The organism is Bradyrhizobium sp. CIAT3101 (assembly GCF_029714945.1).
Lineage (GTDB): Bacteria > Pseudomonadota > Alphaproteobacteria > Rhizobiales > Xanthobacteraceae > Bradyrhizobium.
Genome location: NZ_CP121634.1, coordinates 1 through 115,343, shown reverse-complemented (window position 1 = coordinate 115,343; position 115,343 = coordinate 1). Strand labels below are relative to the sequence as shown.

Here is a 115,343-nt window from a genome sequence, read left to right as displayed (position 1 = left end):
CAGCAGGCGATTGCACAGCGGTTCGGCCTCGTGCTGGCTGAACACCGCGGCAAGCTCGGCGCGCAGCGCGTCGCGATTGGCGATGCGGTCCTTGTTGCGGGCAAAGCGCGGATCGGTGCCGAGCTCGGGCTTGCCAATCTCCTTGGCAAGCTTGCGGAAGGTGCCATCGTTGCCGACGCCGATGAAGATGTTGTCGGTCTTGGTCGGGAAGATCGCGTACGGCACGAGGTTCGGATGCTCGTTGCCGGTAAGTCCCGGCGGCTTGCCATGCATGAAATAATTCGCGGTGTGCGGATGCATGATGGCGAGGCCGGTTTCGTACAGCGTCGTCTCGAGGAACTGACCCTTGCCCGAGCGCTGCCGCTCGGACAGCGCCATCAGGATCCCGATCGCCGCATAGAGGCCGGTGGTGATGTCGACCAAGGGCACACCGATCCGCATCGGGCCGCTCTCGGGCGAGCCGGTCGCCGCGATCATGCCGGTCATGGCCTGGATGATCGCGTCATAGCCGGGATTGCCGCCGCGCGGGCCGTCGGCGCCGAAGCCGCAGATCCGGCAATGCACGAGGCGCGGATATTTCTTGCTGAGAACATCGTTGCCGATGCCCCATTTCTCCAGCGTGCCCGGCTTGAAATTCTCGATCAGGACGTCGGCCGTTTCCAGCATCTTGAGCAGCACGACACGGCCGCCCTCGGAGGCGAGATCGAGCCCGATCGAGCGCTTGTTGCGGTTGATGCCGACGAAATAGGCCGCGTCGTCGTCGTGGAAGGGAGGGCCCCAGTCGCGCACCTCGTCGCCCGCGGGCGGCTCGACCTTGATCACGTCGGCGCCGTGGTCGGCGAGAATCTGGGTGCAGTAGGGGCCGCCGAGCACGCGCGTGAGATCGATGACGCGCAGTCCGCTCATTGCGCCGGTTGCGGCTTCAGTCATGCCTTCGCTTCCCCTGTGTCGATGTTGACGACAGGCCTAGCGAGGTTCGTTCAAGCCAGCAATGGCTTGTCGCGTAGAGGGTCATGCAGCGCAGGCGGCAATCCCGCGGCATGGCAAATCAGGCGGAAGCGGCCGGCCCGAGGGGGATCCCGGGCCAGCCAATCCACCGTCAGATCAGACGACCGTCAGGCGAACGTCGACATTGCCGCGCGTCGCGTTGGAGTACGGGCACACCTGGTGCGCCTTCTCGACCAGCGCCTCGGCCTCGGTGCGGGACAGGCCCGGCAGCGAGACGGCCAGATCGATGTCGAGGCCGAAGCCGCCGGCCGAGCGCGGGCCGATGCCGACGGTCGAGGTCACGGAAGCGTCGGCGGGAACCTTCGGTCCGCCCTGCGAGGACACGAACTTCATCGCGCCGATGAAGCAGGCGGCATAGCCGGCCGCAAACAGCTGCTCGGGATTGTTGCCGGCGCCGCCGCCACCGCCGAGCTCCTTCGGCGTCGTGAGCTTGACGTCGAGTGCGCCGTCGAGGGTCGCGGCATGGCCGTCACGGCCACCGGTGGCTTTTGCGCTGGTCTTGTAGAGGACGTTCACGAACATTTTCGTCTCCCTTGGGGTCTTCGGGTTGGGGTGGAACCTGTATCGCAAACAATTAGATTGTGCGCAATTGAAATTTGCATGCCTCACATTTAATTGTTCGCAATTGAATGTCGCCCGACCCGGTCCCACAATGCGGGTCAATCTCGTGAGATTCCCTATGGCCCGGAAATTATCGACCCTGGATCCGCAACGTCTCGACAACCAGATCTGCTTCGCCGTCTATTCGGCCGCGCATGCCTTCAACCGCGTCTACAAGCCGCTGCTCGACCGGCTTGGCCTGACCTATCCGCAATATCTGGTGATGCTGGTGCTGTGGGAGCGCGACGACGTGCCGCTCAAGGACATCGGCGAGAAGCTGTTTCTTGATTCCGGCACGTTGACGCCGCTGCTCAAGCGGTTGGAGGCCGCGCACCTCGTCAAGCGCACGCGCTCCAGCGAGGACGAGCGTCAGGTCCTGATCGCGCTGACGCCGCAGGGGCACGCGCTCAAGGACAAGGCGCGCAGCGTCCCGCAGTCGATCCTGGCCGCGTCGGACTGTTCCGTGTCGGAGCTGGTCGCAATGAAGGACGAGATCGTTGCGTTGAGGGATCGGTTGAATGCGGTGATTGGGGAGTAGGGGGGACTAGAGGCGCTTCTTGGTGAAGGCGCGACCGGATGCTGACTTCAGGTATTTTTCGAATGCGACGGCTTGCTTCTCATCGCTGAACGCAATGTAAGTTTTTAGACGCCAGGGCCCGTATTTCGAGGTGTGAGGCACCTCGCCGGCATTGTGCTTTGCAAGTCGGGCTCGGAGATCATCAGTGATCCCAACATAGAAGTGGAGGGAATCAAGGCTCTCGAGGATGTAGACGTACTTCACCGCACGCTCCCCAGTTTTCGGGGGAGCTTACAATCGTTTTCAATTTGCTGAAGCCCGGCTTCGCCCTGCGGGCTACGCCGCGGCAGCCTTCGCTAGCTTCGCTACGATGGAGCGGAGCTGGCTTGCCGAGCCGTAGCTGGCGAAGCCAGCGAAGGCTGGTGGAGCCAGGCGGGATCGAACCGCCGACCTCTTGCATGCCATGCAAGCGCTCTCCCAGCTGAGCTATGGCCCCTTAACTCTTGGGATGATCCTGGGGGATCACTCCCGACCGGCGAGCCTTCCGACTCGCGCGGTGCACCCTTTTTCACAGATCAGGACTGATCTCAAGTCTCTTCATCACCTCCGACATCACCAATGATGTCGGTAACGTCCTCATCGCCCTCTTCTTCGTCGGCAATGAAGGTCGAATCATCGTCATCGTCGTCATCGAGGGTCTCGTCGACCTCGATATCATCCTCGGATTCGGGGACGACGGCCTTCACCTTGCCGGTGTTCTCTTCGGCATCGGCCTCCTCGAGCGAGACCTCTTCGACCTCTGCCGGCTCCGGCGTGGTATCCGCGGCAGCCGCATGACGAGCTTCGGCGCCGCGGGTCGCGCGGGCCGGCGCCACGGGCGCAATCGGCACAACCTCGCCGGTATAGGGCGAGATCACCGGATTCTTGTTGAGGTCATAGAACTTCTTGCCCGTGGTCGGGCAAATACGTTTGGTTCCGAGTTCGGACTTGGCCACGGCAGAGGAATCCTGGGATGTCTGAAAAGCGGTGTTTCACTTGGCTAGTTGGCGGCCCGCTGTCAATAGCGCATTACGAGAGAAAGACATGCTCGTGACGGCGGGGAGACCATGTGGTAGGTGCCCGCGAGCCTCTGAGGCGCATCCAAGGACACAATCTTGACCCATTCCGACAAGCCGACGCCGCTGAAGTCGCGCTCGAGCGGCCCCCTGACCGGGAAAGTACGGGTGCCCGGGGACAAGTCGATCTCGCACCGGGCCCTCATCCTGGGCGCGCTCGCGGTCGGCGAGACCCGCATTACGGGCCTTCTCGAGGGCGAGGACGTCCTCAACACCGCCAAATCGATGCAGGCGCTCGGCGCCAAGGTCGAACGCACCGGCGATTTCGCCTGGAAGGTGCAGGGCGTGGGGGTCGGAGGCTTTGCCCAACCCAAGGCCGCGCTGGATTTCGGCAACTCCGGCACCGGCTGCCGGCTCGTCATGGGCGCCGTCGCCGGCTGCCCGATCTCGGCGATTTTTGACGGCGATGCCTCGCTGCGCAGCCGCCCGATGCGCCGGATCCTCGATCCGCTGGAAAAGATGGGCGCCAAGGTCGCTTCTGCCGCCGAGGGCGGCCGGCTGCCGCTGACCGTCCAGGGCGCGCGCGATCCGCTGCCGATCACCTACAAGACCCCGGTTGCCTCGGCCCAGATCAAATCGGCGGTGCTGCTGGCGGGCTTGTCTGCGCCGGGCACCACGACGGTGATCGAGAACGAGGCCAGCCGCGACCACACCGAGCTGATGCTGAAGCATTTTGGCGCCGATATCACCTCGGTGGCCGAGGGCGCTCACGGCCGGCGCATCACGCTGGTCGGCCAGCCCGAGCTGCACGGCGCGACCGTCATCGTGCCCGCCGATCCGTCCTCAGCGGCCTTTCCGGTCGTCGCGGCACTGATCGTCGAAGGCTCCGATGTCGTTCTGTCGGACGTGATGACCAATCCGCTGCGCACCGGCCTGTTCACGACGCTGCGCGAGATGGGCGCTTCCATCGAGGAAAGCGACGTGCGCGGTGACGCCGGTGAGCCGATGGCGCAGCTGCGCGTGCGCGCGTCCAAACTGCGTGGCGTCGAGGTGCCGCCGGAACGCGCGCCCTCGATGATCGACGAATATCTCGTGCTGGCGGTCGCCGCATCCTTCGCCGAAGGCACGACCATCATGCGCGGCCTGCAGGAGCTGCGCGTCAAGGAATCCGACCGGCTCGAGGCCACCGCGGACATGCTCCGCGTCAACGGCGTGAAGGTCACCGTCTCCGGCGACGACCTGATCGTCGAGGGCCGTGGCCATGTGCCCGGCGGCGGCACTGTCGCCACGCATATGGACCACCGTATCGCGATGTCCGCGCTGGTGATGGGCTGCGCGTCCGATCAGCCGGTGACCGTCGACGACACCGGCTTCATCGCCACCAGTTTCCCGGACTTCATTCCGATGATGCGGTCGCTGGGGGCCGAGTTTTCATGATCATCGCCATCGATGGACCCGCGGCCTCGGGCAAGGGCACGCTCGGCAAGCGCCTCGCCCATCACTATGGCTATCGTCATCTCGATACCGGCGTGATCTATCGTGCGGTCGCCTACGCCCTGATGCAGTCCGGTCATGATCTCCGGGACGAGGCGGCTGCGGTACAGGCCGCGCTGGAACTCGATCCCGAAAAGTTCGGCAATCCCGCCCTCAAGACCCAGACGGCAGGCGAGGGCGCTTCGATCGTTTCGGCGATCCCCAGGGTTCGCGAGGTCCTGCTCACTTTCCAGCGGCAATTCGCCGCCGGTCCGCCCGGTGCCGTCCTGGACGGCCGCGACATTGGAACCGTGATCTGCCCCGACGCCGACGTGAAGATTTTCGTCGTGGCCGACCCGAAAGTCCGCGCCCGCCGCCGCACCATGGAGGCGAGGGCCAGGGGCGAGGAGGCGGATGAGGCGGCGGTGCTCGCCGACATCATCCAGCGCGACGAGCGGGACAAGAACAGGCCGATTGCGCCTTTGAAACCGGCCGCGGATGCTTACTTGCTAGATAACTCCCAACTGGATATAGAAGGCGGCGTCCGGGCCGCCATCGACATTATCGAGGCCGTCCGAGCGGGCCGGTCGCGGGGTTAAGCCGCTGCCGTCATTGGAGGAAGCGCCCGCTCCCGCTCTTTGAGGTCGATACTCTCGGTCCCTGTTTGGGGCCGACGCGATCCAGGCTCCGGACAACAGATTTTCACGTATCGAACGTGCGGGCCCAGCCGGCCCGCTTCCGCTGTTCCGGTCGCAAAACCGGAGCAACGAGCGGTCGCTCGAAGGTTTTGTGGACCTTCCGACACTGCGCGTCCGATACGCCCAAAAACCCAACGGCCGGCAAGACATCCGCAACTGGAGAACAAATGGCTTCGACTTCCGCTGATACCTATAGCCCGTCGCGTGACGATTTCGCCGCGATGCTCGACGAGTCCTTCGCAGGTGGCAACCTGCAGGAGAGCTCGGTCGTCAAGGGCAAGGTGGTTGCAATTGAAAAGGACATGGCCGTCATCGACGTCGGCCTGAAGACCGAAGGCCGCGTTGCGCTGCGCGAATTTTCCGGCCCTGGCCGTGACAGCGAGATCAAGGTTGGCGACGAGGTGGAAGTGTTCCTCGATCGCATCGAGAACGCCCTCGGCGAAGCCGTGCTGTCGCGCGACAAGGCGCGCCGCGAGGAGAGCTGGGGCAAGCTGGAGAAGGCGTTCCAGAACAACGAGAAGGTCACGGGCGTCATCTTCAACCAGGTCAAGGGCGGTTTCACCGTCGACCTCGACGGTGCCGTTGCCTTCCTGCCGCGCTCGCAGGTCGACATTCGTCCGATCCGCGACGTCGCGCCGCTGATGAACAACGCGCAGCCGTTCCAGATCCTCAAGATGGACCGCCGTCGCGGCAACATCGTCGTTTCCCGCCGCACGGTTCTCGAAGAGACCCGCGCCGAGCAGCGTCAGGAGCTGGTGCAGAACCTCGAAGAGGGTCAGGTCATCGACGGCGTGGTCAAGAACATCACCGATTACGGTGCGTTCGTTGACCTCGGCGGCATCGACGGCCTGCTGCACGTCACCGACATCGCGTGGCGCCGCGTCAACCACCCGACCGAGGTGCTCTCGATCGGCCAGACCGTGAAGGTCAAGATCATCAAGATCAACCACGAGACGCACCGCATCTCGCTGGGCATGAAGCAGCTGCTGGACGATCCGTGGCAGGGCATCGAAGCCAAGTACCCGCTGGGTGCCCGCTTCACCGGCCGTGTCACCAACATCACCGACTACGGTGCGTTCGTCGAGCTCGAGCCGGGCATCGAAGGCCTGATCCACGTCTCCGAGATGTCGTGGACCAAGAAGAACATGCACCCCGGCAAGATCGTGTCGACCTCGCAGGAAGTCGACGTGCAGGTGCTGGAAGTCGATTCCGTCAAGCGCCGCATCTCGCTCGGCCTCAAGCAGACCATGCGCAACCCGTGGGAGGTCTTCGTCGAAGGTCACCCGACCGGTTCGGTGGTCGAGGGCGAAGTCAAGAACAAGACCGAGTTCGGTCTGTTCCTGGGCCTCGAGGGCGACGTCGACGGCATGGTCCATCTCTCCGACCTCGACTGGAAGCTTCCGGGCGAGCAGGTGATCGACAACTACAAGAAGGGCGACATGGTGAAGGCCGTGGTGCTCGATGTGGACGTCGAGAAGGAGCGTATCTCGCTCGGCATCAAGCAGCTCGAAGGCGACCCCTTCGCCGAGCCGGGCGATGTCAAGAAGGGCGCGGTCGTGACCTGCGAAGTGCTCGAAGTGAAGGAAAGCGGTATCGAGGTGAAGATCGCCGGTACCGACTTCTCGACCTTCATCAAGCGCTCGGAGCTCGCGCGTGACCGCAACGACCAGCGTGCCGAACGCTTCGCCGTCGGCGAGAAGGTCGATGCCCGCGTGATCCAGTTCGACAAGAAGGCCCGCAAGGTCCAGGTGTCGATCAAGGCGCTCGAAGTCGCCGAAGAGAAGGAAGCCATCGCGCAGTACGGCTCCTCGGATTCGGGTGCGACGCTCGGCGACATCCTGGGCACCGCGCTCAAGAACCGCGACAGCAAGTAAGCGAAACGTAGGTTTTGCTGACATCAGAGCCCCGGCGCGAGCCGGGGCTTTTTTGTTTTGATCGTCGTCCCGGCCTTCGCCGGGACGACAGCAGGGTGTGTGGCAGCCTCTCGCCCCGCTCACAGCCTTGTTTTCTTCAAATTGCGCCGCAATTGATGTATCCAGGCAAGCCATTGGTCACGTTGTGACGGCACAACGCCAGCGGCCCTTCATTTGGAGATATTCAGATGTCGCTCGATTCTGACATCATCGTCGATCGCCGCAGGATCCGCCGCAAGCTGACGTTCTGGCGCGTGGTGGCCGCGCTGATCGCGATCGCTGCGATCGCGGGCTTTGCGCTGGTCGCGACGCCGGGCGCGCGCGGCACCTTCGCCTCCGCCGGCGCGATCGCGCGCGTGCAGATCGACGGTCTGATCCGCAGCGATGCCGAGCGGACGCGGGCGCTGGAGCGGCTGGAGAATTCGCAGGCCGCCGCCGTGATCGTTCACATCAACTCGCCGGGCGGCACCACCGCCGGCTCCGAGCAGCTCTACGATTCCCTGACGCGCCTGAAGGCGAAGAAGCCGCTGGTCGTCGTGGTCGAGGGTCTTGCGGCATCGGGCGGCTACATCACTGCGATTGCGAGCGACCACATCATCGCGCAGCAGAGCTCGCTGGTGGGCTCGATCGGCGTGCTGTTCCAGTTTCCCAACGTCTCGGAGCTTCTGAAGACGATCGGCGTCAAGGTCGAGGAAGTGAAGTCCACGCCGCTGAAGGCCGCCCCCAACGGTTTTGAGCCGACCAGCCCCGAGGCCCGGGCCGCGCTGGACGCGCTGGTGAAGGATTCCTATGCCTGGTTCAAGGATTTGGTGAAGCAGCGGCGTGGCATGGATGACACGCAGCTCGAAAAAGTGGTCGATGGCCGCGTCTTTACCGGCCGCCAGGCGATCAATCTCAAGCTGATCGATCAGCTCGGTGACGAGAAAACCGCCGTGACTTGGCTCGAGGAGCAGAAGGGCGTCAAGAAGGGTCTTTCGGTGCGCGATTACAAGCTCGAGCCGCGTTTTGGCGACCTGCCGTTCCTCAAGACAGCTGCCTCCGTCACGCTGGAAGCGCTTGGATTCAGCGCGATTGCGCACCAAATCGCGCAAACCGGCGTCGTGCAGGCGGTCGATCGCGTCGGGTTGGACGGGATGCTGGCCCTGTGGCAGCCGGCCGCGTCGAATTGACCGGGAATAAGTGGGAACAACGCGAGCGCGAGAGCTTTTTCCCGTCCCGCGGGTAGCGGTGCAGCCCGCTTTTTCGGCAAATGTCACGCATTTTCACGACGCTCAACCTTCATTTAGCGTCTTGACAGATCACAGTATTTTCACGGAAATGGTCATCCGCACGCTTCCGGGTCCTATTCCTCGATGATCAAATCCGAACTTGTTCAGCGTATCGCCGAGCACAACCCGCATCTGTACCAGCGGGATGTCGAGAACATTGTGAATGCGATTCTCGAGGAAATCGTAGCAGCACTCGCACGCGGCGACCGCGTCGAGCTGCGCGGTTTTGGTGCCTTCTCGGTCAAGCATCGCCCCGCACGCGCCGGCCGCAATCCGCGCACCGGCGCCCATGTCCCTGTCGATCAGAAGAGCGTTCCGTTCTTCAAGACCGGCAAGGAAATGCGCGAGCGGCTCAACCGCGATCATCCGGATCCGGGCGCACCGGACTAGCGCTGTCGTCCGGATTTTACCTGATGGCCGCATGATGCGGCAGCAAGCTTGATTCAAGACGGGCGCTCGCGATGCGAAAGTTCCTGACCGCGCTGATCCTGATTCCGCTGGCCCTGATCCTGGTGACCTTTGCGGTCGCCAACCGGCACTTCGTCACCGTCTCCTTCGATCCCTTTATGGCGGCCGATCCGGCCCTGTCGATCACGCTGCCGCTGTTCCTGCTGCTGATCCTGGTCGCTGCCGTGGGCGTCATCGCCGGCGGTTGCGCGGTCTGGTTTGGCCAGCGGCACTGGCGCCGTGCCGCGCGCCGCCATGAGGCGGATGCACGGGCCGCCCGGGGCGAGCTGGCCGATCTGCGGGCCCAGACGGCCCCGGCCAAGCCCGAGCCCCGGCACCTCCCGGTGCCCTCCGGGGTCGGCCTTTACGGGGCCATCGGGCGAGACAAGCAGCGCGCGACGTTGTAGAAGCGGCCCCGACCGAAAACCCTGTTTTCCGGCCGCCGCTTGCGGCCTTCACCCGCTTTGAGACCATGCCCCTGCTCGTCAAAATCTGCGGTCTGTCCACGCGTGAGACGCTCGACGTCGCGCTCGACGCGGGTGCCGACATGGTGGGGTTCGTGTTCTTTCCGCCGTCGCCGCGGCATGTCTCGCTGGAGACGGGGCGCGACCTCGGCCGCCAGGTGAAGCAGCGCGCGCTCAAGGTCGCGCTCACGGTCGATGCCGACGATGCCACGCTCGACAACATCATGGACGCGCTGTCGCCGGACATTTTTCAGCTCCACGGCAAGGAAAGCGTGGCGCGGCTGCGCGACATCAAGCAGAAATTCGGCCGCCCGGTGATGAAGGCGGTGCCGGTCGCAACCGCAGGTGATCTCGCCGTGCTGCCCGGCTATGCCGCAGTCGCCGACCGCATCCTGTTCGATGCACGCGCGCCGAAGGATGCGACGCGGCCCGGCGGTCTCGGTGCTGCCTTCGACTGGCACCTGCTCGAAAATCTCGATCTCAAATTGCCCTACATGGTCTCGGGCGGACTGCACGCCGACAACGTCGCCGAAGCCCTCCGCGTCACCGGTGCCGGCGGCGTCGATGTGTCCTCCGGTGTCGAGAGCACGCCAGGCGTCAAGGACCCGGAGCTGATCAAGGCCTTCATTCGCGCCGCGCGCGCCACCCAAGAGTTGAGCGTTCGATGAACATCGCCAAACCAAATTCCTATCGCAGCGGCCCCGACGAGCGCGGCCATTTCGGCATCTTCGGCGGACGCTTCGTCGCCGAAACCCTGATGCCGCTGATTCTCGATCTGGAGAAGGCCTACACCGCGGCCAAGGCTGATCCGGCCTTCCAGGCCGAGATGAACGGCTATCTCAAGAACTATGTCGGCCGGCCCTCGCCGCTCTATTTCGCCGAGCGCCTCACGGAGCATCTCGGCGGCGCCAAGATCTATCTCAAGCGCGAAGAGCTCAACCACACCGGTTCGCACAAGGTGAACAACGTGCTCGGCCAGATCATGCTGGCGCGGCGCATGGGCAAGAAGCGCATCATCGCCGAGACCGGCGCCGGCCAGCACGGTGTCGCCACGGCGACGCTGTGCGCGCGCTTCGGCCTCGAATGCGTGGTCTATATGGGCGCCGTCGACGTCGAGCGGCAGCAGCCCAACGTGATCCGCATGGAGATGCTGGGCGCAACGGTGCATCCGGTGCAGTCGGGCACGCGCACGCTGAAGGACGCGATGAACGAGGCGCTGCGCGATTGGGTCACCAACGTGCACAACACGTTCTATTGCATCGGCACGGTGGCAGGGCCGCATCCCTATCCGACGCTGGTGCGGGACTTCCAGTCGATCATCGGCAACGAGACCAAGACGCAGATGCAGGAGGTCGAAGGCCGCCTGCCGGATTCGCTGGTCGCCTGCATCGGCGGCGGCTCGAACGCGATGGGCCTGTTTCATCCGTTCCTCGACGATCCCTCCGTCGAAATCTTCGGCGTCGAAGCCGCGGGCCACGGGCTGACGCAGCTGCATGCGGCCTCGATCGCGGGCGGCCGTCCCGGCGTGCTGCACGGCAACCGCACCTATCTCTTGATGGATGCCGACGGCCAGATCCAGGACGCGCATTCGATCTCGGCTGGCCTCGACTATCCCGGCATCGGCCCCGAGCATTCCTGGCTGCATGAGATCGGCCGCGTCAATTATCTCTCCGCGACCGATGACGAGGCGCTTACCGCGTTCCAGCTGCTCTCGAAGCTCGAAGGCATCATTCCCGCACTCGAGCCCGCGCACGCTATCGCCAAGGTGATGGAGCTCGCGCCGAAGCGGCCGAAAGACCACCTGATGGTCGTCAATCTCTCCGGCCGCGGCGACAAGGACGTCCCGCAGGTCGGCGACATCCTGAAGGGCAAGAGCAAGTGACCACGCGTATCGACACCCGTTTCGCCGAGCTGAAGAAGCAGGGCCGCGCGGCCTTCGTCACCTATGTGATGGCCGGCGATCCCGATCCGGCGACGTCGCTCGAGATCGTCAAGGCGCTCTCGACATCAGGCTCCGACGTCATCGAACTCGGCATTCCCTTCACCGATCCGATGGCGGATGGCCCCTCGATCCAGGCCGCCGGGCTCCGCGCGCTCAAGGTCGGCATGACCTTGAAGAAGACGCTCGATCTCGTGCGTGACTTCCGCAAGGCCGACAATGTCACGCCGCTGGTGCTGATGGGTTATTACAATCCGATCTACATTTACGGCGTCGACAAGTTTTTGGCGGATGCCAAGACGGCCGGCGTTGATGGCCTCATCATCGTCGATCTGCCGCCGGAGGAAGACGACGAGCTCTGCATTCCCGCGTTGAAGGCGGGACTGAACTTCATTCGTCTGGCGACCCCGACCACCGATGACAAGCGCCTGCCTGCGGTGCTCGCGAACACGTCAGGCTTTGTCTATTACGTCTCCATCGCCGGCATCACCGGCGCCGCGGCCGCGGACGCGAATGTCGTCGGGGAAGCCGTCGCGCGCATCAAGCGGCACACCAAGCTGCCGATCTGCGTCGGTTTTGGCATCCGTACGCCTGAGGCGGCGCGCGCCATTGCCGAAAAGGCCGATGGCTCGGTGGTCGGCACCGCGCTGGTCGATGCGCTCAAGAACAGTCTCGATGCCGAGGGGCGCGCCACCACCAAAACCGTAAACGCCGTGGCCGAGCTCACGGCGGCGCTGGCCCAGGGTGTCAAGGGCGCCAAACAAGCGGCCGAATAGGCCTTAATTCCGCTGCTCGGGCGGGTGACACGGCAGCTTGCCGGGCGAAGGCCGGGCGGCCATATATTCCTTCAGGCGATCCCCTGCGGGCTCGCACATCGGAGCAAACCATGAACTGGCTTACCAATGTGGTCCGGCCGAAGATCCGCAACATGCTGCGGCGGGAGACGCCGGAGAATCTGTGGATCAAGTGCCCGGATTCCGGACAGCTTGTGTTCTACAAGGACGTCGAGGCCAATCAGTTCGTCATCCCCGGCTCGAACTATCACATGCGCATGGGCGCGGTGGCGCGGTTGAAGTCGATCTTCGACAACGAGACCTGGTTCGACGTCGCCCTGCCCGAGGTCACGCCTGATCCGTTGAAGTTTCGCGACGAGAAGAAATATGCCGACCGCATCAAGGATGCGCGGGCGCGCACCAATCTGAACGATGCGGTCAAGGTCGGCTACGGCAAGCTCGAAGGCGCCGGCGTCGTCGTCGCCGTGCAGGACTTCGATTTCATGGGTGGCTCGCTCGGCATGGCTGCCGGTGAAGCCCTCGTGCGCGGGCTCGAGCTTGCGGTCGAGAAGAAATCGCCGTTCATCGTGTTTGCGGCATCCGGCGGCGCGCGCATGCAGGAAGGCATCTTGTCGCTGATGCAGATGCCGCGCACCACCGTCGCGGTGCAGATGCTGCGTGAAGCAAAACAGCCCTACATCGTCGTGCTGACCAACCCGACCACCGGCGGCGTCACCGCATCCTATGCGATGCTCGGCGACGTGCAGATCGCCGAGCCCGGCGCACTGATCGGCTTTGCCGGTGCACGCGTGATCGAGCAGACCATCCGCGAGAAGCTGCCGGAAGGTTTCCAGCGCGCCGAATATCTGAAAGAGCACGGCATGGTCGACATGGTCGTGCATCGCCACGAACTGCGTCCGACCTTGGCGCGGCTCTGCCGCCTGCTGACCCGAGCGCCGGCGCAGGAAGGGGCGTCGAAATCGGTGCAGCCTGTCGTCAGCCCGGCACAGATCGTATCGGCTCCCGAGACGGCGCCGGCAGCGCCCCACGCGTGAACGCCTCCGCTGACAGTGCAAAGCCGCCGCTCGGTGAATTGATCGGGCGGCTGTCGGCCCTGCATCAGAAGCGCATCGATCTCGGGCTCGAGCGGATGCATCGCCTGCTCGAGCGGCTCGGTCATCCCGAACGCAAGCTGCCGCCGGTGATCCACGTCGCCGGGACCAACGGCAAGGGCTCGACGGTGGCATACTTGCGCGCCACGCTGGAGGCGGCCGGCCTGCGCGTCCACGCCTACACCTCGCCTTATCTCGTCCGCATCAACGAATGTTTCCGCCTCGGCCGCGCCGGTGATGGCGTGCTCGTCTCTGACGACGAATTGCGCGCGGCGCTGGAAGAGGTCGAGCGCGTCAATGCCGGCGAGCCTGCGACCGTCTTTGAGCTGAAGACCGCGGCCGCCTTCCACCTGTTCGCGCAAAATCCTGCCGACGCGGTGCTGCTCGAAGTCGGCCTCGGCGGCCGGCTCGATTCGACCAATGTGGTCGATGCGCCCGCGGCCTGCGTGATCACGCCTGTCAGCATGGACCACATGGATTTCCTCGGCGATACCCTGGCATCGATCGCCGGCGAGAAGGCCGCGATCATCAAGCGCGGCGTGCCCGTGGTGTGCGCGGAGCAGTTGCCGGAAGCGATGGCGGTGATCGAGGCGCAGGCCAAGCGCATGCGTGCGCCGCTGTTTGCCGCGAATGAAAGCTGGCACGTCAATGTCGAGCATGGGCGTCTGGTCTATTCCGACGAGCGTGGCCTGATGGACCTCGCGGCGCCGCGGCTGTTCGGCCGCCACCAGTTCGACAATGCCGGCCTGGCGATCGCCACGTTGCGCGCGATTCCGACGTTCAAGGTTAACCACGCAGCGTTCGAGGCCGGCATCGTCGGTGCCGAATGGCCGGCACGGATGCAGCGTCTCACCTCGGGCGAGTTGCTTGCTCTCGCGCCGCGCGGCAGCGAGATCTGGCTCGACGGCGGGCACAATGCCGAAGGCGGCCGCGTCGCGGCTGCCGCGCTCGGCGACCTCGAGGAGCGGGTGTCGCGGCCGCTGGTCGTCATCGCCGGCATGATGGCCAACAAGGATGCGCAGGCGTTTCTGGCCAATTTCGCAGGCCTCACCCGCCACATCATTGCGGTGCCGATTCCGGACACCGAGAACGCGATGCCGGTGGATCGTCTCGCGGACGCGGTCCGCAGCCTCGGCATGCGCGTGGAGATCGCCCCCGGCATCGAGGCCGCGCTGCGCGCTCTGTCGAAGCTCGCCTACGAGGTGCCGCCGCGCATCCTCATCACCGGCTCGCTCTATCTCGCCGGCCATGTGCTGGGGCTCAACGGCACGCCTCCTGCATAGTCGGCCTCGTGTCCCGGACGCGCTGCAACGCGGAGCGTTGCTGCGCAGAGCCGGGACCCAGAATGCCACCACAAGGGCCCCGGCTCGGCAGCGCACCGCTGAAGAAGCACTGCGCTGCGTCCGGGGCAGGAGAGACCAACAATGCGTTTTGCCGCGATTGCCGACGTCCACGGAAATTATCTCGCGCTGGAGGCGGTTGTTGCCGACATCCGCGCGCAAGGCATCTCCGACATCGTCAATCTCGGCGACATGCTCAGCGGCCCGCTCGATGCGCGGCGCACCATCGAGATCCTGATGAAGCTCGACGCCGTGCATGTGCTCGGAAATCACGACCGCTACCTGCTCGATCGTCCCCCGGAGAAGATGGGCTCGTGGGATCGTCCCGCGCATGCGCAGCTCAATGCCGCGCAGCTCGACTGGCTGCGCGCACAGCCGATGACGCGGGTGTTTCGCGATCAGGTCTTTCTCTGCCACGCCACGCCCGAGGATGACGAGATCTACTGGCTCGACACCGTGCATCCCGACGGTACGGTGGCGCTGTCGCCGCTCGACCGGATCGAGCAGTTCGCGCAAGGCGTGACGCAGCCGCTGATCCTCTGCGCCCACACCCATCTTGCCCGCGCCGTGCGACTTCGCGACGGCCGCCTGATCGTCAATCCCGGCAGCGTCGGCAGCCCCGGCTATCGCGACGTGCATCCGTTCCCGCATCTGGTCGAAGCCGGCACGCCGCACGCGCGCTATGCGATCCTCGAATTCGTCGACGCCGCCTGGCGGGTGACGTTCCGCCAGATCGCCTATGACCATGAAACGATGGCCGCGCTCGCCCGCCGCAACAATCAGCCGGAGCTCGCGAACGCGCTGGCGACGGGGTGGATCAAGTAGCGCGGCGGTCCATCCGTGCTACCCTTGCCATATGCGTCGATATCAAAGGGGGGAGCGCGTGATGGATACCTGGCGAACCGAATACGCCATCGAGACGTCGGCGACCCCAGAGACGATCTGGAGCATTTTTCGCGACGTACCTGGCTGGAAAAACTGGAACGCGGCCATCGAGCAGATCGACATTGACGGGCCATTCGCGGCCGGCACCTGGTTCACGATGAAGCCGCCCGGTGAGGAGGCGCTGCGGTCGCAACTCATCGATGTGCGCGAGAACGTCCACTTCGTCGACGAAACGCGGGTCGGCGATCTCGTCATCAAGGTCGCCCATCGCATCGAGCCGCTCGGATCGGCGCGTACGCGAATCATTTACGCCGTTGATGCGCAAGGCCCGGAGGCCTCCGACATCGGTCCGGCTGTTTCCGCAGATTTTCCTGACGTTCTCGCAAGCCTGGCCAAGCTCGCGGAGCAGAAATAGGTCGCTCGCCGCGCCACGGACAAAATAAAACGGCCGGCGATTGGCCGGCCGTTTCCGAAAATCATCGTGTCGCGACGTGAATCAGACCGCGGAGGTGATCCACTGCTGAAGCTTCGCCTTCGGCGCCGCGCCGACCTGGCGGGAGGCCATCTCGCCGCCCTTGAAGATCATCAGGGTGGGGATCGACATCACGCCGTACTTCGAAGCGGTCTTCGGGCTCTCGTCGACGTTGAGCTTGACGATCTTGACCTTGTCGCCCATCGCGCCGGCGATCTCATCGAGGGCGGGTGCGATCATGCGGCAGGGGCCGCACCATTCGGCCCAGAAATCGACGACGACCGGACCGTTCGCCTTGAGCACTTCGGCTTCGAAATCGGTATCGGAAACCTTGCCAACGGCCATTGGAGTACCTCACTCGTTTGAAAGAGAATCGGCGCGACGTGGAATCGCGCCCGGGATCATGGCCTCAACCTATGAACGGCCCCTTGCCGGGTCAAGGACGCTCACGCCGACATGAAGGGATGCCAGCGCCGCGTCCAGCGCGGGGGCTGAAATCTCCATATATTCAAGGGCCTCGGTCCAGAGCAGGACGGCGCGGATCGGCTTTTGGGGATAAAGCCGCGCCAGCACCGCCCGGTACAGCGCAAGCTGCCGGACATAGGCGGCGGGGGCTTCCGCGGCGCTTTTCGGGGCGGTCTGGTTGGTCTTGAAATCGACGATCAAAACCTCGTCCGGACGAACCACCAGCCGGTCGATCTGCCCCGACACCAGCGCCGGCGGGCGGCCCGGCCGGTCGAGTTTCCCGACGATGGCGACCTCCGCCCGGCTGCCCTCGGCAAACACCGGGGCAAAGCGCGGTTCGGCGATCAAGCCGAGCACCTTGTCGGCCAGCAACACGCGGTCGGCTTCGGACCAGTCGCCGGCATTGCGGGTCATGAAGCCAAGCGCGGCCTCGCGCCGGCGCTCGGTGGCGATATCCGGCAGGGACTGCAGCAACCGGTGCACCAGCGTGCCGCGCTGGAGCGCCAATGCGCGCGACTGGACCGATTCGCCTGATCGCACCGCCCGGCCTTCCTCGGCCGGCTGGCCGGAGGGGCGCACCGGATCGTCGTCGAGGCTCTCACGCGGCACCGGCGTCCGGAGCCAGTCCGGCAGCGTGACCGAATGGTCCACTGAGGTCGCGGGCGTGCCGAGCGCGGCGACGTCCTCCGGTCGGGCGAATCGGGTCACCTTGCCGAGCGGCGTCTCGATCGTCTGCTTGTCCAGGCCGGAGCCGGTGAGCCCCGTGTCGATCAGGTCGTACCAGCTCAGCTTGCGGACGGTTCGCATGTTGCCGGGCAGGCAGCCGCCGACGATCAGCCGATCCGCCGCGCGCGTCATCGCGACATAGAGCAGGCGGCGATATTCGTCCTCGGTCTCCTCCAGCATCGCCTTGCGGGCATCGGCGACGGGCTTGGGATCGTCCGCCTTGCGCCCGGCCCAGACCACGACCTCGCCGCCGTTGCCGCGCGGCACGTGAATCAGCCGGACCCGTTGCGAGTCCGCGGGCGACGATGTGGTGTCGACCATGAACACGACCGACGCTTCCAGGCCCTTGGCGCCGTGCACCGTCATCACCCGCACCTCGTCGCGGGTGATTTCCATGTCGCGCTTCACCTCGGTGTCTGCCGAGCGCAGCCAGGCCATGAAGCCCTGCAGCGAAGCCGGTGCCTTGCGCTCGCAATTCAGCGCCAGTTCCAGAAATTCGTCGAGCGCGTCGTTGGCCTCATGGCCGAGCCGGCGCAACATGCGCGCGCGGCCGCCGTCACCGCCGAGCAACCAGGCATAGAAGGCGAACGGCGTCTCCTCGCACGCACGGATCTCGCAGGCCTCGAGGCGTCGCAGCACTGTCGCGAACTTCTCGCTTGTCGGCGCCTGCTCGCCGAGCGCGCGGCGCAGCGATCCCTTGCGGCCATGCGCGAGCTGGAACAGATCGTCGTCGTCGAGACCGAACAGCGGGCTCTTCAGCGCCACCGCCAGCGCGAGATCGTCCTGCGGCAGCAGCAGCGCGTCCGCGAGATTCATCAGGTCGATGATCGCGATGTGCTCGGTCAGCTTGAGCCGGTCGGCGCCGGCGACGGGAACGTTGGCATGCTTCAGCGCCTGGATCACTGCGTCGAACGCGTTGCCGCGCCGGCGCACCAGGATCAGCATGTCGCCATAGCGCAGCGGGCGGCGCTCGCCCTCGTGTCCCGTCAGCGTGCCGCTCTCGACCAGCCGCTTGATCTCGGTCTGGATGCGGCGGGCGAGCTTGACCTCGGGACTGGTGACGGCGACGCCGTCGAACGGCGCGCGCCAGCCCTCGATCTCCTGCCGGTCATCGGCCTCGGCAAGATCCCACAGCTCGATCACGCTCGGGCCGGCATCGGCGAGCGCATTGTGCAGGGGATGACCGATCTCGACCGAATGGATGCTCTTGTAGATCGTGGGCTCACGGAAGACGTGGTCGACCGAATGCAGGATCGCAGCGCCTGAACGGAACGAATAGGTGAAGGCGACCGGATCGAATTTCAGCCCGGCCGCGGTGAACTTGCGGTGCAGCTCGCGCCGGCGTGCGTCGAATTCGTGGGGAGCCGCGCCCTGGAACGAGAAGATCGACTGCTTCTCGTCGCCGACGGCGAAGACCGTGCGGTTCAGCCCTTCGCGCGCGCCTTCACCGGCCGTGAATTCCGAGATGATGTGCGCGACGATGTCCCATTGCCGCGGGCTGGTATCCTGCGCCTCGTCGATCAGGACGTGATCGACGCCGCGGTCGAGCTTGTAATGCACCCAGCCTGCGGAGATGCGGTTGAGCATCGCCAGCGTCTTGTCGATGAGGTCGTCGTAGTCGAGCAGCCCGCGTTCCTGCTTCTCGCGGCGGTAGTTTGCGGCGGCGGCGGTGGCGATGTGCAGGAGCGCCTCGGTGCGGTCGCGCATGGTCACCGCGCGGCGCTTCTCGATCAATCCACCTAGGCGAGACGCCTCGTTCTCGAACAGGCGCGCGACGGACGGATTTTGCTCGCCGAACTTCTTGGTCAGCACGGCCTTGCGCGGCAGTTTTTCGTCGGTGAGAAAAACGCCGAGATAGGCATCGACCTGCGCCGCGCCGGAAAACACCTTTGCCTCACGAAGGCGACCGGCCTGGTCGTTGTCGGACTTGCTGCCATCCTCCAGTGCGAAAGCGATGTCGTCCCAGCGCGAGCGGGGCAGGAACGGGCCATCGAGAATCTCGGTCTCGACGTCCTCGATGCGATCGTCGGCATTGACGCCCAGCACGGCTGCCATTTGCTCGGCCGCCGCGCCGGCGTTGCCGGCCTCATCGGTCCAGGCCATGAAATGATCGCGGCTCAGGCAGGCCTCGCGGATCACTTCCTTGAAGGTGACATCGGCGGCGCTGGCCATCGCGGTCAGCAACGCACGGCCGGTGATGCTGTCAGGATCGCGCGCGGCCTCCAAAAATACTTTCAGATTGGCGCGCTCCATCATGTCGGTCTGGTCGCGGTCGTCCATCACGGCAAAGCGCGCCGGCACGTTGGCCTCGAACGGGAACTGCTGGAGCAGGCGCGTGCACAGCGCGTGGATGGTCTGCACCTTCAGCCCGCCCGGCGTCTCCAGCGCGCAGGCGAACAGTTTTCGTGCTTCGCGGCGCAGTTTTCGATCCGGATGCGGGATGCCGACGGCGCGGATCGCGGCGTCGAGCCCGGTGTCGTCGAGCGTCACCCAATGGCCAAGCGTGGTGAACACGCGCTCGGCCATGTTGGCGGCGGCGGCCTTGGTGAAGGTGATGCAGAGGATCTTTTCCGGCGGCACGCCCGAGAGCAGCAGGCGGATCACGCGCTGCACCAGCACATGGGTCTTGCCCGAGCCGGCATTGGCCGACACGAAAGCCGACGCGGTCGGGTCCGATGCACGCGCCTGCCGGGCACGCACTTCATCCGGGATGGGGCGCGGCACCTTTACCATTCCTCGATCCCCAGGCCGCCAGCCGCGGACCATTCCTTGATCCGGGCGAGATCGTCATAGGCACCGTAGCGGTTGGTCCACATCGGCAGGTTCAGCGAGGTGTAGGGCTGGTTCTCGTCGTCGAAGGCGCGGATCAGCGCCTCCAGCTTGGCGCGCGCTTCCGCGGCGGCCGTATCCGGCGGTTGCGGCTCGTCGCCCTGCTTGCATTTGAGCTCGAGGATGCGTTCCTCGCCCGGCGGATTGTTGCCGCTCAGGCGGACATAGACGAGCTGGCTCACGGACGCGCCGGCGTCGATATCGGGAAAACCGCCCTCGCGCAGGATCGCGGCTTCCAGCGTGAGTTGCGGCGACAGGCCCATGCGGACCTGCTTGCCCGTGGGCGGCTGGCCGGTCTTGTAGTCGAGGATGGCGTAACCGCCGCACTGGCGCCGCTCGATGCGGTCGGCGCGGGCGGAGAGGTGGAAGCTGCGCTCGTTGTCGAGCCGGATCGAGATCTCGCCACGGGTCTCCGCGGTGATGGCCTCGATCGCGTCGCGCCGTACCGTCTCCCATTCGCCGAACCAGCGCGCGATGCGCTGGAAGCGCGGCCACCACAGCGCCCGCGCCTCGGGCCGCTCCATCAGCGGGGCAAAATACTTTTCGCCGATCGCGCGCAAGACCCGCGCGGGATCCGGCGGGAGATGTGCGGCGTAGGTCTCGGTGAACTCGCCGAGCGCATCGTGGATCGCCGAGCCGCGGTCGGCGGCCGAGAGCGGCATGTCGACCGGATCGAGCGCGTCCAGCCGCAGGATGTGTTTGGCGTAGATCGTGTAGGGATCGCGCAGCCAATCCTCGATCGCGGTCACCGACATCTTCAGCGGCCGCGTCGCGCGCGGCGGTCGCGGCTCTGGCTGCTTGATCGGCGTAACTTGGGAGGGCTGGTCCAGCGCGCCCGCGAACTGCACGTACTTTTCACCGGCGTGAATCGCAGCCTCCCAGAGCTCGTCGCCCGCGACCGCCTCCAGCCGATGCAGGAAGCGCGAGGCCACGGCGGGGGCGCCGCCGGCTTTGGCGGAATGGGTGAGGATCACCTCGTCGCCCCCGAGCAGCTGCGCGAAGTCGTGCGCGGAGAGGCCGATGCGGCGCTCCGGCAGATCGAGACCAAGCTCGTGCCGCATCGGGCGGCTGAGCCAGGGATCGATCCGCGGCGCGGGCGGCCAGACGCCCTCAATGAGCCCGCCGATGATGACGCGGTCGGTCTGCATCAGGCGCGATTCCAGCGGGCCGTAGATCTGCAGGCGCGCGCCCGGCTTGTCGCGTCGCCGCACCGCGCGATCGCCGAACGCGGTCTGGAACAAGTCGGCATAGTCCGGCAGCGTCACCATCAATCCGCTGGTCGTGCCGCCGCGCAGGAGATCGTCGAAGGCGCCGGCGAGCGCGAGGCCTTCACGCTCCTCGAAGGCGAGCGGAATGCCCTGCTCGTCGCGCGACAGCTCGATCAGGATCTCGCGATGGCGATGCGCAAGCTCGGCGAAGTCAAACGGTTTCGATGACGCCAGGCTCTCGATCGGCGCCAAGGCTTTCTGCAACGCATCGATCAGGGCCTGGATGCGATCGAGGTCTTCCGGCTTGAGGCGCGCGCGGGGTTCGGCGTGGTGCAACGCGGAGACCTCGCTGCGCCACAGCTTTGCCAGCTCCTCGCGAAAGCGATTGAATTCGCGCAGCAGCCCGCCCGTGCCCGAAGGCGGGCGCGTGCCGCGCAACACGGCAAGCTCCAATCCCTCGATCGCCGTCTTCCATGCGCCAGGCGGCCGGCCGAGCCGGCACAGCGGATGCTTCAGCATCGCCAGCAGCGTCGGCGGCTCCAATCCCCTGGTCGCAGCCTCGGCCGCCAGCCGGGCGAAGACGCCGGCGGCGGTTTCCATCAGCACGTCGCCGCCGGAATCGTCGAAGGCGAGATCCCATCGGGTCAGCGCGGCCATCACCCGCCGCGCCAGCGCGCGATCGGGCGTCACCAGTGCGGCCGACTTGTCGAGATGCCGCGCCTCGCGCATCGCAATGGCGATGGCGAGCGCTTCCATTTCAGGATTGGGGGCTTCGACGACGGCAAGGTTCCTCATGCCGCCGGCGATCTTCGCGGCAACATCAGGCTGCTTCAGCCGGTCGTGCCAGACCTCCGTCCTGGCGGAGGGCCGCATCGATTCGGATGCGAGCAGATCGCGGCCACCTTCGGCCGGCGGATGAAGGATCTCGACGTCGCTGCGCTTGATGCCGAAGCGATGCAGCAGCGCATGCATCGCATATTGCGGATGGTTCGAGGTAGGATTCTCGGTGATGCCCAGCAGGTCCCTGCTGCCGCCGATGCTGCGCCAGGCCTCGTCATCGAGATCGCTATCGAGACCCGGCAGCACGACGGCGCCGTGCGGCAGCGCCGCGACCGCATGCAGGAATTTAGCTGTAGCCGGCATCGAACCGGTCGAGCCGGCCGCGATCACGGGTCCATGCGGATGCGCGGTCAGGCGCTTTGCTTCCGCCGCGATCAGGAGATCGCGCCGCGCGGCCGGCTCGATACGGTTGATCTCGGCGAGATGGGCAGGCCATGTCTCGCTGGCAATGTTCAAGAACTGAAGTGAATGCTGCCAGTATTGATCAAGCTGATCTGGCACCAGGCCTCGTAGCTTGCTCCAGTCGACGCCGCGCGTGACCATGTCGTCGATTAGGCGGGCGAGATCGCCGGCCAGCGCCAATGTCGAGGCCGGACCGCCGACCACGAGCGGTGATAGTACGGGACGCTTGGCCCAGGCGGCGACGAGCTGCGCCAGCGTCAACCGCCGTTCGAGCTCGCCGAGCCGCGGCGGAATATCCAGCGGTGTCGAGCCGGAAAACTGCTCACCTTCGTCGGCGAAGGCGAGCTCGTCCTCGTCGATGTCGCCGAGCGCGACGATGCGCGGCAGCACCACCGCGTCCGCCTTCATCTCGTCGAGGAAGATCTCGCGGACCACGCGCATGGCGCGCCGGGTCGGCAGGTACAGCGTGGCGTCCGCGAGTCGCGCCGGTTCCTTGCGCGCCTCGAATCCCTCGACCAGCCGGCCCTCGAGCAGGGCCGTGACGATGGTGCGCAGGAACGGAACTGAGAGGGGAACGCTGAAAACGCGCATGGGCTGCCTGATTCGGGGATCACGGCAATATAGGGACGCAGGCTGGATTGGTCATGGGGCGGGGAGGAATCGTCCCCGCTGTTCGTCTGGCACCACGCTCGTGCCCCGGACGCGGCGCAGCACGCAGTGATGCGCCGCTGAGCCGGGGCCCAGTTACTTCGTTCCGCGAAGGACAGTGTGGGTCCCGGCTCTGCGGAGCGGCACTTCGCGCCGCACCGCGTCCGGGACACGAGTAGCGCGGCCTACGCCACGCTCTCCAAAAACGCCTCTTCCGCGGCGTGGACCGCATCCGGCGTCCCGACATGCATCCAGACGCCATCGAGGCGCAGGCCGAACAGGCGCTCCTGCTCGTTGGCGCGGTCGAACATTTTCGTCAGCGAGAATTCGCCCTCGGGCGCATCGGCGAAGATCGTCGGCGACAGGATCGCCGCGCCCGCATAGACGAACGGGACGATCTCCTTTTCCTTGCGCTTGCGCAGCGCGCCGTCGGGCAGCATGCCGTAATCGCCGCGGCCGCTATAGCCGATGCTGGTCGCGGTGGGCGCCATCAGCAGCAGGATGTCCATGCTTGCAGGGTCGAAGTACTCCGCAAGCCGCGTCAGATTGGAGCGCACGCCGTCGATCCACAGCGTGTCGGAATTGACGTGGTAGAACGGCGCATCGCCGAGCAGCGGCAGCGCCTTGACCACGCCGCCGCCGGTGCCGAGCACCTGGTCGCGCTCGTCCGAGATGGTCACGCGCGGATGCTGGCGCGTCGCGGTGTGCTCGATGATCTGGTCGGGCAGATAGTGCACGTTGACCACCGCCTCGGTCACGCCGGCCGAGGCGAGCTTGTCGAGCACGTGGTCGAGCAGCGGCTGGCCGGCCACGGGCACCATCGGCTTCGGCATCTTATCCGTCAGCGGACGCATGCGCAGGCCGAACCCTGCGGCGAGCACCATGGCTTTGGTCGGTTTGACGGACATCCTTCGCTTTCTCGAACCTCTGGAATCTCTACGTTCGCGGCAAGCCTAGCACGAGCCCCGGTCAGCTGCACCGCATCTCAACGGCCTTAGCCACCCGCCGTGACGGTTGTACGACGTGTGTTGCTCTCACGCCCCGGCGGCTGTGGAACGCGCTTTCTTCTTGTCGCCGGGCTTGAGAAAATTGACCCCGATCTGATCGCCATTGACCCAGGCCAGTTCGCAGCGCCGGTACGCCAGGCCGGTGGACGACAGGACGAGAAAAAATTCCTTCAGATGCAGACCTTCGACCGAGCCGTCGATCGTCAGCTTGGCGCCGCTTTCGGATACGTCCTCCATGGTGCATTCGCGCCGCCAGGTGCCGTCGATCCCCATCATCTGGGCCGGAATTCCGCGTTCGAAAACAACCCGACTATTGCCGCGATGGTCCGTCTTGACCGCCATCTGCCTTGCTCCAGCCCCTATTTGTCCGGCGGCCTGCGGGCGATGATACCGGCGCGATGGCTAACAGCGGGTAAATCGGTTCCAGCTCAGGATTGGGGCGGCGGGACGTTAGCGAGATACCATTCGCGCAAATGCGCGAGGGCCGGATGCGCCAGCGAACGCTGCAGATAGGTCCAGATCCGCGGCTGGTGGCGCAGATAATGCGGCTTGCCGTCGCGGCGGTTGAGTCGCGCAAAAGTGCCGAGCAGACGCGTGTTGCGCTGCGCCGACATGATGGCATAGAGCTCGGCAAAGCCGGCCGGATCGAAGCTCGCATCCTCAGCGCGACGCGCCTTGATGTAGCGCGACAGCAGCGTCAGCTCGAGGGCTTCGGGCACGTCGATGCGGGCATCCTGCAGCAGCGACACCACGTCGTAGGAGCGCGGTCCGAGCACGGTGTCCTGGAAGTCGATCACCCCGACGCGCGCCATGCCTGTGCGGTCCGCGAGCCAGATCAGATTCGGCGAGTGGTAATCGCGGATGATCCAGGTTTTTGGCGCGGCCAGCGGCTTCTTCAGCAGCTCGCGCCACATCGCAAAGAATTCCGCGCGCTTCTCTTCGCTCAACGGCGCATTGCGATCGGGCAGATACCATTCCGGCATCAGGCCGATTTCAATCAGCAGTGCCTCGGTGTCCCAGGCAGGAATGGCATGGGTTTGCCCGTCCACCGGCAACGTTTCCGGCAGTGCCTTGCCATGCAGCACGGCCAGCACGTCGGTCGCGGCTTCATAGCGCTCGGTGATCGGCCGGGGCGGATCGCCTTCGATCACGCCTTCGCTGCCAAGGTCCTCCGAGATCAGGAAGCCGTGGTCGAGATCGATATGGTGGATCTTCGGTGCCGAGATGCCGACCGCGCGCAAACCTTCGTCGATGGCGACGAATGGCTTGATGTTCTCCGCAAGATGCACCACGGCGCTGTAGGATTTGCCGTTGTAGATCGCTGCACCATCGGGGCGCTGCGGCGAGTTCATGAGAATGACGACACCATCGTCGCGGACCAGCCGCGCGTAGGAGCGCGTCGAGGCGTCGCCGGCCATGTGCCTGCGGCCTGCGTCGAGATAGCCGGACGCATCGAGGAATTGGCGCAACGTCTTCAACCGAGCAACGGTAGCTGCGCTCCTGCCATACCCCGTGACGTCGGCGGCGCGCGCATTCGAGCCCAGTGCGGGACGATGCGTCAGCGCGATGTCGATGCGGTCCGCGGGCATGGCCGAGGGCGCGCGCTCGGGCCATTCGATCAGCACCAGCGTCGCCTCCGGCAGTGGCGACAGCCCGATCTCCTCGAGCTCGCTCTCATCCTCGACGCGATAAAGGTCGGCATGCATCACCGCAAATGCCGGCAGCTCGTAGCCCTGCACCAGCGTGAAGGTCGGGCTCGGCACTTCCAGCTCGTCGTCGCCGGCGAGGTAGCGGATCAGGCTGCGGGCGGCCGCTGTCTTGCCGGCGCCGAGATCGCCGGTGAGGGTGATGGTATCGCCGGGACCGATCAGCAGCGCGAGGTCGGCCATCAATTGCGCGGTGGCCGTCTCGTTATGAAGCGCGACGGAGAATGTGGTCGGTTCTGTCATTCGGCGGCGTCGCGATGCGCCGCCTGGTCGGTCGGGAAGTCGCAGATCACGACCGTGCCCTTGCCCACGACCGAATCCACCTGCACCTTGCCGCCATGCAGCTCGACGAAGGAGCGCACCAGCGAAAGCCCGAGCCCGGCGCCGCGATGACGCGAGCCCTGCGAGCGGCTTTCAAACCAGTTGAACACCTTGTCCTTCATGTCGGCGGGTATTCCAGGTCCGGAATCTGTCACAATAAAGACCACGCTGCGCTCGGTGCGGCGCGCGCTGATCCCGACGGTGGAATCCTGCGGCGAGAAGCCGACGGCGTTGGCAAGCAGATTATAGAGCACCTGCACCACGCGCTTCTCGTCGCCGACGAAGCTGCCGACATCGGGCGCGATCTCGACCTTGAGACGGATGCGGTCGGTGGCGAGCCGGTCCTGGATACCTTCGGCGGCGAGCTCGATGGTCTTGCTGACATCGACCGGGCCGAGCTCCAGCTTCATGGCGCCGGCGTCGATGGTGGCGAGATCCAGGATGTTGTTGGTCAGCGCCAGCAGCGCATTGGTCGATTTGGTGACGTAGTCGAGATATTCGGCCTGCTTCGGGGTCAGCGGTCCGGTCGAGGGGTCGCTGAGGAAATGCGCGAAGCCGATGATGGTGGTGAGCGGCGAACGCAGCTCGTAGGAGACGTGGTGGACGAAATCCACCTTCATCTGGTCGGCGGTCTCCAGCGCCTCGTTGCGCTCGCGCAGCGCGCGCTCGACATTCTCGGTGTCGGTGATGTCGAGGAAGGTCAGCATGGTCGCGCCGTCATGCATCGGACGGATCATGCCGTCGAGCACGCTGCCGTCCTTGCGCTCGAGCTTGAGCGGCACATCGGCGCGGTTCTCGATCGAGGTGATGGCTTCGCGGATCTGGCGCCAGACCGCGGGATCGTCGAACAGCTGATGGCACCAGCCCTCGACGGTCTGGATATGCGGCTCCTCGCGCATGGCATCGTTCGACAGCTTCCACATCCGCAGGAAGGCCGGATTGAACAGCTGCGCCCTGCCGTTGCTGCCGAACACGGCAACGCCCTCGGCGAGGCTGTCCAGCGTCTCGCGCTGGACCCGGATCATGCCGTCGAAGCGGCGGGCGAGCTCGAGGCTCTCGGTGACGTCGTCGAACAGATAGGTGACGCCGCCTTCGGGATTCGGCGTGGTGACGACGGACAGCGCGCGGCCGTCGGGCAGGTACCAGGTGTCCTTGGCCGCCTCGACCGCGCGATAGGCCTCGTGCAGCTTGGCCTTCCAGGCGCGGAAGTCCGGCTGCTCCTGCAATTTACGCGCAGCGCGGAGCTGGTCGAGCACGCTGGAATCATCGGGATGGGCGTCGAGGAAGGTGCGGTCGAGATCCCACAGCCGCCGGTAGGAATCGTTGTAGAAGGCGAGCCGGCGCTGGCCGTCGAACACGGCCACGCCGGAAGAGAGCTGATCGAGCGTGCGGCGATGCGCCTCAGCCATCCGCACCAGGGCCGCGCTCAGCGCATCGGCTTCGCTCGCGTCGATCGCGACGCCGACGCTGCCATGGCCGACATTGACGGCCCGCACGTCGTACATGCGCCGCTCGCCGCCGATCACGATCGGCAGCCGCGAGGTGAAGTGAGCTGCGTCTTTCAGGCCCCGCTCCATGGCGGTGCGGTCGGCGCTGTCGAGCAGCTCGAGCTTGCGTGCCTGGGCGTCGATGATGCTGGTCGCTTCCGTCGCGCGCACATAGGCCGGATTGGCGAAGGTCAGCGCGCCGTTCTCGCCCTTGGCCCAGATCGGCCACGGCGCGGCGGCGGCGAAGCCGCGCAGCATCTCGGTTTCGTCGGCGAGTGCGCGGTAGCGCAGATGGGTCTCGGCCAGTTCGCGCCGCAGGCCGGAGAGTTCGCGAATCCGGACAATGGCCTGGCCGCCGATGGCGCGGCCGATCGCTTCCAGCGTGTGGCCGTTGGCGGTCGTCAGCGTGAGCTGGAAGCCGTCACCGCGCTCGCGCAGCGCATCGACGGCGTGATCCATCTGCAGCGCCGGTTCCGGCGGCAGCCAGGTTCCGAAGGCGAGCACGCGCTGCGGCGACGAATCGCGCGGCAGCACCATCGCGATGTCGCCCGAGATCTGCGCGCGATCGTCGCCGGCCGGCCAGGAGATCAGGATCTGCGGCTCGGCAAACAGCAGCGCGCCGAAACGGTCGGTTTGCAGCTGGAGGTCCCTGATTCGCGCGCGCAACGCCGCCTCGGTCTTGGCCTTGCCGACGCGTGTGCGCATCAGCAGGATCGCGGCCACGACCGAGAAGCCGAGCAGAGCCAGCGCGGTGGCCAGCACCGCGAGCTCCTGCCGGTTGAAGTCCAGCAATATCGAGAGTGTGTCGACGAGGTCGGCGGCCTCAGCCGGCGCAGCCGGCAGCAGCGCTGCGAGAGCGCCTCCCAACAAGCCGTTGCGCACCAACGAAGTGCACGACAACAGCGTCCGACGCATCGACACGATCACGCCTGACATAGTTGCCCCAAGACCGCACGAATTGACGCGCGGCAACCCCCGTCGCGCGCGAATCAAACGACAATACCCCCACCGCGACTCCACCGGTAAGAGTCCAGACCGTGAACGCAAAGGCGGTCCCAAAAAAATGCGGGGCGTTGAGTTCCAGTCGCACGTAATTCTGCGGGTGATTCGGTTGAGATTGCCGCGTGTTAGCGGGTGAAGAGATGAGACTCGATTGGCGCTCCAATGAAGGTGCGTTCCCTCTCCCCTTGTGGGGGAGGGTTAGGGAGAGGGGTAGCCAAGGAAAAGGTGCTCATTTGTTGATGATGCATCGCGGTTGAGAGGACGACGGAAAGAATCCCCGCGCGGCACCCCTCCCTGCCCCTCCCCCACAGGGGGGAGGGAACGGCGAGACCTTTGTTGTCGGCTCAGCGGCCCGTCGACCCGAATCCGCCGGCGCCGCGATCGGTCGACGACAGCGTCGTCACGGGAACCAAGGCGGCCTGGACCATTGGTGCGATCACCATCTGCGCAATGCGCTCGCCGCGCTTGATCACGAACGGCGTGGCGCCGTGGTTGATCAGGATCACCTTGATCTCGCCGCGGTAGTCGGCGTCGATCGTGCCGGGCGAATTCAGCACGGTGATGCCGTGCTTGGCCGCAAGCCCCGAGCGGGGCCGCACCTGGGCCTCGTGCCCAGGCGGCAGCGCAATCGCAAGCCCCGTCGGCACCAGCGCATATTGGCCGGGCGCAAGCGTCATCGGCTCGCTGTCCGCCACCGCCGCCATCAGGTCGAGGCCGGCGGCGTCCGCGGTCTGGTAGGCCGGCAGCGGCAGGCCTTCGGCGTGGGCCAGTTGCTGCAGTTCGACGGTGACCTTCGTGCTCAAGATGTCGGCTCCAGGGATTTGTCGGTCACGCTTTTGGCGATATGCGCGACCAGTTCGATGGCGACCTGTTCCTTGGTCATCACCGGCCAGGAATCAACAATGATCTCGCCGTTGTTCTCAGCATTCTTGCTGATGAGGTGCACCGTGTTGCGATCGCCGCCCATCACGCCGGTGGCGGGCGAGACATCGTTGGCGACGATCCAGTCGCAGCCCTTGCGGGCGAGCTTCGTCTTGGCGTTGTCGATGAGATGCTCGGTCTCGGCGGCAAAGCCGATCACCAGCGGCGGACGCTTGTCGATGAGTTTTGAGATCGTGGCGAGGATGTCGGGATTCTCGACCAGTTGAAGCGGCGGCATGCCGGCCGAAGTCTTCTTCAGCTTCTGCTCGCCTTCATTGGCGACGCGCCAGTCGGCGACGGCGGCGGCAAAGATCGCGATGTCGGCGGGAAGTGCAGCCTGCACCTGCTCCAGCATCTGCCGTGCCGATTCCACATGCTTCACCGTGACGCCGGCGGGATCGTCGAGGTCCACGGGACCGCTGACCAAAATCACCTCGGCGCCGGCAGCTTGCGCGGCGGCGGCAATCGCAAACCCTTGCTTGCCGGAGGAACGGTTGGCGATGTAGCGCACCGGATCGATCGGCTCGTGGGTCGGACCCGCCGTGATCAGCACGCGCTTGCCGGCGAGCGGCCGCGGCACCGGCGGCCGCAGCAGTTTCTCGGCAGCAGTGGCGATCTCGATGGCTTCCGACATGCGTCCGACCCCGGCTTCGCCCGCTTCGGCCATTTCGCCGGAGTTGGGACCGACCAGCAGGATGCCGTCGCGCTGAAGCTGCGCGACATTGCGGCGGGTTGCCGGGTTGTTCCACATCAGCGGATTCATCGCAGGCGCCAGCAGCACCTTGCGGTTGGTCGCGAGCAGGATGGCGCTGGCGAGGTCATCGGCATGGCCGTTGGCCATCTTCGCCATCAAATCGGCGGTCGCCGGCGCCACCACGATCAGATCGCAGTCGCGCGCGAGGCGGATATGGCCGGCGTCGAACTCGCTCTGGGGATCGAACAAGTCGGTGTAGACGCGCTCATGGGAGAGGGCGCTGACCGAGAGCGGCGTGACGAACTGCTCTGCCGCCTTGGTCAGCACGCAGCGGACCTCGATGCGCCGCTCCTTCAGCCTGCGGATCAGGTCGAGCGATTTGAACGCAGCGATCCCGCCGCCGATGATCAGGGTGACGCTGGCCTCGGGGGCGGCGCTGGTGCGGGCTGACGCGGCTGCAGGGGACGCTTCGGGCGGTACCGCAAATGGCGTCAGCGGCTCCTCGCGGCCCTCGATCAGCTCCCGCAGGATGACCCGGACCTCTTCCTCGACCGATCTGCGGTTTCTGGCCGAGCGCAGCCGCAAATAGGCTTTGACGGTGTCGTCGAGCTTACGGATGGTCAGGCTTGCCATGACGCCCTCCAGCACGGGATGATAGCGATGCTATCACTCGTGTGATTGCAGTGCAATCACGCTTTTGGCAATCACAGATTCCGGACGGCGATCAGGATGCCGATGAAGGTCGCGGCGATGATCCAGAGCGCCACGGTGCGCCAGCGGTTCTTGCGGCCCTCGCTGCGCCCCATCGCGGCGATGCTCTCCGGCGACAGCCGGAGGCCCTCCCGCGTCATGGTCTCGAGCTGCTCCAGCACCGCGACCGAGCGCTGGGCGATGTCAGGCAGGCGCATCAGCACTTTGGTGAGGTCGCCGCCGCCGGCCAGCGCACTCTGAACCCGGCCGATCGGCCCGAGATTGCGCTCGATCCATTCGCGCACCACGGGATCGGCGACCTTCCAGATGTCGAGCTTGGGATCGAAACCGCGCGCCACGCCTTCGACCACGACCATGGTCTTCTGCAGCAGGATCAGCTCGGGTCGCGTCGTCATGTCGAACAGGCCGGTAACCTCGAGCAGCAGCGTCAGCAGCCGCGCCATCGAGATTTCCTCGGCGGTGCGGTTGTGAATGGGCTCGCCGATGGCGCGGATGGCTTGCGCAAAATTTTCGACCGAATGATGCGCGGGCACATAGCCCGCCTCGAAATGCACCTCGGCGACACGGCGGTAATCGCGCGTGATGAAGCCGAGCAGGATTTCCGCGAGGAAGCGCCGCTCCTTCATGCCGAGCCGGCCCATGATGCCGAAATCGACCGCGACGAGGCGGCCGGCGTCGTCCAGGAACAGATTGCCCGGATGCATGTCGGCGTGGAAGAAGCCGTCGCGCAGCGCGTGGCGCAGGAAGCTCTGGATCACCTTGCGGCCGAGATCGGGCAGATCGACCTGCGCTTCCGCGAGGCGCTTGTGGTCGTTCAGCGCGATGCCGTCGATCCACTCCATCGTCAGCACGTTGTGCGTGGTGCGGTCCCAGTCGACGGTCGGGACGCGGAAGTCGGGATCGTTCTGCGTGTTCTCCGCCATCTCCGACAGCGCAGCCGCCTCAAGCCGCAGATCCATCTCCATCGCGACCGAGCGGGACATCGTGTTGATGACTTCGATCAGGCGGAGCCGTCGCGCTTCGGCCGAGTAGGCCTCGGCCTTGTGCGCGACGTAGAAAAAGTCGGAAAGATCGCGGCGGAAGCGCGCGGACACGTTCGGCCTGAGCACCTTGACCGCGACCGGCTTGCGCATGCCATCGCGCTCGATCTCGCCGCGATGCACCTGCGCGATCGAGGCAGCCGCGACCGGCGGGCCGAAGCTCACGAACACGTCCTTGAGCGGCCGTTCCAGCGACGTTGCGATCGCAGCTTCCGCTTCGGCCTGCGAGAACGGCGGCAGGCGGTCTTGCAGGCTTTCGAGGTCGCGCGCCATTCCGACGCCGACGACATCGGGCCGCGTCGCCAAAAATTGTCCGAGCTTGAGATAGGCCGGGCCCATCCGGGTCAGCGCGCGCGACAAGCGCGGACTATCCTTCGGGCCGCGTCGCTCGACGATGCGCGCAAGCTTCAGCGCGAGTTGTCCGGGCGGCGGCACCAGGCTCGGATCGACGGAACCGAACACACCCTCGCGCGCAAAGACGAACGCGGCGCGGATCAGGCGCGAAATGTGGGTGATGGCAGAAATCACAAACGCCAGCCCGAATGCAGTGCGACGATGCCGCCGGTCAGGGTCTGAAAGCTGACGCGGGAAAAGCCGGCGTCGCGGATCATGTCGGCGAACGCATTCGGCTTCGGAAACTTGCGGATCGATTCGACCAGATATTGGTAGGATTCGGCGTCGCCCGTGACCATGCGGCCGAGCGGCGGGATCACCTTGAACGAGAACAGATCATAGATCTTGTCGAGGCCGGGCATCTCGACGGTGGAGAATTCCAGGCACAGGAAGCGGCTGCCGGGTTTCAACACGCGATAGGCCTCGCGCAGCGCCTTGTCGATCTGCGGCACGTTGCGGATGCCGAAAGCGATCGTATATGCGTCAAAGCTGCGGTCGGCGAAGGCGAGCGCTTCGGCATTGCCTTCGACGAAATCGACCTGGGTCTCGAGATGGCGCTTGGCGGCGCGCTCGCGGCCCACCGCGAGCATGTCGGAATTGATGTCGCAGACGGTGGCATGGAAGCCCGGACCTGCCGCTTTGGCGGCCCGGAACGAGATGTCGCCGGTGCCGCCGGCGACGTCGAGCAACGCAAACGGCCGGTCGCCGCGGGGCGGGGCGAGTGCGTTGATCATGATGTCCTTCCAGACCCGGTGCAGGCCACCGGACATCAAATCGTTCATCAGGTCATAGCGCGACGCCACGCTGTGAAACACATCGTTCACCAGCGTCTGCTTGTCCCCCAGGGGAACGTCTTTGAAGCCAAAATGCGTGGTTTCGCCCGGCCGATCCATTACTCTACTCCACGGCGCCGACCATAGCGCGGCCGCCGCAATGGCGCTATCACACCGCCCTCATAAGGTGAATGCCTGACCATGCCTGAATTGCCCGAAGTCGAGACCGTCCGCCGCGGCCTTCAGCCCGTCATGGAGGGTGCGAAAATCGTCGTTGCGGAGGCCCGCCGGCCCGATTTGCGCTTTCCGTTCCAGCCAAACTTCGTGGCCCGGCTCCAGGGACAGGTCGTCACGGGCCTCGGCCGCCGTGCAAAATATCTCATGGCCGATCTCGGCTCCGGCGACGTGCTGCTGATGCATCTGGGCATGTCGGGCTCGTTCCGCGTCATCAAGCCGGACAACCAGGCCGCGCCCGGCGAGTTTCACTATCCCAAGGGTAAGGATTCCGCGCACGACCACGTGCTGTTTCGGATGTCCTCGGGCGCCGACATCGTCTTCAACGATCCGCGCCGCTTCGGTTACATGAAAGTGATCGCGCGCAACGCACTCGACGACGAGCCGCTGCTGCGCGACCTTGGCCCCGAGCCGCTCGGCAATGCGTTCGATGCCGCGATGCTGGCGCGCTCCTGCCAGGACAAGACCACCAGCCTGAAGGCCGCGCTGCTCGACCAGCGCGTCGTTGCCGGCCTCGGCAACATCTATGTCTGCGAAGCCCTGCACCGCTCGCATCTGTCGCCGCGCCGGATCGCAGCGACCCTGTCGACCAAGAAGGGCGAGCCGACGGATCATGCGAAGCGATTGGTCGGCGCCATCCACACCGTGCTGAACGACGCCATCAAGGCCGGCGGCTCGTCATTGCGCGACCATCGCCAGACCTCGGGCGAGCTCGGCTATTTCCAGCACTCGTTCAAGGTCTACGATCGCGAGGATGAGAAATGCGCCACCCCGCGCTGTGGCGGCACGATCAAGCGCTTCACCCAGAACGGCCGTTCGACCTTCTGGTGTCCGAAGTGCCAGAAGTAGCAGGTCATGCCGACGCCGCAGCTTGAGACCGAACGCCTGATCCTGCGCCCGCTCGCAATGTCGGACGCGCCGGCGATCCAGCGTCATTTCGACAATTGGAATATCATCCGGCATCTCTCGACTGTCGTGCCCTGGCCATATCCTGCCGATGGTGCGGAGACATTCGTCAGAACACAGCTCGACAAGATATCGGCCGGCGAGGAGATCAATCATTGGGTGCTGGTGCTGAAGGGCGGTGATGGCGAAGCGATCGGCAACGTTCATTTCCGGCCCCGTGCCAGCGGCGCCAAGGGCAATCGCGGCTTCTGGCTGGCCGAGCCTTACTGGGGACGTGGCCTGATGATGACGGAGGCCGTCACCGCGGTGAACGATTTTGCCTTCCTCACGCTCGGCCTCGATCATTTCTATGTCAGCAACGCCGCCACCAACGAGGCCTCGCGCCGGGTCAAGCAGAAGACCGGCGCGGAGTTCGTCGGCTTCATCGAGCTTGCGCATCACGATGGGCAGACGAAGTCGGAGAAGTGGATCGTGCGGCGTGAGGCCTGGCTCGGCCGGCGGCTTGATTGAAGTGCCGTAGCCCGGATGGAGCGTAGCGAAATCCGGGATCTTCGCGCGGCGGATGCAGGTGCCCCGGATTGGGCTGCGCTCCATCCGGGCTACGAAAGCTGGCGTAGCTCCGTTTTCCCCGATGATTCAAACGTCTACGCGCCGCCGCCGGGATAGCTCGGCCGAGAGCGGTTCTACTGTGCATGGGGTTGTTTTCAACAAAACACGACGCGAAGCAATCCGGCCGGGCTGGTGGTCGGATTGCTTCGTCGCCTGGGCTCATTCACCGGATGGCGAAGAGCCCGTCTGGGCCTTGAGCGATCGCCCCGCTCAGGACGCCAGAACAGTTTCGTCCGCCGAAATCTCGGCCGCGGCATGCAGCATTCCGTTCGCCGCCGACATGACCTGATCGATCAGCAGACTGCCGGCGGAGAGGTCGAGACGGGTCTCGACCCAGCGCCAGAGGCCGCGGATTTCCTCGGTCGACTTGCCGTTCGGCGCGAACTCGCTGACGGCGAGGCCCGAGGCGAGCGAGTCCTGGTGGTCGTTGCGCATCACGATCATGGGGCGCGCGAGCACCTCGGTGAGATCGAGCGCGGCTTCCTCGCCGAGCGCGTTGGCGGAGTTGTCGATGCGCTGGCCGCGGATCGGCGTCTGGTTCAGCACGAAGCTGTAGGGACGCTTCCAGGCGCGCGCGACGCTGAGGGTGGAGACGGTGGCCTCGATGTCGGCGACGCTGGGGCGGGCCGGGATCAGGCAGAGGTCGGAATAGCGGATCGCAGCGGTGGTCACGGCGCTGAGGCCGGCCGCGGTGTCGACGATTGCGAGCTGGAGGCCGCTCCCGGCCAGCATCTTCAGCCGCGGCTCGAAATCGGCGGCGTGATAGATCGGCTCGACGACGACATCGTCGTTGTTGCGGCGGCGGGCCCAGTTCGACAGGGTGCCCTGCGGGTCGGTCTCGATCAGGCGAACGGTGAAGCCGGCCTGCTTGGCAGCCAGCGCGAGGCCGATGGCAAGCGTGCTCTTGCCGCTGCCGCCCTTTTGGGTGGCCAGTACGATCGTATGCATTGGAAGAGGATTCCTTTGGATTGCCAGGGTCTGGGAGTAACGCCACGCGAACGTGCATCGCTTCTCGATGCTGAGCTCTTCTCGCTCAGGACGTGCCCTGCCCGATCCAAAGGGGACCGCGGATGTCCGAATCAACGGTAACGATGATGGCAGAATCGGGAATGCCAGCCAATCCGTACCAACACTGGACCCATTATCGCGCGCATGGTGTGCTCGCCGCCTTGCATCGGAAGGGTGAGTGGGATGAGCGGCAATTGGCGCGACCGGACGGCGACCACCTTTGAATGCCAGAAGATGCCGGCGGTCTCGAGCCGCGGCATGGTGGTGAGCAACCATCCCCTGGCCTCAAGTGCCGGGGCCGAGATGCTCGCGGCCGGCGGCAACGCCGTCGATGCCGCGATCGCGACCCTGTTCACGCTGACCGTGGTCGAGCCGATGATGGTCGGCATCATCGGCGGCGGCATGGCGCATATCCGGCTGGCCGACGGCAGCCACCGCTTCATCGACGGCCAGAGCACGGTGCCCGCGTCGGTGCGCGACACCACCTACACCTCCAGGCCGGGCTCGGCCCATGACGTGTTCGACACCGTCGGCAACGAGAACCTCAATGGCCCGAAGGCCGTCGCCACGCCGGGCTCGCTGAAAGCCTGGTGCGAGACGCAGCAAAGGTTCGGCACCATGTCGCTCGCCGACGTCATGCAGCCCGCGATCAAGCACGCCGCGCGCGGCTATGCGGCGACGCCCTACTTGCACGAATGCATCAGCGAGAGCGCCGCCGCGATGCGCAAGGACAAGCCGATCGCGGCGATTTTTCTGCCTGACGGAGAGCCCTTGAAGGTCGGCGAGCGCGTCGTGCAGGCGGAATATGCCGAGACGCTGCGTTACATCGCCGACCACGGAGAGAAGGCTCTCTACGAGGGGCCGCTCGGCGACATCCTCGCCGACTACATGGAGAAAGCCGGCGGCTTCATCCGCCGCAACGATCTGACCAACTACAAGACTGTCGAGCGGCAGCCGATCCGCGCCGACTATCGCGGCTGGACCATTTTCGGGCCGCCGCCGCCCGCCGCCTCCGGCGTGCATATCGCGCAGATGCTGAACATCCTTGAAGGCTACGACATCGGTGGCCTCGGCTTCGGTACACCGGAGACCATCCATTACCTGGCCGAGGTCCTGAAGATCGCCTTCGCCGACCGCGCCGCCGCCAGCGGCGACCCTGACTATGTCGGCGTGCCCGTGGAGAAGCTGACGTCAAAGGCCTATGCGGATGAGCGCCGCCGCACCATCGATCCGGCGCGAGCGCAGGCTTTTGGCGCGGGCGTGACTCAGCTCGAAAGCGCGCACACCACGCACATGACGGCGGCAGATAGTTTCGGCAACGTGGTCGCGACCACGCAGACCATCAACAATCTGTTCGGCGCCAAGATCATGATCCCGGGGCTGGGGGCCATCGCCAACAATTACATGAACCTGTTCGATCCGCGCCCCGGCCATGCGCTGTCGCTCGCGCCTGGCAAGCGCGTCACCACCTCGATGTCGCCGATGATGGCGCTCCGCGACGGCAAGCTGCGCTACGCGCTCGGCTTGCCCGGCGGCAAGCGCATCTTCCCGAGCGCGATGCAGGCGCTGGTCAATCTGATCGACCACGGCATGAGCCTGCAGGAAGCGGTCGAGGCGCCGCGGGTCTGGACCGAGGGCAATGCGCTGGAGGTGGAGCAGGCCGTGCCGGAGGCCGTGCGAACCAGGCTTGCAGCGCTCGGCCACCAGGTGCAGCCCGTTGCCACGGTCGCCGGCGGCATGAACGGCATCGCCTTCCACGACGACGGCACCATGACCGGTGCCGCCTGCTGGCGCGCCGATGGCACGCCGGTCGGAATCTCGGGCGGGCTCGCGAAGGCCGGGATCAGGTTCAGGCTGGGCTGAGCGTTACTTCCGCACGCAGATCACGCGCACGACGGCGGCTTTCGCATCGGTCGACGTGCCGTTGGCGGTGACGGCGTTCGCCTTCAGGAAATCGCGCACCGTCTCTGCAGCGACCATGACCGACTGCGACGCGGGCGCTGATGCTGCAGGTCCTGCGACCATCGCCGGCTTCAGCAGTGCGACGCCTGCAAACTTGCCGTCGCCGTCGATGGCCGGGCTGCCGGAGAAGCCGACGGCGGGGGGCGGGGACAGCACAGAATCACCGCCGCCGAGTGACGCAAGCGCGCCCTTGACGCTCGACACACCGGTCGCGCCGCCTTGGCTCTGCGGATCGGCGATGCCGACGACATCGACGCTCGTCTTCGCGGCGCCGGTCGCGAGGCTGAGCGGCTTCAGGCCGCGCGCGCCATAGATGTGCAGCAGTGCAAGATCGTGCTCCTTGTCCTCGGCGAGACGATCGGCATTGCCGTAGCCGCCGATGGTGATCGCGAGGCAACTATCGGTGACGAGACGGTCGGCTAGAATCGCGCCGTCGTCGCTGACGACGATGCCGGTGCCGTATTCGACGGTCTTGCGTGGTGGCGGCCCGGCTTGCGGTCCCGTTGGAAACGCGTTGAATGCGCTCGACATCGCGATCACGACCGGCTCGACCGTGTTCTCGGTCGCCTGGTCGTACAAGATCGTCATGATGCGGACTTCGTCGCCCTTGAAGGTGCCGCGCACGTAAAACTTCTTCAGGCCCTGCAATCCCGACAGCACGAAGAAGTCAGGCTTTACCACGGTGTAGTCGACCTTGCGTCCGGCCGGCTCCTTCTTCTCGGCATCCGCGAGTTTTGCGGTCGTCGGGTTCGCCTCCTTGCGGCGGCTGAGCAGCACCTGCACCGTTCCGGTCGGCGAACTCCATTTCGAGCCGTTGGCGTCCGTGGCCTGCTGCGGCACTAGCTTTGAGGGAATGCCGAGCCGCGCACCGCTGGTCATTTCTGTCACGATTTTCCAGCCGACGCTGTCCTGCTTGCGCCGTGCGGTTTCGGCGAGCGCGGCGCGCTCCTGCGGATTGAGCACGCCGGTGGGCTTGCCGCCCTTGGCCTTCTGGTACTCCTTGATGGCGTCGACCATGCGCGAGCTGACGTCGCCGGTGATGGCGCCGTTATACTCGCCGACCCATGCGAGGTCGGACTGGAGCGACAGCCGCTCGGCCTGCGCCATCCCGTCCGCGGTTTCCGACGGCGTTTGCAGGGCGGGCGGCCTGATCGGAACGGTCTGGACCACTTTCGGCTTGGTGCCGGGGACCTGTGGCGTCGTCATCTGGGCGCCGGCGCCTGTGGCAGACGCCAACATCAGTGTTGCCGCAAGCATCGATCTCATGACAAATCCAGCCAGCCCATTGAACGCGCTGCCATTGAAGCACATCTCGTTGGTCGCGAACAATGTTGAGGTGGTTCAGGTGTTGACCCTCATCCTGAGAAGCCGCGAAGCGGCGTCGCGAAGGATGAAGGCCGGGCTGCCGCAGCGGGGCCTGCATGGTTCGAGACGGCGCTGCGCGCCTCCTCACCATGAGGGTTGAGAGGAACGACGACGATGCTGAGCCCGGACGAACTCGAACGCTATGCCCGCCATATCGTGCTGCGCGACGTCGGCGGCCCCGGCCAGGCCGCGCTGAAACGCGCCTCTGCGCTGGTGATCGGCGCCGGCGGGCTCGGCGCGCCGGCTCTGATGTATCTGGCTGCCGCCGGTATCGGAACGCTCGGCGTGGTCGATGACGACGTCGTGTCGCTGTCAAATCTCCAGCGCCAGGTGATCCACACCACGCCCGACATCGGCCGGCACAAGGTCGAGAGCGCGGCCGAGCGGATCGCGGCGCTCAATCCGCATGTGCGCTTCGTCGGCCACGCCACCTGGCTCAATGCCGACAATGCGCTCTCGCTGATCGGTGACTATGACCTCGTGCTCGATGGGTCCGACAATTTCTCGACGCGCTATCTCGTCTCGGACGCCTGCTTCTTCGCGAAGCGGCCGCTGATCACCGCGGCGCTCGGCACCTTCGACGGCTCGCTCACCACCATCCGCGCGCATGAGACGAACGAGCAGGGCGAGTTCAACCCGACCTATCGCTGCCTGTTCCCGGAGGCGCCGCCGCCCGGCACCGTGCCGGCCTGCGCCGAGGCCGGCGTCATGGGCGCGCTTGCGGGCGTGATGGGCTCGATGATGGCGCTGGAGGCGATCCGCGAGATCGTCGGGTTCGGCGACGGCCTAGTCGGCCGCCTCCTGATGATCGATGCGCGCGCGATGCGCTTCGAGACGCTGCGTTACGCGCGCGATCCGGCCAATCCGCTCAATGGCGATGGGCCTGTGATCACCGATCTCAGCGCCCATCGCACCTGATCGCCGTTATTTGCTGGCCGGCTTCTCGCTGTCGAGATGCGCCATCTGCTCGGCCGCATAGCGCGTGCCGGCGGCGACATTCGGCGGGAAGGCCTTTGCCAATGCGGCCAGATGCGCCGGCGTCAACGTCACCGTGGTCGATCCAAGCGCTTCGCTGAGGCGATTGCGGGTGCGCGCGCCGACCAGCGGCACGATCTCCCTGCCCTGGGCTGCGACCCAGGCGATTGCGACCTGCGCCGGCGTTGCACCGATCTCGCCGGCGATCGTCCGCAGCTGTTCCACCAGCGCGAGATTGGCGTCGAGGTTCGCGCCCTGAAAGCGCGGCGTCATCAGCCGGTAGTCGCGGCCGGTCTTGCCTGATTCTTTCGACCAATGACCACTGATGAGGCCGCGCGCCAGCACGCCATAGGCGGTGATGGCGATGCCGAGCTCACGGCAGGTTTCCAGGATGTCGCGCTCAATGCCGCGCTCGATCAGCGAATATTCGATCTGGAGATCGACGATCGGATGCACCGCGTGCGCGCGGCGGATGGTGTTGGAGCCGACCTCGGACAGGCCGATATGCCTGATGTAGCCGGCCTTCACGAGATCGGCGAGACCACCGATCGTCTCCTCGATCGGAATGGAGGGATCGAGCCGCGCCGGACGATAGACATCCACATAGTCGGTGCCGAGGCGCTGCAATGAATAGGCCAGAAAATTCTTGGTCGCGGCCGGCCGCGTGTCCATGCCGATGAAATCACCGGCGGGCCCGCGCAGCGCGCCATACTTCACGCTGATCTCCACTTTTTCGCGCGGCACGTTCGCCAGTGCTTCGCGCAGCAGCAGCTCGTTGTGACCCATGGCGTAGAAATCGCCGGTGTCGAGCAGTGTGATCCCTGCATCGATCGCGGCATGAACCGTGGCGATGGCCTCGCCGCGATCGGCGGGGCCGTAGACCTCCGACATGCCCATGCAGCCGAGGCCGAGGGCGGAGACGTTGGGGCCGGTCGAACCGAGTTTGCGCTGTTCCATGATGGCTCTCCTCAAGAGCGGCGGCCGATGGCGCCGCGTGACGAGGCCAGATATGCGCCTGGTCGATTGCCGCGATAAGCTGGACAATGCGGAATAGCTTGTTCACACTGGCGAACAATGGCTGATCCCGACCTGCGCGATCTCGACGCCTTCGTGGCGGTCGCCCGCACCCGCAATTTCCGGCGCGCGGCGGTTGAAATCCGCGTGTCGGTGTCGAGCCTTAGCCAGAGATTGCGGGATCTTGAGGAGCGCCTCGGCGTCCGCCTGATGAACCGCACCACCCGCAGCGTCGCGCTGACCGAGGCGGGCGAGCTGTTGCTATCGCGGGTGGCGCCGGCACTGCGCGACGTCGGCGATGCCCTGGATCAGGTGCGCGGCCTGCGCGAGGTCGCCTCGGGCCGCCTGCGCATCAACGCGCCGCCGCCGGCGGTTGATCTCGTGCTGGCGCCGATGGTCGTTCCGTTCCTGCAGGCCCATCCGCAGGTCGATCTCGATATCGTCTCCGAGAGCGGCTTCGTCGATATCGTCAGCGGCGGCTACGATGCCGGCGTGCGCTATGGCGAGCATCTCGCGCAGGACATGGTGGCGATCCCGCTCAGCGGCCCGCAGCACTATGTCGTCGTTGCATCGCCCGATTATGTCGCGCGGCGTGGCAGGCCAAAACATCCGAAAGATCTGCTCGATCATGATTGCATTCGCGCGCGCTATTCGAGCGGCGTCATGCATGATTGGGAATTCGAAAAGGCCGGCCAGATCGTGAAGGTCGATCCGCCTGCAAAACTGATTTCGACGAACATGGGTCTTGCGATGCGTGCCGCGCTTGGCGGCGCCGGCATCTGGGCCAGCCTCAATGGCTATGTCGGCGATGCCGTCAAGTCCGGCGCACTCGTCAGCCTGATGGAAGATTGGTGCGAGCCGTTCCCCGGCCCGTTCCTGTATTATCCCAGCCGGCGCCAGGTGCCGCCGGCGCTACGTGCGTTTATCGATTTCGTCGCGGATTGGCGCAAGCGAAATGGGCTGCGCTCTTAGGCCCTCATGGTGAGGAGGCGCGAAGCGCCGTCTCGAACCATGCAGGCCGAACTCTCGCCCACGGCCATCCTTCGAGACGCGCGTTCCGCGCTCCTCAGGATGAGGAGCGAGGGCTTGCTGCGCAGTAAAGCTGCTTCACAGCATGCTCGGCAGCACGCGATCCGGCGGCTTGTGGGCGTCGAGGAAGGTGCGGATGTTGATGATCACCTTCTCGCCCATCTCGACGCGGCCTTCGATCGTGGCCGAGCCCATATGCGGCATCAGCGTCACCTTGCCGGCCTTCGCAAGCCGCACCAGCTTGGGATTGACCGCCGGCTCGTGCTCATAGACGTCGAGGCCGGCGCCGCCGATCTCGCCGCCTTCGATCAGCTTGATCAGCGTGTCCTCGTCGGTGACTTCACCGCGCGCGGTGTTGACGATGTAGGCGTCCTTGCGGATCAGCTTCAGCCGCCGCGCCGAGAGCAGGTGATAAGTCGCCGGCGTGTGCGGACAGTTCACCGAGATGATGTCCATCCGCGCCAGCATCTGGTCGAGGCTTTCCCAATAGGTCGCACCAAGCTCTTCGGCGATCTTCGGCGCAACAGGACGGCGGTTGTGATAGTGGATCTGCAGGCCGAACGCGCGGGCGCGGCGCGCGACCGCCTGGCCGATGCGGCCCATGCCGATGATGCCGAGGCGCTTGCCGCCGATGCGGTGGCCGAGCATCCAGGTCGGTGACCAGCCCGCCCAGGGTTTTCCCTCCGTCAGCACCGAGGCGCCCTCGATCATCCGGCGCGGCACGGCCAGGATCAGCGCCATGGTCATGTCGGCGGTGTCTTCGGTCAGAACCTTCGGCGTGTTGGTGACGGTGATGCCGCGGGCATGCGCAGCCTCGACGTCGATATTGTCGACGCCGTTGCCGAAGTTGGCGATCAGCTTCACCTTGCAGTCGGGCTGATTAACGATGTCGGCGCTGATGTGATCGGTGACCGTCGGAACCAGAATGTCGGCGGTGCGCGCGGCTTCCGCAATCTGCTCGGCCGACATCGGTGTGTCGTCGAGATTGATGCGTGCGTCGAACAGTTCGCGCATCCGGGTCTCGATCGAGTCCGGCAGCTTGCGCGTCACCACGACGAGGGGCTTTTTCTTCACCGACATGTCCTGCCCTCATGAGGCGTTGCAGGCCGCCTTTGTCGCCAAAGGCTCGCCGTTGAGGCCTCATTAACCCGGTTGTTCGACACTGCCTTGGCCGTGTCGTCCCCGGCGTTTCCTTCAAGCTGTTCCCCTACTTTCCGGCCGGAAAATCGGGGTAAACTGGTTGTTCAGATGTCCGTCCTCTCTAGCAGAAGGCCGGGCCAAGACAAGTTGGCTTCAGGAGCACCCCGCATGGGGCGGGAGAGGGGATTGCGCGGCAACGTTTGGAGTTTGGGGTGAGGGCCCGGTTGAGCCGGTTCCTCGACAGGAGACGGGTTGATGGCGTTGGGGCGTTTTTGTTCGGTGATGGCGCTCGTTTGCACCTGGTGGAGCGCTTCGGTCAGCCCCGGGCATTCGGCGAAGGATGCCGCGACGCCCCAGACCGCCAGCGGCCTTCCGGTGCCGCGCTATGTCAGCCTCAAATCCGATCACGTCAACGTCCGCGCCGGCCCGACCAAGGACAATGACGTGGCCTGGGTCTACACCCGTTCCGGTCTGCCGGTCGAAATCACCGCCGAGTTCGAGAACTGGCGTCGGGTGCGCGATTCCGAGGGCGCCGAGGGCTGGGTCTATCATTCGCTGCTGTCGGGCCGCCGCACTGCGGTGGTCACCATGAAGAACAAGGACGACCTCGCGCCGATCTATGACCGCGCCGATCCCGACAGTGCGGTGGCCGCGAAACTCCAGGCCGGCGTCGTCACTACCGTGAAAAAGTGCACCACAAGCTGGTGCCACGTCACCGGCAACGGCTTTGACGGCTGGATCCAGCAGGAGCGCCTCTGGGGCGTCTATGCGGACGAGCAGGTGAACTGACGGCCTGAAACGACAATGGCCGGGACGAAGCCCGGCCATGACGATCAGATCAGCAGCTTAGGACGACCTTAGCGCTTCTTGCGCAGGCGCACGACCATGTCGATTCGCGCGATCTCGTAACCTTCCGGCACCTCCGGCATCTTGGACAGCGCCAGATGCGGATCCTCGATATCGACCAGCTCGTGGCTGTTCTCGAGGTAATAATGGTGGTGCGTGGTGACGTTGGTATCGAAATAGGTCTTGGTACCGTCGACGCTGACCTGACGCAGCAGGCCGGCATCGGTCAGCTGGTTCAGCGTGTTGTAGACGGTCGCGAGCGAGACCGGGACCTTGGCCAGCGTCGCTTCCTCGTAGAGCATTTCAGCCGTGAGGTGGCGCGCACCCTTGCCGAACAGCAGCCAGCCGAGAGCCATGCGCTGGCGCGTGGGGCGCAGGCCGGCGGACTGGAGCATTTCATTGACGTCGTGCCAGGGGCAGCCGGTCAAGGCCGGCTGACGGCCGGACAGAAGGGCCGCCACCTGGGCGTCCTCGTCGTGATGGGTGGCGTTGTTTTCGCTCATTTCCAGAATTCGGGCACGCGTGAACACTATCTATCTGCAATATATGGACAGATAGATGCAGATGCAAGTTTCTCGCAACTAGAGTGGTTCTAATCAGCCGAGGAACCGGGCCGCGCCACCGTCATTTTACCTTCATGGGACCGCTTTGCCACCCGAAAGGCCTGTGTTAGAGAGCGCGCGGTTCCGCTTAACCGATTTTGGCGCAGCCGGGCATTGAGGCCCGGCCGGCAGTCCATCCGGCTCGGATTTGCGCCTGACGATGGCAATTGGCGTTGCATTCCGAACGAAACGGGGCCCATTTTTGCCAGAAACGCCGCTCAATCGGGGTTCAAACAGAGGCTTCCGCATGCTGAACAGGCGCAATGGTTACGAATACGAAGATCTGCTGGCATGTGCCCGCGGTGAGATGTTCGGCCCGGGCAATGCCCAGCTGCCGCTGCCGCCGATGCTCATGTTCGATCGCATCACGGAAATCAGCGACAATGGCGGCGAGTTCGGCAAGGGCGTGGTGCGCGCCGAGCTCGACGTGAAACCCGACCTCTGGTTCTTCGGCTGCCACTTCAAGAACGACCCCGTGATGCCCGGCTGCCTCGGCCTCGATGCGCTGTGGCAAATGGTCGGCTTTTATCTGGGCTGGACCGGAGGCGAAGGCCGCGGCCGCGCGCTCGGCCTGAACGAATTGAAGTTCAGCGGCCAGGTGCTGCCCGAGGCCCGCAAGGTTGTGTACAACGTCGATATCAAACGCGTGATGCGTTCAAAGCTCGTGCTCGGCATTGCCGACGGATGGCTTTCGGTCGACGACCAGATTATTTATCGCGCCAAGGATCTGAAGGTCGGCCTGTTCAAGCAGGGCGTGAACCTGGGCTAACGCGCATCATAAAGAAGACAACGATAGAGGCGAGGCTGTCATGAGGCGGGTTGTGGTCACCGGGATGGGTATCGTCTCGTCGATCGGAAACAACACCCAGGAAGTGCTTTCGAGCCTTCACGAGGCGAAGTCGGGCATTTCGCGGGCTGAGAAATACGCCGAGCTCGGCTTCCGGTCGCAGGTCGCGGGTGCGCCGACGCTCGATCCTTCGACGGTGGTCGACCGCCGCGCGATGCGCTTCCTCGGCCAGGGCGCGGCGTGGAATCATGTTGCGATGGAGCAGGCGATCCAGGACTCCGGTCTGTCGCCCGACGAGGTCTCCAACATCCGCACCGGCATCATCATGGGCTCCGGCGGTCCCTCGGCGCGCACCATCGTCGAGTCCGCCGACATCACCCGCACCAAGGGACCGAAGCGCGTCGGTCCGTTCGCCGTGCCGAAGGCGATGTCGTCCACGGCATCGGCGACGCTCGCGACCTGGTTCAAGATCAAGGGCGTGAACTATTCGATCTCCTCGGCCTGTGCGACGTCGAACCACTGCGTCGGCAACGCCTACGAGACGATCCAGATCGGCAAGCAGGACATCGTCTTCGCCGGCGGTTGCGAGGAGCTCGACTGGTCGCTGTCGGTGCTGTTCGACGCCATGGGCGCGATGTCCTCGAAATACAACGACACGCCCGCCACCGCTTCGCGTCCCTACGACCTCAATCGCGACGGTTTTGTCATCGCCGGTGGCGCGGGGGTCCTCGTGCTGGAAGAGCTCGAGCACGCCAAGGCGCGCGGCGCACGCATCTACGGCGAGATCGTCGGCTATGGCGCGACCTCGGACGGCTACGACATGGTCGCCCCGTCGGGTGAAGGCGCCGAGCGCTGCATGCGCATGGCGATGTCGACGGTGAAGACCAAGGTCGACTACATCAACCCGCATGCCACCTCGACGCCGGCAGGCGATCCGCCGGAAATCGACGCGCTCCGCCGCGTGTTCGGCGCCGGCGAGAAGTGCCCGCCGATCTCGGCCACCAAGGCGCTGACCGGCCACTCGCTCGGCGCGACCGGTGTGCAGGAGGCGATCTACTCGCTGCTGATGATGAACAACGGCTTCATCTGCGAGAGCGCGCACATCCAGGAGCTCGATCCGGTGTTTGCCGACATGCCGATCGTGCGCAAGCGCATCGACAACGTCAAAATCGGCACCGTGCTGTCGAACTCGTTCGGCTTCGGCGGCACCAACGCCACGCTGGTGTTCAGCCGGCTGGACGTGTGACGACATTGTTGCGGAATTGCTGGTAGTTTTCGTCATGGCCGGGCTCGTCCCGGCCATCCACGTCTTGGCTACCGGCTTCGACAGAACGTGGATGCCCGGGACATAGACGAGCGAAGCGACGTCGTCCTTCAGACGGCTATGCCCGGGTAACGGAGAGCGGAGAGTAATTGAGACATGGAAGGTTTGATGCAAGGCAAGCGCGGTCTGATCATGGGCATCGCCAATGATCATTCGATCGCCTGGGGCATGGCAAAGATGCTGCATGCTCACGGCGCCGAGCTCGCCTTCACCTTCCAGGGCGAAGCGCTCGGCAAGCGCGTCAAGCCGCTGGCGGAATCTCTCGGTGTCGAACTCGTGCTCCCCTGTGACGTCGAGGACATCGCCAGCGTCGATGCCACCTTTGACGTGCTGCGCGAAAAATGGGGCAAGCTCGACTTCGTCATCCACGCGATCGGCTTTGCCGACAAGAACGAGCTGAAGGGCCGCTACGCCGACACCAGCCGCGAGAATTTTTCGCGCACCATGGTGATCTCCTGTTTCTCGTTCACGGAGGTCGCAAAGCGCGCTGCCGAGCTGATGACGGACGGCGGCAGCATGATCACGCTGACCTTCGGCGCCTCCGAGCGCTCGATGCCGAACTACAACGTGATGGGCGTGGCCAAGGCGGCACTGGAAGCTTCGGTGCGCTATCTCGCCTCCGATTTTGGACCGCGTGGCATCCGCGTCAACGCGATCTCCGCGGGCCCGATCCGCACGCTCGCCGGCTCCGGCATCGGCGAGGCGCGCGCGATGTTTGCGTACATGCAGAAGCACTCGCCGCTCCGCCGCGGCGTCACGCTCGATGAGCTCGGCGGCTCGGCGTTATATCTGTTGTCGGATCTCTCCGGCGGCGTGACCGGCGAAATCCACTATGTCGACAGTGGCTACAACATCGTCCTGATGCCGCGGCCGGACGATCTGAAGGCCCCGGAGTAGAACTCCGTAGGGTGGGCAAAGGAGCGTAAGCGACGTGCCCACCATTTCTCAATAATTGCGCACAGAACGTGGGCACGGCGCGTTGCGCCTTTGCCCACCCTACGACAGTTGGTCTAACCCGCCGCGATCTTCTCCGCGCGCTGGAACGCCGGCCGCGCCATGCAGCGCGCGATGTAGGCGTCGAAGGCCGGGCGCGTCGGCACCATCTTGAACAGGCGCACCGCAAAGTTCAGGCCCGCGCCGATCGTGATGTCGGCCGCGGAAAAGTCCTCGCCGAGAATCCACGGGCCCTTGTCGAGCGCCGCTTCCAGCACGTCGAACACCTGTGTCGCGCTGCCCCAGGCCGCGGTCGAAGTCGGCACCTCGATCTTGGTGAAGATCTGGATGATCGCGGGCTCGATGCAGCTCGGCGAGAAGAACAGCCATTGCAGATAGCGTGCGCGGCGCGGATCGGTCACACCAGGCGCGAGCTTCGTCTCGGGATATCGGTCGGCGATATAGGCGCAAATCGCGGCGGCTTCGCCGAGCGCGGCGTCGCCGTCGCTGAGCGCCGGCACCTTGCCCATCGGATTGACCTTCAGATACTCAGGCGCCTTCTGCGCGCCCGTCGAGATGTCCGTCAGCACGCGCTCATAGGGAAGTCCGCTCTCTTCCATCAGCCAGAGCGTCGAGAACGAGCGCGAGCGGGGCGACCAATAGAGCTTGATCATGGCGGAGAACCTTCCGTGGGCGAGAGGCGGGTGAGGGCTCATTCATTGCGTGTTCGCCCCGAAATCGCAACGCACTACGTCTAGGCGAATGCCACGCCCGGAAGCCGACATCTTGGTCAACGCGCTAGGTTGACGACAGTGTTTTCACGAACTGGGCCGCTGCCGCTTCCACCGGTAGTACTTCATCATGAAGCCGTTCGACGGCTCGAGCTCTTCCTTCTCGAACACAAAGCCCTCGCGCTCGTACCAGCGCCACGCCTTTTCGTTCTCGCGAATGCAGCGCAGATACATTTCATCCGGCATCTGCGTGCGCGTGAAGGCGAGCAGCTTCCGCCCGAGCGATTGCCCCTGATAGGCGGGGCCGACGAACAGCATATCGAGATAGAGCTTTGGCAGATGCAGCGCGAGCATTGCGGCGATGGTGCCGTTGTCGTCGGCGACGAACAGGCTCCAGCCGTCCTCGATCTCGCGGCGGATGCGCGCGCGCAGGTTTGCCAGCAGGAATTCGCTCGCCTCGGCGAGCCCGGTCGAGACCCAGCTTTCCATCCAGACGCGTCCGATCTCGTCATATTCCTCACTGCGAGCGGGGCGAATGATCGGATCGGACATTGGTGCCTCAAGCCCTCTGGTTGCGCGTGGCCTGCCGCGGGCGCGCCTTGCCGGCCGACAGGCACACCACCTCGGAGATCTGGAGCAGCTGCCGCGCCAGCGGGCTGGTCTTGCGCCAGACCATGCCGATGGTGCGTGAGGGCTCGGGGTCGCGGAATCGCGACAGCGAGACCGAGGCCGATCGCGTTTCCACCGACACCGCCATCTCCGGGATCAGGGTCACGCCGATGCCGGCGCTGACCATCTGGACCAATGTCGACAGCGAATTCGCATCAAGCATCTCGCGCGGCGGCGCTGATTGCATGTTGCAGAACGATAGGGCCTGGTCGCGGAAACAATGGCCCTCCTCTAACAGCAGCAGCCGCATCTCCCGCATCATCTCGCGCGAGGGCGCCGGGGTGCCCGCATCCGTGCCCGGACGCACCAGCAGGAATTTTTCCTCGAACAGGGCGACCTCGGTGAGCGAGGGTTCGGAGACCGGCAGCGCGACGATGGCGGTGTCGAGCCGGCCTTCGACCAGCTCCTGGATCAGCCGCGGCGTCATCGTCTCGCGCACGCGGATGTCGAGCTCCGGATGCATGCGTGTGAGGTTCTTGGTGATCTTGGGCAAGAGATAAGGCGCGATCGTCGGGATCATGCCGATGCGCAGACGGCCGGCAAAACGGTCCTGCGAGGCGCGGGCGAAATCGCCGAGCTCATCGACCGAGCGCAGGATGTCACGGACGCGCGACGCGAGTTCCTCGCCGAACCGCGTCAGCGCCACCTGGCGCGCGCTGCGCTCCAGCAGCAGCCCGCCGAGCGCCTCCTCCAGTTCCTTGATCTGCATCGACAGCGCGGGCTGCGAGATGGAACAGGCCTCCGCGGCGCGGCCGAAATGGCCATGACGCGCCAGCGCGTCGAAATATCGCAGCTGGCGCAGCGTCAGATTGATCATCAGAAAAACCTATCGCAGCGATCATTAAAGTCAACTTCCCCTGATCGAAGGCGACGCTTAGAGTGGTTCTACCTGGTCAAAGGCGCGAGTTCGACGCCACCAGAGGAGGTATTCATGGACGACTCATCGAAGTGCCCGTTTTCGGGCGGAAAACCCACGCCGGTGAACCGCGACTGGTGGCCCACCAATCTCAGCATCGACATGCTGCACAAGAATTCAGGCCTGTCCGATCCGATGGGCGAGGCGTTCGACTATGCCAAGGAATTCAAGACGCTCGACCTGAACGCGGTCATCAAGGACCTGACCGCCCTGATGACGGATTCGCAGGAATGGTGGCCCGCCGACTTCGGTCACTATGGCGGCCTTATGATCCGCATGGCCTGGCACAGCGCGGGCACCTACCGCATCACCGACGGTCGTGGCGGTGCCGGTGCCGGTCAGCAGCGTTTCGCTCCGCTCAACAGCTGGCCCGATAACGCCAACCTCGACAAGGCGCGCCGGCTGCTCTGGCCGATCAAGCAGAAATACGGCCGCAAGATTTCCTGGGCCGATCTGATGGTGCTCGCCGGCAACGTCGCGCTGGAGTCGATGGGCTTCAAGACCTTCGGTTTTGCCGGTGGTCGCGCCGACGTCTGGGAGCCGGAAGAGCTCTATTGGGGTCCCGAAGGCACGTGGCTGGGCGATGAGCGCTACAGCGGCGAACGCCAGCTCGCCGAGCCGCTTGGCGCCGTGCAGATGGGCCTCATCTACGTCAACCCGGAAGGTCCGAACGGCAAGCCGGATCCGGTCGCCGCGGCCAAGGACATCCGCGAGACCTTCTTCCGCATGGCGATGAACGACGAAGAGACCGTCGCGCTGATCGCGGGCGGCCACTCCTTCGGCAAGACCCACGGCGCGGGCGATCCGTCGCTGGTCGGTCCGGAGCCGGAAGCGGGCGCGCTGGAAGATCAGGGCCTCGGCTGGAAGAGCAAGCACGCGTCGGGTCTGGCCGGTGATTCCATCACCAGCGGCCTCGAGGTGACCTGGACGACGACGCCGACGAAGTGGAGCAACAACTTCTTCGAGAACCTGTTCAACTACGAATGGGAGCTGACGAAGAGCCCGGGCGGTGCGAACCAGTGGACCGCCAAGGGTGCCGACGCGATCATTCCGGATCCGTTCGACAAGTCGAAGAAGCATCGCCCGACGATGCTGACGACCGACCTCTCGCTGCGCATGGATCCGGCCTACGAGAAGATCTCGCGTCGCTTCCTCGAAAACCCCGATCAGTTCGCGGACGCTTTCGCCCGCGCCTGGTTCAAGCTCACGCACCGCGACATGGGTCCGATCGTGCGCTACCTCGGCCCGCTGGTGCCGAAGGAGACGCTGATCTGGCAGGATCCGATCCCGGCGCTGAACCACGAGGTCGTCAGCGATCAGGACATCGCCTCGCTGAAGTCGAAGATCCTGGCTTCGGGCCTCTCGGTGTCGGAGCTGGTCTCGACCGCCTGGGCGTCGGCCTCGACGTTCCGCGGCTCGGACAAGCGCGGCGGCGCCAACGGTGCGCGCATCCGTCTTGCTCCGCAGAAGGACTGGGAAGTGAACCAGCCGGCCCAGCTCTCCAAGGTGCTCGGCAAGCTCGAAGCGATCCAGAAGGACTTCAACGCGGGCGCGAAGAAGGTCTCGCTCGCCGACCTGATCGTCCTCGGCGGTTCTGCCGCGGTCGAGAAGGCTGCGAAGGATGCCGGCGTCGATGTGAAGGTTGGCTTCACGCCGGGCCGCATGGATGCTTCGCAGGAGCAGACCGATGCCGCCTCCTTCGCACCGCTGGAGCCGCGGGCCGATGGTTTCCGCAACTATGTCAGCAAGAAGCATCAGTTCCTGAAGCAGGAAGAGGCGCTCGTCGATCGCGCGCAGCTTCTGAAGCTCTCGGGCCCCGAATTGACGGTGCTCGTCGGCGGCCTGCGCGTGCTCGGTGCCAATGCGAACGGTTCGAAGGCCGGCGTCTTCACCGCCAAGGTGGGCACGCTCTCCAACGACTACTTCGTCAACCTGCTCGACATGAGCACGCAGTGGACGCCGGTTGCCGACGGTTCCTACGAGGCCCGTGACCGCAAGACCAATGCGGTGAAGTGGACCGGCACGCGCGCCGATCTGATCTTCGGCTCGCACTCGCAGCTCCGCGCCTTCGCCGAGGTCTATGCCTCGTCGGATTCCAAGCAGCAGTTCGTGCAGGACTTTGCCAAGGCCTGGACCAAGGTGATGAACCTCGACCGGTTCGACCTCACGGCCTGAGGTTTAACACCTCTCCCCGCTGGGGAGAGGTGAAGAGCCAAGCGGACAGATTTGAACACAAACAAAAAGGGCGGCCGCGAGGCCGCCCTTCGTGTTTTGGGGTCGCGGAGCGATTACTCGCCGGCCGCTTCGCGCGGGGCCTTCTCGCCCTCGCCGCCCTTGTCCTTGCCTTCGAGGTCTTCGCCGGTGGTCTGGTCGACGACCTTCATCGACAGGCGGGTCTTGCCGCGATCGTCGAAGCCGAGCAGCTTGACCTTGACCTTGTCGCCTTCCTTGACGACGTCGGAGGTCTTCTGCACGCGCGCCGAGGCGAGCTGGCTGATGTGGACGAGACCGTCCTTGGAGCCGAAGAAGTTCACGAAGGCGCCGAACTCCATCACCTTGACGACGGTGCCGTCATAGATCTGGCCGACTTCCGGATCGGACGCGATCGACTTGATCCACTTGATCGCGGCCTTCATCGCCTCGCCGTCGGAGGAGGCGACCTTCACGGTGCCGTCGTCCTCGATGTTGACCTTGGCGCCGGTCTTCTCGACGATCTCGCGGATCACCTTGCCGCCGGTGCCGATCACTTCGCGGATCTTGTCGGTGGCGATCTTGAAGGTCTCGATGCGCGGCGCGTATTCGCCGAGCTCGGCGCGGGCGTTGGTCAGCGCCTTGGCCATCTCGCCGAGGATGTGGATGCGTCCGTCCTTGGCCTGGGCCAGGGCGACCTTCATGATCTCTTCGGTGATGCCCTCGATCTTGATGTCCATCTGGAGCGAGGTGATGCCCGCTTCCGTGCCGGCGACCTTGAAGTCCATGTCGCCGAGATGGTCTTCGTCACCGAGGATGTCCGAGAGAACCGCGAAGCGCTTGTCTTCGAGGATCAGGCCCATCGCGATGCCCGCGGTCGGCCGCTTTAACGGCACGCCGGCATCCATCAGCGCGAGCGAAGCGCCGCAGACCGAAGCCATCGAGGACGAACCGTTCGATTCGGTGATCTCCGACACCACGCGCGTGGTGTAGGGGAACTCGTGGTGCGGCGGTAGCACCGGATGGATCGCGCGCCAGGCAAGCTTGCCGTGGCCGATCTCGCGGCGCTTGGTGCCGCCGAGGCGACCGGTCTCACCGACCGAGTAGGGAGGGAAGTTGTAGTGCAGCAGGAACGTCTCTTTGTACGTTCCCGACAGCGCGTCGATGTACTGCTCGTCCTCGCCGGTGCCGAGCGTGGTCACGACCATCGCCTGGGTCTCGCCGCGGGTGAACAGCGCCGAACCGTGAGCGCGGGGCAGCACGCCGACTTCGGCGACGATGTTGCGAACGGTCTTGCTGTCACGGCCGTCGATGCGCTTGCCGGTGTCGAGGATGTTCCAGCGAACGATCTTCGCCTCGAGCTCCTTGAACACCGCGCTGATGCGCAGCTTGTCGTATTTCGGCTCCTGCCCTTCGGGGAAATAGTGGGCGATCACCTTTTCCTTGACCTTGCCGACCGCGGCGTAGCGATCCTGCTTGACCGGAATGGCGTAGGCGGAGCGCAGCTCCTGCTCGACGAGGCCGAGCATTTCCTTCTCGAGCGCGGAATTGTCGATGACGGTGACTTCGCGCGGCTCCTTGGCGGCCTTCTCGGCGAGCTCGATGATCGCGTTGATGACCGGCTGGAAGTGGCGGTGACCGAACATCACGGCGCCGAGCATGATGTCTTCGTTCAGCTCCTTGGCTTCCGATTCCACCATCAGGACGGCGTCGGCGGTGCCGGCGACGACCAGGTCGAGCTGGGTGTCGACCATCTCGTCGAGCGTCGGGTTGAGGATGAACTCGTCATTGGCGAAGCCGACGCGGGCGGCGCCGATCGGGCCCTTGAAGGGCGCGCCGGACAGGGTCAGCGCGGCCGAGGAGGCCACCAGCGCGACGATATCGGGATCGTTCTCCATGTCGTGCGACAGCACGGTGGCGATCACCTGGGTCTCGTTGCGCCAGCCGTCGACGAACAGCGGACGGATCGGACGGTCGATCAGGCGGGAGACCAGCGTCTCCTTCTCGGTCGGACGGCCCTCGCGCTTGAAATAGCCGCCGGGAATGCGGCCGGCTGCGTAGGTCTTTTCCTGGTAGTCGACGGTCAGCGGCAGGAAGTCGACGCCTTCACGCGGCGCCTTCGCGGCGACGACGGTGGCGAGCACCACGGTCTCGCCATAGGTGGCGATGACGGCGCCGTCGGCCTGGCGAGCGATCTTGCCGGTTTCGAGCTTGAGAGGGCGTCCGCCCCAGTCGATCTCGACTGAATGCTTATTGAACATAGAGGTCTTCTTTCATGGGTTCTCGAAAGAAGGGACGGCTCGAAAAACAAAAACCATGTCAAGATTGCAGGACGCTGATCGGAGCGGGCGATCAGCGTCCTGCGATCCTGCCATGGTTTTTGGATGTCGGATGGCGTCCATCCTTTCGGGGTCATACGGGCACCTTGCCCGTTGCGCCCAGCCGCCGGATTGCTGCTGGACTGTCAGTCAGCACGAACGCGAACACCGAACCGCGGTCTTCGCTGATCATGCCCCGGATGCGAAGCATCATTGGCCCGCACCGGACGCACGCGTGAGCCTCGATCAAAAACCTAAAAGCAAACGCTTTGGCTCGAACTCACGCGCAAAAACGCGCGCCGGTGGCGCGCGCAAGAGCTCTTAACGACGAATGTTGTGCTTCTCGAGCAGCGCCTTGTACCGCGCTTCGTCCCGCTTCTTGAGGTAGTCGAGGAGCGAGCGGCGGGTCGAGACCAGCTTCAAGAGGCCACGACGCGAATGGTTGTCCTTCACGTGGGTCTTGAAATGGTTGGTCAGGTTGTTGATGCGTTCCGACAGGATCGCGACCTGAACCTCCGGCGAGCCGGTGTCGCCGGCTTTGGTGGCATTCGTCTTGATGACTTCCGCTTTACGTTCTGCGGCAATCGACATCGTCAATTTCTCTCGTTGCGACCGGTTGAGGCAGTCAAGCCGGTCAGGTTGAACACACGCTTGGGGATGATTTCGCCGTTGCCGACTTCAGCAAGCGCCAAAAGACGGCCTGCCACCGTGACATAGACTGTGCCGCTACTTGTGGGCGCATCCCGTCCGCGCAACAAAACGGCCTGGCCCCGGTGGAGCCTTGCCGCATCAGCCCGAGTGACGGCCAGTGCCGGGATGTCGTCCAGCGCGGTCTCAACGGGCATCAGCGCGTCGGCGAGGCTTCCCTCACCGGACGCGGCTCTATCGCACAAAGCCTCCAGCTGATCCAGCGGAATCATGTCATTTTCGCCAAATGGGCCGACCAGGGTCCGTCGCAGCGCGCAGATATGGCCGAAAGTGCCGAGAATCCGGCCCATATCGCGGGCCAATGCCCGGACATAGGTTCCCTTGCCGCATTCGGCCTCGAACACGGCTCGGTCGTTATCTGGTTGATCCACAAGGGTTAAATGATGAATCTCGACCGGGCGGGGCGCCAGCTCCACGACCTCGCCATCGCGCGCGAGGTCATAGGCCCGCTCGCCCTGGACCTTGATCGCCGAATAGCGCGGCGGAACCTGCTCGATTACTCCGGTGAAACGGGGCAGCAGGGCTTCGATCGCCTCGCGGGTCGGGCGCTGGTCCGAGGTCGCAGTGACCTGGCCTTCGATGTCGTCGGTGTCGCGCTCTGCGCCCCAGCACACCGTGAAGCGGTAGCGCTTGCGGCCGTCCATGACGAAGGGAACCGTCTTGGTGGCTTCGCCGAGCGCGATCGGCAGGCCGCCCGAGGCGAGCGGGTCGAGCGTGCCGGCGTGGCCAGCACGCTTGGCGTTGAACAGACGCTTGAGCACGGCAACGGCCTGCGTCGAGGTCATCCCGATCGGCTTGTCGAGCACGACCCAGCCGTGCACGTCGCGCCGGTCGCGGCGCGGCTGATTGCCCTTCTGCTTGCCCGCGCGCGGATCGTTGTTGACCCGACGCGCCTCCTGATGCGGCTGAGCATTGCCGCCGACATCTGCAAAATTATTTTGCTGCATGTCGCGGGTATCGGCCTCGTCGCTGCCGATCGTGCCGTGAGCCGGGTCCATCATCATTGCTCTTCTTCCCGATCCGAATCCGGATCCTGTTCCAAATCCTTTTGCACCGCAGGCGTTCGCAAAAGCTTCTCGATCCGTTCCGCTTCGTCGAATCGTTCGTCGACGCGGAAACGAATATCAGGTGCAAATTTCAGGTTAACGCGCCGCGCGACTTCGCCGCGCAGGAATTTCTTGTTGCGATCGAGCGCAGTGATGACGAGCTCGGTATCGCGGCCACCAAGCGGCATCACGTAGATTGTCGCGAGCTTCAGGTCGGGCGACATCCGCACCTCCGGCACGGTGATGATGTGACCTTCGAGGTCCGCATCATGCACGCTGCCTTGCGCCAGAATCTCGGCTATCGCGTGGCGAACCTGCTCGCCGACGCGCAGCTGACGCTGCGAGCCGCCGGGCGCGGAACTTTTCTTCTGATGATGGCGCGGCATAGTCGAAAATCACCTCGTCGTGCCCGCGTATGGGACACGAGCATTGTCATTTGTCCTGCTGGAACGAATGGGGCGTGGATGGCCGGAAAAAATCCGGCCATCTCACTCCCGCTATTTCAGTTCAAAAAGATCCGGGCGCTTCGGTAAGATTTGGACTTACAGGGAGCGCTGGATCGTCTCCACGCGATAACACTCGATCACGTCACCGGCACGCATGTCGTGATAGTTCTCGAAGGCCATGCCGCATTCCTGACCGGACTGGACTTCCTTCACTTCGTCCTTGAAGCGCTTCAGCGTCGACAGCTTGCCTTCGTGCACGACGACGTTGTCGCGGATCAGGCGCACATTGGCGCCGCGTTCCACGGTGCCGTCGGTGACGCGGCAGCCGGCAACCTTGCCGACCTTGGAGATGTTGAAGATCTCCAGGATCTCGGCGTTGCCCAGCATGGTTTCGCGCAAGGTCGGCGCGAGCAGACCGCTCATCGCCTTCTTCACGTCGTCCACGAGGTCGTAGATGATGTTGTAGTAGCGGATCTCGATGCCGTTGCGCTTGGCAGCCGCGGCAGCTTCCTTGTTCGCACGGACCGAGAAGCCGATGATCGCGGCGTTGAAGCCTTCCGCGAGCGTCACGTCGGATTCCGAGATACCGCCGACGCCGGCATGCAGGATGCGGGCGGCGACTTCGTCGGTGCCGAGCTTCTCGAGCGAGCCGAGGATCGCTTCCAGGGAGCCCTGCACGTCGGCCTTGACGATCAGCGGGAATTCCTTGCGGCCCGCCGTCTTCAACTGCGACATCATCTGCTCGAGCGAGCCGCGCATGCCGGAGATCGAGGCAGCCGCGTTCTCGCGCTTCTGGTGCGCGCGGTAGCTGGTGACCTGGCGGGCGCGGGCTTCGTTCTCGACCACCGCGAGACGATCGCCGGCTTCCGGCGGACCGTTGAAGCCGAGCACTTCGACCGGCACCGAGGGACCGGCTTCCTGCACCGTCTCGCCCTGATCGGAGATCAGCGCGCGGACACGGCCCATTTCGGCGCCGGCGACGATGATGTCACCGACACGCAGCGTGCCGCGCTGGACCAGCACGGTCGCGACCGGGCCACGGCCGCGATCGAGCTTGGCTTCGATCACGGTGCCTTCGGCCGGACGCTCCGAATTGGTCTTGAGGTCGAGGATTTCGGCCTGGAGCGCGATCATCTCGAGCAGCTTGTCGAGATTGGTCTTGTTCTTGGCGGACACTTCGACGTCGACGACATCGCCGCCGAACGATTCCACCTGCACCTCGTGCTGGAGCAGCTCGGTGCGCACGCGCTCGGGCTTGGCATCGGGCTTGTCGATCTTGTTGATGGCAACGATGATCGGCACCCGCGCCGCCTTGGCGTGGTTGATGGCTTCGATCGTCTGCGGCATCACGCCGTCATCGGCCGCGACCACCAGCACGACGATGTCGGTGACCTTGGCGCCGCGGGCGCGCATCGCGGTGAACGCGGCGTGGCCGGGCGTGTCGATGAAGGTGATCTTCTTGCCGCTCTCGGGCGAGACGACCTGATAGGCGCCGATATGCTGGGTGATGCCGCCGGCTTCGCCGGACACCACGTTGGCATGGCGGAGCGCGTCGAGCAGCGAGGTCTTGCCGTGGTCGACGTGGCCCATGACGGTGACGACCGGAGAGCGGGTCTCGGTGTCGGTGGAATCGTCGACGGCGTCGAACAGGCCTTCTTCAACGTCGGACGCGGCAACGCGCTTGACGGTGTGGCCGAGCTCTTCGGCGATCAGCTGCGCGGTGTCGGCATCGATCACGTCGGTGATCTTGTGCATCGCGCCCTGCTTCATCAGCATGCGGATGACGTCGACCGCGCGCTCGGCCATGCGGTTGGCGAGCTCCTGAATGGTGATCGCTTCCGGAATGATCACCTCGCGGATCAGCTTTTCCTTCGGCTCGTTCGAGACGTGGCCCTTCAGGCGCTGGGTGCGGCGGCGGAACGAGGCGATCGAGCGCTCGCGCACTTCGTCGGCATTGAGCGCGGTGACGACGGTCAGTCGGCCGCGCTCCTTCTGCGGGCCAGGCTTATGAGTCGGCTTGGGCGCGACCACAGGACGCGCGGCGCCGCCGGGACCGCGACGGATCTGGCGCGGACCGTCATCTTCGTCGGGGCCGGCTGCGACACCGGGCGCACGAGCTGCTGGGACACCCTGCCGCGGCGCGGTAGTTGCCGGACGGGCGGTCGTCGTTGCCGCAGGCCGCGCCGTGGTCGGCGCGGGGCGCGGAGCGCTGGTCGCCGGGGCGGCCGCTGCAGCGGGACGCGCGGCAGCCGGCTGCTCGCCTTCGCCAAAGCGCTTCTTGGCTTCGGTCTCGGCCTTGCGCTTGGCTTCGTCCTCGTGACGGTGACGCTCCTCCTCGGCCTTGCGGCGGGATTCGGCGGCTTCGCGCTCGGCGCGTTCGGCAGCCTCGCGAACCGAGCGGCGCTGGGCCTCTTCCTCGGCCTGGCGGCGCTCTTCGACTTCGCGCACCTTGGCGTCCGCGAGCGCGCTGGCGCGAGCGGAACGTTCGTCCTCGGTCAGCGTGCGCAGCACGACGCCGGAGCCGGCGTTGCGCGGCGGCGCCGGGCGCGACGGGGCGGGCGCAGGGGCAGCGGGCGCCGGCTTTGCAACAACCGTCGGTGCCTGTGGCTCAGGGGTGCCGTCGATACGGCGCTTGCCACGCTTCTCGACCACGACCTGCTTGCTGCGGCCATGGCTGAAGCTCTGGCGCACAGTGCCCGTTTCGACGCGCGGCTTGAGCGATAGCGTCTTGCTCGGAACGCTCAGCTTCTTGTCGTCAGGGGTCTTGGTATCAACCATTCAGCAGTCCTAATCCTGATTTATCAGTGTTGTGCGTTGCCGCACCGTCTTATCGGGTCGTCGTTATCTTCAGAAATCCTGGCCGGGCTTTTCGGCAGTCTTGTCAGCGTCCGCCATCCGGTATCGGACCAGCATCTGGCTACGTGACAGGAATGACTTGCTCGCCGGGCCCGCGAGCAGGGCAGCATGTATCACATTTGACCGGGTAAGTGCCAAATCCAATTCTATCGATTTCAGGGCCGTAACGACGGGAATCTGCGGCTCGGCACCGCGATTTCCGGCATTTTGACGCGCCAGCATGTCCAATTTGCGGATTCCGTCCGCGGCCCCGTCGCTGGCGTGGATCAGGACCTCGACCGTACCTTCCCGCAGGGCGCTCTCGACCTTGCCGAAGCCGGCAACGATCTGGCCCGCCTTGGCGGCAATCCCAAGGGCCTCGGTCACGCTCCGAACCAGGAGCGCATCGATGTCGTCGGGAAGCGTCGGGGGAATGCGCAGGTCGCGCTTGAAGGCTTTGGTAAATTGGTGACGACGGACGGCTTCCGCAACCACCCGTCGCGATGCCGTGACCCACATGCCCCGTCCGGGCAGTTTGCGCTTGAGATCGGGAACTATGTCGCCTTGCGGCGATACGACGAAGCGGATCAGCTCGTCGATCGGCCGGATCTCGCGGCTGACAGCGCACATGCGCATGGTCGCGGACCTTTCGGCCCGCGGTCCATGGTCAAGGTCGGTGTCAGTGCTGGCAAGCATCCGGGCGACATTCTCCTTTTCCCTTAAGCCGGCTGATCTTCGGTCGCGTCGGCCTCTTCGGCTGGCTTGGCGAGGTCAGCCTCGGTGATCCAGCCGGCCTTGACGCGGGCCTGCATGATCATGGCTTCCGCATCGTCGCGCGAGATGCCGAGGCCGTCGAGCGCGCCGGCGAACTTGGTCTGCTCGCCGCCTTCCTTGCGCTCGGTCCAGCCGACCAGATCGTCGGTGGCGCAGCCGGCGAGGTCCTCGACCGTCTTGATGTCGTTCTCGCCGAACTTCACCAGCATCTTCGAGGTGACGCCGGGCACGTCCTTCACGGCGTCCTCGACGCCGAGTTCCTTGCGGCGGGCCTCGATCTCGGCTTCCTGCTGATCGAGATATTCGCGGGCGCGGTTCTGGAGTTCCTGTGCGGTCTCCTCGTCGAAACCCTCGATCCCGGCGAGCTCCTTGAGGTCCACCATCGCGAGTTCCTCGACCGAGGTGAAGCCTTCGGAGGCGAGCAGCTGGCCAACCACCTCGTCGACATTGAGCGATTCCATGAAGACGCGGGTGGAGTTCTCGAAGTCGGCCTGGCGGCGCTCCGATTCCTCCTGCTCGGTCAGGATGTCGATGTCCCAACCGGTGAGCTGCGAGGCGAGGCGGACGTTCTGGCCGCGGCGGCCGATCGCCAGCGAAAGCTGGTTGTTGGTGTCGGGCACCACGACCTCGATGCGCTCGCGGTCCTCGTCGATGACGACCTTGGAGACTTCGGCCGGCGCCAGCGCGTTGACCACGAAGGTCGCGATGTCGGGCGACCAGGGAATGATGTCGATCTTCTCGCCCTGCAGTTCGTTCACCACGGCCTGCACACGCGAGCCGCGCATACCGACGCAGGCGCCGACCGGATCGACCGAGGAATCGCGGGAAATCACGCCGATTTTCGCGCGCGAGCCCGGATCGCGGGCCACCGCCTTGATCTCGACGATGCCGTCATAGATCTCCGGCACTTCCTGCGCGAACAGCTTCGCCATGAACTGCGGATGGGTGCGGGACAGGAAGATCTGGGGACCGCGGGTCTCGCGGCGGACGTCGAAGATGTAGGCGCGGACGCGGTCGCCGTTGCGGAACACTTCGCGCGGCAGCATCTCGTCGCGGCGGATGATCGCTTCGCCGCGGCCGAGATCGACGATCACGCTGCCGTATTCGACGCGCTTGACGACGCCGTTGACGATGTCGCCGATGCGGTCCTTGAATTCCTGATACTGCCGGTCACGCTCGGCCTCGCGCACCTTCTGCACGATCACCTGCTTGGCCGACTGCGCGGCGATGCGGCCGTATTCGAGCGGCGGCAGGGTGTCGGCAATGGTGTCGCCGACCTGGGCGCCGGGATTGGCGCGCTGAGCGTCGACCAGCGAAATCTGGTTGGAATGATTTTCGACCTTGTCGACCACCAGCATGTGGCGCGACAGCCGCAGCTCGCCCTTCTTCGGGTCGATCTCGGCGTGAACGTCAGTCTCGCTGCCGTAACGGGCCCGCGCAGCCTTGGCGATGGCATCTTCCATCGCCGCGATGACGATGCCGCGGTCGATCGATTTCTCGCGGGCGACGGCGTCGGCGATCTGGAGCAATTCAAGTCGATTGGCGCTGACTGCCATGGCTAATCTCCTTCGTCAGGCTCGATCTCGCCGCGTCGCGCGCGCTCGGCGGCAAGGCGATGTTTCTTGGTATTGGTCGGGGCCGGCTTCTTTTGCTTTTGCGGCTTGGTGTTCTTGGTGGTTTTTTCGCTGATTTTCGCGTGCGCCGGCTGCGGCGGCTCAATGCCGAGATCCCTGCGCATCTGGCGCTCCTCGGCCTTGCCGCGGCGCATGGATTCAGCGATCAGCTCATCGGTCAGCACCAACCGTGCCTCGCCGATATCCTCCATCGTCAGGAGCACGTCGGCATCGTCGCTTGCCTTGGCGTCGTCGCGATGCAGGTGCACGCGGTCGCCTTCGACGGCACCGAGGGTGCCACGGAACCGCTTGCGCCCCTCATGGGCGACCGCCATGTCGATCTTCACCAGATGGCCGGAATAGCGCTCGAAATCGGAGCGGCGCACCAGCGGACGGTCGATCCCCGGCGAGGAGATTTCCAGCCGATAGGCGCGATCGATGGGGTCGGCGACGTCGAGCACCGGCGACAGGGCGCGCGAGATCGCCTCGCAATCCTCGAGCTGCATCGAGCCGTCCGGCCGCTCGGCCATGATCTGCACGGTGCAGCCGGCTTCGCCGGAAATGCGGATCCGCACCAGGCGATAACCCATGCCCTCGAGCACGGGAGCGGCGACCGCAGACACCCGCGCCGCCGCGCCCGGCTCGACCACGAGCCTCGGCTCGGCAAGCAACTCGGCATCGGTGGAACCAGTGTTCGGTTCGGTCATGGCAGGGGTCAAGGCGCTCGATAGTCTCGATGGTTAAGGCTTGGTTAAAACGTCAAAGCCCGCTTCGGAACTTTCCCGACACTCCGTCGGGCCGCATCTTCCGCCAAGCCGCGTTCAGGTAATAAAAAAGAGCGGGTCCTTTCGGGCCCACTCTCACTACGCGGATCGTATGAGAAGATGAATTGGCGCTGATATAGCCCTTTCCGCCTGCCCGGACAAGGCCCATCGCAGCCGGATGCGGGCTTTTTGCGCCCCGGCAGGCCCCCCTGGGAGCGCCGACAGGCGCCCCAAAGAGCAACGCTTCTTTCATGAAGCGGGCCTAAATTTCCCGGTTGTGGGGCGGCTTGAGCCTATGGCGCGCCCACGGCGTGCCAGATTTCGAGTTGCGTTTCATGACCGTTGCCACGTCGCTCATTCCCGGACTGGACGATATCGTCAAACGCGGCGATCCCCGGCGTCGTGGCGAGATCGCAAACGCGATCGCAGCGCTGTTCTTTCAGGACGCCTCGAGACTCCGTCCAGAGCTCATCGATCTCTTCGACAATCTCCTGATCGATCTCGTCCCGCATGCGGAGCTCGCCTCGCGCGTCGATCTCGCCGAGCGCTTCTCGCGGCTGGACAACGCGCCGCGTCATCTGGTCGGCCAGCTCGCGCGTGAAAATGAAATCCTGGTGGCGGCCCCGGTGCTGCGCCGGTCTCCGGTGCTCGATGAAGCCGCGCTCGTCGAGATCGCCCGGCTCAAGGGCCAGGGCCATCTCCTGGCAATGACGGAACGGCCGACCCTGTCCGCCGAGATCACCGACGTGCTGGTTGAGCGAGGCGATCGCGACGTGGTGCGTCGTGCCGCCGGCAACGCCGGCGCGATCTTCTCACCCGGCGGCTATTCGGAGCTGATCAAGCGCGCGAGCCAGGATGGCGTGCTGACGCTCAAGATCGGCCAGCGCGAAGATCTCTCCGGCGAGCATCTCAAGGAGCTCCTGGACGGCACGCTCGACGTCATTCGTCGTCGCCTGTCCAGCGTGGTCAATCCGGCGCGCCAGGTCGAGATCAAGCGCGCCATGGCTTCGATCGAGGAAGCTGCGCTGCCGCCCGGCCCGCGGCGCGATTTCTCCGCCGCGCAACGCACGGTGCTTGGCCTGCATCGCGGCGGCCATCTCGGCGAAAGCGCGCTGCTTGGTTTTGCCAAGGCGCACAAATACGAGGAATCGGTCGCCACGCTCTCGGCGATGGCCGGCGTCAGGCTTTCGATGCTCGATCGCCTGATCGCGGGCGACCGCTATGATCCGATCCTGATCCTCGGCCGTGTCCTGAATCTCGGCTGGCCCACGGTGCGCGCGCTGATCCTGATGTGGTACGGGCCGCATCGCATGCCGGCCGATGCCGATCTCGAGCAGGCGCGCACGAATTTCACCCGCCTGATGCCGGCGACCGCCGAGCGCGTCGTGAATTTCTGGCGCAACCGCCGAACGATCTAGCTTCTGCGAAATCGCAAATACGCCGCCTTGCGTCCCTCGCGCGCGGCCTTACGTCCGTAGCGCGTCATGGTGTAGCCTTCCCAGGGCTGACGGAAATCGTCGGCGCGTTCCGCAAGCCACTGAAAGTCCGGCGCGCGCGCGAGATGCGATAGCGTCCAGGCACAGTAATCGTCTATGTCGCAGACGAAACGGAATTCACCGCCCGGCTTCAGCACGCGTGCCATTGCGACGATCGTGCGGTCCTGAACGAAGCGCCGCTTCCAGTGCCGCCGCTTCGGCCACGGATCGGGGTGGATCAGATCGATCCGCGACAGCGAGGCGTCCGGCAGCCAGGCCAGCAGCTCGGCGGCATCGCCGGCGAACAGGCGGATGTTGGCGATGTTGGCGGCCTCGATCTGCGCGAGGATCTTGGCCATGCCGTTGACATAGGGCTCGCAGCCGATGAAGCCGGTCGTCGTGAAGTTCTGCGCTTCGGCGGCGAGATGTTCGCCGCCGCCGAAGCCGATCTCGAGCCGTACATCCTCGGCTGTGGGATCGAAGATCTCGGCGGCGTTCGCCGGCCTCTCCGTCGTGATGTCGAGCGAAAGATGCGGCAGCAGATGATCGACCAGCTCGGCCTGGTGTTGCCTGAGCTTGTGGCCCTTGCGCCGTCCGAAGAATGCGCGCTCGTCGTTCGCGCGATCGGGGTCTGATTTGCGTTCGCTCATCGCAGTGTCTGGTACAGGCGGTGCAGCAGCCGCGCGCGCGGCTCGAGCGAGGACACGTAGAGCTGCTCATAATGGGTGTGCGCGCCCTTGCCGTCGACGCCGAGCCCGTCGAGCGTGCCGGTATGCGGCGCGGTGAAATTGCCATCCGAGCCGCCGCCGGTGTGGGTGTCGATCAGCTCGAAGCCGAGCTCCGCGGCGAGCGCCTTGGCGTGCTCGTAAAGTGAGGCGCCCGCATTGCCCTTCTCGTAAGGAGGACGGTTGAGCTCGCCGGTGACGGTGACGGTCACGCCGTCGGTCTTCGATGTCAGTCCGAGGATCTTGCCGACGAATTCGTCGGCATCGTTGGAGCTCGGCACGCGCAGGTCGACTTCGGCATAGGCCTCTTCCGGCGTGACGTTGGGCCGCGTGCCGCCGCGCACCACGCCGACATTGACGGTGACGCCGCGCTTCAGATCGTTCATCGCTTCCAGCGTCTGGATGACGTTGGCGAGCTCGCGCACCGCGCTGCGGCCGTCTTCGGGCCGCGAGCCGGCATGGGCGGGCACTCCCTTGATGTAAACCTTGAATCGCCCGACGCCCTTGCGTCCGGTGACGATCTTGCCGCCGTCGCGCGCCGGCTCCGTCACCAGCACGTATTTGGCCTTGCGCCCTTCGGCCTCGATGAGCGCGCGCGAGGTCGGGCTGCCGATCTCCTCGTCGGAGGTGAACATGTGGGTGATGCCGAGCGGCGGACGGTCGGGCTTTGCGCAAAGCTCGCGAAAGGCGTGATAGGCGATGTAGGCGCCGCCCTTCATGTCGTAGATGCCGGGACCGAACGCGCTGTCGCCGTCGACCTTGAACGGCAGACGTTCGATGAAGCCCATGGGATGAACGGTGTCGAGATGGCTGAGCACCAGGATACCGGGCCGGTCCTGACCCCAGGTCGAACGCACCACGAGATGATCGCCGCAGCCATCAACGCCGGCGACGCGTTCGAGCGTGACGGGCAGATCGCGGTAATGATCGGCAACCACGGAGACCAGCCGGTTGACCTGGTCAGGCACTTCCGTCGGCGTCTCGATCTCCACCCAGCGGCGGATACCAGCGAGAATAGTTTGGGAATCGAACGAGTTGGAGTTCGCCATGAACGTATCTGTGCCTTCGAATCGCATCATCTTGGCGGAGGCGACGCAAAGCGCACCCGCAAATGACGACATAGGCCAGATTTGGCGCAGTCTCAAATCGGAATGAGTTGGCGCCTCAGCGCTTGTCCGGGCCTTCGCGGGCGGCGATCTGCTCGACGAGATCGACGATCGAACGGCGCAGCTTCGAATCGGTGATTCGGGTGAACGCCTTGGTCAGCGCGAGCCCTTCGGAGGTCGCGAGGAAGTCGGAGACGTAAGAGGGCGATGCACCTTCCGCGAAGCCGTCGGGGCCGGCGACGCCGCTCGGTCCGCCCTCGAACAGGAACGACACCGGCACCTGCAGAATCTCGGCGATCTGCTGGATTCGGCTCGCGCCGACGCGGTTCGTGCCCTTCTCGTACTTCTGAATCTGCTGGAAAGTCAGGCCCAAAGCTTCACCGAGCTTCTCCTGACTCATGCCCAACATGATGCGGCGCATGCGCACGCGACTGCCGACATATTTGTCAACAGGGTTGGGCGCTTTCGACATTTCCTCAGCCCTCCAAACACCACCGTCGGCGCAATGAATGTATTGCCTCAGGTGACAGCGACGTCAAAACTTCACCCTGATTGGGGAAACATTGCGGAGAAATTTAGCAATGCACCGCTGTCTTGTGCAGCCGGTGCAGAATGGGGAGCCCGCGTGCAGTCTGTCAACCGTGGGACTGCGGTTGTCAAAAGTTTCCGGCCGCCTCGCCGGAAACCGCTAGCGACCGCGCGATCAGGGGTGCCGTTTGGCAACACGCCGTCGCACCGCCAAAATCACAGCCAGCGCGACGAGCATGGCTGCGGGGATGTCACCGACTCTCGCATAGATGGTGGGCGGGATTGCGGTCGGCAGGCTTGCATCCAAAATGCCTTCGATGCCTAGACCGAGGCTGGCCACCGTGCGTCCGACAGGATCGACTACGGCCGAGATGCCGGTATTGGCGGAGCGGACCAGCGGCAGTCCGAGCTCGATGGCGCGCATCCGCGCCTGCTCCAGATGTTGGTACGGACCGGTCGAGATGCCGAACCAGCCGTCATTGGTGAGGTTCACCATCCAGCCCGGGCGCTCGTCGCGCGTCCCGACTTCACCGGGGAAAATCGCCTCGTAGCAGATCGACGGCAGCGCGGACGGTGCCCCCGGTATCGGCAGCACGTGGCGCACCGTGCCGGGAATGAAGCCGCCGCGCATCCGCGTCAGTTGCTCGAAGCCGAGCTTCTCCATCAGCCCCTGGTAGGGAAGGAATTCGCCGAACGGAACGAGGTGCAGCTTGTCGTAGACCGCGAGCACGCTGCCGTCGTGATCGATCACGTAGATCGAATTGTAGGCCCGCGTGATCGGCGTGCCCGGCGGCACATCGGGGGCGCGAACCGATCCGGTGATCAGTACAGTGCCCTTGGGCAGCAGTTCGGCGATCTCAGCCATCGCGTCGGCTTCGCGGGTCAGGAAGAACGGAAAGGCGGATTCCGGCCAGATCAGAATCGTGGCCGCGCTCACGCCGGTTGATTGCGGTCCGGAGGCGCGGTCCGACAGCGCAAGATATTTCTTCATGACCTCCGCCTTGGCGGAGTAGTTGAACTTCAGGTCCTGCTGCAGGTTCGGTTGCATCAGGCGCAATTTGGTACCCGCAACCATCGTGGTCGGATGCAGCGCCATGCGGATGGCGCCGAAGAGTCCCATCACGACCAGCAGCGCAACGGCCGCCGCCGGCACGCGCCAGGCGAGGCGACGATCGCGTGTGCGGTCGATCAGCACCGCAGGGCTCGCGAAGATCGCAACCGTGAGGAACGTCATGCCCCACTGGCCGATCAGCGAGGCGGTCTGCGCCAGCGCCAGCGGCTCCGACAGCGCATAACCGAACGCGTTCCAGGGGAAGCCCGTGAGCACGTGTCCGCGCAACCATTCGCCGACGGTAAGGCTTGCCGCGAGCGCGAGAATGCGGGTGGCATCCTTGGTCCAGAGCAGGCGCGCCAGCGCGAAGCCGATCGCGGTGAAAATGGAGAGATAGGCCGGCAGGCCCAGCACGGCGAACGGCGTCAGCCAGGCGAACACATCGGCGTCGACGAAGAAGGCGATGCCGATCCAGTAGAGGCCGGGGACGAAATAGCCGAGCCCGAACCAGTAGCCGGTCAGCGCGGCAGCGGGGACGCCGCCATACCGCCCGGCCCCGGCGCCATCGATCAGCCAGACCATCACGGGAAAGGTGATGAACAGCACCGGAAAGAAATTGAACGGGGCCAGCGCCAGCACCGACAGCGCACCACACGCCATGGCCAGCAGCGCGCGCTTCCATCCCCAGGTCAGGATGATGGCAAGCGCAATCTGTCGAAGTCGTTGGAATGCCGTCACTGCGGGCCGGTCCCGTCGGCTGGCGGCGGGGTCGGCGTGTCGCTGGCCGGCGGCTGGCCGCTCTCGGGCGCGGCCTCGCGGCGGCGGCTCTCGCGCTGGGTGCGGGGCGCGGGGCGTTCCTTCCGCGTCGAGATGCGCAGCCGCTTGACGCGGCGCGGATCGGCATCGAGCACCTCGACCTCGTAATGGCCCGGGCCCGAGATCACCTCGCCGCGCACCGGCAGGCGCCCGACGAAGCTGACGAGGTAGCCGCCGAGCGTCTCGACTTCCTCGCCGGCCTCGCCGGTGACGAAGTCCTCGCCGATCACGGTGCGCACGTCGTCGAGGCTGGCGCGGGCATCGGCGATGAAGGCGTTGTCGGGCAGCCGCACGATCGACGGCGGCTCGTCGCTGTCATGCTCGTCGTCGATTTCGCCGACGATCTGCTCGACGATATCCTCGAGCGACACCAGCCCGTCGCTGCCGCCATATTCGTCGACGACCAGCGCCAGGTGAACGCGCGTCGCCTGCATCTGCGCGAGCAGGTCGATCGCCCGCATCGACGGCGGCACATAGAGCAGTTTGCGGATGATGCGCGCGTCGTGCAGCGGCAATGCGAGATCGACGGCGCGCAAATCGAGCCCGGCCGGCAGCGGCTTCTTGCGCTTGGTCTTGGTGGCCTCCGACACGCGCGCACGCACGGTCATGAAGGCGAGCAGGTCGCGGATGTGGACGATGCCGACGGGGTCGTCGAGCGTCTCGTTGTAGACCACGAGGCGCGAGTGGCCGGCGCTCTCGAAGCGGTCCATCAATTCGCCGAGCGGGATGTCGCGCTTCACCGCGATGATGTCGGCACGATGCACCATGACGTCGGCGATGCGGCGCTCGTGCAGGCCGAGGATGTTGCGCAGCATGGTGCGCTCGACCGCGGAGAAGCCGGTGTCGTCGGGCGTGGTCGCATCGAGCACGACCTGGAGATCGTCGCGCACCGATCCCGCCTTCCAGCCGAACAGCGTGCGGATGGCGCGCAGCAGCCAGCCGTCCGCCGTCGGACGCAGCACTTCGCCGGGCGCGACCACGGCCGGCAGATTGGCCGTGTTGCGCGGATTGTCGTGAGTAGGCTCTGAATCCGGCATCTCAGTGCGTCCCCGCGCGGTCTGCATAGGGATCGGGGATGCCGAGGTGAGCCAGGATCTCGGTTTCGAGCGCTTCCATCTCTTCAGCGTCGTCGTCGTTCTCGTGATCGTAGCCGATCAGATGCAGGAAACCATGCACCGCGAGATGGCTCAAATGATGATCGAACGGCTTGTGTTCCTCGTCCGCCTCGCGCCGCATGGTCTCGTAGGCGATCGCGATGTCGCCGAGCATGCGCGGCGCATCGCCCGGCTTCCATTCGCCCTCCGGCTGGAGCGCGGGGAATGACAGCACGTTGGTCGGCTTGTCCATGCCGCGCCAGTTGCTGTTCAGCGTGCGGATGCCGGCATCATCGGTCAGCATCACAGCCACTTCCGCGTCGGCAACGTCTTCGTCGACGGATTCGGCGGCGGCCGCAACGGCGCGCTGGATCACGGCTTCGGCGTCAGGTTCGCCTTGCCAGCAATCGGCGACGACGAGGACCTCGGTCATGGGAAGATTGGGATGTGACATTGTCTTTGTTCGGAACGAAAGGGCGCTTCGTCCGCGCCCGTCGGGTCCGGCTGTTGTCCCGTCAGGATTTACCGGCGGCCGGCCGCTGCGGCTGCCCTTCATAGGCAGAGACGATCCGCGCCACGAGCTCGTGGCGGATCACGTCCTCGGCTTTGAAATGAACTTGCGCAATGCCTTCGACGCCATCGAGCAGGCGCGTCGCCTCCGCCAGACCCGAGGTCTGGCCGTTCGGCAAATCGATCTGCGAGGGATCGCCTGTCACGATCATGCGGCTGTTCTCGCCAAGACGGGTCAGGAACATCTTCATCTGCATCGACGTCGTGTTCTGCGCCTCGTCGAGGATGATCGCGGCGTTGGTCAGCGTGCGGCCGCGCATGAAGGCGAGCGGCGCGATCTCGATCTCGCCGGTCTGCAGTGCGCGCTCGACGATGCGCGCATCCATCAGGTCATAAAGCGCGTCGTAGATCGGGCGCAGATAGGGATCGACCTTCTCGCGAAGGTCGCCGGGCAGGAAGCCGAGCCGCTCGCCGGCTTCGACCGCCGGACGCGACAGGATGATCTTGTCGACCTCCTTGCGCTCGAACAATTGCGCGGCATGCGCGACCGCGAGCCAGGTCTTGCCGGTGCCGGCGGGGCCGATGCCGAACACGAGCTCATGGCGCTTCAGCGCGCGGATGTAGGAGTCCTGCGCGGCCGTGCGTGCGCGCACCGGGCGTTTGCGCAGATTGATGCTGTCGAAGGCCGACTTCGCCGACTTGGCGTCGAACTCGAACAGGGAGCCCTGGGCGATGACGGCGCGGATCGCGCCTTCGACCTCGCCCTGGTCGACATCCTGCCCCTTCACGGCGTGCGCGTAGAGCGTCTCCAGCACGCGGCGCGCTGCGTCGCAGCCGTCGCGGGTGCCGCCGATGGTGATGTGATTGCCCTTGGAGTCCACCACGACGCCGAGCCGCCGTTCGATCTGCGCCAGGTTCTGGCCATAAGGGCCGACCAGCGCGGATGCGGCGCGGTTGTCGTCGAAGTCTATGACGACCTGGGTCTCGGGCGGAACTTGCATGTCGCGGTCAAATTTGCGGCTGGGAGCGATAGAAGACGAATCCGATGCGCTTTTGGGCAAGGGTTCAGGCTCCGGTGGCGATGGATGATAAAGCGGGCTCGCGCGCATTGCGTGGCGTCGCGAGCTCGCCGAGGAAACTGTAGCGCTCGAGGCTGTCGATCCGCACCGGAAGGATCTGTCCGATGATATCGGGCGAGGCCATTACATGAGCAGGCTGAAGGAAGGCGGTGCGGCCGACGATCTGGCCGTCCTTGCGCGCCGGACGTTCGAACAGCACGTCGACCGTTGAGCCAATCGCAGCCTTGTTGAAGGCCGATTGCTGGCTGTCGATCAATTCCTGGAGCCGCTCCAATCGCTGGTCCATCTCGGCGGGGGACACCGTCTCCTGCATATCCGCGGCCGGCGTTCCCGGCCGGGCGGAGTATTTGAACGAATATGCCGCAGCGTAGCCGATTTGCGTGACAAGCGCGAGTGTGGCGAGAAAATCTTGCTCGCTCTCGCCGGGGAAGCCGACGATAAAATCTGATGAAAAAGCAATGTCTTGGCGCGCCGACCGGAAACGGTCGATGACTCGCCGATAATCATCGGCGGTATGTTTCCGGTTCATGGCGGCCAGGATCCGGTCCGAGCCCGACTGCACCGGCAGGTGCACGAACGGCATCAGCGCATCGAGATCGCGATGGGCCGCAATCAGGCCGTCGTCGACGTCGCGGGGGTGGCTGGTCGAGTAGCGCAACCGCGCGACGCCGGGAATCTGCGCCAGGCGCTCCAGCAATTGGCCGAGTCCCCAGCTTTTCCCGTCCGGTCCGTCGCCGTGATAGGCGTTGACGTTCTGGCCGATCAGCGTGAGCTCGCGCACGCCGTTGTCGGCGAGGCGCTTCACGTCGTCGACGATCTTCGTCACGGGGCGCGAGACTTCCGAGCCCCGCGTGTAGGGCACGACGCAGAACGTGCAAAACTTGTCGCAGCCTTCCTGCACCGTGACGAAAGCGGAAATGCCGCGTGCGCGAATCGCATCGGGCCTGGGCTGGGCGAGGAAGCCGAATTTGTCGGCCGCCGGAAACTCGGTCTCGATCGCGCGGCCTTCATGACCGGCGCGCTTCAACAGCTCGGGCAAATGATGATAGCTCTGCGGACCGACCACGACGTCGACCGTGGGCGCGCGACGCACGATCTCCTCGCCTTCAGCCTGCGCGACGCAGCCTGCCACCGCGATCTGCATGGCGCGGCCCTCGCGCGCGGCCTCGTCCTTGGCGACGCGCAACCGGCCGAGCTCGGAATAGACCTTTTCGGAGGCCTTCTCGCGGATGTGGCAGGTGTTGAGGATGACGAGGTCGGCGTCCTCGGCGTTGGCCGTCTCCACGAATCCTTCCGGAGCCAGCGTGTCCACCATGCGCTGGGCATCGTAGACGTTCATCTGGCAACCATATGATTTGATGTGCAGCTTGCGCGGCGGCGTCATGGAACCCGGAATTGAGGTGGAGGACGGCCCTCAAATATAGGCTGAGGGCTCGAAAATCCAGCGATTGGGGAGTACTCGGGTCGCCATTCTAGGACGTGCGCGCAAATCGAGGTTCCGCCGAAGCTTGCGGATTTTGAGCAATGTCCGTCATACCTTGGCCAGATGGTCAACCGAGGGTAGGGGTGACGCAACTTAACCTACTACAACTCAAGGAGAAAATCGACCGCACGAAAAATAACATAAGCCATTGAAAAAATGGAGGAAATGGGCTATACTAAGTCGTGTTTGTCGAGGTTTAGGTATGGCGAATGTGTACGATGTCGCTGCTTACATTCTTGAGCAGCGCGGTCCGCTGACAGCCATGAAGCTCCAAAAGTTGGTTTACTACTCCCAAGCGTGGTCAATCGTTTGGGACGATGATGCCCTATTTCAGGAAGAGATCGAGGCTTGGAAAAATGGTCCCGTCGTTAAGGAGCTTTGGGAGGCCCATCGTGGCCGATTTCGAGTTGAGACAATTGCTCAAGGAAATTCCGGCGCACTGAATAGCGATCAAAAGGACACGATCGATAAAGTGTTGGACTTCTACGGCAATGAAAGCGCCCAATGGTTGAGTGATCTCACTCATCTAGAAGATCCTTGGAAGAACGCTTCGGCGCGCGGCCCCAATAGCACTATTACGAAGGAAGCTTTGGCCGAATATTACAGCAGTATTGAGCCCCCCAGTGAGCAAGAAGGGTGATGCGAGAATTGCGCGAGTGCTCGAAGCAGAGCTGAGGCAACAAGAAAAGTCTGCGCGTCTCGTCGAGCGAGTAAGGGCCGAACTCCCTCAGCACAAGGTCGTCCGTTTAGGGGCAGACCCAAATTCGATATACCAAATGAAGATGGATTGGTCCGCTAGTGGCGCGGACATATTCGGTGATTGGAGTTGGGGTCCTCGCGCATGGACCCCACAGGCGTGGTCGGAGGTTATCGTTCCGAAATTAGTAAGTTTCAGGACGATGCTTTGGCGGGAGATTGAGGCTGCAATCACCGATTCTGGCCACCACATGCATCACTCAATGGCGATCGAAGTGATTTGCGATGAGTGCCAGACGAGATTGCTCGAGTTAAACAAGGTTGATGGCGACATTTACCGATTTCGACTCGGAAATCGACGTAGGCTCTGGGGCTTCCGCATCACTCACGTCTTCGAAATACTTTGGTTCGACCCGGAGCATAACGTATATCCGGTCGACCCAGAGTGAGAGCTTTGAGCGACCTCTGCGGAGTTTCGCGATTAGCCGGCGGTTAGATGCTCGGTTCAAGCGTATCGCATTCAGAATGCTGGCAAAAAGCTACCCCGTCAGGGCGTCGGCTGCGACCCGCCGGACCAGCTCAGGCAATTGATGCATGTCCGAGAAGGTCAGGTCGGCACCGGCCTGGCGCAGGGTCTCGGCATGGCCGGCCCCGCAATGGCTGCCACCGTAAAAGCCGAATACTTTCATTCCGGCCGCGCGCGCGCCGGCGATGCCGGCAAGGCTGTCCTCGATCACGACACAGCGCTCGGGCGACACGCCCATTTCCTTCGCAGCAAACAGGAACAGGTCCGGTGCGGGCTTGCCGTTTGTCACTTGCGAGGACGAGAAGATGTTCGGCGCGAGGCGTTCATAGAGCCCCGTGCTTCCGAGGCTCACTTGCATGCGCGGATGCGTGCCGCTCGAGGCAACGCAGACACGTTGCGTCACGACGTCGAGCACGTCGTGGATGCCGCGGATCGCTTCGAGGTCGGCTTCGAATGCGCGAAACAGCTCGTCCTGCAACTCGTCGTGATAGGCCTCGGGCAGCTTGCGGCCGAGCTCGGTCTCGATCTCGAGATTGGCCTGTTTCGTGGCGCGGCCGAGGAAGCGCGCGGACACTTGCTCCGCCGTGATCGGATAGCCGTGCCGGGTCAGCACATTCGCATGCGCGCGACAGGAGATCACCTCGCTGTCCACGAGCACGCCGTCGCAATCGAAGATGATGAGGTCTATCGCCACGAGACTTAAGACGTCGGCTTGTCGTCGTCGAGCGGGACGCAATAGAGCTCGAGCCGGTGATCGACCAGCTTGTAGCCGAGCTTGCGGGCGATCTCCGCCTGAAGCTTCTCGATCTCCTCGGAGGTGAACTCGATCACCTTGCCGTCGCGCAGATTGATGAGGTGGTCGTGATGGCTGTCGCGCATCGTCTCGTAGCGCGCGCGGCCCTCGCGGAAATCGTGACGCTCGATGATGCCGGCATCCTCGAACAATTTGACGGTGCGATAGACGGTCGAGATCGAGATCTTGTCGTCGACCGCGACACAGCGCCGGTACAATTCCTCGACATCGGGGTGATCGACCGCTTCGGCAAGCACGCGCGCGATGACGCGGCGCTGCTCGGTCATGCGCATGCCGGTGGCGGCACAGCGCGCCTCGATGCCGGTCGCCTTGGATGCGGAAGAAGGTTTAAGTCCAGTCATATTGTGTCCGCCTGAGGGGGCGCTTTCTGCCATCAATATTACGACAAGTCACGCCGCATCAGAAGTGCGTTCAATTGTTCCCCGTTGGCCTGCTTATAGTAGCGTTCGCGGCGCCCGACCACCACGAATCCGCCTCCGTCATAGAGCCGTCGTGCCGGCTGATTGTTCTCCTCGACCTCCAGAAATATCGTGCGCACGCCGCGCCCCGCGAGGTGCCCGAGATGGGTCATCAGCAGCGTGCGGGAAAGGCCGCGGCCGCGATGGGACTGGTCGACCGCGACCGAGAGGATTTCGGCTTCGTCCGCGCCGATCCGCGACACCGCAAAGCCGATCGTCTTGCGACCGAGCCGCAAGCGGTGGACGAGGGTGTTGCGCTCGGTGAGCATGGTCTCGAACTCGGTTTCGCCCCAGCCGTGCGCGAAGGAGGCGCCGTGGAGCTGTGCCAGCCGCGCCGCGTCGCGCGCCGACGCGGGTTCGACGGCGGCGGTGCCGCCGCGCCACCATTCCGAAAACCATCTTATCATGACGTTGCGGCTTGAGCTGCGAACAGCGGCTGGGCCGCCGGCTTTGCATCGGGTGCCTTCAGATAAAACGGTCGCGCCGGATTGGTGTCGGGATTTGCCGCAGCGCCGAGCCAGGCGACCCAGCTGATGTCAGGCGCGGGCTGCGCGTCGACCGAAACAGGTTGTGGCACATCCTGCGGCCAGCGCTCGGCGAGAATCCTTGCGGCATTGCCGACCAGATGCGGCGCGCCGAATTGCGAGGCTGCGATCGCCTCGTCGATGGAAGCGACGGCCGGCGGTACCAGCAGACTGCCGTCGCCGGCGACGATCTGGAAATAGACGTGATCATGCCGCGCATCGACTGCCGAAATCACCGGCACCACGCCGCTCTGGCCGACAATCGCGGCCGCATAGGCCGAGAGGGTCGTGAGGCCAACGGCCGGCCGCTTGGCCGCGAGCGCAAGACCGCGGGCCGCCGAAATGCCGACGCGCAAGCCGGTGAAGCTGCCGGGGCCGACCGTCACCGCGATGCGGTCGAGCGCCGTGAATGCGAGATCGGCCGACTGCATCACGCGCGCGATCATCGGCATCAGCGCCTCGGCATGGCCGCGCTTCATGAGCTGTTGCTCCTGCGCGAGGAACTCGCCGGCGTCGGTGTCGAGAACGGCGGCCGCGCACGCCTCCAGCGCGGTATCGATGGCAAGGATCAGCATCGAATCAGCTTAGTCGGTCCCGCCGCGGTCGAACCAGTCCAAGTTTGATTTCTCGACAGGCGCACGATCATCCCCGTAATTCTACGTGTACGGGAGCTGGCAGGATTTTCGCGCCCCATTTTTGATGCGGGTGCATCAATTTGCAACCTCCCGGATAGCTAAGTATTTGAAATATTGCCATTTTAATCAATCATTAGCAAACCGGTGACACCGTCAACGAGCGGGAGAGCGAGTCAACGACGACTCGGACGGGGCGTTTCGGCAGATCAAGCCGCGCCCGTTTCGGTCATTTGGAAAGGTTCATTTATGTCTTTTTGGCGAAGCGGTTCTTCGGCTAGGGAGGCTTTGGCGCAGGTCATTGCACTTGGGAAGTCGCAAGCGGTCATCGAATTCAATCTCGACGGCACCATCCTCACGGCCAACCAGAATTTCCTCGACGCGATGGGCTACCGGCTCGACGAGATCGCGGGCAAGCACCACGGCATGTTCGTCGTGCCGGAAGAGCGCGGCAGCCCGGCCTATCGGGAGTTCTGGGCCCGCCTCGGCCGCGGCGAATATCAGTCCGCCGAATACAAGCGGCTCGGCAAGGGCGGCCGCGAGATCTGGATCCAGGCGTCCTACAATCCGATCATCGACGAGGCCGGTAAGCCGGTGAAGGTCGTCAAGTTCGCCACCGACATCACCGCGCGCAAGTTTCGCAGCCTCGAGGATGCCGGAAAGATCTCCGCGATCGGCCGGGCTCAGGCCGTGATCGAGTTCAATCTCGACGGCACCATCATCACCGCCAACGACAATTTCCTGGATACCGTCGGCTACCGGCTCGAGGAGATCCAGGGCCAGCATCACAAGATGTTCGTGGCCGCGGGCGAGCGCGACAGCGCGGCCTATCGCGAGTTCTGGGCGAAGCTTGGCCGCGGCGAATTCCAGTCCGGCGAATACAAGCGTTTCGGCAAGGGCGGCAAGGAGGTCTGGATCCTCGCGTCCTACAATCCGATCCTCGATGACGCCGGCAAGCCGTTCAAGGTGGTGAAGTTTGCCACCGACGTCAGTGCGCAGAAGCTGTCGAACGCGAATTTCGCCGGCCAGATCGAGGCGATCGGCAAGTCGCAGGCCGTGATCGAGTTCGACATGGACGGCAAGGTTTTGACCGCGAACGAAAACTTCCTCGGCGCGCTCGGCTATGGGCTCTCCGAGATCGTCGGCAAGCATCACAGCATGTTCGTGGACTCCAGCGAGCGCGACAGCGACGCCTATCGCGCCTTCTGGGCCAGGCTGAACGCCGGCGAATTCCAGTCCGGCGAATATCAGCGCGTCGGCAAGGGCGGCCGGCAGGTCTGGATCCAGGCCTCCTACAATCCGATCCGCGATCTCAACGGCAAGCCGTTCAAGGTCGTGAAATACGCCTCCGACACGACCGCGCAGGTGATCGCGCGTAAGCGCAGCGAGAAGGTGCGCGACATGATGGAATCGGTCGCCGCCGGCGCCGAGGAGCTGAATGCTTCGGTACGCGAGATCGCCGAAGCGATGACGCGTTCGCGCGAGACCGCGTCGACCGCGGTTGATCGGGTCGAGGCGGCGGATCAGCAGGCGCAGCGGCTGACGCAGGCGGCGGAATCGATGAGCATGATCGTGCAACTGATCGGCAACATCACCGGCCAGATCAATCTGTTGGCGCTCAATGCGACGATCGAATCCGCGCGCGCGGGCGAGGCCGGTCGTGGCTTCGCGGTGGTCGCATCCGAGGTCAAGAACCTCGCCAATCAGGCCAAGCAGGCGGCTGACCGGATCGAGCAGGAGATCGGCAATCTCAACGGCATCTCGGTCGACGTCGTCGGGGCGCTGGATGCGATCAAGAGCGCGATCCAGGGCGTCAGCGAATATGTCTCGTCAACGGCCGCCGCCGTCGAGGAGCAGAGCACGGTCACCCAGGAAATGTCGGCGAGCATGCGCAAGGCGGCCGAGGAAGCCGCGAGCATCGGGCAAGCGGCGTAGCGAGATCTCGTAGGGTGGGCAAAGGCGCCCTTGCGCCGTGCCCACCATTCTTGATTGTCGGCGAAAGAAGGTGGGCACGCTTCGCTTTGCCCACCCTACCGCACTTCGCTTACATCGGCCGGACTTCAACCACGTCGGGCACAAAGTGCTTCAGCAGGTTCTGAATGCCGTGCTGGAGCGTCGCGGTCGATGACGGGCAGCCGGAGCAGGCGCCCTTCATGTTGAGATAGACGATACCGTCCTTGAAGCCGCGGAAGGTGATGTCGCCGCCGTCATTGGCGACCGCCGGACGCACGCGCGTCTCGATCAGGTCCTTGATCATGTCGACCGTCTCGGCGTCGGCCTCGTCGAAGAACTCGTCCTCGTCATCGAGATCGGCGTCGGCTTGTGCCGCGCCGTCGGCGAGCAGCGGTGCGCCGGACATGTAGTGTTCCATGATGGCGCCGAGGATCGCGGGCTTCAGCTGCTGCCATTCACCGTTCGCCTTGGTGACGGTGATGAAATCCGATCCGTAGAACACGCCGGCGACGCCGGGCACCTCGAACAGCTTTTCCGCGAGCGGCGAACGCGTGGCTGATTCGCGGCTCGCAAATTCCACCGGGCTGTCGGCTACGACGCGGCCGGGAATGAACTTCAGCGTGGCGGGATTGGGGGTGGCTTCGGTTTGAATGAACATGGTTTTCTCCAGACGTCGCCGGTTCAAGGCCGGCGCGTGGGCTATCCAGTAGCAGATGGCGACGCGGAACGCACGGTCAAGGGGGCGGACGATCGTTTCGCTGTTATTTCAGCGGGTTAGGTCCTCGCTTACCCTCCCCTGGAGGGGGAGGGTCGATCGCGCAAAGCGCGAGCGGGGTGGGGTGATCTCTCCACACGGGCACTGCTGGACGCGGAGAGACCGTCACCCCACCCCGTCTCTCATCTTCGCTGCGCTCAGATGCGAGCCGACCCTCCCCCTCCAGGGGAGGGTAAGAAAGAGGGCTACGCCAGCGAATCCACGCTTCCGTCGCTCAGCGCGCCGGAAATGATGGTCACCGGCACCGGGAACGTGCCGAGCGCATACGAGAGCAGCGCCACCCACGGTCCCGGCCCTTCCGCGCCCGGGCTGGCGGCGAGCACCAGCATGGCGATGTCAGGGTCTTCATCGATCACTGCGAGCAGCTGCTCCATCGCGGCGCCCTCGCGGATGAGCCGTTCCGGCGTGATCGCTGCAATGCCGTTGGCGCGGCCGGCGGCGCGGTCGAGCGCGGCTTCCGCCGCCTCATGCGCCTCGGCGCGCATGATGTCGGCGACCCCCAGCCATTGCTGGTTCTGGTCCTCGATCTCGATGATGCGCAGCATCACCACGCCGCCGCCGGCACGGATCGCCCAGCGGCTGGCGTAATAGACCGCGCGATCCCATTCGGCGGTGTCGTCGACGATGACGAGGCATTTGGGCTTGTGACCCGGCTCGAAGCAAAGTCGCTTGCTGGTCATGCCTATCCCGGAGTGTGCACGGAGCGCATGCTGCCACACTCGCTCACGCTTGGGGAGAGGCGAAGCGGCCCGCGCCGTGGCGCAGGCCCAAGTTCGCGATCGCAATCGTCAGCGACGGCGGATGAAGCCGACGATGTCCTTGGAGAGGTTCATGGTCTCCTCGGCAATCGCACGTGCCCGGTCGGAACCATCGTTCAGGATCGCATCGATATGGCCGGGGTCGGCGACGAGGCGCTTCATCTCGCCCGCGATCGGGGCGAGCTTCGTCACGCACAGCTCAGCCAGCGCGTTCTTGAAGCTGGAGAACTGGCCGCCGCCGAACTCGCGCAGCACGTCGGCCTTGGAGCGGTCGGAGAGCGCGGCGAAAATGCCGACGAGGTTGTCGGCTTCGGGGCGTGGCTCCAGGCCCTTCTCCTCGCTCGGCAGCGGCTCCGGATCGGTCTTCGCCTTGCGGATCTTCTGCGCGATGGTGTCGGCGTCGTCGGTCAAATTGATGCGCGAATTGTCTGAGGCGTCCGACTTCGACATCTTCTTGGTGCCGTCGCGCAAGCTCATCACGCGCGTCGCCGGCCCCGTGATGAAGGGTTCCGGCAGCGGGAAGAACAGGCCGTCATTGGCGCCCTGCGCGCGAATGGAATCGCCGAAGTCATTGTTGAACTTCTGCGCGATGTCGCGGGAGAGCTCGAGATGCTGCTTCTGGTCCTCGCCGACCGGCACGTGGGTGGCGCGGTAGAGCAGAATGTCGGCGGCCATCAGCACGGGATAGTCGAACAGCCCGACCGAGGCGTTCTCGCGATCCTTGCCGGCCTTCTCCTTGAACTGGGTCATGCGGCCGAGCCAGCCCATGCGCGCGACGCAGTTGAAGATCCAGGCGAGCTCGGCGTGGCCGGAGACCTGGCTCTGGTTGAACACGATGTGCTTCTTGGGATCGATGCCGCTCGCGATGAACGCTGCGGTCACCTCGCGGGTGTTGCGTGCGAGCTCGGCCGGGCCACCCCAGACGTCCACGCCTTGCGTGATCGCGTGCATGTCGACGACGCAATAAATGCAGTTGTGGGTTTCCTGCATCTTCACGAAGTTGACGATCGCGCCGAGGTAATTGCCGAGGTGCAGATTGCCCGTCGGCTGGACGCCCGAAAAAACCCGTTCAACAAATGGCATGGTCAGTTTTCCTGAGAAGTCGCCGGCCGTCGTTTCCAACAGCGGCGCTGCCCCGTCAAGGGCAATTCGAGGGCCTTGCGGTCAGGCGGGCCGTTTCAGGGCGTTAACCGCCTCGCGCAGGGCGACAACGCCGAGAAACTGCAGGAGCAGGGCGTAGACGGCGATGCCGGCGGTGATCTGCAGGCCCAGCGCGACGAAGCGGATCAGGCCGTGGGCCTCGACCGGCATCAGCCCTGTCGTCAGCCAGAGCAGGGCGCCCATGGCGGCGGCCGCAAGCACGATCCGCGGCAGCCGTTTTCGCGCGGCGGCGTCGACCGAGAAGCCGAACTCGCGCGTGCCTGTCCGAAGCAGCGAGAGCGCGCTGCTCCAGGCGCCCGCGGCGATGCTCGCGGCAATCCCGCTTGCGCCGAAGAAGTGGCCGAGCAGGACGGCGAGAGCGATTGCGACCACAAAACCCTTGGCGGTCGCGAGCAGCGGCGCCATCGTGTCGCTGCGGGCAAAGAAGGCCGGCGACTGCGCCTTGATCAGCACATGCGCGGGCAGGCCCAATGCCAGCCACATCAGTGCATGCGCAGTCGCGGTGCTGTCTTCCGCGCCGAACGCGCCGTGCTCGAACAACAGCCGCACGATCGGTTCGGCCAGCACCGCAAGGCCGAGCGTCGCGGGCAGGGCGAGCCCGGTCGCAAGCTCGAGCGCGCGCGATTCCGCATGGGCCACCGCGTCACGGTCGCCGCTGCCCACAGCGCGTGTCAGCTCCGGCACCAGCACCGTGCCCATGGCGACGCCGACGATGCCGAGCGGCAGCTCGATCAGGCGGTTGGCGAAATAGAGCCAGGACACGGCGGAGGGCGTCGCCGACGCGATGATCGCGCCGGCCACCATCAGCCATTGCGGGCCGGAACTTGCGATCATGCCGGGGACCGCCTTGGCGAAGAAGCCGCGCATCTCCCTGTCGAAGCTTGCGCGCAACGGTGTCGCGAGATGCGCACTCCGCTGCGACACCAGCATCAGGAGCTGCAGCAGGCCGGCAATGCCGACGGTCGCCGCCAGCATCCACGCAGCCGAGGACGCATCGGCGTGCCACAGCAGCAGCGCGGCGATTGTTGCGATCAGCGCGATGTTGAACAGCAGCGGCGAGAACGCCGTGAGCGCAAATCGCCCTTGCGCGTTCAGCAGCCCCATCAGCACCGTGACCGGGCCGGCGAAGGCGAGATAAGGCAGCATCAGCCGCGCATTCTGGACGGCAAGATCGAGCGTGGGGCTGCCGACGAAGCCCGGCGCGATGATCATGATGATCAGCGGCATCGCGACGGCAATGCCGATCGAGATCACGATCAAGGCCGCACTGACCGTGCCGAGCACGCGCCCCGCAAATGCGGAGGCGGCCGCTTCGCCATCGCGGTCGCGGACGCGCAGCCAGGCCGGGATCAGGGCCGCATTCAATGCCCCTTCGCTGAGCAGGCGTCGCACCACATTGACGAGCTGGAACGCGGCCAGGAAGGCGTCGGCCACGGCGCCGGTGCCGAGCAGCGCCGCGATCAGGGAATCACGGGCAAAGCCCAGCAGCCGCGAGGCCAGTGTTCCCGTCGAAACTGTCAGGAAGGAGCGGATCATCGGGTCGACATACCATAGCGTTTTCGAGCGAAGTGGTCCCGGTTCGCGTGAAGAAAACGCGTCAAAAGAAGCCTCTCGTTGCTTGCCCGTGGCGGCCCGGTCGTGATAGGCCGCGAGCCAGATTTCAGGCCGACAGGAAGCTGATTTCCCCGGCAATCGCAATCCGGCAAACAGGATCAAGGTGAATGGCTGACGTGAAATATGACGTTCTCGGCATCGGCAACGCGCTGTTCGACGTGCTGGTCCGGACCGATGAAGCCTTTTTGGTCAAGCACGGCATGGCCAAGGGCAGCATGTCCCTGATCGACGAGGCGCGCGCCGCCGCCATTTACAACGACATGGGCCCGGCGACGGAAGTCTCGGGCGGCTCGGCCGCCAACACCATCGTCGGCATCGGCAGCTTGGGCGCGCGTGCCGCTTATGTCGGCAAGGTCAAGGACGACCAGATCGGCAAGCTCTATGTCCACGACATCCGCGCCGCCGGCGTTGCCTTCAACACGCCGCCCGCGAAGGACGGCCCCGCCACCGGCTGCTCCTACATCCTGGTGACCGGCGACGGTGAGCGCACCATGAATACCTATCTCGGCGCCGCGCAGGATCTGTCGCCCGCCGATATCGATCCGGCCGAGATCGCGGCCGCCAAGATCGTCTATCTCGAAGGCTATCTCTGGGATCCGCCGGGCGCCAAGGAAGCCTTCCTGAAGGCCTCCAAGATCGCTCACGAGGCCGGCCGCAAGGTGGCACTGACCTTGTCGGACTCCTTCTGCGTCGGCCGCTATCGCGACGAGTTTCTGGGGCTGATGCGCAACGGCACGGCCGACATCGTGTTCGCCAACGAATCCGAGCTGCACTCGCTCTACGAGACCTCCGACTTCGACACCGCGCTCAAGCAGCTGCGCAACGACGTCAAGCTCGGCGTGGTCACCCGCAGCGAGAAGGGTTGCGTGGTGGTGACGCCGACCGACGCCGTCGCGGCACCGGCCTCCCCGATCAAGCAGCTGGTCGACACCACGGGCGCCGGCGACCTGTTCGCGGCCGGCTTCCTGTACGGCCTCTCGCGTGATCTGTCGCACAAGCAGTGCGGCGAGCTCGGTGCGCTCGCGGCCGCCGAAGTGATCCAGCACATCGGCGCGCGGCCGCAGGTGTCGTTGAAGGAATTGGCGCAGCAGCGCGGGCTGACGGTTTGAGGCGCTTACCCTCCCCTGGAGGGGGAGGGTCGATCGCGCGCAGCGCGAGCGGGGTGGGGTGATCTCTCCGCACGGAACACTGTTGGACGTGGAGAGACTGTCATCCCACCCCGTCACGCAATCTCGCTTCGCTCGATAGCGTGCCGACCCTCCCCCTCCAGGGGAGGGTGACAGCTTCACGCCGTCTTCGCCGCCTTCAGCCCCAGTCGCTGCTCGACCGCATCGCGCATCACGAATTTCTGGATCTTGCCGGTCACGGTCATCGGGAACTCGTCGACGAACTCGACGTAGCGCGGGATCTTGTTGTGCGCGATCTGGCCGTCGCAGAACGCGCGAACCTCCTCTGCCGTCAGCGTCTCGCCGGGCCTGACGCGGACCCAGGCGCAGAGCTCCTCGCCATAGCGCGTGTCGGCGACGCCGAAAATCTGCACGTCCTGGATCTTGGGGTGACGATACAGGAATTCCTCGATCTCGCGCGGATAGAGGTTCTCGCCGCCGCGGATCACCAGATCCTTGATGCGGCCGACGATATTGCAATAGCCCGCGTCGTCGATGGTGGCGAGATCGCCGGTGTGCATCCAGCCGTTGGCGTCGAGCACGTCGCCGGTCTTTTCCTTCTCCTCCCAATAGCCCAGCATGACGCTGTAGCCGCGGGTGCAGAGCTCGCCGCGTTCGCCGCGGCTGACGATCTTGCCTTCGAGATCGACGACCTTCACCTCGACATGCGGATGGATCCGCCCGACGGTGGACACGCGCCGCTCGAGCGGGTCGTCCGTCGCGCTCTGGAAGCTGACCGGGCTGGTCTCGGTCATGCCATACGCGATGGTGACCTCGCGCATGTTCATCTCGGTGTTGACGCGCTTCATCACCTCGATCGGACAGGGCGCGCCCGCCATGATGCCGGTGCGCAATGATTTCAGATTGAACGTCGCGAATTCGGGATGATCGAGTTCCGCGATGAACATGGTCGGCACACCGTAGAGCGCGGTGCATTTCTCCTGCTCGACCGCGCGCAGCGTCGCCAGCGGATCAAAGCCCTCGCCGGGATAGACCATGGTCGTGCCGAGCGTGACGGAGGCGAGATTGCCCATCACCATGCCGAAGCAATGATAGAGCGGCACGGGGATGCAGATCCGATCCTGCTCGGTCAGGCGCATCGCGCGCCCGGTGAAATAGCCGTTGTTGAGGATGTTGTGGTGCGTCAGCGTCACGCCCTTGGGCGAGCCCGTGGTGCCGCTGGTGAACTGGATGTTGACGGGATCGTCGAATTGAAGCGCCGCGCCGAGCACGGCAAGCTGCTCGCGATGCGCAGGCCCGCCCATGCGCGCGACGTTCTCGAAGGGGATCGTCCCGGGCGCAGAAGGGCCGCCGATCTGGATCACCATCCGCAGGGCCGGCAGCTGCGCCGCCTGCAGCTTCCCCGGCGTGGCGCTCGCCAGCTCCGGCAGCAGCGCGTTGAGCATCTCCATGTATTGGCTGGTCTTGAACGCGGTCGCGGTGACAATCGCGGCGCAGCCGACTTTCTTCAGCGCGAACTCCAGTTCGCTGAGCCGATAGGCGGGATTGATCGTCACCAGGATCAGGCCGGCCTTGGCCGCCGCAAACTGCGTCAGCGTCCATTCCGGCCGGTTCAGCGACCAGATGCCGATGCGCTCACCGCGTTCCAGGCCGAGCGCGAGAAAGCCCGCGGCAAGCGCGTCGACGCGTTCGGCGAATTCGCTCCAGGTCCATCGCACGCCGTGGCTGGGCGAGACCAATGCCTCCCGATTGCCCCAGCGCCGCACGGCGTGATCGAGGCTGCGACCGATGGTGTCGCCGAGCAGCGGCGTGTCCGAGATGCCGCAAACGTAGCTGTCGGCTTTGCCTGCAAGATCGTCCGCCAAGTTCGTCTCCTCGAAATTGTTGCCTCGTGCCTGAAGCCGATGGCTTTCGGCACGAGGTTATCCGTTGCCAGAGAGGCGCGCGATGCCGGGCGCCTCATACTATGGGGTTAGGCCGCCTTCTTGCCGCTGCCCGCATCGAGCCCGGCATAGACGCCACGCTCGAATCCGGCGAACGCCTGCAGGCATTTCGCGTCGGCAAACGGCAACAGCTGCATCAGGATCACGCCGGTGACGTCGCGCGCCGGGTCGATCCAGTAATAGGTGTTGGCAAGGCCGGCCCAGGCGAGGCTGCCGGCGCTGCGGCCCTCTGCGGTCTTGGCGGTGTTGATCATGAAGCTGAGGCCCCATTTCTTCACCTGATCCGGATAGAGATCGACGTCGTTGGTGTAGGGCGGCGCCGCCGTCGTCATCTTGGTCATCTTGAGATCGCCCATCTGGTTCTGTCCCATCATGGCGATCGTCTCTGATTTCAGCACCTGGTTGCCGTTGCCGCGGCCCTTGTTCAGGATCATCTGGGTGAACCTGATATAGTCGGCCGCAGTCGAATACAGGCCGCCGCCACCCATGTGGAATTCCGGGTTCTGCTCGAGCTCGAACGGGGTCGCGGCGAGCTGGCCGTCCTCGCCGCGCGCATGCATCCCGACCAGGCGCTTGCGCATATCGTCGGTGATCTTGAAGCCGGTGTCGCTCATGCCGAGCGGCGTAAACAGATTGTCGCGCAGATAAGCGTCGAGCCGCTTGCCGCTGACGGCTTCGACGGCCTTGCCGACGAAATCGATATTAGTGCCGTATTCCCAGCGCGTGCCGGGATCGGTCATGACAGGCGTCTTCAGCGCGGCATTCTGGCAGGTGGTGATCGCGGGGATGCCCTTCTTTTCAAGATAGACCGCGAGATCGCCGTTCCACATGTTGTAGGCGAAGCCGGCGGTGTGGGTCATCAGTTGGCGCAGCGTGATCGCGCTCTTCGCCGGCCGCAATTTTGGTTCGCCCTTGGCATCAAAGCCTTCCAGCACCTGCGGCTTGGCGAGATCGGGCAGCAGCGATCCGATCGGCGCATCGAGCGACAGCTTGCCCTGCTCGACCAGCTGCATCGCACCGGCTGATGTCACCGCCTTCGTCATCGAGGCGATCCAGAACACGCTATCCATCGTCATTGCATCGGGCTTGGACAGATCGCGCTTGCCGAACGCACCTTGATAGATCACGTCTTTGGCGCTGGCGGCGATCGCAACAACGCCGGGAATCTCCTTGGCGTCGCTTGTCTTGCGCAGAGTCTCATCGATCTGGGCTTTGCTTTGCATACGCATTTCCTCCGGTTTGATTATTGTTGGAAGCGATCGATTGTCCTCCTGCATCCGCTGAACGGCAAGCGTGGCCATATGCACCTTGCGGTCGCGATGTCGTGACTTGACGGTCCCGGCGTGGCGCGGGACGACTGATTTGCAACACGTCTTCACAATCTGCGGTGGATGGCCGCACTTCGCCGTGACCATGGATGGGCTGAGGCGATATGTTTCGAGTGTTTGATGCACTCGAAACATTTTGTGCGTTGCGGCGTTCGGAATTGGGCCCAGTGGGCGGCTGACGTTAAGACTTGAAACAAATTTGGCGGCCGCCTAGCCGGCTGCGAGGGGACTTGAGATGATTTCGACCTGGAGCGAATGGAAGCGCTATCCCCGTCCCGGACGGGGCGACAATCTCGAAGCGCCGATCTCGCCCGGCATTTACGAGGTCCGGATCGCTGGCACCGGTGCGCTCTATTCTTTCGGTGCGGTCGACAATCTGGCGCAGTCGCTGGCGCTGCTGCCGGTCGGCTCAAAGTCCTGGTTCGGTCGCCGCGACACCTCCGATGCGCCCGATCTCGAATATCGGACCTGTGCGACCTCCTCGAAGGCCGATGCCAAGGCCGCCGCCGAGCGCATGATCGGCCGGCGCGAGACCTATATGAGCGGCGCGGCGTAACGCGCCGATCTCAGCTTAATTCCGATCAGCTGTGCGTTGCGGGACGGTGCATTGTGCGCCGTCTGTCCCTATATTCCGGCCGATCCGATCGCCCCCAAATGATCGTCCGAGGAGCAACGCCATGACGCCGACCGCCGCCGCACGCGCCCAGCACGCCACCGCCACCCTGCGTGACCGGTTGAAGGACCCTTCGCTCCTGAAGGAGGCCTGCTACATCGACGGCGCCTGGGTCGGCACGCCGGTCTTTGCCGTGAACAATCCCGCGACCGGTGTCGAGATCGCAAAGGTCCCGCAGCTTGGCGCGGACGACACCACCAAGGCGGTCGAAGCCGCCCAGCGCGCTTTCCCGGCCTGGGCCAAGCACACAGCCAAGCAGCGCTCCAACATTTTGCGCAAATGGTTCGAGCTGATCACCGCCAACCGCGAGGACCTCGCGCTGATCCTGACCTCCGAGCAGGGCAAGCCGCTGACGGAGGCGCTCGGCGAGGTCGACATCGGCGCCGCCTATATCGAGTTCTTCGCCGAGGAAGCCCGCCGCGTCTATGGCGAGACGATTCCGTCGCAGCGGCCCGATGCGCGGCTGCTCGCGATCAAGCAGCCGATCGGCGTCTGCGGTGCCATCACCCCGTGGAACTTCCCGAACTCCATGATCACGCGCAAGGTCTCGCCGGCGCTCGCCGCGGGCTGCACCGTGGTGCTGAAGCCCGCCAACGAGACGCCGCTCTCGGCTTTGGCGCTGGCCGTGCTCGCCGAGAAGGCCGGCATCCCCAAGGGTGTGCTCAACATCATCACCGGTGACGCGCCGCCGATCGGCAAGGTGCTGTGCGAGCATCCGGCCGTGCGCTTCGTCGGCTTCACCGGTTCGACCGCGGTCGGCAAGATCCTCTACCAGCAGGCCTCCGTCGGCGTGAAGCGGCTCGGCCTCGAGCTCGGCGGCAACGCCCCGTTCGTGGTGTTCGACGACGCCGATATCGACGCGGCGGTCGAGGGCGCGATCGTCTCGAAATACCGCAACATGGGCCAGACCTGCGTCTGCGCCAATCGCATCTACGCCCAGGACAAGATCTACGACGAGTTCGTCAAGAAGCTGTCGGCGAAGGTCGCGGCGATGAAGATCGGCGACGGCACCGAGAGCGGCGTCACGCAGGGCCCGCTGATCAACATGAAGGCGATCGACAAGGTCGAGCGCCACATCGCCGATGCCGTCAAGCGCGGCGCCAAGGTCGTCACCGGCGGCAAGCGCAGCGAGCTCGGACGTTCCTTCTTCGAGCCGACCGTGCTGGCTGATGTGAAGCCTGACTCGCTGGTGTCGCAGGAGGAAACCTTCGGCCCGCTCGCGCCGGTGATCCGCTTCAAGGACGAAGCCGACGTCATCGCGATGTGCAACGCTTCGCCGTTCGGTCTGGCGTCCTACTTCTACTCCCGCGATCTCGGCCGCGTCTGGCGTGTCGCAGAAGCGCTGGAGTCGGGCATGGTCGGCGTCAACACCGGCCTGATCACGACCGAAGTCGCGCCCTTCGGCGGCGTCAAGGAAAGCGGCCTCGGCCGTGAAGGCTCGCGTCACGGCATGGAAGAATATGTCGAGATCAAATACGTGATGATGGCGGGGGTGTAAGGCCCGACTCTCCTTGGTTGTCCTGGCGAAAGCCAGGACCCATTACCCCAGGGAGTAGTTTGGCGAAGACACGTCGTTCGGTACGTCGACCGTTTGCAATCGATAGACCTCGCGGTATGGGTCCTGGCTTTCGCCAGGACGCCGCCGGGGCTCTACCGCCGCAGCACCGCGATCGTCCTGTTCGCAAACGTCAGCCGCTCCGCCATGACAGACACGAAATACGTCAGCAGCTTGTGGCTGAGCGCGGGGTCTTCTTCCCTGATCTCGTCAAACTGGTGCGTGTTGAGCACGTAGAGCACGCTGTCGACCTCGGCCTGGATCGTGGCGCTGCGCGGCGTGTGCGATACCAGGCCCATCTCGCCGATCGTTGTGTAGCGGCCGAGGCTGCGCACGCGCGTGGTGCGGTCGTCGTCGGCGGGGACCATAACGCCCACGCGTCCCTCGAGGATGAAGTGCATGGAATCGGCGGGGTCTCCGGCCTGCACGATGACCTCGCCGGCTTCGACCTCGATGCGCTGGCAGCGGCGGATCAGCTCGTCGGCGTCGTCCTCGCTGGCGAGGATGCTTGCGAACCAGTCGCGCAGGCTCGCTTCTTCCTGCGCCAGGCCCTGATGCTGCGAGATCAGTTCGTTCTCGCACCATTCCAGCGCGTGATCGAGTTCGGGAATGATGGTGACGCCGTCGCCGACGAAGTCGCTGGAGCGCAGCACCTTCTCGGCCGCCGCCGACAGATGCACCAGGATCAGCTCGACGCCGAGGTCGGCGGCGCTGCGCTTGATCTGCGCAAAGCTGTAGGCCGCGGAGGAATCGACGCCTGTGACGAGCTTGAAATCGAACAGCAGATAGCGGCATTCCGGACGCTCCTGGAGCAGCCGCTTGACGTGCTGATAGAGTCGGTTGGCGGAGCCGAAGAACAGATAGCTCTGCAGATTGAGCCCCTGGATCTTGCCGCCATGAGCCAGCAGCACCTCCTGGTCGTCGCGCGAGCGGTCGAGCGAGGAGCGATATTCGGAGCCGTCAAAACTGTACTTGATCGATTCGACCCGTGCCGCGCTGAAGGCGAAGGTCGCGCAGCCGATGATCACGCCGATCAAGATGCCCGGCACGAAACCCCAGGCCACGATGATGACGATGATGGCGACCAGCGACAGATATTCGAGCTTCGAAAGCCGCTTGCGCGACTCGATGATCCATTTGTGCAGCTGGTCGGCGCCGAGATAGAGCAGCAGGCCGCCGAGCACGAACTTTGGAATGAAGCCGAGCAGCTCGGGCGCGATCGCGAGCATCAGCAGCGATAGTGCCGAAGCGGTGAGGCCGGACAGCCGTCCACGGCCGCCGCTGGAGAAATTGAGGATCGATCGGCTGATCGAGCTGCAGCCGGTGTAGCCGCCGAGCACGCCGGTCAGGATGTTGGCGGCACCCGTGACGTTCAGCTCGCGCTCCAGATTGGCCTCGCGATGCACGGCGACCTCGATGCCGGTGGTGTTGAACAGCGTGCTCGATGCCGTGACGAAGATGACGGCGACGAGATTGCCGAGCAGGTCCGGCACGGCAAACCAGGGATATTGGGCGAGTTCGTCGGTGTGCCAGGGCAGCATGAACGCGGCTTGCGGCGGAGGCTGAAATGTCCAGCCCATGCTACGAGCCTCGTCGAGCGAAACACCCGAGATCCAGAACGCCAGGTGCGCCGTGATCACGCCGCCGACCAGGATGATCGGCAGACCGAACGGGTTCCGCGAGCGATGCCAGGTCAGGTAGAGCACCAATGCCATGGCGCAGGCGGCGCCGAGCTCCAGCAGCGTGGTGCCGTTGGCAAAGCGCGGCAATGTCGCGAGCTGCACCGGGTAATTGGTGATGACCCTGATCGCACCGAGGGCGATGAGAAGTCCGGTGGCGCCGAGGAAGCCGCCGACCACGGGATAAGGCACGTAACGGATGGCGCGGCCCATTCGTGTCAGGCCCAGCCCGCACAGCACGATGCCGGTGAGCACGGTCGACAGGCCGAGCGTGATCAGAACGGGCGAGAGCAGCGGCGCCGAAAGATTGGCCGATTCGATGTGCTCGACCAGCGAGGCCGCCAGAATTCCTGTGACCGCAGCCGTCGAGCTGTCGGGGGCGGCAATCGCAAAGGGAAGCGAGCTGCCGAGCCCGATTACGAGCGCAAGCACCGCCGAGCTGATGAAGGTCGCAGCGATGCCGTAGGACAAATAGGGTGAGAGCGGGCCGGCGAAGATCAGCAGCGAATAGGACAGCCCGAACGTGACGGTGAGGATGCTCGCAGCACCGCCACCCAGCATATCATTCAGCGCACGCTTGGCGGACGGGCTGACCCCGGTGACCGGATCGAAGTCAATTGCAGGATCTGTCACGCCGTGACACTCGCTCATGAAAATACCCGCCCGGAGAGGTAGACGAGTGCGAGCCTAGCGCAACAGGATTCTTGTAAATATGAAGTATCCGACAGTTCTGCGGCGCTCCGCGTGTGAACGGTCAGCCATATGGTTGATGTGAAAAACCGAAATCGCTCATCGGTGTCGTCCCGGCGAAGGCCGGGACCCATACCGCGGAATCTATCGGTTGCGGCGCGATCGAAGTACCGAACTCCAAGTCTTCGCCAAACCGCTCCCTGGGGTTATGGGTCCCGGCGTTCGCCGGGACGACGTTGGAGATGCATAGTGCCTCACTCGCAATGAAGAGTGAGACGCGCGAGCACAGAGCTAAATCTTCAGCTCCGTCCCCGTGACGCGCCGATACGCTTCCAGATACCGCTTGCTGGTCGCATCGACCACGCTCGCGGGCAGCGGCGGCGGCGGGGCGTCGCCGTTCCAGCGGCCGGCGCGGCGCTCGACGTCGAGATAGTCGCGCAAGGGCTGCTTGTCGAAGCTCGCCTGCGGCTGGCCGGGCTTGTAGGCATCGACGGCCCAGAAGCGTGAGCTGTCCGGCGTCATGACCTCGTCGATCAGGATAATGCGGCCGTCCTTGTCGCGGCCGAATTCGAACTTGGTGTCGGCGATGATGATGCCCTGCTCGCGCGCCAGCTCCTCGCCGAGCGTGTAGATCGCGCGCGTCATGCTCTCGAGCATATAGGCGACGTCGTCACCGACGACCGCGCGCATTTTTGCGATGGTGATGTTCTCGTCGTGGCCGGTCTCGGCCTTGGTCGCGGGGCTGAAGATCGAGGGCTCGAGCTTCTCGCTCTCGACGAGGCCGGCCTTCAGTTTCTCGCCCGCCAGCGTGCCGGAGCCGGCATATTCCTTCCAGGCCGAGCCCGAGAGATAACCGCGGATCACGCATTCGATCGGGAACACGGTGGTGCGGCGGGACAGCATGGCGCGGCCGAGGATTTCGGCGCGATGCGGCTTCAGTGCCGGCACGGCCGCGATGATCTCGTCGGTATCCGCGCTGATCATGTGATGCGGCACCACGCCTTCGAGCTTGTTGAACCAGAACGCGCTGATCTGGGTCAGCACTGCGCCTTTCATCGGGATGGTCTCGCCCATCACGACGTCGAAGGCGCTGATGCGGTCGGTGGTGAGGAGCAGCAGGCGGTCGTCGTCGACGGCGTAGATATCGCGAACCTTGCCGCGGCCGATCTTGGTCAGGGGCAGGTCGCTGGAGAGCATGGCGGTCATCGGCAGAGCTTTCAGGCAGAAGGCTTCAAGACAGGGCGTCCGGCCGCGTCTGATGGCGCGGCCGGAAGCCGGATTAGCCTATTCCTGCAGCGGAATGAACTCATGTTCCTGCGGAACCGCGGCGAAGCGGCCGGTTTTCCAGTCCTGCTTGGCCTGCTCGATCCGCTCCTTGCTGGAGGAGACGAAATTCCACCAGATGTGGCGCGGGCCCTCCAATGCATCGCCGCCGAGAAACATCATCCGCGTAGCCTTGAGCGCCTTCACGGTGATGCGGTCGCCGGGCCGGAAGATCAGGAGCCGCGGCCCTTCGTAGCGCTCGTTCGCGATCTCGACCTCGCCATCGACGACATAGATCGCACGCTCCTCATGGTCGGGGTCGAGCGGCACGGTCGCGCCGGCGACCGCAGTGACTTCGGTGTAGAACCAGGGCGAGACCATCTTCACTGGCGAGGCGATGCCGAAGGCGGATCCGGCGATCACGCGCGCGGTGAAATCGCGCTCGGAGATCATCGGCAGATCGCCCGCCGCATAATGCTGGAACGAGGGATCGATCTCTTCGGAGCCGGCCGGCAGCGCGATCCAGCTTTGCAAACCGAGCATCTGCTGGCCCGAGGCGCGCTGGGCATCCGGCGTGCGCTCGGAATGCGCGATGCCGCGGCCCGCGGTCATCAGATTCATCGCGCCCGGCGCGATCTCCTGCACGTTGCCCTCGCTGTCGCGATGCATGATCGACCCGTCGAACAGATAGGTGACGGTCGCAAGCCCGATATGCGGATGCGGCCGCACGTCCATGCCCTTGCCGGACACGAACTGCACCGGCCCGAAATGATCGAAGAAGATGAACGGCCCGACCATCTGCCGCTTGCCATGCGGCAGCGCGCGCCGCACCACGAATCCGTCGCCGAGATCGCGGGTGCGCGGCACGATGACGAGATCGAGCGCGTCGCAGGACATGGGATCGCCGAGCACGGGATCGTTGGAGGGTTGCCAGCTCATGGTGGACTCCTGTTTCTTGCTGGTATGATCGTAGCAGAACATCGATGGGAACGGGAGGAGACAGATGATTCCGCCGCTCAAGCCAGGCGCCAGGCTGCTCGAGGTCACCGGCCCCGAAATCGAGACGGAACGTCTTATCCTGCGTCCATGGCGCGCCAGCGACATCGCGCCCAACGCCGCGATGCTGAGCGACCCCGGCACGGCGCGGTTCATCGCGGCCGACGGCAATCCGGTCACCACCGCGATCGCCGGCTGGCGCAATGCAGCCGTGATCTCCGGACACTGGGCGCTCTACGGCTTCGGCATGTTCGTGGTCGAGGAGAAGTCGAGCGGCAACTATGTCGGCCGCGTCGGCCCGTGGTGTCCGCCGGGCTGGCCCGGTTTCGAGGTCGGCTGGGGCATTGCCAAGGAATTTCGCGGCAAGGGCTACGCGGTGGAGGCGGCCCGCGCGTCGATCGACTGGGCGTTCGACAGTTTTGAGGTCGGCGAGATCATGCACTGTATCGAAAGCGTGAATGCGCCGTCGCAGGCGGTGGCGCGCAGGCTGGGTGCGCGGAAGGATCGCGTGATCGATCTGTTCGGCAAGCCCGCCGACGCCTGGATCACGACGCGCGCCGCGTGGCGGCGAAATTGAATCGATCGCCGATCTGACTTAAGTTCGCGGCGCCGACGACCGGATCGATGGGATGCTGCTGACCAATCTCGACCTTGCCTTTCGCGCCGCCAGCGTCGCGCTGCTGCTGGTGCTGGCGGCGTCGCTACTCTCTGATTTTCGCAATGTGCTGGCTGCCCGCCTCGGTGCGGTCTTCGTGCTCAGCACGGTTGCGCATTCCGTGAGCTATTCGTTGGATGTCACGTCGCGGATCCCGCTCTGGCATGCACCGCTGATCGCGTTGTCGACCGGGACCATCGTGGTGTTCTGGCTGTTCACGCGCGCCCTGTTCGACGACGAGTTTCGCCTCCGCTGGTGGCACGGCTTGATCTGGGCGCTTGTGGCGGCCTTCAGCTTCGCAGGCTGCGTCTGGATTGCACCCAGCGGCCATGTGCGGTTCTCGGTGACTGTGGTCAATCTGATCGTGCTTGGTTTCATCGCCCTTGCGGTCGGGCAGATGATCGCCTCCTGGCCAACTGACCTGGTCGAGCGCCGCCGCCGCGTTCGTGTCTTCATCGTCTGCGCCATCGCGCTCTATGGCGGGCTGAACGCGGTGCTCCAGATCGCCGTCGCCGGCCACCACGTCGGTGCTGTCGCCGAAACCATCAATGCCGGTGTGCTCACCGGCACCGTCGCGGCGATCGTCTATGCCATGATGCGCGTTGACGGCGCGGATCTGTTTCCGGCAGCAGTGGCGCCCGCACCGCCGACTGTTTTCAGCCAGCCTGCGGCCGATGCTGCCGCCGACCAAAAGCTGATCGATGCGCTGATGCGTCTGATGGCGGACGAGCGCATCTACCGCCAGGAGAACATCACCATCGGCGTGCTGGCGGGCCGGTTGAAGATTCCGGAATACCGGTTGCGTCGGCTGATCAACCAGCGGCTCGGCTACCGCAACTTCAATGTGTTCCTGAACAACCACCGGATCGAGGAGGCCAAGGCCGCGCTCGCCGACCCCACCCAGGCCGAGGTTCCCGTCATCACCATCGCGATGGACGCCGGCTTCCAGTCGCTCGGCCCGTTCAACCGCGCCTTCAAGGCGGTCACGGGTGTGACCCCGACGGAATACCGGCGGCTCAAGGCCGATGCGGCTTAGATTTTTAAGCGCCTGAAATCACGTATGAATTTCGAAATCGACTAGTCCCGATCAGTTTCGACGAGGTCGATTTCCAAATCCGGCGAGCGCGTCTCGCCCGCATCCGGCTTTGCTCTCCCGCACATGCCCCGTAGCCGGAGAAAGCCCGTGAGCCGTCGCCGTAAGATCGTCCTCCTCACCACCGCCATCGCCTGTGCCGGCCTCGCGCTCGGCGCGGCGCGGGCGCGTGACGTGCCCAAGGTTGCCACCGGCTTCATCGCCCACACGCTCTGCTCGGAGACCTTCGTCTCCGGCCTCGATCCCATGCGCGATCTCAACGAGACCATCGACGCGATGCCGGGCACAGGTCTCTTGAGCTGGGCAATGAATCTGCAGATCGATCGCACGCGCAAGGATGTCACGGTGTCCCTGTTCGGGATCGGCCGCAGTCATGCCGTCTATCGCGAAGGTCTCGGTTGCTCGCTCGAGCACGGCCGGGGGATCGCCGACGTCGCGTTGCCGCCGGATGACAAGCAGCCGGCATTGTTGCCCGAGATCGCCGGCCCGGGACTCGTGGCTCCGCAAAGCGAGGGGCTGTCCGCCGCGCTCGACCGTGCCTTCGCTGAGCCCGCGCAGCCGCCTTACCGCCGCACCCGCGCGATCGTCGTCATGAAGGCCGGCCGCATCATCGCCGAGCGTTATGCCGACGGTATCGGACCGGAGACGCGGCTGCTCGGCTTCTCCATGACGAAGTCGGTGATGTCAGCGCTGACGGGCATTCTCGTGCGCCAGGGCAAGTTGAGACTGGACGGGCCCGCGCCAATTGCCGCCTGGCAAAATCCGGAAGATCCGCGCCATGCCATCACGGTCGATCAGTTGCTGCGTCATACCGCAGGCCTCGCGCTCGGCAGCTCGTTGGAAGCCAAGCTTGGCTCCGTGCTCGAGCCGGTCAACACCATGAAATATGCCGAGGACGATATGGCTGGCTTCGCCGAGCGCGCGCCGCTTGCAACCGCGCCGGGCACGGTGTGGAATTATCACGACGGCAACTTCCTCATCCTCGCGCAACTGCTGCGTGACGCCACCGGCGGCAGGCCCGCCGATGCGCTCCGCTTCGCGCGCCGCGAATTGTTCGCGCCGCTCGGCATGCACGACGTCACGCTTCAGCTCGATGGCGCCGGCACCATCGAGGGCGCCGGCGAAATGATGGCGTCCGCACGCGACTGGGCGCGCTTCGGCCAGCTCTATCTCAACGACGGCGTCGTCGGCGGCAAGCGCATCCTGCCCGAGGGCTGGGTGAACTATTCCGCGACGGCCACGCCCCACGCGTGGGTCGGCATTGGTGCAGGCTTCTGGACCAACCAGGGCAACAGTTTCGGCGCGAAATTTCGCGTCGACCATGGCTGGCCGCGCGATGCCTTCTTCGCCAAGGGCACGATCGGGCAATACACGATCGTGATCCCGTCGGAGAAGCTCGTGATCGTGCGCCTCGGCCGCACACTGAATTGGCCGCCGGAAGTGGATGGCGTGTTCGACCTGGTGCGCGATGTCGTGGCGACAACGCGCGAGAATGGGAAACTGGCGGGCGCGAATTAGGCGGCTACTGCCGCCCCAGCTCCGTCGCCTTGGCCACGCGATCGAACCGCTCCAGCGTCATGATCGCGTCGGCGAATTTGTCGGCACGGGCGTTCAGCACGGGCCGCGCCAGCGTCAGGAATTTTTGCTGCATCGCCTGCGCATCCGGGAACGAGGTCGGCTCGCCCGAGGGATCGGCATAGAGCCGCTCGTGCACGCCGTCATCGGTGGTGATGCTCACGCGTGCGCCGAACGGATGGGTGCGGCCGACCTCGAGCCGGTCGTCCTGCACCACGTCGAACTTGTCGGCGAGAGCGTCGATGGCGGCGTCGCCGAGACGGTTATAGTCATCCCAGCCGAACGAGCCCTGGTCGAGCGCGAGCGCGCCGGTGAAGAACATCGAGAACTGGCCGCCGACGATCGAGGTCGGATGCCGCTTGGTGGCGGCATCGCCCGTCAGCGTGATGCCGTTGCGATGCAGGCCGATCTCGACGCGCTTGACCTGGTCGGGCGTCAGATTGTGCTCGCGCCGCATCGCGATCAGCGCGTCGATCGCGGCATGGGTGTAACGGCAGCTCGGATAGGGTTTGACGCCGATCTTCATGGTCTCATAGGTCTTGCCGAGCCCGGCGACCGCCTTGTCGGGATGCGCGTCGTCGGTGTAGCCGGCGAGCAGGCCGTGCTTGCCTTCGACCGATTCCGTCGCGCCGACGAAATCGTTGCGCGCCAGCGTCGCAGCGATCACGCCGTTCATCGCGGCGGCGCCGACCTGGTAGCGCTTGTTCCAGGCGCCGTTCATCAGGAATTGCAGCGAGCCTGCGGCCTGGCTGCCGGCGACGCCGAAGGCGGCGATGATCTGCGCCTCGGAGAGGCCGAACAGCTTTGCCGCCGCCGCGGCCGCGCCATAGGTGCCGGCGGTCGCGGTCGGATGGAAGCCGCGCGCATAGTGCGAGGTCGGGTCGAGCGCGTTGCCGAGCCGGCAGCACACCTCATAGCCGGCCACGATCGCGGTCAGCACGTCGCGCCCAGAGGCGCCGACCATCTCGCCGACGGCAAACGCGGCCGGAACCACCGGCGCGCTCGGATGCAGCGAGGAATCCGCGTGCGTGTCGTCGAAATCGAGGGAATGGCCGAGCGCCCCGTTGAGCAGGGCGGCGACCGCCGGTGTCCAGGTCTTGGCATCGCCGAACACGGTGGAGTCGCCCTTGGTGTCGAGCGCGAGCGCTTCGAGCATCTTCAGCAGCGACGGGGTCGATTCCGCCTCGCTCCGCGCCCGGATGGCGCTGCCGAGGAAATCCAGCGTCAGCACCTTGGCGCGATCCAGCACTTCCGCCGGAATATCTGCGAATTTCAGGTTGGCGACATAGGCAGCCAGCGTTGCGGTTTCGTGAGCCATCGTGTTTCCTCGTTTTGGCCGGCAAGTTAGGCGGGGTGATTTGGCCTTTCAAGCGGCCTTGGGGCCGCGGGCATCAGCTATGCTTTTGGCTGGTTGTGAGGATCGGGATATTCGACGATGGCAGGCGCAAGGGAGCTGTTCGACTGGATCTGGTCGCGCAAGACGCAATTGGGCCTGGCGGTCCGGGTCACGGTCGCGGCCACCGGGGCCTATGCGCTTGCCACCGCCCTGCATCTGCTGTTGCCGCTCTGGGCCGTCCTCACCTCCATCATCGTGACCCAGATGAGCGTCGGGCGCTCGCTGAAGGCGACGCGCGACTACATGCTCGGCACGATCGGCGGCGCGGTCTATGGTGGCGCGATCGCAATCCTGATCCCTTATTCCAGCGAACTCGGTCTTCTGGGTTTGCTGGTGCTGGCCGTCGCGCCGCTTGCCTTTCTCTCGTCGATCTATCCGAACCTGAGCTCTGCAACGGTGACGGCCGTGATCGTGCTGGTGCTTCCGAGCATGCATCACGCCGATCCGATGGCGTCGGCGATTGACCGCGTCAGCGAGGTTTCGGTCGGCGCCATCACCGGGCTCCTGGTCTCGTTCCTGGTGCTGCCGTCGCGTGCGGTGCGCCAGATCCGCGCCAGCGCGGCGAAACTGCTCGAGCTGATCGCGGAGGCGTTCACGGAATTGCTCGCGGGTCTCACCCGTGGCCGCGACAACGATGCGCTGCATCGGATCCAGGATGGGATCGGCACCGCCATGGTGGGCATGAATACCATCGGTGCCGAGGCGGAGCGTGAACGTTCGGCGCGGCTGTCGAGTGGTCCCGACACCGGCCCGCTGCTGCGCACGATCCTGCGGTTGCGCCATGACGTCGTGATGATCGGTCGCGCCACGGTGGTGCCGCTGCCGGTCGAGGTGCAGGTCAGGCTCGCCGGTCCCCTCGCGGAGGTCAGCGCGGCAATCGTGCGCTTCCTGAAATCCGCGGCCGAAGCCATCCGCGCGGGCGCCGGCGCGCCGCCGATCCACCCGGTGCACGTCGCGCTTCAGCATTATGCCGAGGCGGTCGCGGCTGTGCGCCAGGATGGCGTGATCCGCGGCCATCCCGGCGATACCGCTGAGCGCTTCTTCGCGCTCGGCTTCTCGCTGGAGCAGATGCACCAGAATCTCTGCGATCTCGATCGCGTCGTCGGCGAATGGTCGGAGGCCGCGGCCGATGGGCCGGTGAAGCTCGCGGAGTGAGCTATCGTTTCGTCAGGCCCTTGCTTTGCAGGCGCCAGACCAGCAGATCGATGCGGTCCTGGCCGAAGAACGGCTCGTTCTCGAATGTGAAGGTCGGTACGCCCCAATGGCCGGAGGCGGCGTGGTCCTTCTCGTTCTCGGCGATCACCTGCTCATAGCGATCCGGATCGGCGCTGATCGCAGCGTCCATCGCCACGAGATCGAAGCCGGCCGTCGCGGCGGCGCGCGCGAGATGATCGCCCTCGTTCCAGCCGGCGACCGAACCGTCCCAGAGCACGCGCGCGATCGCATCCGTGAATGCGAGCGAGCGGCCTTCGAGCTGTGCCATGGCGCCGAGCCGTGTCAGGCGATGGATATAGGGCTGCTCCGTCGCGACATCGAACGTCGTCTTGTCCTGCACGATCGGATCCGGTCGCGGAAAGCGGAACGGAATGCCTTCGTGTTGCGCCACGCGCGTGCTGTCGAGCACCACATAGCGAATGAAATTCGGGCTCGCTTTCTTGAAGAAACCCGGCACGCGCACCGCGAGCGGGTAGACCGGCCGCAGGTTCACGGCGAGATCATAGTCCGCGACCAGCTTCAGCGTCTTCGGCAGCGCCAGATAGCTGAAGGGGCTGCGAAACGAGAAGAACAGGTCGACGGACAGCGTCATCGCACCGGCTCCGCGATCCTCCCCATCATGCCGCGGGCTACGAGCTTGTGGAACGGCGTGATCAGCGTGAGGTAGGTCCGCCCGAGGAAATTGTTTGTTTTCACCAGGGTGGTCAAGGTGACCTGGCGGCTCGCCGCATCTCCGGCTACGTCGACGACGATGCGAAAATCGAGGTGAGAATCATTGAAGCCGGCGATCAGCCGCTCCGGCGTTTCGCTCAACACCGGAAACAGGCCGATCAGGCCGCCGGGCGCAGGCGCGCCTTCGCCCGATTGCTTCAGGCCGAATGGCGTCACGAGAATATTGCGCAGGCGTGTCAGCGCCTCGACCCAGCGTGGCCCGTTCAGCACCATCCTCGTGCAGGCCTCGCGGGCGTTCACCGCCGCTGGGCCGATGTCGACACGAAACGCGTCGATGAACTGCGCGCCTGACAGCACCGTGCCGGCATCGACATTGGGGGTCACTTCGCGGACTGGGCTTGTCATCCCGCCAGTTTGCGCGTCAGCATCCGGAATCGCAAGATCAAGAGTCCGGCATAGACGAACGATCCGATCGACAGTCCGACCCAGACGCCGACCGCGCCGAGACCGGCGTGGAACGCCAGCGCCCAGGCAATCGGGAAACCGACGCACCAATAGCCGATCGCGGCGAACACCAATGTCATCTGTGTGTCATTGATACCGCGCAGCGCGCCGCCCATGATGGTCTGCAGCGCATCGGCGATGAAGAAGGTCGCGCCGACCAGCAGAAGCGTTGCGGTGAGCTCGACGGTCGGTGCGCTGGCCTCGCTGCGGCCGAAGAACAGCCGTCCCAGCTCGTAGCGGCCGAGGATGATGGCAACCGTCAGGCCGGCGACAAACGCAATCCCGAGCACCGCCGCGACGAGACCCGCGCGTCGGACGCCCGCCGGGTCGTTACGGCCAAAGGCGTGGCCGACCCGCACCGTCGCGGCCATGCCGATGCCGAGCGGGACCATGAACAGGATGGCCGTGACCTGGAGCGCGATCTGGTGCGCGGCGAGTGCGGTCGTCGAGATCAGTCCCATCAACAGCGCAGCCGAAGAGAACAGGCCGTATTCCAGCAGCAGGGAGAACGAGATCGGCGCGCCGATCGCGATCAGCTGGCGCGTCAACGGCCAGTCGATCCGCCACAGCTGAACCAGCGGATGATAATCCGCGAACGGCTTGCGCAGGCCTGCGATGGCGAGCGCAGCGATGAAGGTGCCGAGATTGACGAGTGTCGTCGCCAGTCCCGCGCCGAACAGGCCGAGCTCGGGCAGGCCGAACAGACCATGGATCAGGCAGTAGACCAGCACGAAATTCGCGGGGATCGCCGCGAGCGTGATCCACAGCGGCGCCTGCGGCCGGTTCACCGCGCTCATCATGCTGCGCAACGCGATGAAGCCGAGCGCCGGCGCGATGCCCCAGGCCAGCCCATTCAGGTAGCGCTGGGCGAGCGCAGCCGAATGCGGCGCCTGTCCGAGCGCGATCAGGATGTGCTCGCCATAGAGGGGCGACGCCATCATCGGCAGCGAGATCAGCAGCGCGACCCAGAGGCCGACGCGCAAGGACAGGCGGATGCGCCTGACGTCGCCGGCGCCGAACGCCTGGGCGGCCAGCGGCGATACCGCAGCCATCAATCCAAGCCCGAAGGTGAAGCTGACGAAATAGACGGTGTGCGCAAGTGCCGCAGCGGCAACCGAATCTTCGCCGAGCCTGCCGATCAGCGCGAGATCGCTCGTGATCATCGCGATCTGCCCGAGCTGCGTCAGCATCATGGGCACGGCCAGCCGCAGCGTCTCGGCGAACTCCTGCGCGAGATGGCTTTGCACGCCGGCTTGCCGCGGCTGTTGTGGTTGGATGGTGTCGAGCATGGTGGCTGCAATAGCACAGCCGCGCGACCAAAACATGGCCCGCTTGTGCGAGGGGTGCGGGACTCTATCCGCTAGCTCGGTCCCGTAGGGTGGGCAAAGGCGCGCTTGCGCCGTGCCCACGACCTGTCAATGATTCGAGAGAAATCGTGGGCACGCTTCCGCCTTCGCTCTTCGAGCTACGGCGGACAAGTCGCTTTGCCCACCCTACGGTACTGTCGTCGGGGAGAGACCGCTCACCCCTTCCGTTCCGGCACGCGCCGGATCTTCGCCCCCAGCGCGTTCAGCCGTTCGTCGATGCGCTCGTAGCCGCGCTCGATCTGGTCGGCGTTGTTGATGGTGGAGGTGCCCTCGGCGCAGACGGCGGCGAGCAGCATCGCCATGCCGGCGCGGATGTCGGGCGAGCTCAGTGTCGCGCCGTGCAGCCGGCTGGGACCTGCGATGATCGCGCGATGCGGATCGCACAGCACGATGCGCGCGCCCATCCCGATCAGCTTGTCGACGAAGAACATCCGCGACTCGAACATCTTCTCGAACATCAGGATCACGCCTTCGCACTGCGTGGCGGTGACGATCGCGATCGACATCAGGTCGGCCGGGAAGGCCGGCCACGGCTGGTCCTCCAGCTTCGGCACGTGGCCGCCAAAGTCGTCCTGGATCTTCAGCGTCTGGTTGGAGGGCACGATCAGGTCGTCGCCCTCGACGCGGCAAACGATGCCGAGCCGCTCGAAACCCATGCGGATCGAGCGCAGATGCTCGACGCCGGCGCCCACGATGCGCAGCGGCGAGCGCGTCACGGCGGCGAGACCGATCAGCGAGCCGACCTCGATATGGTCCGGCTGAATCCGGTAGGTCGTTTCGCCCAGCGTCGCCGGTCCATGCACGATCATGGTGTTGGTGCCGATGCCCTCGATCCTGGCACCCAGCGCGACCAGGAAATTGGCGAGGTCCTGCACATGCGGCTCGGAGGCCACGTTGCGCAAATAGGTGACACCGTCGGCCGCGACTGCCGCGACCAGCGCATTCTCGGTCGCGGTGACGCTCGGCTCGTCCAGGAACACGTCGGCGCCGGTAAGCTTCGGCGCGCGGAATTCGAGCCGGTCGGTCGCGGTGACCTTGGCGCCGAGTTGCTCCAGCGCGAGCACATGGGTGTCGAGCCGGCGTCGGCCGATGACGTCGCCGCCGGGCGGCGGCAGCATCACCTCGCCGCAGCGTGCGAGCAGGGGCCCGGCGAGCAGGATCGAGGCGCGGATGCGGACGCAGAGCTCGGGATCGAGATCGGCGGCGCGAATGCTCTTGGCGTGGATATGAAGCGTGTTGCGGGCGGTCCATTCCGCGGACGCACCGACGGAGCGGACCAGCTCGACCAGCGTCTCGGTGTCGCGGATCCGCGGCACGTTCTCCAGCGTCACCGGATGCTCGGTGAGCAGGGCGGCCGCGATGATCGGCAACGCCGAATTCTTGTTGCCGGCCGGCTCGATCGAGCCCGAGAGCCGGTGACCGCCCTCGACGATGTATTGGATGGGCGCCACTTGGATCTCTCCGTCCTGTTGGGTTGGGGCGGGCTGCTTTGGAGGCGGAAACTATAGGGAATTGAGCGCGGTAGCAAATGTGCCGGGCGTGGTTCGGCGCTCGTCCGTCAGTCCCAGGGAGGCTGCCAAAGGTGCCCGTCAAAACAGTCCGATGATATTTCCCACCACATAGAGGATCGCGATCAGGATCAGTGCGCCGATCATGACGAAGGAGATTTCAATCGCAATGGCACCGGTGCCGAGCGTGGCGGCGACGGCGGCCAGGAGGCGCTCTTCCCGGAAGATCAGCGACAGGACCGAGAACAGGATGGCGAGCAGGCCGAGCGAGATTGCGGCGACCGATGCAATTTCGCTCCAGCTCCGCCCAGCCGATTTTTCGACCTTGGGCGCCTGATACTCCACGCCCTTCACGCGCGCGACGATGCGGTCCTTGATGCGATGACCGGTGTCGACGATGACCTGATCAGCCGGTGGCGGCGGATACACCATCGGCACGACCCAGTGCGGCAGCACGGCCGCAATGAAGGCCAGCATGCCGACGAGGCTCCCGATCACGCCAAGCCGGCGGGAGGGAATAGCTGACTTCGATGCAGGCGCACTCATGGCATCGCGTTTCCCGGCCGGAATTGGCCGATGGGTTCACGCCATTTCGTCGCGATCGCGGGTGGTGAGGTTCAGGGGCTCGGTCTCGGTGCACCTCTCCCCAGCGGGGAGAGGTCGGATTGCTTTGGCGCGCCGTTGCGCGCCTGAGCAATCCGGGTGAGGGGGCCGCGGCACCCAGCGAGACTAGAACCCCTCACCCGGATCGCATCTGTCGATGCGCTCCGACCTCTCCCTCCGGGAGAGGTGCTCTGCGCCCGGGGCTCGCACCGAGCGCTAAACGCGTAGGGTCCTCAGATATCGATCGTCGCGCTGAGCGAATGTTCCTGGATGAAGTCGCGGCGCGGTTCGACCACGTCGCCCATCAGCTTGGTGAAGATGTCGTCGGCCTCGTCGACCTCCTTGACCTTCACCTGCAGCAGCGAGCGCACGTCGGTGTCGAGCGTGGTTTCCCAGAGTTGCTCCGGGTTCATCTCGCCGAGGCCTTTGTAGCGCTGCAGCGAGATGCCCTTGCGGCCGGCTTCGGTCACCGCCTCGAACAGGTCGGACGGACCGTGCACCACATGCTCGCTGTCCTTGCGGCGCAGCTTGCCGGAGCGGGCGTAGACGTCCTGGAGTTTGGGCGCGTACTCGTCGAGCTTGCGGGCTTCGGCCGAGCCGAGCAGCGCATCGTCGATGATTGCCGCCTCCTTGACGCCGCGCACGGTGCGCTCGAACAGGAAGCCCTGGCCTTCGACGAATTGTCCGACCCAGCCGCGCTCGACCTCCTCGGCCTGGTTGTCCAGCCGGGTCGCGATGTACTGCGCGGCGGCCGCGGCGTTCTCGGGGTTGCCGTAGACCGACTTGTTCAGCACGCCGGTGATGGCGGCCTGCTCGACCACCTTCCGGTTATAGCGGCTGTGGAGGTTGCGCAGGATGCTGCGGACGACGCGGGCGTCGTCGACCAGCGCGCGCAGATCACGCCCGGTGCGGTCGCCGCCGGTGCCGGGAATGAAGACGCAATCGTCCAGACCCGCGTCGATCAGGTAATCTTCCAGCGCGCGTTCGTCCTTCAGATACTGCTCGGACTTGCCGCGGGAGACCTTATAGAGCGGCGGCTGGGCGATATAGAGATAGCCGCCATCGATGATGTCGCGCATCTGCCGGTAGAAGAAGGTCAGCAGCAGCGTGCGGATATGGGCGCCGTCGACGTCGGCGTCCGTCATCACGATGATCTTGTGATAGCGCAGTTTCTCGACCGAGAACTCGTCGCCGATGCTGGTGCCGAGCGCGGTGATCAGCGTGCCGATCTGCTCGCTGCCCAGCATCTTGTCGGGGCGGACGCGTTCGACGTTGAGGATCTTTCCGCGCAGCGGCAGCACCGCCTGGAATTCGCGGTTGCGGCCCTGCTTGGCGCTGCCGCCTGCCGAGTCACCCTCGACGATGAAGAGTTCGGACTTGGCCGGATCCTTTTCCTGACAGTCGGCGAGCTTGCCGGGCAGCGAGGAGACCGACAGCGGGCTCTTGCGCGTCAGCTCGCGCGCCTTTCGCGCGGCTTCGCGGGCAGCCGCAGCCTGGATCACCTTGCCGACGATCATCTTGGCTTCGGACGGGTGCTCCTCGAACCAGGCCTGGAGCGCCTCGTTGAGCACGTTCTCGACCACGGGGCGCACTTCCGAGGACACCAGCTTGTCCTTGGTCTGCGACGAAAACTTCGGGTCCGGCACCTTCACCGACAGCACGGCCGTCAAGCCTTCGCGGCAATCATCGCCGGTCAGCGCGATCTTTTCCTTCTTCGCATTGGCTTCGGCATAGCCGTTGACCTGGCGCGTCAGCGCGCCGCGGAAGCCGGCGAGATGGGTGCCGCCGTCACGCTGCGGGATGTTGTTGGTGAAGCACAGCACGTTCTCATGGTAGCTGTCGTTCCACCACAAGGCGGCCTCGACGCCGATGCCGTTGGCTTCGGCACGCACCATGATCGGCGTGGGCACCAGGGCTTTCTTGTTGCGGTCGAGATATTTGACGAACTCCTCGACGCCGCCGGAATAGTGCATCTCCTCGCGCTTCTCGACCGCGTGACGCATGTCGGAGAGCGCGATGTTGACGCCGGAATTGAGGAAGGCGAGCTCGCGCAGGCGATGCTCGAGTGTGGCGAAATCATATTCGACGTTCTTGAAGGTCTCGGTGGACGCCATGAACGTCACCTCGGTGCCGCGCCGGCCCGGCGCATCGCCGACGACCTTGAGCGGTGCGACCGCATCGCCATGGGCGAACTCGATGTAATGTTCCTTGTCGTCGCGCCAGATGCGCAAGCCGAGCTTGCTCGACAGCGCGTTGACGACGGAGACGCCGACGCCGTGCAGGCCGCCGGAGACCTTGTAGGAGTTCTGGTCGAACTTTCCGCCGGCGTGCAGCTGGGTCATGATGACCTCGGCCGCCGAAATGCCTTCGCCCTTGTGGATGTCGACGGGAATGCCGCGGCCGTCGTCGCGCACGGTGACGGAATTGTCGGCGTTGAGCACGACGTCGACGCGCGAGGCGTGTCCTGCCAGCGCTTCGTCGATCGCGTTGTCGACGACTTCGTACACCATGTGATGCAGGCCCGAGCCGTCATCGGTGTCGCCGATATACATGCCCGGACGCTTGCGAACGGCATCGAGCCCCTTGAGCACGCGGATCGATTCCGCCCCGTAATCGCTCGGATTTGAGGGCTCGTTTTCGGCAGGCGTCTGCCGAGCAGGTTCTGTCATGAGAGGCCTTCGAAATGTCGCCCGAATCAGCGGCGCAAAAGGCGCTGATTTGCAGGCTATTTGTGCCATGAAAGACCGCTTGCGCCTAGCGCAAAGTATCCTCCGGCAACCCTTTGAGCAGATAGGGTTTTTCAACGAGTTTTCAAGGCTTTTGAGGGCCGATTCCGGGCTCCTCGAAAAGCCCGATTCGAGGCCCTGTTTTTCACCCCCTGAAGGCGTGGATTTTGCGGGGTGCAGCGGCCTGTTCGGAAGGCGCCGTGGGGCTGCGGGACGGGCGTCCCGAGTTCAGTAAATCCGGTCCGACTTCCTGTCGCCGTCCTCCAAGCTGAGGCCCCAGGTCTCGCCGGCGGCCACGGTGATGCTATCGGTGCGGACCCGACGGCCCGAGACGAGCAGCGTGTAGGCATACGTGCCGGGCGGCAGATCGAGCATTTGTGGATGGTTGACGCCGCCCGCGATCTCGATGACCTGATCGTTGATCGCGAGCGAGGCCACATCAGGTACAAGATAGCCGAAGATCAGCCGCGCCCGTCCTGATGCGGGCAGGAAGTTGGCCTTGGCCGCGACCTCCGTGTTTCGCTGGACCAGGTCGATCGTGGTCTCGCCCTTGGCACGGTCGAGCGTCAGCGTGCCCGGTCCCTTCGGGGAAGCGAACACGAGCCGCGCGCGATCGGCGGCGACCGTCGCGCCCTCCGCCTTTTCCTGCCAGCCGCGCTTTCCGAGTTCCGCACGGTAGAAGGCCAAGACGTCGTTGAGCTCTGCGGGCACCTGGGCTTCGAGCTCGACCCGGAACGGGACTTCGATGCCGGACGCGTGCGAGGTGCTGAAGCTCGAGTGGCTGGCTCGCGTCGGCACGGGCATGTCGGCGTGGGAATCCGCTGCGGTCAGCGGCTCCTGCGAACAGCCTGCAAGAAGCGTGAGGCCGCACACCAGCAGCCACCACCGTGCCGGGACCTTCGTCCCGCGCCTGACCGTCGTCATGCTTGCTCTCCGCATCAAGGGTTGGGCGATCGGATCAATACATCTGCAACGGCAGGACTTCGCCGGTCGGCCCCACCATCAGGCCCCAGGCATCGCCCGCGGCGATGTCCAGGGTGTCGTTGCGGGCCGGGTGACCTGCCATTTTCAGCGAGTACTGGTATTTGCCCGGCGGCAGATCGAGCATCGGCCCCTTCGGCGATTGAGGGCCACCGGCGCCGGCCGCAACCTTGATGGTCTGCTTGTTGATCGTGAGCTGCGCGTCCTGGGCGCCCATGTTGCCGAACAGCAGCTTGGCCTGGCCGGGCTTGGGCATGATGTCCGCCTTTGTCGCGGCATCCGGGTTCTTCTGCACCAGATTGACCGATGTCTCGCCATTGGCGCGGCCGAGCTTTAACACGGCCGGTCCCTGAGCGGACGTGAAGGCGAGCTGGACGCGATCGGCGCCGACGGCCGCGCCGTCCGGCTTCTCCTGCCAGCCGAGCTTGGTCAGCTCGCTGCGATAGAACGCCAGCACGTCGCCGAGTGCGGCAGGTACGCTGGCCTCGAGCTCCCGGCGGAACGGCGCCTCAACTCCAGGCAGTTTCGCCGTGCCAAGTGAGGTCGATGTGCGCTGCTTCGGCACGGGCAGCGCAGAGTCCGGATCAGCTTCCAGCGGGGCGGACGCTTTGGCCTGGGCGACGGCAGGATCGTTGCCCGCCGGCCTGGCTTTGGACGCCGGATTGGCCGCAGCCATCTTGAGGCCCGAGCCGTCGGCACTGACATTCACCTTCGGACCCATCTGCATCACGGTCATCGAGATCGACTTGCCGCCCTTCGAAAACTCCATCACCGCCATGTTCGGCTGATTGATCACCGAGGGCTGCTCCTTCCAGCCTGCGGGCTTCAGCGAGGCCCGGTAGAAAGCCGTCAGCGCCTTGACGCTGGAGGCGGCATTGAATTCGAGCCGGCCGTCGTCGCCGTTGAACGTCACCTCCTGCGCGTTCTCGGGCAGCGGCACCGGCGTCTTGCTGTCGGCGAGCGCCTGCAGCGGCGCATCGGAGAGCGCGGCGGCCTGCACCTTGCGACGGGCTTCGTCGGCGGCGATGACCTGCTTTGCCATCGCCTCGGCGTCCTTCATGAACTTGTCGTCGGCATCCTTCTTGGCCTTGATCCGTGCCGCGATCGCCGTGTCCGTCAGCTGCGTGGCCAGGCTGACCATGGTGAAATCATATTTGCGGCCGAGCCGCAGCACGCCGGTCTCCTCCGCCGTGGAAACCTTGATCGCAACCTCGTCGCCGGGGGCGAGCGGCGCGTTGCCATCCTCGCGCCAGCCGCGTGCGGCGAGCTCGCGATGGTAGAAGGCGAGCACGGCAGGCAGATTAGCCATCACGGCGGCCGACATTTCGCGCTTGGCGGTGGTGGCGTTGCCCTTGCCCATGGACGTCTTGGTCGAGTCCGGTCGCGGAAAGCCTGCGGAATCGCCGTCGAGCTTGAGCTCGGCGGGCAGGGCGAAGACGGCCGTCCGGATCTCGACATTGGTCTTGCCGTCGTCGCGGCGTGTCATCGTCAGCATCACGGGCTTCTGCTTGTAGAAGCCGGTCACTTCGCTATCGGGATGCTCGTAGTAGACGCGCACGCCGTTCGGAACGGCATCGTCGAGGCCGGCATTGGTCCAGCGCGCGGCCGTTTCCGGCGTGAGTTTGCGCCAGCCGATTGCGGCCATCTCTCTGGTGTAGAAATCCAGCGTCGCCTCGAGCACGGTCGGCGCGATGCAGCCGAGATAGGGCCTGGTGCCATCGAACACGATGCCGAGCGCGCCGTCGGGGAACGGCACGTTTCCATAGATCCGGTCGGGCGTGTAGTACACCACGGACTGGTCGGGCCGGCCGAGAGCCTGCGTGAAATGGACGGACAGGCCTTGCCGGCCCTTCTTGAAATTCAGCGTGTCGCTCTTCTCCTCCAGCGGTCGCACATAGGGCACCCAGCCGTCCGCGCTGAGGAGTTTCTTCACGGCCGGCGCGGTCACGGTTTCCGGGGTCGGCATGCGATATTCGACGCGGTCGCGATTTTTGAGCGATGGATCTTCGACCGCGCCCTCGAGTTGCGGCAGGGTGTGAACGTCGACGTAACCATCATCGGCGCGCGCGGGCAGCGAAGCGCTCGCCATCAGCAGAAGGCCGCAGGCAAGCAGCCGCCAGCGTGCCGGGACCTGCGCCCCGCGCTTGATCGTCGACATCGTGAAAACTCCTGGGTTTTGCGCGGGCCTTGATCCATCGCGCAATTGCAGGCTGCGACACCGTCGACGCGGCCTCAGACGACTAGTCGCGGCGGGAACCCGTGAGGTTCAAATCGGCTCAATACAGCAGGAGCGGCGACCAGGCCTCGCCATCGCGCCCGACCGTGAGCTCCCAGGTATCGCCGGCGGCGAACTCAAGGACATGGGTGGTGGCCGGATGGCCCGGCACGCTCAGCTCGTAGGAATATTTGCCGGGCGGCAGATCCAGCGACACGGCGCGGGTGCCGGCGGCGCGCTTGATGGTCCGATCGTTGATCGTGAGCGCGGCGTCGGTCTCGCTGATATTGGAGAACACCAGCATCGCCTGGCCGGGCTCGGGCAGGACGTTGCCCTGGATCGCGACATCGCGGTTGCGCTGGACGAGATTGACGATGGTGCTGCTGTTCCTGCGGCCGAGCTCGAGCATTCCCGGCCCCAGCGGGGAGACGAAGGCGACACGGGCATGGTCGGCGGCGACCACGCGACCATCCGGCGTCTCCTGCCAGCCGCGCTTTCCGAGCTCGGTGCGATAGAAGGCGAGGACGTCGCTGAGCTCCGCGGGAATGGTGGCCTCCAGCGTGGTGCGGAGCGGCGCTTCAACGCCACGGATGATGGTGGTGTGGATCCCTCTGAAGCTGTACCGGGTTGGCGCGGGCAGGGTCGCCTCCGGATCCGGTGTCAGCGCAGGCGAGACCAGCGTCGCGAGATGCGGCATCCAGACGCCGGCAGTGGCCGCGAGCATGCAGCCTGCGAGGAGGGCGAGGCCGCACCCAAACGCTCGCCATCGTGCCGGAGCTTTCGCTCCGAGCCTTACCGTCCGCATGGTCACTCCTCAGGACATCGCGCGCTGTGAGATCGCCGCGATTGCAACGGCTGCGACACCGTCGGCGCGGCCTCAGGGAGCTAGTCGCGACGGGAAATGACCGGGTTCAACGACGGCTCTATCGCCGGGCGGAAACGCGTCCGCTCTCGACGTCAAAGACTTCGCCGCCCGCGCCGATCTCGGCAAACGCGGCCGGGTCCGCGCCGGTCAGCCACACCTGCGCGCCGAGCTTGCGCAGCTCGTCGAACAGCGCAGCGCGCCTGTTCGGATCGAGATGCGCGACCACCTCGTCGAGCAGCAGCAGCGGCACGATGCCGGTCATCTCGGCGACCAGCGTCGCATGCGCCAGCACGAGACCGATCAGGAGCGCCTTCTGCTCGCCGGTCGAGGCATCGCGCGCGGGCATGCTCTTCGGCGCATAGACCACCTGCAGATCGGTGAGATGAGGCCCGTCAGTGGTGCGGCCGGCAATGGCATCGCGCGGGCGGTTGTCACGCAGGATCTGGCGGTAGCGATCCTCGACCGAGGTCGCGGTCTCGGTCAGCAGCGCGTTCTCCATCCAGCCGTCGAGCGCGATCTGCGCCGAGGGAAATGCGGACTGCTGCGCGCGTGTGTTGAGCATGCCGGTGAGGCGCGCCGCGGTCTGGCCGCGCGTGGCGGCGACGGCGACCGCGAGCTCGGCGGTCTCGCGCTCGATCGCGTCGCACCAATGGTCGTCGTAATTGCGCGTCTCGAGCAGGCGGTTGCGCGAGCGCAGCGAACGTTCGAGCGCGTTGATGCGGCTGGAATGCTCGCTGTCGATCGCGAGCACCAGGCGATCGAAGAAGCGCCGCCGCTCGGAAGCCGCGCCCATGAACAGCCCGTCCATCGCCGGCGTCAGCCACACCATGCGGATGTGATCGCCGAAGGCGGCCGCGGAAGTCACCGGCTCGCGGTCGATGCGGCAGCGGCGGTTGACGGTGGCGTCCGCGCGCGGCGGCTCGATGCCGGTGCCGAGCGTGGCCAAGCCCAAAGCGCCCTCGACCTGCGCGGACACGGCCCAGGAGCCGTCGCCCTGGTTGTCGGCGACGTCCTCCAGCGTGGCGCGCCGCAAGCCGCGTCCGGGCGACAGGAACGAGATCGCCTCGATGCAATTGGTCTTGCCCGCCCCGTTCGGCCCGACCAGCGCCACCATGTCAGCCGCCGTCTCGAGCCCCGCCGCCCGATAGTTCCGAAAATGCGTCAGCGTCAGGCGGTGAATGCGGGAGGGGGTCATGCTGTCTTTGTCATCGCCGGGCCTCTGCGCCCGGCAAGGACGGATGTAGTCGATGCGGAGGGACGCCGGTAGCCCCTCACACCCGCATCGGCATCAGCACGTAGAGCGCGCTCTTGTCGTCCTTGTCCTGCACCAGGGTCGGCGAGCCGGGGTCGGCGAGCTTCAACGTCGCGACGTCGCCTTCGATCTGGGCGGCGATGTCGAGCAGGTAGCGGGAGTTGAAGCCGATATCGAGCGCGTCGGAGGCGTACTCGACCTCGATCTCTTCGGTGGCGCTGCCGGAATCCGGATTGGTCACCGACAGCACCAGCTTGCCCGGCGACAGCGACAGTTTTACCGCGCGGCCGCGTTCGCTCGAAATCGTCGAGACGCGGTCGACCGCGTTCTCAAAATCCTTCTTGTCGACGACGAGCTCCTTGTCGTTGCCTTGCGGAATGACGCGGCCGTAATCGGGGAAGGTGCCGTCGATCAGTTTCGAGGTGAGCACCACATTGCCGAGGGTGAAGCGGATCTTGGCCTGCGACAGCTCGATCGTGACCTCGGCCTCGTTGTCCTCGATCAGGCGCTGCACCTCGCCGACGGTCTTGCGCGGCACGATCACGCCGGGCATGCCCTCGGCGCCCTTGGGCTGGACCAGGTCGAGCTGGGCGAGGCGGTGGCCGTCGGTGGCGACGCCGCGCAGCGTCGCGGCCTTCGCCGTCCCGGCCGCATGCAGATAGATGCCGTTGAGGTAGTAGCGGGTCTCTTCGGTCGAGATCGCGAACTGGGTGCGGTCGATCAGCCGCTTGACGTCCTTGGCGGCGAGCGAGAACGAATGCGACAAATCGCCGGCGGCGAGATCCGGGAAATCGTTCTCGGGCAGGGTCTGCAGCGTGAAGCGCGAACGGCCGGCGCGGATCGCCAGCACGGCGCGGTCGCCGTCGGCTTCCAGCACGATCTGCGATCCGTCCGGCAGCTTGCGCACGATGTCGTAGAACATGTGCGCCGGCACGGTGGTGGAGCCGGCCGTGGCGGTTTCCGCCGGCAGCGTCTCGGTCACCTCGAGGTCGAGGTCGGTCGCCTTGAGCGACAATTTCGCGTTCTCGGCGCGCACCAGCACGTTGCCCAGGATCGGAATCGTGTTGCGGCGCTCGACCACGCGGTGGACATGGCCCAGCGACTTCAGGAGTTGCGCGCGTTCGACCGTAACCTTCATTGCACTACTCGCCCGATCCCCAAAAGATGGAAAAAGCCGGGCGGAGGAAAGTGCGCCGCGGCACCGAAGACCCCGGAAAGCCGGATCATCCAGCCGATATGACCAAAGCCGTCAGGGTCGCGCAAGGTGGCGCGGATGGACGGGGGATTCAAGGGATCGGGAGCCAGTTCCCCACGATTTACCCGCAGAAACGCGACCGCCGCCCGGGCGGGGCCGGGGCGGCGGGAGAATGGCAGGAGATCGCCTAGGCGTTTATTCCTGAAGCTGGCGCTTGAGCGACTCGACCTCCTCGGACAGCGCATTGTCCTTGGAAACCAGTGCCTCGATCTTGCGCACGGCATGCAGCACCGTGGTGTGGTCGCGGCCCCCGAAGCGCCGGCCGATCTCGGGCAGCGAGCGCAGGGTCAGCGTCTTGGCGAGGTACATCGCCACCTGGCGCGGACGCACCACATTGGCGGTCCGGCGCGACGACAGGAGGTCGGAGCGGCTGACATTATACTGCCGTGCCACCACGCGCTGGATGTCCTCGATCTTGATCCGCTTCGGCTCCTGCGGCCGGATCAGGTCGCGCACCTCGCGCTCGGCCATCTCCAGCGTCACCGGCTGGTTGTTGAGCTTCGAGTGCGCCAGCAGGCGGTTGATCGCGCCTTCGAGGTCGCGGCCGTTGTGGGTGATGGTGCGCGCCAGATAGTGCAGCACCTCTTCCGGCACGTCGAAGGTCGCATGATGGGCGCGGGCGGCTGCGACGCGCGACTTGAGAATGCCGTGGCGCAGCTCTTCGCCGAGCGAGGCCATCTCGACCACGAGACCGCCGGCCAGGCGCGAGCGGACGCGGTCATCCAGGCTTTCCAGATCGGACGGCGGACGGTCGGCCGCGATCACGACCTGACGGCCGGCATCGATCAGCGCATTCAGCGTGTGACAGAATTCGGCCTGCGTCGACTTGCCCTGCAGGAACTGCAGGTCGTCGATCACCAGCACGTCGATGCCGCGCAGCGCTTCCTTGAAGGCGAGCGCCGTCTGCGTCTTCAGCGCGGCGACGAAGCCGTACATGAATTTTTCCGCGGTGAGATACAGCACCTTGCGCTCGTTGCCGGAATTGCCGGCCCAGGTCACGGCCTGCAGGAGATGCGTCTTGCCCAGCCCAACGCCGGCATGGATGTAGAGCGGGTTGAACATCACCGGATCGCCGCGGCGACCTTCGGCGACCTGACGCGCGGCGGCATGCGCCAGCGTGTTGGAGCGGCCGACGACGAAGCTCGCAAAGGTCAGGCGCGGATCGAGCGGCGAGCCGCCGAGCGCATCATGATTGGCCGAGACCGGCGCAGTCGCGGTCGAGCGCAGCTCGGGTGCCGGTGCGCGGCGTGCTTCGACCGGCGCGGGCGCTTCCTTCGGCTGCACCACGGGGCGCACCGCGGAGCGAACGGTGAGATCGATGCGATGCACCTCCGGCATCTCGGCCTGCCAGCACGACAGCACGCGCTCGGCATAATGGGCCTGGATCCAGCTCTTCAGGAAGCGGGTCGGCACCGAGAGACGTACGCTCTCTTCCTGCACGCCTTCGAGATCCATGCGCGCAAACCAGCTGGTGTAGACGTCTTCGCCGACGTTCGAGCGCAGCCGGCTCTTCACGCGTGACCAGCGATCCTGTTCCGATGTCGTCAT

The 115,343-nt window shown here is 65.1% G+C and carries 99 protein-coding genes and 1 tRNA gene (1 of these 100 running past the window's edge); 34 read left to right on the top strand and 66 right to left on the bottom strand.

The features are described 5' to 3' along the window. Both QA645_RS00500 and QA645_RS00495 read right to left on the bottom strand, forming a co-directional pair. Positions 1-930 carry the 5' portion of a CaiB/BaiF CoA-transferase family protein gene (locus QA645_RS00500; protein WP_254127259.1) on the bottom strand. Its footprint begins 273 nt before the window's first position, so the window shows 930 of its 1,203 coding nt (coding positions 1-930); its start codon is at positions 928-930; its stop codon lies off the left edge, out of view. Between the two features lie 174 nt (positions 931-1,104). After that, positions 1,105-1,530, bottom strand: coding sequence for an organic hydroperoxide resistance protein (locus QA645_RS00495; RefSeq protein WP_283047450.1), 426 nt, complete (start codon positions 1,528-1,530; stop codon positions 1,105-1,107). Positions 1,531-1,687: 157 nt separating this feature from the next. On the opposite strand from QA645_RS00495, the gene QA645_RS00490 reads away from it, so the two are divergent. After that, positions 1,688-2,146 (top strand): MarR family transcriptional regulator, encoded by a 459-nt coding sequence (locus QA645_RS00490; RefSeq protein WP_254191152.1) that lies wholly within the window; start codon positions 1,688-1,690, stop codon positions 2,144-2,146. A 6-nt stretch (positions 2,147-2,152) separates the two neighbouring features. Here the strand turns inward: QA645_RS00490 and QA645_RS00485 are convergent, their stop codons facing one another. From QA645_RS00485 to QA645_RS00475, 3 genes are all read right to left on the bottom strand, one after another. Further along, entirely contained in the window at positions 2,153-2,389 is a 237-nt protein-coding gene (locus QA645_RS00485) for a GIY-YIG nuclease family protein (protein ID WP_283047447.1), read from the bottom strand. A 156-nt stretch (positions 2,390-2,545) separates the two neighbouring features. Continuing rightward, positions 2,546-2,621: transfer RNA gene (locus tag QA645_RS00480), tRNA-Ala, on the bottom strand. 91 nt (positions 2,622-2,712) lie between these two features. Then, entirely contained in the window at positions 2,713-3,120 is a 408-nt protein-coding gene (locus QA645_RS00475) for a TIGR02300 family protein (RefSeq protein WP_234682465.1), read from the bottom strand. 159 nt (positions 3,121-3,279) lie between these two features. On the opposite strand from QA645_RS00475, the gene aroA reads away from it, so the two are divergent. The 13 genes from aroA to QA645_RS00410 all read left to right on the top strand — a co-directional run bounded on the left by aroA (position 3,280) and on the right by QA645_RS00410 (position 15,907). After that, a complete protein-coding gene (gene aroA / locus QA645_RS00470) occupies positions 3,280-4,617 on the top strand; it encodes a 3-phosphoshikimate 1-carboxyvinyltransferase (protein ID WP_283047444.1) in 1,338 nt (445 codons plus the stop codon). Then, entirely contained in the window at positions 4,614-5,252 is a 639-nt protein-coding gene (cmk, locus tag QA645_RS00465) for a (d)CMP kinase (protein ID WP_254127249.1), read from the top strand. Before aroA ends, cmk begins: the two co-directional genes overlap by 4 nt. A 266-nt stretch (positions 5,253-5,518) precedes the next feature. Further along, positions 5,519-7,225, top strand: a complete 1,707-nt coding sequence (gene rpsA, locus QA645_RS00460) for a 30S ribosomal protein S1 (protein WP_057752276.1) — start codon at positions 5,519-5,521, stop codon at positions 7,223-7,225. 227 nt (positions 7,226-7,452) lie between these two features. Further along, positions 7,453-8,433: a signal peptide peptidase SppA gene (gene sppA, locus QA645_RS00455; RefSeq protein WP_283047441.1), complete on the top strand. Its 981-nt coding sequence runs from the start codon at positions 7,453-7,455 to the stop codon at positions 8,431-8,433. A gap of 183 nt (positions 8,434-8,616) precedes the next feature. Then, on the top strand, positions 8,617-8,922 hold the full coding sequence (locus QA645_RS00450) for an integration host factor subunit beta (RefSeq protein ID WP_007598410.1): 306 nt from the start codon (positions 8,617-8,619) through the stop codon (positions 8,920-8,922). Positions 8,923-8,993: 71 nt separating this feature from the next. Further along, a complete protein-coding gene (locus QA645_RS00445; RefSeq protein WP_283047440.1) occupies positions 8,994-9,386 on the top strand; it encodes a lipopolysaccharide assembly protein LapA domain-containing protein in 393 nt (130 codons plus the stop codon). A 65-nt stretch (positions 9,387-9,451) separates the two neighbouring features. Continuing rightward, positions 9,452-10,111: a phosphoribosylanthranilate isomerase gene (locus QA645_RS00440; RefSeq protein WP_283047439.1), complete on the top strand. Its 660-nt coding sequence runs from the start codon at positions 9,452-9,454 to the stop codon at positions 10,109-10,111. Then, positions 10,108-11,325 carry a tryptophan synthase subunit beta gene (gene trpB, locus QA645_RS00435; protein ID WP_283047437.1) on the top strand — a complete coding sequence of 406 codons (1,218 nt, stop codon included), beginning with the start codon at positions 10,108-10,110 and terminating at the stop codon, positions 11,323-11,325. Before QA645_RS00440 ends, trpB begins: the two co-directional genes overlap by 4 nt. Continuing rightward, the gene (trpA, locus tag QA645_RS00430; protein WP_283047435.1) at positions 11,322-12,158 is read left to right on the top strand and encodes a tryptophan synthase subunit alpha; all 837 of its coding nucleotides are present in this window, start codon (positions 11,322-11,324) and stop codon (positions 12,156-12,158) included. Before trpB ends, trpA begins: the two co-directional genes overlap by 4 nt. A gap of 110 nt (positions 12,159-12,268) precedes the next feature. Then, positions 12,269-13,210 (top strand): acetyl-CoA carboxylase, carboxyltransferase subunit beta, encoded by a 942-nt coding sequence (accD, locus tag QA645_RS00425; RefSeq protein WP_254127227.1) that lies wholly within the window; start codon positions 12,269-12,271, stop codon positions 13,208-13,210. Then, positions 13,207-14,550: a folylpolyglutamate synthase/dihydrofolate synthase family protein gene (locus tag QA645_RS00420; RefSeq protein ID WP_283047434.1), complete on the top strand. Its 1,344-nt coding sequence runs from the start codon at positions 13,207-13,209 to the stop codon at positions 14,548-14,550. Before accD ends, QA645_RS00420 begins: the two co-directional genes overlap by 4 nt. A 141-nt stretch (positions 14,551-14,691) precedes the next feature. Next, positions 14,692-15,432, top strand: coding sequence for a metallophosphoesterase family protein (locus tag QA645_RS00415; RefSeq protein WP_283047432.1), 741 nt, complete (start codon positions 14,692-14,694; stop codon positions 15,430-15,432). Between the two features lie 61 nt (positions 15,433-15,493). Then, on the top strand, positions 15,494-15,907 hold the full coding sequence (locus tag QA645_RS00410) for an SRPBCC family protein (RefSeq protein ID WP_283047431.1): 414 nt from the start codon (positions 15,494-15,496) through the stop codon (positions 15,905-15,907). 81 nt (positions 15,908-15,988) lie between these two features. Here QA645_RS00410 and trxA read toward each other — a convergent pair whose 3' ends face one another. The 11 genes from trxA to ubiE form a co-directional block, all read right to left on the bottom strand. Next, a complete protein-coding gene (gene trxA / locus QA645_RS00405) occupies positions 15,989-16,309 on the bottom strand; it encodes a thioredoxin (RefSeq protein WP_007598398.1) in 321 nt (106 codons plus the stop codon). Positions 16,310-16,378: 69 nt separating this feature from the next. Next, complete coding sequence (addA, locus tag QA645_RS00400; RefSeq protein WP_283047429.1) at positions 16,379-19,888, bottom strand: double-strand break repair helicase AddA; 3,510 nt, start codon at positions 19,886-19,888, stop codon at positions 16,379-16,381. Beyond that, positions 19,882-23,025 (bottom strand): double-strand break repair protein AddB, encoded by a 3,144-nt coding sequence (gene addB, locus QA645_RS00395; protein ID WP_283047427.1) that lies wholly within the window; start codon positions 23,023-23,025, stop codon positions 19,882-19,884. Before addB ends, addA begins: the two co-directional genes overlap by 7 nt. A 242-nt stretch (positions 23,026-23,267) precedes the next feature. Next, complete coding sequence (locus QA645_RS00390) at positions 23,268-23,990, bottom strand: nucleotidyltransferase family protein (RefSeq protein WP_283047425.1); 723 nt, start codon at positions 23,988-23,990, stop codon at positions 23,268-23,270. Positions 23,991-24,116: 126 nt separating this feature from the next. Continuing rightward, positions 24,117-24,431, bottom strand: a complete 315-nt coding sequence (locus QA645_RS00385; protein WP_283047423.1) for a PilZ domain-containing protein — start codon at positions 24,429-24,431, stop codon at positions 24,117-24,119. A gap of 86 nt (positions 24,432-24,517) precedes the next feature. Then, positions 24,518-26,038 (bottom strand): tRNA (adenosine(37)-N6)-threonylcarbamoyltransferase complex ATPase subunit type 1 TsaE, encoded by a 1,521-nt coding sequence (gene tsaE, locus QA645_RS00380; protein WP_283047421.1) that lies wholly within the window; start codon positions 26,036-26,038, stop codon positions 24,518-24,520. Beyond that, positions 26,035-28,539, bottom strand: a complete 2,505-nt coding sequence (locus QA645_RS00375; protein ID WP_283047419.1) for a PAS domain-containing sensor histidine kinase — start codon at positions 28,537-28,539, stop codon at positions 26,035-26,037. The genes tsaE and QA645_RS00375 overlap by 4 nt, the downstream gene beginning before the upstream one ends. Before the next feature lie 410 nt (positions 28,540-28,949). Next, positions 28,950-29,408, bottom strand: coding sequence for a dUTP diphosphatase (gene dut, locus QA645_RS00370; RefSeq protein WP_283047417.1), 459 nt, complete (start codon positions 29,406-29,408; stop codon positions 28,950-28,952). Continuing rightward, positions 29,405-30,853: a bifunctional phosphopantothenoylcysteine decarboxylase/phosphopantothenate--cysteine ligase CoaBC gene (gene coaBC / locus QA645_RS00365; protein ID WP_283047415.1), complete on the bottom strand. Its 1,449-nt coding sequence runs from the start codon at positions 30,851-30,853 to the stop codon at positions 29,405-29,407. Before coaBC ends, dut begins: the two co-directional genes overlap by 4 nt. Positions 30,854-30,924: 71 nt before the next feature. Then, positions 30,925-32,499: a 2-polyprenylphenol 6-hydroxylase gene (ubiB, locus tag QA645_RS00360; RefSeq protein WP_254127202.1), complete on the bottom strand. Its 1,575-nt coding sequence runs from the start codon at positions 32,497-32,499 to the stop codon at positions 30,925-30,927. Next, positions 32,496-33,257, bottom strand: a complete 762-nt coding sequence (gene ubiE, locus QA645_RS00355; RefSeq protein WP_254127194.1) for a bifunctional demethylmenaquinone methyltransferase/2-methoxy-6-polyprenyl-1,4-benzoquinol methylase UbiE — start codon at positions 33,255-33,257, stop codon at positions 32,496-32,498. The genes ubiB and ubiE overlap by 4 nt, the downstream gene beginning before the upstream one ends. A gap of 81 nt (positions 33,258-33,338) precedes the next feature. Between ubiE and mutM the strand changes: the two genes are divergently transcribed. Beyond that, complete coding sequence (gene mutM / locus QA645_RS00350) at positions 33,339-34,220, top strand: bifunctional DNA-formamidopyrimidine glycosylase/DNA-(apurinic or apyrimidinic site) lyase (protein WP_283047412.1); 882 nt, start codon at positions 33,339-33,341, stop codon at positions 34,218-34,220. 6 nt (positions 34,221-34,226) lie between these two features. Then, positions 34,227-34,787 (top strand): GNAT family N-acetyltransferase, encoded by a 561-nt coding sequence (locus tag QA645_RS00345; RefSeq protein WP_283047410.1) that lies wholly within the window; start codon positions 34,227-34,229, stop codon positions 34,785-34,787. Between the two features lie 309 nt (positions 34,788-35,096). On the opposite strand, the gene QA645_RS00340 is transcribed toward QA645_RS00345, so the two are convergent. Further along, the gene (locus QA645_RS00340; RefSeq protein WP_254127186.1) at positions 35,097-35,834 is read right to left on the bottom strand and encodes a ParA family protein; all 738 of its coding nucleotides are present in this window, start codon (positions 35,832-35,834) and stop codon (positions 35,097-35,099) included. A gap of 243 nt (positions 35,835-36,077) precedes the next feature. Between QA645_RS00340 and ggt the strand changes: the two genes are divergently transcribed. Next, positions 36,078-37,757, top strand: a complete 1,680-nt coding sequence (gene ggt / locus QA645_RS00335; protein WP_283047408.1) for a gamma-glutamyltransferase — start codon at positions 36,078-36,080, stop codon at positions 37,755-37,757. A 3-nt stretch (positions 37,758-37,760) separates the two neighbouring features. Here ggt and QA645_RS00330 read toward each other — a convergent pair whose 3' ends face one another. Then, a complete protein-coding gene (locus tag QA645_RS00330) occupies positions 37,761-39,122 on the bottom strand; it encodes a serine protease (RefSeq protein ID WP_283047406.1) in 1,362 nt (453 codons plus the stop codon). Between the two features lie 213 nt (positions 39,123-39,335). On the opposite strand from QA645_RS00330, the gene moeB reads away from it, so the two are divergent. After that, on the top strand, positions 39,336-40,139 hold the full coding sequence (moeB, locus tag QA645_RS00325; protein ID WP_254191146.1) for a molybdopterin-synthase adenylyltransferase MoeB: 804 nt from the start codon (positions 39,336-39,338) through the stop codon (positions 40,137-40,139). 6 nt (positions 40,140-40,145) lie between these two features. Here the strand turns inward: moeB and QA645_RS00320 are convergent, their stop codons facing one another. Next, the gene (locus QA645_RS00320; protein ID WP_283047403.1) at positions 40,146-41,153 is read right to left on the bottom strand and encodes an aldo/keto reductase; all 1,008 of its coding nucleotides are present in this window, start codon (positions 41,151-41,153) and stop codon (positions 40,146-40,148) included. A 117-nt stretch (positions 41,154-41,270) separates the two neighbouring features. Between QA645_RS00320 and QA645_RS00315 the strand changes: the two genes are divergently transcribed. After that, the gene (locus QA645_RS00315; RefSeq protein ID WP_254127173.1) at positions 41,271-42,182 is read left to right on the top strand and encodes a LysR family transcriptional regulator; all 912 of its coding nucleotides are present in this window, start codon (positions 41,271-41,273) and stop codon (positions 42,180-42,182) included. Between the two features lie 135 nt (positions 42,183-42,317). On the opposite strand, the gene QA645_RS00310 is transcribed toward QA645_RS00315, so the two are convergent. Further along, positions 42,318-43,319, bottom strand: a complete 1,002-nt coding sequence (locus tag QA645_RS00310; protein WP_254127172.1) for a D-glycerate dehydrogenase — start codon at positions 43,317-43,319, stop codon at positions 42,318-42,320. Between the two features lie 315 nt (positions 43,320-43,634). On the opposite strand from QA645_RS00310, the gene QA645_RS00305 reads away from it, so the two are divergent. After that, positions 43,635-44,168: an SH3 domain-containing protein gene (locus QA645_RS00305; protein WP_283047398.1), complete on the top strand. Its 534-nt coding sequence runs from the start codon at positions 43,635-43,637 to the stop codon at positions 44,166-44,168. A 68-nt stretch (positions 44,169-44,236) separates the two neighbouring features. Here QA645_RS00305 and irrA read toward each other — a convergent pair whose 3' ends face one another. Beyond that, entirely contained in the window at positions 44,237-44,728 is a 492-nt protein-coding gene (gene irrA, locus QA645_RS00300; RefSeq protein ID WP_283047396.1) for an iron response transcriptional regulator IrrA, read from the bottom strand. A 346-nt stretch (positions 44,729-45,074) separates the two neighbouring features. Between irrA and fabA the strand changes: the two genes are divergently transcribed. The 3 genes from fabA to fabI all read left to right on the top strand — a co-directional run bounded on the left by fabA (position 45,075) and on the right by fabI (position 47,835). Then, complete coding sequence (gene fabA / locus QA645_RS00295) at positions 45,075-45,596, top strand: bifunctional 3-hydroxydecanoyl-ACP dehydratase/trans-2-decenoyl-ACP isomerase (protein ID WP_254135172.1); 522 nt, start codon at positions 45,075-45,077, stop codon at positions 45,594-45,596. Positions 45,597-45,636: 40 nt separating this feature from the next. Then, a complete protein-coding gene (gene fabB / locus QA645_RS00290) occupies positions 45,637-46,860 on the top strand; it encodes a beta-ketoacyl-ACP synthase I (protein WP_283047394.1) in 1,224 nt (407 codons plus the stop codon). A gap of 174 nt (positions 46,861-47,034) precedes the next feature. Then, entirely contained in the window at positions 47,035-47,835 is an 801-nt protein-coding gene (fabI, locus tag QA645_RS00285; RefSeq protein WP_283047392.1) for an enoyl-ACP reductase FabI, read from the top strand. A 113-nt stretch (positions 47,836-47,948) separates the two neighbouring features. Here the strand turns inward: fabI and QA645_RS00280 are convergent, their stop codons facing one another. The 3 genes from QA645_RS00280 to QA645_RS00270 form a co-directional block, all read right to left on the bottom strand. Next, positions 47,949-48,545, bottom strand: coding sequence for a glutathione S-transferase family protein (locus QA645_RS00280; protein WP_283047391.1), 597 nt, complete (start codon positions 48,543-48,545; stop codon positions 47,949-47,951). Between the two features lie 144 nt (positions 48,546-48,689). Then, complete coding sequence (locus QA645_RS00275) at positions 48,690-49,154, bottom strand: GNAT family N-acetyltransferase (RefSeq protein WP_283047390.1); 465 nt, start codon at positions 49,152-49,154, stop codon at positions 48,690-48,692. A gap of 7 nt (positions 49,155-49,161) precedes the next feature. Further along, entirely contained in the window at positions 49,162-50,088 is a 927-nt protein-coding gene (locus tag QA645_RS00270) for a hydrogen peroxide-inducible genes activator (RefSeq protein WP_283047389.1), read from the bottom strand. Positions 50,089-50,202: 114 nt separating this feature from the next. Here QA645_RS00270 and katG point away from each other — a divergent pair, with 114 nt between their 5' ends. Further along, the gene (katG, locus tag QA645_RS00265) at positions 50,203-52,362 is read left to right on the top strand and encodes a catalase/peroxidase HPI (RefSeq protein ID WP_283047387.1); all 2,160 of its coding nucleotides are present in this window, start codon (positions 50,203-50,205) and stop codon (positions 52,360-52,362) included. A gap of 113 nt (positions 52,363-52,475) precedes the next feature. Here katG and pnp read toward each other — a convergent pair whose 3' ends face one another. The 8 genes from pnp to rimP form a co-directional block, all read right to left on the bottom strand. Next, on the bottom strand, positions 52,476-54,638 hold the full coding sequence (gene pnp / locus QA645_RS00260; RefSeq protein WP_283047385.1) for a polyribonucleotide nucleotidyltransferase: 2,163 nt from the start codon (positions 54,636-54,638) through the stop codon (positions 52,476-52,478). A gap of 378 nt (positions 54,639-55,016) precedes the next feature. Continuing rightward, a complete protein-coding gene (gene rpsO / locus QA645_RS00255; RefSeq protein ID WP_018644188.1) occupies positions 55,017-55,286 on the bottom strand; it encodes a 30S ribosomal protein S15 in 270 nt (89 codons plus the stop codon). Between the two features lie 2 nt (positions 55,287-55,288). Further along, positions 55,289-56,407, bottom strand: coding sequence for a tRNA pseudouridine(55) synthase TruB (gene truB / locus QA645_RS00250; protein ID WP_254127155.1), 1,119 nt, complete (start codon positions 56,405-56,407; stop codon positions 55,289-55,291). After that, the gene (gene rbfA / locus QA645_RS00245) at positions 56,404-56,835 is read right to left on the bottom strand and encodes a 30S ribosome-binding factor RbfA (RefSeq protein ID WP_212328080.1); all 432 of its coding nucleotides are present in this window, start codon (positions 56,833-56,835) and stop codon (positions 56,404-56,406) included. Before rbfA ends, truB begins: the two co-directional genes overlap by 4 nt. 156 nt (positions 56,836-56,991) lie before the next feature. Further along, complete coding sequence (gene infB, locus QA645_RS00240) at positions 56,992-59,673, bottom strand: translation initiation factor IF-2 (protein ID WP_254127153.1); 2,682 nt, start codon at positions 59,671-59,673, stop codon at positions 56,992-56,994. A 69-nt stretch (positions 59,674-59,742) separates the two neighbouring features. Next, complete coding sequence (locus QA645_RS00235) at positions 59,743-60,426, bottom strand: RNA-binding protein (protein ID WP_254127151.1); 684 nt, start codon at positions 60,424-60,426, stop codon at positions 59,743-59,745. 23 nt (positions 60,427-60,449) lie between these two features. Beyond that, complete coding sequence (nusA, locus tag QA645_RS00230; RefSeq protein ID WP_254127149.1) at positions 60,450-62,060, bottom strand: transcription termination factor NusA; 1,611 nt, start codon at positions 62,058-62,060, stop codon at positions 60,450-60,452. A gap of 2 nt (positions 62,061-62,062) precedes the next feature. Continuing rightward, positions 62,063-62,824 (bottom strand): ribosome maturation factor RimP, encoded by a 762-nt coding sequence (gene rimP, locus QA645_RS00225; protein WP_254127147.1) that lies wholly within the window; start codon positions 62,822-62,824, stop codon positions 62,063-62,065. 392 nt (positions 62,825-63,216) lie between these two features. Between rimP and QA645_RS00220 the strand changes: the two genes are divergently transcribed. Continuing rightward, entirely contained in the window at positions 63,217-64,299 is a 1,083-nt protein-coding gene (locus tag QA645_RS00220; RefSeq protein WP_254127145.1) for a DUF2336 domain-containing protein, read from the top strand. Here QA645_RS00220 and trmB read toward each other — a convergent pair. The 8 genes from trmB to miaB form a co-directional block, all read right to left on the bottom strand. Then, a complete protein-coding gene (gene trmB, locus QA645_RS00215) occupies positions 64,296-65,006 on the bottom strand; it encodes a tRNA (guanosine(46)-N7)-methyltransferase TrmB (RefSeq protein ID WP_283047381.1) in 711 nt (236 codons plus the stop codon). The two genes, QA645_RS00220 and trmB, sit on opposite strands and share 4 nt — an antisense overlap. Beyond that, positions 65,003-66,160: a M20 family metallopeptidase gene (locus QA645_RS00210; protein ID WP_283053615.1), complete on the bottom strand. Its 1,158-nt coding sequence runs from the start codon at positions 66,158-66,160 to the stop codon at positions 65,003-65,005. The genes trmB and QA645_RS00210 overlap by 4 nt, the downstream gene beginning before the upstream one ends. Positions 66,161-66,245: 85 nt before the next feature. Next, positions 66,246-66,659, bottom strand: coding sequence for a helix-turn-helix transcriptional regulator (locus QA645_RS00205; protein ID WP_057746952.1), 414 nt, complete (start codon positions 66,657-66,659; stop codon positions 66,246-66,248). Between the two features lie 231 nt (positions 66,660-66,890). Next, complete coding sequence (lnt, locus tag QA645_RS00200) at positions 66,891-68,504, bottom strand: apolipoprotein N-acyltransferase (RefSeq protein ID WP_283047380.1); 1,614 nt, start codon at positions 68,502-68,504, stop codon at positions 66,891-66,893. Further along, complete coding sequence (locus QA645_RS00195) at positions 68,501-69,619, bottom strand: hemolysin family protein (protein WP_254127132.1); 1,119 nt, start codon at positions 69,617-69,619, stop codon at positions 68,501-68,503. The genes lnt and QA645_RS00195 overlap by 4 nt, the downstream gene beginning before the upstream one ends. A gap of 1 nt (position 69,620) precedes the next feature. Next, complete coding sequence (gene ybeY, locus QA645_RS00190) at positions 69,621-70,109, bottom strand: rRNA maturation RNase YbeY (RefSeq protein ID WP_283047379.1); 489 nt, start codon at positions 70,107-70,109, stop codon at positions 69,621-69,623. A gap of 82 nt (positions 70,110-70,191) precedes the next feature. After that, the gene (locus QA645_RS00185) at positions 70,192-71,187 is read right to left on the bottom strand and encodes a PhoH family protein (protein WP_254127130.1); all 996 of its coding nucleotides are present in this window, start codon (positions 71,185-71,187) and stop codon (positions 70,192-70,194) included. 64 nt (positions 71,188-71,251) lie between these two features. Then, the gene (gene miaB, locus QA645_RS00180) at positions 71,252-72,649 is read right to left on the bottom strand and encodes a tRNA (N6-isopentenyl adenosine(37)-C2)-methylthiotransferase MiaB (RefSeq protein WP_283047376.1); all 1,398 of its coding nucleotides are present in this window, start codon (positions 72,647-72,649) and stop codon (positions 71,252-71,254) included. Positions 72,650-72,950: 301 nt separating this feature from the next. Here miaB and QA645_RS00175 point away from each other — a divergent pair, with 301 nt between their 5' ends. Then, positions 72,951-73,388, top strand: a complete 438-nt coding sequence (locus QA645_RS00175; RefSeq protein WP_283047374.1) for a type II toxin-antitoxin system antitoxin SocA domain-containing protein — start codon at positions 72,951-72,953, stop codon at positions 73,386-73,388. 595 nt (positions 73,389-73,983) lie between these two features. On the opposite strand, the gene QA645_RS00170 is transcribed toward QA645_RS00175, so the two are convergent. Genes QA645_RS00170 through tsaB form a run of 4 tightly spaced genes read right to left on the bottom strand, consistent with a single transcriptional unit; the run spans position 73,984 to position 76,341 of the window. Continuing rightward, a complete protein-coding gene (locus QA645_RS00170) occupies positions 73,984-74,664 on the bottom strand; it encodes an HAD family hydrolase (RefSeq protein WP_283047372.1) in 681 nt (226 codons plus the stop codon). Between the two features lie 5 nt (positions 74,665-74,669). Next, complete coding sequence (locus tag QA645_RS00165) at positions 74,670-75,125, bottom strand: Fur family transcriptional regulator (RefSeq protein WP_057746941.1); 456 nt, start codon at positions 75,123-75,125, stop codon at positions 74,670-74,672. Between the two features lie 38 nt (positions 75,126-75,163). Next, a complete protein-coding gene (rimI, locus tag QA645_RS00160; protein WP_254191134.1) occupies positions 75,164-75,649 on the bottom strand; it encodes a ribosomal protein S18-alanine N-acetyltransferase in 486 nt (161 codons plus the stop codon). Next, a complete protein-coding gene (gene tsaB, locus QA645_RS00155) occupies positions 75,646-76,341 on the bottom strand; it encodes a tRNA (adenosine(37)-N6)-threonylcarbamoyltransferase complex dimerization subunit type 1 TsaB (RefSeq protein WP_283047369.1) in 696 nt (231 codons plus the stop codon). Before tsaB ends, rimI begins: the two co-directional genes overlap by 4 nt. Positions 76,342-76,647: 306 nt before the next feature. Here tsaB and QA645_RS00150 point away from each other — a divergent pair, with 306 nt between their 5' ends. Beyond that, positions 76,648-78,333 (top strand): PAS domain-containing methyl-accepting chemotaxis protein, encoded by a 1,686-nt coding sequence (locus QA645_RS00150; RefSeq protein WP_283047367.1) that lies wholly within the window; start codon positions 76,648-76,650, stop codon positions 78,331-78,333. Positions 78,334-78,442: 109 nt separating this feature from the next. Here QA645_RS00150 and QA645_RS00145 read toward each other — a convergent pair whose 3' ends face one another. From QA645_RS00145 to murJ, 4 genes are all read right to left on the bottom strand, one after another. Continuing rightward, positions 78,443-79,009 carry a NifU family protein gene (locus QA645_RS00145; RefSeq protein ID WP_283047365.1) on the bottom strand — a complete coding sequence of 189 codons (567 nt, stop codon included), beginning with the start codon at positions 79,007-79,009 and terminating at the stop codon, positions 78,443-78,445. A 302-nt stretch (positions 79,010-79,311) separates the two neighbouring features. Next, positions 79,312-79,806: a universal stress protein gene (locus QA645_RS00140; protein WP_283047363.1), complete on the bottom strand. Its 495-nt coding sequence runs from the start codon at positions 79,804-79,806 to the stop codon at positions 79,312-79,314. 108 nt (positions 79,807-79,914) lie between these two features. Next, the gene (gene trpS / locus QA645_RS00135) at positions 79,915-80,967 is read right to left on the bottom strand and encodes a tryptophan--tRNA ligase (protein WP_254127115.1); all 1,053 of its coding nucleotides are present in this window, start codon (positions 80,965-80,967) and stop codon (positions 79,915-79,917) included. 81 nt (positions 80,968-81,048) lie between these two features. After that, complete coding sequence (gene murJ / locus QA645_RS00130) at positions 81,049-82,581, bottom strand: murein biosynthesis integral membrane protein MurJ (protein ID WP_283047361.1); 1,533 nt, start codon at positions 82,579-82,581, stop codon at positions 81,049-81,051. A gap of 185 nt (positions 82,582-82,766) precedes the next feature. Here murJ and QA645_RS00125 point away from each other — a divergent pair, with 185 nt between their 5' ends. Beyond that, positions 82,767-83,768: an adenosine kinase gene (locus QA645_RS00125; protein WP_283047359.1), complete on the top strand. Its 1,002-nt coding sequence runs from the start codon at positions 82,767-82,769 to the stop codon at positions 83,766-83,768. A 176-nt stretch (positions 83,769-83,944) separates the two neighbouring features. Here the strand turns inward: QA645_RS00125 and QA645_RS00120 are convergent, their stop codons facing one another. Together QA645_RS00120 and QA645_RS00115 are read right to left on the bottom strand one after the other, a co-directional pair. Then, entirely contained in the window at positions 83,945-85,651 is a 1,707-nt protein-coding gene (locus QA645_RS00120; RefSeq protein WP_283047357.1) for an AMP-binding protein, read from the bottom strand. Positions 85,652-85,758: 107 nt separating this feature from the next. Then, positions 85,759-86,952: a serine hydrolase domain-containing protein gene (locus QA645_RS00115; RefSeq protein ID WP_283047354.1), complete on the bottom strand. Its 1,194-nt coding sequence runs from the start codon at positions 86,950-86,952 to the stop codon at positions 85,759-85,761. Between the two features lie 340 nt (positions 86,953-87,292). On the opposite strand from QA645_RS00115, the gene QA645_RS00110 reads away from it, so the two are divergent. Together QA645_RS00110 and QA645_RS00105 are read left to right on the top strand one after the other, a co-directional pair. Then, a complete protein-coding gene (locus tag QA645_RS00110; RefSeq protein ID WP_200470770.1) occupies positions 87,293-87,613 on the top strand; it encodes a hypothetical protein in 321 nt (106 codons plus the stop codon). Positions 87,614-87,734: 121 nt separating this feature from the next. Then, positions 87,735-89,228, top strand: coding sequence for an NAD-dependent succinate-semialdehyde dehydrogenase (locus QA645_RS00105; protein WP_254191127.1), 1,494 nt, complete (start codon positions 87,735-87,737; stop codon positions 89,226-89,228). A 152-nt stretch (positions 89,229-89,380) separates the two neighbouring features. Here the strand turns inward: QA645_RS00105 and QA645_RS00100 are convergent, their stop codons facing one another. From QA645_RS00100 to QA645_RS00090, 3 genes are all read right to left on the bottom strand, one after another. Beyond that, positions 89,381-91,597: a SulP family inorganic anion transporter gene (locus QA645_RS00100; protein WP_283047347.1), complete on the bottom strand. Its 2,217-nt coding sequence runs from the start codon at positions 91,595-91,597 to the stop codon at positions 89,381-89,383. Positions 91,598-91,945: 348 nt separating this feature from the next. Next, positions 91,946-92,860: a phosphoribosylaminoimidazolesuccinocarboxamide synthase gene (locus tag QA645_RS00095; protein WP_283047345.1), complete on the bottom strand. Its 915-nt coding sequence runs from the start codon at positions 92,858-92,860 to the stop codon at positions 91,946-91,948. A gap of 78 nt (positions 92,861-92,938) precedes the next feature. Further along, a complete protein-coding gene (locus QA645_RS00090; protein WP_283047343.1) occupies positions 92,939-93,856 on the bottom strand; it encodes a pirin family protein in 918 nt (305 codons plus the stop codon). Positions 93,857-93,920: 64 nt separating this feature from the next. Between QA645_RS00090 and QA645_RS00085 the strand changes: the two genes are divergently transcribed. The 3 genes from QA645_RS00085 to QA645_RS00075 all read left to right on the top strand — a co-directional run bounded on the left by QA645_RS00085 (position 93,921) and on the right by QA645_RS00075 (position 97,179). After that, positions 93,921-94,490: a GNAT family N-acetyltransferase gene (locus tag QA645_RS00085; protein ID WP_283047341.1), complete on the top strand. Its 570-nt coding sequence runs from the start codon at positions 93,921-93,923 to the stop codon at positions 94,488-94,490. A 52-nt stretch (positions 94,491-94,542) separates the two neighbouring features. Next, positions 94,543-95,604 (top strand): helix-turn-helix domain-containing protein, encoded by a 1,062-nt coding sequence (locus QA645_RS00080; RefSeq protein WP_283047339.1) that lies wholly within the window; start codon positions 94,543-94,545, stop codon positions 95,602-95,604. 147 nt (positions 95,605-95,751) lie between these two features. Continuing rightward, positions 95,752-97,179, top strand: coding sequence for a serine hydrolase (locus QA645_RS00075; RefSeq protein WP_283047338.1), 1,428 nt, complete (start codon positions 95,752-95,754; stop codon positions 97,177-97,179). A 4-nt stretch (positions 97,180-97,183) separates the two neighbouring features. On the opposite strand, the gene QA645_RS00070 is transcribed toward QA645_RS00075, so the two are convergent. Continuing rightward, entirely contained in the window at positions 97,184-98,554 is a 1,371-nt protein-coding gene (locus tag QA645_RS00070) for an MmgE/PrpD family protein (RefSeq protein ID WP_254127097.1), read from the bottom strand. Positions 98,555-98,671: 117 nt separating this feature from the next. Here QA645_RS00070 and QA645_RS00065 point away from each other — a divergent pair, with 117 nt between their 5' ends. Further along, a complete protein-coding gene (locus QA645_RS00065; RefSeq protein ID WP_254127096.1) occupies positions 98,672-99,787 on the top strand; it encodes an FUSC family protein in 1,116 nt (371 codons plus the stop codon). A 1-nt stretch (position 99,788) separates the two neighbouring features. On the opposite strand, the gene QA645_RS00060 is transcribed toward QA645_RS00065, so the two are convergent. The 12 genes from QA645_RS00060 to dnaA all read right to left on the bottom strand — a co-directional run bounded on the left by QA645_RS00060 (position 99,789) and on the right by dnaA (position 115,343). After that, a complete protein-coding gene (locus QA645_RS00060) occupies positions 99,789-100,439 on the bottom strand; it encodes a 2-hydroxychromene-2-carboxylate isomerase (protein ID WP_283047335.1) in 651 nt (216 codons plus the stop codon). Continuing rightward, positions 100,436-100,924, bottom strand: coding sequence for a DUF2867 domain-containing protein (locus QA645_RS00055; RefSeq protein ID WP_254127094.1), 489 nt, complete (start codon positions 100,922-100,924; stop codon positions 100,436-100,438). Before QA645_RS00055 ends, QA645_RS00060 begins: the two co-directional genes overlap by 4 nt. After that, the gene (locus QA645_RS00050; protein ID WP_283047333.1) at positions 100,921-102,312 is read right to left on the bottom strand and encodes an MATE family efflux transporter; all 1,392 of its coding nucleotides are present in this window, start codon (positions 102,310-102,312) and stop codon (positions 100,921-100,923) included. The genes QA645_RS00055 and QA645_RS00050 overlap by 4 nt, the downstream gene beginning before the upstream one ends. Before the next feature lie 233 nt (positions 102,313-102,545). Then, a complete protein-coding gene (gene murA / locus QA645_RS00045; RefSeq protein ID WP_254127092.1) occupies positions 102,546-103,841 on the bottom strand; it encodes a UDP-N-acetylglucosamine 1-carboxyvinyltransferase in 1,296 nt (431 codons plus the stop codon). 138 nt (positions 103,842-103,979) lie between these two features. Next, positions 103,980-104,444: a hypothetical protein gene (locus tag QA645_RS00040; RefSeq protein WP_254191119.1), complete on the bottom strand. Its 465-nt coding sequence runs from the start codon at positions 104,442-104,444 to the stop codon at positions 103,980-103,982. A 290-nt stretch (positions 104,445-104,734) separates the two neighbouring features. Continuing rightward, positions 104,735-107,170 (bottom strand): DNA topoisomerase (ATP-hydrolyzing) subunit B, encoded by a 2,436-nt coding sequence (gene gyrB / locus QA645_RS00035; protein WP_254127089.1) that lies wholly within the window; start codon positions 107,168-107,170, stop codon positions 104,735-104,737. A gap of 285 nt (positions 107,171-107,455) precedes the next feature. Next, positions 107,456-108,151: a hypothetical protein gene (locus QA645_RS00030; RefSeq protein WP_283047329.1), complete on the bottom strand. Its 696-nt coding sequence runs from the start codon at positions 108,149-108,151 to the stop codon at positions 107,456-107,458. A gap of 34 nt (positions 108,152-108,185) precedes the next feature. Further along, entirely contained in the window at positions 108,186-110,366 is a 2,181-nt protein-coding gene (locus tag QA645_RS00025) for a hypothetical protein (RefSeq protein WP_283047327.1), read from the bottom strand. Positions 110,367-110,484: 118 nt separating this feature from the next. Then, positions 110,485-111,228, bottom strand: a complete 744-nt coding sequence (locus QA645_RS00020) for a hypothetical protein (RefSeq protein WP_283047325.1) — start codon at positions 111,226-111,228, stop codon at positions 110,485-110,487. A 118-nt stretch (positions 111,229-111,346) separates the two neighbouring features. Next, positions 111,347-112,483, bottom strand: a complete 1,137-nt coding sequence (recF, locus tag QA645_RS00015; RefSeq protein WP_283047323.1) for a DNA replication/repair protein RecF — start codon at positions 112,481-112,483, stop codon at positions 111,347-111,349. A gap of 76 nt (positions 112,484-112,559) precedes the next feature. Continuing rightward, on the bottom strand, positions 112,560-113,678 hold the full coding sequence (gene dnaN, locus QA645_RS00010) for a DNA polymerase III subunit beta (protein ID WP_254127081.1): 1,119 nt from the start codon (positions 113,676-113,678) through the stop codon (positions 112,560-112,562). Between the two features lie 252 nt (positions 113,679-113,930). Then, positions 113,931-115,343, bottom strand: a complete 1,413-nt coding sequence (gene dnaA, locus QA645_RS00005) for a chromosomal replication initiator protein DnaA (protein WP_254127079.1) — start codon at positions 115,341-115,343, stop codon at positions 113,931-113,933.

What these genes read in the sequence shown, in the direction of transcription:
- QA645_RS00495 (WP_283047450.1), bottom strand. Translation starts at nt 1,530, where the DNA reads ATGTTCGTGAACGTCCTCTACAAGACCAGCGCAAAAGCCACCGGTGGC.
- QA645_RS00490 (WP_254191152.1), top strand. Translation starts at nt 1,688, where the DNA reads ATGGCCCGGAAATTATCGACCCTGGATCCGCAACGTCTCGACAACCAG.
- cmk (WP_254127249.1), top strand. Translation starts at nt 4,614, where the DNA reads ATGATCATCGCCATCGATGGACCCGCGGCCTCGGGCAAGGGCACGCTC.
- rpsA (WP_057752276.1), top strand. Translation starts at nt 5,519, where the DNA reads ATGGCTTCGACTTCCGCTGATACCTATAGCCCGTCGCGTGACGATTTC.
- sppA (WP_283047441.1), top strand. Translation starts at nt 7,453, where the DNA reads ATGTCGCTCGATTCTGACATCATCGTCGATCGCCGCAGGATCCGCCGC.
- QA645_RS00450 (WP_007598410.1), top strand. Translation starts at nt 8,617, where the DNA reads ATGATCAAATCCGAACTTGTTCAGCGTATCGCCGAGCACAACCCGCAT.
- QA645_RS00445 (WP_283047440.1), top strand. Translation starts at nt 8,994, where the DNA reads ATGCGAAAGTTCCTGACCGCGCTGATCCTGATTCCGCTGGCCCTGATC.
- QA645_RS00440 (WP_283047439.1), top strand. Translation starts at nt 9,452, where the DNA reads ATGCCCCTGCTCGTCAAAATCTGCGGTCTGTCCACGCGTGAGACGCTC.
- trpB (WP_283047437.1), top strand. Translation starts at nt 10,108, where the DNA reads ATGAACATCGCCAAACCAAATTCCTATCGCAGCGGCCCCGACGAGCGC.
- accD (WP_254127227.1), top strand. Translation starts at nt 12,269, where the DNA reads ATGAACTGGCTTACCAATGTGGTCCGGCCGAAGATCCGCAACATGCTG.
- QA645_RS00415 (WP_283047432.1), top strand. Translation starts at nt 14,692, where the DNA reads ATGCGTTTTGCCGCGATTGCCGACGTCCACGGAAATTATCTCGCGCTG.
- QA645_RS00410 (WP_283047431.1), top strand. Translation starts at nt 15,494, where the DNA reads ATGGATACCTGGCGAACCGAATACGCCATCGAGACGTCGGCGACCCCA.
- trxA (WP_007598398.1), bottom strand. Translation starts at nt 16,309, where the DNA reads ATGGCCGTTGGCAAGGTTTCCGATACCGATTTCGAAGCCGAAGTGCTC.
- addA (WP_283047429.1), bottom strand. Translation starts at nt 19,888, where the DNA reads ATGGTAAAGGTGCCGCGCCCCATCCCGGATGAAGTGCGTGCCCGGCAG.
- addB (WP_283047427.1), bottom strand. Translation starts at nt 23,025, where the DNA reads ATGCGCGTTTTCAGCGTTCCCCTCTCAGTTCCGTTCCTGCGCACCATC.
- QA645_RS00390 (WP_283047425.1), bottom strand. Translation starts at nt 23,990, where the DNA reads ATGTCCGTCAAACCGACCAAAGCCATGGTGCTCGCCGCAGGGTTCGGC.
- QA645_RS00385 (WP_283047423.1), bottom strand. Translation starts at nt 24,431, where the DNA reads ATGGCGGTCAAGACGGACCATCGCGGCAATAGTCGGGTTGTTTTCGAA.
- tsaE (WP_283047421.1), bottom strand. Translation starts at nt 26,038, where the DNA reads ATGACAGAACCGACCACATTCTCCGTCGCGCTTCATAACGAGACGGCC.
- QA645_RS00375 (WP_283047419.1), bottom strand. Translation starts at nt 28,539, where the DNA reads ATGTCAGGCGTGATCGTGTCGATGCGTCGGACGCTGTTGTCGTGCACT.
- coaBC (WP_283047415.1), bottom strand. Translation starts at nt 30,853, where the DNA reads ATGGCAAGCCTGACCATCCGTAAGCTCGACGACACCGTCAAAGCCTAT.
- ubiE (WP_254127194.1), bottom strand. Translation starts at nt 33,257, where the DNA reads ATGGATCGGCCGGGCGAAACCACGCATTTTGGCTTCAAAGACGTTCCC.
- mutM (WP_283047412.1), top strand. Translation starts at nt 33,339, where the DNA reads ATGCCTGAATTGCCCGAAGTCGAGACCGTCCGCCGCGGCCTTCAGCCC.
- QA645_RS00345 (WP_283047410.1), top strand. Translation starts at nt 34,227, where the DNA reads ATGCCGACGCCGCAGCTTGAGACCGAACGCCTGATCCTGCGCCCGCTC.
- QA645_RS00340 (WP_254127186.1), bottom strand. Translation starts at nt 35,834, where the DNA reads ATGCATACGATCGTACTGGCCACCCAAAAGGGCGGCAGCGGCAAGAGC.
- ggt (WP_283047408.1), top strand. Translation starts at nt 36,078, where the DNA reads ATGAGCGGCAATTGGCGCGACCGGACGGCGACCACCTTTGAATGCCAG.
- QA645_RS00330 (WP_283047406.1), bottom strand. Translation starts at nt 39,122, where the DNA reads ATGAGATCGATGCTTGCGGCAACACTGATGTTGGCGTCTGCCACAGGC.
- moeB (WP_254191146.1), top strand. Translation starts at nt 39,336, where the DNA reads ATGCTGAGCCCGGACGAACTCGAACGCTATGCCCGCCATATCGTGCTG.
- QA645_RS00320 (WP_283047403.1), bottom strand. Translation starts at nt 41,153, where the DNA reads ATGGAACAGCGCAAACTCGGTTCGACCGGCCCCAACGTCTCCGCCCTC.
- QA645_RS00315 (WP_254127173.1), top strand. Translation starts at nt 41,271, where the DNA reads ATGGCTGATCCCGACCTGCGCGATCTCGACGCCTTCGTGGCGGTCGCC.
- QA645_RS00310 (WP_254127172.1), bottom strand. Translation starts at nt 43,319, where the DNA reads ATGTCGGTGAAGAAAAAGCCCCTCGTCGTGGTGACGCGCAAGCTGCCG.
- QA645_RS00305 (WP_283047398.1), top strand. Translation starts at nt 43,635, where the DNA reads ATGGCGTTGGGGCGTTTTTGTTCGGTGATGGCGCTCGTTTGCACCTGG.
- irrA (WP_283047396.1), bottom strand. Translation starts at nt 44,728, where the DNA reads ATGAGCGAAAACAACGCCACCCATCACGACGAGGACGCCCAGGTGGCG.
- fabA (WP_254135172.1), top strand. Translation starts at nt 45,075, where the DNA reads ATGCTGAACAGGCGCAATGGTTACGAATACGAAGATCTGCTGGCATGT.
- fabB (WP_283047394.1), top strand. Translation starts at nt 45,637, where the DNA reads ATGAGGCGGGTTGTGGTCACCGGGATGGGTATCGTCTCGTCGATCGGA.
- fabI (WP_283047392.1), top strand. Translation starts at nt 47,035, where the DNA reads ATGGAAGGTTTGATGCAAGGCAAGCGCGGTCTGATCATGGGCATCGCC.
- QA645_RS00280 (WP_283047391.1), bottom strand. Translation starts at nt 48,545, where the DNA reads ATGATCAAGCTCTATTGGTCGCCCCGCTCGCGCTCGTTCTCGACGCTC.
- QA645_RS00275 (WP_283047390.1), bottom strand. Translation starts at nt 49,154, where the DNA reads ATGTCCGATCCGATCATTCGCCCCGCTCGCAGTGAGGAATATGACGAG.
- QA645_RS00270 (WP_283047389.1), bottom strand. Translation starts at nt 50,088, where the DNA reads ATGATCAATCTGACGCTGCGCCAGCTGCGATATTTCGACGCGCTGGCG.
- katG (WP_283047387.1), top strand. Translation starts at nt 50,203, where the DNA reads ATGGACGACTCATCGAAGTGCCCGTTTTCGGGCGGAAAACCCACGCCG.
- pnp (WP_283047385.1), bottom strand. Translation starts at nt 54,638, where the DNA reads ATGTTCAATAAGCATTCAGTCGAGATCGACTGGGGCGGACGCCCTCTC.
- rpsO (WP_018644188.1), bottom strand. Translation starts at nt 55,286, where the DNA reads ATGTCGATTGCCGCAGAACGTAAAGCGGAAGTCATCAAGACGAATGCC.
- truB (WP_254127155.1), bottom strand. Translation starts at nt 56,407, where the DNA reads ATGATGATGGACCCGGCTCACGGCACGATCGGCAGCGACGAGGCCGAT.
- rbfA (WP_212328080.1), bottom strand. Translation starts at nt 56,835, where the DNA reads ATGCCGCGCCATCATCAGAAGAAAAGTTCCGCGCCCGGCGGCTCGCAG.
- infB (WP_254127153.1), bottom strand. Translation starts at nt 59,673, where the DNA reads ATGGTTGATACCAAGACCCCTGACGACAAGAAGCTGAGCGTTCCGAGC.
- QA645_RS00235 (WP_254127151.1), bottom strand. Translation starts at nt 60,426, where the DNA reads ATGCTTGCCAGCACTGACACCGACCTTGACCATGGACCGCGGGCCGAA.
- nusA (WP_254127149.1), bottom strand. Translation starts at nt 62,060, where the DNA reads ATGGCAGTCAGCGCCAATCGACTTGAATTGCTCCAGATCGCCGACGCC.
- rimP (WP_254127147.1), bottom strand. Translation starts at nt 62,824, where the DNA reads ATGACCGAACCGAACACTGGTTCCACCGATGCCGAGTTGCTTGCCGAG.
- QA645_RS00220 (WP_254127145.1), top strand. Translation starts at nt 63,217, where the DNA reads ATGACCGTTGCCACGTCGCTCATTCCCGGACTGGACGATATCGTCAAA.
- trmB (WP_283047381.1), bottom strand. Translation starts at nt 65,006, where the DNA reads ATGAGCGAACGCAAATCAGACCCCGATCGCGCGAACGACGAGCGCGCA.
- QA645_RS00210 (WP_283053615.1), bottom strand. Translation starts at nt 66,160, where the DNA reads ATGATGCGATTCGAAGGCACAGATACGTTCATGGCGAACTCCAACTCG.
- QA645_RS00205 (WP_057746952.1), bottom strand. Translation starts at nt 66,659, where the DNA reads ATGTCGAAAGCGCCCAACCCTGTTGACAAATATGTCGGCAGTCGCGTG.
- QA645_RS00195 (WP_254127132.1), bottom strand. Translation starts at nt 69,619, where the DNA reads ATGCCGGATTCAGAGCCTACTCACGACAATCCGCGCAACACGGCCAAT.
- ybeY (WP_283047379.1), bottom strand. Translation starts at nt 70,109, where the DNA reads ATGACCGAGGTCCTCGTCGTCGCCGATTGCTGGCAAGGCGAACCTGAC.
- QA645_RS00185 (WP_254127130.1), bottom strand. Translation starts at nt 71,187, where the DNA reads ATGCAAGTTCCGCCCGAGACCCAGGTCGTCATAGACTTCGACGACAAC.
- miaB (WP_283047376.1), bottom strand. Translation starts at nt 72,649, where the DNA reads ATGACGCCGCCGCGCAAGCTGCACATCAAATCATATGGTTGCCAGATG.
- QA645_RS00175 (WP_283047374.1), top strand. Translation starts at nt 72,951, where the DNA reads ATGGCGAATGTGTACGATGTCGCTGCTTACATTCTTGAGCAGCGCGGT.
- QA645_RS00165 (WP_057746941.1), bottom strand. Translation starts at nt 75,125, where the DNA reads ATGACTGGACTTAAACCTTCTTCCGCATCCAAGGCGACCGGCATCGAG.
- rimI (WP_254191134.1), bottom strand. Translation starts at nt 75,649, where the DNA reads ATGATAAGATGGTTTTCGGAATGGTGGCGCGGCGGCACCGCCGCCGTC.
- tsaB (WP_283047369.1), bottom strand. Translation starts at nt 76,341, where the DNA reads ATGCTGATCCTTGCCATCGATACCGCGCTGGAGGCGTGCGCGGCCGCC.
- QA645_RS00150 (WP_283047367.1), top strand. Translation starts at nt 76,648, where the DNA reads ATGTCTTTTTGGCGAAGCGGTTCTTCGGCTAGGGAGGCTTTGGCGCAG.
- QA645_RS00145 (WP_283047365.1), bottom strand. Translation starts at nt 79,009, where the DNA reads ATGTTCATTCAAACCGAAGCCACCCCCAATCCCGCCACGCTGAAGTTC.
- QA645_RS00140 (WP_283047363.1), bottom strand. Translation starts at nt 79,806, where the DNA reads ATGACCAGCAAGCGACTTTGCTTCGAGCCGGGTCACAAGCCCAAATGC.
- trpS (WP_254127115.1), bottom strand. Translation starts at nt 80,967, where the DNA reads ATGCCATTTGTTGAACGGGTTTTTTCGGGCGTCCAGCCGACGGGCAAT.
- murJ (WP_283047361.1), bottom strand. Translation starts at nt 82,581, where the DNA reads ATGATCCGCTCCTTCCTGACAGTTTCGACGGGAACACTGGCCTCGCGG.
- QA645_RS00125 (WP_283047359.1), top strand. Translation starts at nt 82,767, where the DNA reads ATGGCTGACGTGAAATATGACGTTCTCGGCATCGGCAACGCGCTGTTC.
- QA645_RS00115 (WP_283047354.1), bottom strand. Translation starts at nt 86,952, where the DNA reads ATGCAAAGCAAAGCCCAGATCGATGAGACTCTGCGCAAGACAAGCGAC.
- QA645_RS00110 (WP_200470770.1), top strand. Translation starts at nt 87,293, where the DNA reads ATGATTTCGACCTGGAGCGAATGGAAGCGCTATCCCCGTCCCGGACGG.
- QA645_RS00105 (WP_254191127.1), top strand. Translation starts at nt 87,735, where the DNA reads ATGACGCCGACCGCCGCCGCACGCGCCCAGCACGCCACCGCCACCCTG.
- QA645_RS00095 (WP_283047345.1), bottom strand. Translation starts at nt 92,860, where the DNA reads ATGACCGCCATGCTCTCCAGCGACCTGCCCCTGACCAAGATCGGCCGC.
- QA645_RS00090 (WP_283047343.1), bottom strand. Translation starts at nt 93,856, where the DNA reads ATGAGCTGGCAACCCTCCAACGATCCCGTGCTCGGCGATCCCATGTCC.
- QA645_RS00085 (WP_283047341.1), top strand. Translation starts at nt 93,921, where the DNA reads ATGATTCCGCCGCTCAAGCCAGGCGCCAGGCTGCTCGAGGTCACCGGC.
- QA645_RS00080 (WP_283047339.1), top strand. Translation starts at nt 94,543, where the DNA reads ATGCTGCTGACCAATCTCGACCTTGCCTTTCGCGCCGCCAGCGTCGCG.
- QA645_RS00070 (WP_254127097.1), bottom strand. Translation starts at nt 98,554, where the DNA reads ATGGCTCACGAAACCGCAACGCTGGCTGCCTATGTCGCCAACCTGAAA.
- QA645_RS00065 (WP_254127096.1), top strand. Translation starts at nt 98,672, where the DNA reads ATGGCAGGCGCAAGGGAGCTGTTCGACTGGATCTGGTCGCGCAAGACG.
- QA645_RS00060 (WP_283047335.1), bottom strand. Translation starts at nt 100,439, where the DNA reads ATGACGCTGTCCGTCGACCTGTTCTTCTCGTTTCGCAGCCCCTTCAGC.
- QA645_RS00055 (WP_254127094.1), bottom strand. Translation starts at nt 100,924, where the DNA reads ATGACAAGCCCAGTCCGCGAAGTGACCCCCAATGTCGATGCCGGCACG.
- QA645_RS00050 (WP_283047333.1), bottom strand. Translation starts at nt 102,312, where the DNA reads ATGCTCGACACCATCCAACCACAACAGCCGCGGCAAGCCGGCGTGCAA.
- QA645_RS00040 (WP_254191119.1), bottom strand. Translation starts at nt 104,444, where the DNA reads ATGAGTGCGCCTGCATCGAAGTCAGCTATTCCCTCCCGCCGGCTTGGC.
- gyrB (WP_254127089.1), bottom strand. Translation starts at nt 107,170, where the DNA reads ATGACAGAACCTGCTCGGCAGACGCCTGCCGAAAACGAGCCCTCAAAT.
- QA645_RS00030 (WP_283047329.1), bottom strand. Translation starts at nt 108,151, where the DNA reads ATGACGACGGTCAGGCGCGGGACGAAGGTCCCGGCACGGTGGTGGCTG.
- QA645_RS00025 (WP_283047327.1), bottom strand. Translation starts at nt 110,366, where the DNA reads ATGTCGACGATCAAGCGCGGGGCGCAGGTCCCGGCACGCTGGCGGCTG.
- QA645_RS00020 (WP_283047325.1), bottom strand. Translation starts at nt 111,228, where the DNA reads ATGCGGACGGTAAGGCTCGGAGCGAAAGCTCCGGCACGATGGCGAGCG.
- recF (WP_283047323.1), bottom strand. Translation starts at nt 112,483, where the DNA reads ATGACCCCCTCCCGCATTCACCGCCTGACGCTGACGCATTTTCGGAAC.
- dnaN (WP_254127081.1), bottom strand. Translation starts at nt 113,678, where the DNA reads ATGAAGGTTACGGTCGAACGCGCGCAACTCCTGAAGTCGCTGGGCCAT.
- dnaA (WP_254127079.1), bottom strand. Translation starts at nt 115,343, where the DNA reads ATGACGACATCGGAACAGGATCGCTGGTCACGCGTGAAGAGCCGGCTG.